Source organism: Micromonospora sp. NPDC000668 (assembly GCF_042897975.1).
Taxonomy (GTDB): Bacteria; Actinomycetota; Actinomycetes; order Mycobacteriales; family Micromonosporaceae; genus Micromonospora.
This window is the reverse complement of sequence record NZ_JBIAYP010000005.1, coordinates 230687-346029: the sequence shown is the minus strand read 5'-3', so window position 1 is coordinate 346029 and position 115343 is coordinate 230687. Positions and strand designations below refer to the sequence as shown.

General features: G+C 67.8%; 105 protein-coding genes and 14 pseudogenes (1 of these 119 cut by a window edge). 54 read left to right on the top strand and 65 right to left on the bottom strand.

Going from position 1 to position 115343, the window contains the following annotated elements; all coding sequences use genetic code 11:
* Positions 1-37, bottom strand: partial view of a MarR family winged helix-turn-helix transcriptional regulator gene (locus ACFY29_RS26240; protein ID WP_355613552.1) — the start only. The gene continues 440 nt to the left of window position 1, outside the view; only the first 37 of its 477 coding nucleotides appear in the window; it begins with the start codon at positions 35-37; its stop codon lies beyond the left edge, outside the window.
* A gap of 31 nt (positions 38-68) precedes the next feature.
* Between ACFY29_RS26240 and ACFY29_RS26235 the strand changes: the two genes are divergently transcribed.
* Both ACFY29_RS26235 and ACFY29_RS26230 read left to right on the top strand, forming a co-directional pair.
* Entirely contained in the window at positions 69-1145 is a 1077-nt protein-coding gene (locus tag ACFY29_RS26235; RefSeq protein WP_386990405.1) for a GNAT family N-acetyltransferase, read from the top strand.
* A gap of 255 nt (positions 1146-1400) precedes the next feature.
* A complete protein-coding gene (locus ACFY29_RS26230; protein ID WP_386990404.1) occupies positions 1401-1859 on the top strand; it encodes a hypothetical protein in 459 nt (152 codons plus the stop codon).
* 176 nt (positions 1860-2035) lie between these two features.
* Here the strand turns inward: ACFY29_RS26230 and ACFY29_RS26225 are convergent, their stop codons facing one another.
* Together ACFY29_RS26225 and ACFY29_RS26220 are read right to left on the bottom strand one after the other, a co-directional pair.
* On the bottom strand, positions 2036-2494 hold the full coding sequence (locus ACFY29_RS26225) for a VOC family protein (RefSeq protein WP_386990402.1): 459 nt from the start codon (positions 2492-2494) through the stop codon (positions 2036-2038).
* Between the two features lie 44 nt (positions 2495-2538).
* The gene (locus tag ACFY29_RS26220) at positions 2539-3960 is read right to left on the bottom strand and encodes a PLP-dependent aminotransferase family protein (RefSeq protein ID WP_386990400.1); all 1422 of its coding nucleotides are present in this window, start codon (positions 3958-3960) and stop codon (positions 2539-2541) included.
* On the opposite strand from ACFY29_RS26220, the gene ACFY29_RS26215 reads away from it, so the two are divergent.
* Both ACFY29_RS26215 and ACFY29_RS26210 read left to right on the top strand, forming a co-directional pair.
* Entirely contained in the window at positions 3959-5206 is a 1248-nt protein-coding gene (locus ACFY29_RS26215) for an aminotransferase class V-fold PLP-dependent enzyme (RefSeq protein ID WP_386990398.1), read from the top strand. The two genes, ACFY29_RS26220 and ACFY29_RS26215, sit on opposite strands and share 2 nt — an antisense overlap.
* Positions 5207-5213: 7 nt before the next feature.
* Positions 5214-6503, top strand: coding sequence for an MFS transporter (locus ACFY29_RS26210; RefSeq protein ID WP_386990396.1), 1290 nt, complete (start codon positions 5214-5216; stop codon positions 6501-6503).
* Positions 6504-6827: 324 nt separating this feature from the next.
* On the opposite strand, the gene ACFY29_RS26205 is transcribed toward ACFY29_RS26210, so the two are convergent.
* The gene (locus ACFY29_RS26205; RefSeq protein WP_386990394.1) at positions 6828-7241 is read right to left on the bottom strand and encodes an SRPBCC family protein; all 414 of its coding nucleotides are present in this window, start codon (positions 7239-7241) and stop codon (positions 6828-6830) included.
* A gap of 467 nt (positions 7242-7708) precedes the next feature.
* On the opposite strand from ACFY29_RS26205, the gene ACFY29_RS26200 reads away from it, so the two are divergent.
* Positions 7709-8359, top strand: a complete 651-nt coding sequence (locus tag ACFY29_RS26200) for a hypothetical protein (RefSeq protein WP_386990392.1) — start codon at positions 7709-7711, stop codon at positions 8357-8359.
* A gap of 176 nt (positions 8360-8535) precedes the next feature.
* On the opposite strand, the gene ACFY29_RS26195 is transcribed toward ACFY29_RS26200, so the two are convergent.
* Entirely contained in the window at positions 8536-9060 is a 525-nt protein-coding gene (locus ACFY29_RS26195; RefSeq protein WP_386990817.1) for a YfbM family protein, read from the bottom strand.
* 493 nt (positions 9061-9553) lie between these two features.
* Entirely contained in the window at positions 9554-10735 is a 1182-nt protein-coding gene (locus tag ACFY29_RS26190) for a hypothetical protein (protein WP_386990390.1), read from the bottom strand.
* 91 nt (positions 10736-10826) lie between these two features.
* On the opposite strand from ACFY29_RS26190, the pseudogene ACFY29_RS26185 reads away from it, so the two are divergent.
* The 3 genes and pseudogenes from ACFY29_RS26185 to ACFY29_RS26175 form a co-directional block, all read left to right on the top strand.
* Positions 10827-11624: pseudogene (locus ACFY29_RS26185) on the top strand (tyrosine-type recombinase/integrase); the annotation flags it as partial.
* A 335-nt stretch (positions 11625-11959) separates the two neighbouring features.
* A complete protein-coding gene (locus ACFY29_RS26180; RefSeq protein WP_386990388.1) occupies positions 11960-12682 on the top strand; it encodes a class I SAM-dependent methyltransferase in 723 nt (240 codons plus the stop codon).
* Positions 12683-13203: 521 nt separating this feature from the next.
* Positions 13204-14079 carry an alpha/beta fold hydrolase gene (locus tag ACFY29_RS26175; RefSeq protein ID WP_386990386.1) on the top strand — a complete coding sequence of 292 codons (876 nt, stop codon included), beginning with the start codon at positions 13204-13206 and terminating at the stop codon, positions 14077-14079.
* A 75-nt stretch (positions 14080-14154) separates the two neighbouring features.
* Here ACFY29_RS26175 and ACFY29_RS26170 read toward each other — a convergent pair whose 3' ends face one another.
* Positions 14155-14328, bottom strand: a complete 174-nt coding sequence (locus ACFY29_RS26170) for a DUF7003 family protein (RefSeq protein WP_386990385.1) — start codon at positions 14326-14328, stop codon at positions 14155-14157.
* On the opposite strand from ACFY29_RS26170, the gene ACFY29_RS26165 reads away from it, so the two are divergent.
* A complete protein-coding gene (locus ACFY29_RS26165) occupies positions 14285-14641 on the top strand; it encodes a DUF3418 domain-containing protein (protein ID WP_386990383.1) in 357 nt (118 codons plus the stop codon). The genes ACFY29_RS26170 and ACFY29_RS26165 overlap by 44 nt on opposite strands.
* Positions 14642-14647: 6 nt before the next feature.
* Here ACFY29_RS26165 and ACFY29_RS26160 read toward each other — a convergent pair whose 3' ends face one another.
* Positions 14648-15511, bottom strand: coding sequence for a DinB family protein (locus tag ACFY29_RS26160; protein WP_386990815.1), 864 nt, complete (start codon positions 15509-15511; stop codon positions 14648-14650).
* On the opposite strand from ACFY29_RS26160, the pseudogene ACFY29_RS26155 reads away from it, so the two are divergent.
* A pseudogene (locus tag ACFY29_RS26155) lies at positions 15423-15609 on the top strand (ATP-binding protein); the annotation flags it as partial. The gene ACFY29_RS26160 and the pseudogene ACFY29_RS26155 sit on opposite strands and share 89 nt — an antisense overlap.
* A gap of 188 nt (positions 15610-15797) precedes the next feature.
* Here the strand turns inward: ACFY29_RS26155 and ACFY29_RS26150 are convergent.
* Both ACFY29_RS26150 and ACFY29_RS26145 read right to left on the bottom strand, forming a co-directional pair.
* On the bottom strand, positions 15798-16163 hold the full coding sequence (locus ACFY29_RS26150; RefSeq protein WP_328414773.1) for a VOC family protein: 366 nt from the start codon (positions 16161-16163) through the stop codon (positions 15798-15800).
* 126 nt (positions 16164-16289) lie between these two features.
* Positions 16290-17198, bottom strand: coding sequence for a hypothetical protein (locus ACFY29_RS26145; RefSeq protein ID WP_386990381.1), 909 nt, complete (start codon positions 17196-17198; stop codon positions 16290-16292).
* Positions 17199-17480: 282 nt separating this feature from the next.
* Between ACFY29_RS26145 and ACFY29_RS26140 the strand changes: the two genes are divergently transcribed.
* On the top strand, positions 17481-18053 hold the full coding sequence (locus ACFY29_RS26140) for a hypothetical protein (RefSeq protein ID WP_386990379.1): 573 nt from the start codon (positions 17481-17483) through the stop codon (positions 18051-18053).
* Positions 18046-18888, top strand: coding sequence for a TRM11 family SAM-dependent methyltransferase (locus ACFY29_RS26135; RefSeq protein ID WP_386990377.1), 843 nt, complete (start codon positions 18046-18048; stop codon positions 18886-18888). The genes ACFY29_RS26140 and ACFY29_RS26135 overlap by 8 nt, the downstream gene beginning before the upstream one ends.
* Positions 18889-19149: 261 nt before the next feature.
* Here the strand turns inward: ACFY29_RS26135 and ACFY29_RS26130 are convergent, their stop codons facing one another.
* Complete coding sequence (locus tag ACFY29_RS26130; RefSeq protein WP_386990376.1) at positions 19150-20079, bottom strand: cation diffusion facilitator family transporter; 930 nt, start codon at positions 20077-20079, stop codon at positions 19150-19152.
* 811 nt (positions 20080-20890) lie between these two features.
* On the opposite strand from ACFY29_RS26130, the gene ACFY29_RS26125 reads away from it, so the two are divergent.
* From ACFY29_RS26125 to ACFY29_RS26105, 5 genes are all read left to right on the top strand, one after another.
* Positions 20891-21451 carry a DUF4192 domain-containing protein gene (locus tag ACFY29_RS26125; protein WP_386990374.1) on the top strand — a complete coding sequence of 187 codons (561 nt, stop codon included), beginning with the start codon at positions 20891-20893 and terminating at the stop codon, positions 21449-21451.
* A 5-nt stretch (positions 21452-21456) separates the two neighbouring features.
* The gene (locus ACFY29_RS26120; protein ID WP_386990372.1) at positions 21457-21909 is read left to right on the top strand and encodes a hypothetical protein; all 453 of its coding nucleotides are present in this window, start codon (positions 21457-21459) and stop codon (positions 21907-21909) included.
* Positions 21910-22163: 254 nt separating this feature from the next.
* Positions 22164-22442, top strand: a complete 279-nt coding sequence (locus ACFY29_RS26115; RefSeq protein WP_386990371.1) for a hypothetical protein — start codon at positions 22164-22166, stop codon at positions 22440-22442.
* 295 nt (positions 22443-22737) lie between these two features.
* Entirely contained in the window at positions 22738-23397 is a 660-nt protein-coding gene (locus ACFY29_RS26110) for a GGDEF domain-containing protein (protein ID WP_386990369.1), read from the top strand.
* The gene (locus ACFY29_RS26105; protein WP_386990367.1) at positions 23394-24671 is read left to right on the top strand and encodes a hypothetical protein; all 1278 of its coding nucleotides are present in this window, start codon (positions 23394-23396) and stop codon (positions 24669-24671) included. The genes ACFY29_RS26110 and ACFY29_RS26105 overlap by 4 nt, the downstream gene beginning before the upstream one ends.
* Positions 24672-24815: 144 nt before the next feature.
* On the opposite strand, the gene ACFY29_RS26100 is transcribed toward ACFY29_RS26105, so the two are convergent.
* A complete protein-coding gene (locus ACFY29_RS26100; protein ID WP_355174471.1) occupies positions 24816-25313 on the bottom strand; it encodes a hypothetical protein in 498 nt (165 codons plus the stop codon).
* 90 nt (positions 25314-25403) lie between these two features.
* Here ACFY29_RS26100 and ACFY29_RS26095 point away from each other — a divergent pair, with 90 nt between their 5' ends.
* The 4 genes and pseudogenes from ACFY29_RS26095 to ACFY29_RS26080 all read left to right on the top strand — a co-directional run.
* Positions 25404-25634: a helix-turn-helix transcriptional regulator gene (locus tag ACFY29_RS26095; RefSeq protein ID WP_386990365.1), complete on the top strand. Its 231-nt coding sequence runs from the start codon at positions 25404-25406 to the stop codon at positions 25632-25634.
* Between the two features lie 268 nt (positions 25635-25902).
* A complete protein-coding gene (locus ACFY29_RS26090; protein ID WP_386990363.1) occupies positions 25903-27828 on the top strand; it encodes a hypothetical protein in 1926 nt (641 codons plus the stop codon).
* Positions 27828-29057 carry a hypothetical protein gene (locus ACFY29_RS26085; protein ID WP_386990362.1) on the top strand — a complete coding sequence of 410 codons (1230 nt, stop codon included), beginning with the start codon at positions 27828-27830 and terminating at the stop codon, positions 29055-29057. The genes ACFY29_RS26090 and ACFY29_RS26085 overlap by 1 nt, the downstream gene beginning before the upstream one ends.
* A 209-nt stretch (positions 29058-29266) precedes the next feature.
* Positions 29267-29516 (top strand): annotated as a pseudogene (locus tag ACFY29_RS26080) (transposase); the annotation flags it as partial.
* 61 nt (positions 29517-29577) lie between these two features.
* Here ACFY29_RS26080 and ACFY29_RS26075 read toward each other — a convergent pair.
* The 3 genes and pseudogenes from ACFY29_RS26075 to ACFY29_RS26065 form a co-directional block, all read right to left on the bottom strand.
* Positions 29578-30294: pseudogene (locus ACFY29_RS26075) on the bottom strand (IS6 family transposase).
* 308 nt (positions 30295-30602) lie between these two features.
* Positions 30603-30891 (bottom strand): annotated as a pseudogene (locus tag ACFY29_RS26070) (site-specific integrase); the annotation flags it as partial.
* 32 nt (positions 30892-30923) lie between these two features.
* Positions 30924-31520, bottom strand: a complete 597-nt coding sequence (locus tag ACFY29_RS26065) for a hypothetical protein (protein WP_386990360.1) — start codon at positions 31518-31520, stop codon at positions 30924-30926.
* Positions 31521-31722: 202 nt separating this feature from the next.
* Here ACFY29_RS26065 and ACFY29_RS26060 point away from each other — a divergent pair, with 202 nt between their 5' ends.
* Complete coding sequence (locus tag ACFY29_RS26060) at positions 31723-32499, top strand: transposase family protein (protein ID WP_386990358.1); 777 nt, start codon at positions 31723-31725, stop codon at positions 32497-32499.
* Between the two features lie 371 nt (positions 32500-32870).
* Here the strand turns inward: ACFY29_RS26060 and ACFY29_RS26055 are convergent, their stop codons facing one another.
* The 7 genes and pseudogenes from ACFY29_RS26055 to ACFY29_RS26025 form a co-directional block, all read right to left on the bottom strand.
* Positions 32871-33584 carry an SMI1/KNR4 family protein gene (locus ACFY29_RS26055; protein WP_386990356.1) on the bottom strand — a complete coding sequence of 238 codons (714 nt, stop codon included), beginning with the start codon at positions 33582-33584 and terminating at the stop codon, positions 32871-32873.
* A gap of 41 nt (positions 33585-33625) precedes the next feature.
* Positions 33626-33829, bottom strand: a pseudogene (locus ACFY29_RS26050) (transposase); the annotation flags it as partial.
* Between the two features lie 1124 nt (positions 33830-34953).
* Entirely contained in the window at positions 34954-36381 is a 1428-nt protein-coding gene (gene tnpB, locus ACFY29_RS26045) for an IS607 family element RNA-guided endonuclease TnpB (RefSeq protein ID WP_386990354.1), read from the bottom strand.
* Positions 36378-36953, bottom strand: a complete 576-nt coding sequence (locus tag ACFY29_RS26040; protein ID WP_386990352.1) for an IS607 family transposase — start codon at positions 36951-36953, stop codon at positions 36378-36380. The genes tnpB and ACFY29_RS26040 overlap by 4 nt, the downstream gene beginning before the upstream one ends.
* 541 nt (positions 36954-37494) lie before the next feature.
* On the bottom strand, positions 37495-38688 hold the full coding sequence (locus ACFY29_RS26035; RefSeq protein ID WP_386990350.1) for a hypothetical protein: 1194 nt from the start codon (positions 38686-38688) through the stop codon (positions 37495-37497).
* Entirely contained in the window at positions 38685-39251 is a 567-nt protein-coding gene (locus ACFY29_RS26030) for an SRPBCC family protein (protein ID WP_386990348.1), read from the bottom strand. The genes ACFY29_RS26035 and ACFY29_RS26030 overlap by 4 nt, the downstream gene beginning before the upstream one ends.
* A 93-nt stretch (positions 39252-39344) precedes the next feature.
* Positions 39345-40355, bottom strand: a complete 1011-nt coding sequence (locus ACFY29_RS26025) for a mechanosensitive ion channel family protein (protein ID WP_386990346.1) — start codon at positions 40353-40355, stop codon at positions 39345-39347.
* Between the two features lie 286 nt (positions 40356-40641).
* Between ACFY29_RS26025 and ACFY29_RS26020 the strand changes: the two genes are divergently transcribed.
* A complete protein-coding gene (locus ACFY29_RS26020; protein ID WP_386990345.1) occupies positions 40642-40830 on the top strand; it encodes a hypothetical protein in 189 nt (62 codons plus the stop codon).
* Positions 40831-41307: 477 nt separating this feature from the next.
* Here ACFY29_RS26020 and ACFY29_RS26015 read toward each other — a convergent pair.
* The 10 genes and pseudogenes from ACFY29_RS26015 to ACFY29_RS25970 all read right to left on the bottom strand — a co-directional run.
* Positions 41308-41504 (bottom strand): annotated as a pseudogene (locus ACFY29_RS26015) (hypothetical protein); the annotation flags it as partial.
* A gap of 155 nt (positions 41505-41659) precedes the next feature.
* Positions 41660-42493 (bottom strand): hypothetical protein, encoded by an 834-nt coding sequence (locus tag ACFY29_RS26010; RefSeq protein WP_386990344.1) that lies wholly within the window; start codon positions 42491-42493, stop codon positions 41660-41662.
* A gap of 307 nt (positions 42494-42800) precedes the next feature.
* A complete protein-coding gene (locus ACFY29_RS26005; protein WP_386990342.1) occupies positions 42801-43010 on the bottom strand; it encodes a hypothetical protein in 210 nt (69 codons plus the stop codon).
* Positions 43007-43282: a hypothetical protein gene (locus tag ACFY29_RS26000; RefSeq protein ID WP_386990340.1), complete on the bottom strand. Its 276-nt coding sequence runs from the start codon at positions 43280-43282 to the stop codon at positions 43007-43009. Before ACFY29_RS26000 ends, ACFY29_RS26005 begins: the two co-directional genes overlap by 4 nt.
* Before the next feature lie 566 nt (positions 43283-43848).
* Positions 43849-44379: a LytR C-terminal domain-containing protein gene (locus ACFY29_RS25995; RefSeq protein WP_386990338.1), complete on the bottom strand. Its 531-nt coding sequence runs from the start codon at positions 44377-44379 to the stop codon at positions 43849-43851.
* 194 nt (positions 44380-44573) lie between these two features.
* Entirely contained in the window at positions 44574-45122 is a 549-nt protein-coding gene (locus ACFY29_RS25990; protein WP_386990337.1) for a hypothetical protein, read from the bottom strand.
* A gap of 306 nt (positions 45123-45428) precedes the next feature.
* The gene (locus tag ACFY29_RS25985; protein WP_386990335.1) at positions 45429-46079 is read right to left on the bottom strand and encodes a tyrosine-type recombinase/integrase; all 651 of its coding nucleotides are present in this window, start codon (positions 46077-46079) and stop codon (positions 45429-45431) included.
* A 171-nt stretch (positions 46080-46250) separates the two neighbouring features.
* Positions 46251-47429, bottom strand: coding sequence for a low temperature requirement protein A (locus ACFY29_RS25980; protein WP_386990333.1), 1179 nt, complete (start codon positions 47427-47429; stop codon positions 46251-46253).
* A gap of 366 nt (positions 47430-47795) precedes the next feature.
* Positions 47796-48971, bottom strand: a complete 1176-nt coding sequence (locus ACFY29_RS25975) for a low temperature requirement protein A (RefSeq protein WP_386990331.1) — start codon at positions 48969-48971, stop codon at positions 47796-47798.
* A gap of 760 nt (positions 48972-49731) precedes the next feature.
* On the bottom strand, positions 49732-50100 hold the full coding sequence (locus ACFY29_RS25970) for a hypothetical protein (RefSeq protein ID WP_386990329.1): 369 nt from the start codon (positions 50098-50100) through the stop codon (positions 49732-49734).
* A 449-nt stretch (positions 50101-50549) separates the two neighbouring features.
* Between ACFY29_RS25970 and ACFY29_RS25965 the strand changes: the two genes are divergently transcribed.
* On the top strand, positions 50550-51284 hold the full coding sequence (locus ACFY29_RS25965) for a Stf0 family sulfotransferase (RefSeq protein WP_386990327.1): 735 nt from the start codon (positions 50550-50552) through the stop codon (positions 51282-51284).
* Positions 51285-51313: 29 nt separating this feature from the next.
* Here ACFY29_RS25965 and ACFY29_RS25960 read toward each other — a convergent pair.
* From ACFY29_RS25960 to ACFY29_RS25950, 3 genes and pseudogenes are all read right to left on the bottom strand, one after another.
* A pseudogene (locus tag ACFY29_RS25960) lies at positions 51314-51466 on the bottom strand (plasmid replication initiator protein); the annotation flags it as partial.
* 289 nt (positions 51467-51755) lie between these two features.
* Positions 51756-52157, bottom strand: coding sequence for a hypothetical protein (locus tag ACFY29_RS25955; protein WP_386990325.1), 402 nt, complete (start codon positions 52155-52157; stop codon positions 51756-51758).
* Between the two features lie 961 nt (positions 52158-53118).
* Complete coding sequence (locus ACFY29_RS25950; protein ID WP_386990323.1) at positions 53119-53955, bottom strand: DeoR/GlpR family DNA-binding transcription regulator; 837 nt, start codon at positions 53953-53955, stop codon at positions 53119-53121.
* On the opposite strand from ACFY29_RS25950, the gene ACFY29_RS25945 reads away from it, so the two are divergent.
* On the top strand, positions 53927-54316 hold the full coding sequence (locus tag ACFY29_RS25945) for a DUF4406 domain-containing protein (protein WP_386990321.1): 390 nt from the start codon (positions 53927-53929) through the stop codon (positions 54314-54316). The genes ACFY29_RS25950 and ACFY29_RS25945 overlap by 29 nt on opposite strands.
* Positions 54316-54990, top strand: a complete 675-nt coding sequence (locus ACFY29_RS25940) for an NUDIX domain-containing protein (RefSeq protein ID WP_386990813.1) — start codon at positions 54316-54318, stop codon at positions 54988-54990. The genes ACFY29_RS25945 and ACFY29_RS25940 overlap by 1 nt, the downstream gene beginning before the upstream one ends.
* Before the next feature lie 58 nt (positions 54991-55048).
* On the opposite strand, the pseudogene ACFY29_RS25935 reads toward ACFY29_RS25940, so the two are convergent.
* The 3 genes and pseudogenes from ACFY29_RS25935 to ACFY29_RS25925 all read right to left on the bottom strand — a co-directional run.
* Positions 55049-55231 (bottom strand): annotated as a pseudogene (locus ACFY29_RS25935) (IS256 family transposase); the annotation flags it as partial.
* Between the two features lie 61 nt (positions 55232-55292).
* Positions 55293-56213, bottom strand: coding sequence for a hypothetical protein (locus ACFY29_RS25930; protein ID WP_386990319.1), 921 nt, complete (start codon positions 56211-56213; stop codon positions 55293-55295).
* A gap of 231 nt (positions 56214-56444) precedes the next feature.
* Positions 56445-57407, bottom strand: a pseudogene (locus tag ACFY29_RS25925) (IS3 family transposase); the annotation flags it as partial.
* Between the two features lie 170 nt (positions 57408-57577).
* On the opposite strand from ACFY29_RS25925, the gene ACFY29_RS25920 reads away from it, so the two are divergent.
* The 4 genes from ACFY29_RS25920 (at position 57578) to ACFY29_RS25905 (ending at position 66027) form a co-directional block, all read left to right on the top strand.
* Positions 57578-58537: a nitronate monooxygenase gene (locus ACFY29_RS25920; RefSeq protein WP_328414896.1), complete on the top strand. Its 960-nt coding sequence runs from the start codon at positions 57578-57580 to the stop codon at positions 58535-58537.
* A gap of 332 nt (positions 58538-58869) precedes the next feature.
* A complete protein-coding gene (locus ACFY29_RS25915) occupies positions 58870-59970 on the top strand; it encodes an IS630 family transposase (RefSeq protein WP_386990317.1) in 1101 nt (366 codons plus the stop codon).
* Positions 59971-60196: 226 nt separating this feature from the next.
* Positions 60197-61291 (top strand): HupE/UreJ family protein, encoded by a 1095-nt coding sequence (locus tag ACFY29_RS25910; protein ID WP_386990315.1) that lies wholly within the window; start codon positions 60197-60199, stop codon positions 61289-61291.
* A gap of 35 nt (positions 61292-61326) precedes the next feature.
* Complete coding sequence (locus tag ACFY29_RS25905; RefSeq protein ID WP_386990314.1) at positions 61327-66027, top strand: PQQ-binding-like beta-propeller repeat protein; 4701 nt, start codon at positions 61327-61329, stop codon at positions 66025-66027.
* Between the two features lie 90 nt (positions 66028-66117).
* On the opposite strand, the gene ACFY29_RS25900 is transcribed toward ACFY29_RS25905, so the two are convergent.
* From ACFY29_RS25900 to ACFY29_RS25880, 5 genes are all read right to left on the bottom strand, one after another.
* Entirely contained in the window at positions 66118-66321 is a 204-nt protein-coding gene (locus ACFY29_RS25900) for a hypothetical protein (protein ID WP_328414966.1), read from the bottom strand.
* Positions 66322-66801: 480 nt separating this feature from the next.
* Positions 66802-67455: an N-acetyltransferase gene (locus ACFY29_RS25895; protein WP_386990312.1), complete on the bottom strand. Its 654-nt coding sequence runs from the start codon at positions 67453-67455 to the stop codon at positions 66802-66804.
* Between the two features lie 102 nt (positions 67456-67557).
* Complete coding sequence (locus ACFY29_RS25890) at positions 67558-68241, bottom strand: GPP34 family phosphoprotein (protein WP_386990311.1); 684 nt, start codon at positions 68239-68241, stop codon at positions 67558-67560.
* 10 nt (positions 68242-68251) lie between these two features.
* Entirely contained in the window at positions 68252-69256 is a 1005-nt protein-coding gene (locus ACFY29_RS25885; RefSeq protein WP_386990309.1) for an acetamidase/formamidase family protein, read from the bottom strand.
* A 5-nt stretch (positions 69257-69261) separates the two neighbouring features.
* Positions 69262-70674 (bottom strand): APC family permease, encoded by a 1413-nt coding sequence (locus ACFY29_RS25880; RefSeq protein ID WP_386990307.1) that lies wholly within the window; start codon positions 70672-70674, stop codon positions 69262-69264.
* Positions 70675-71098: 424 nt separating this feature from the next.
* On the opposite strand from ACFY29_RS25880, the gene ACFY29_RS25875 reads away from it, so the two are divergent.
* Positions 71099-71713, top strand: coding sequence for a hypothetical protein (locus ACFY29_RS25875; protein WP_386990305.1), 615 nt, complete (start codon positions 71099-71101; stop codon positions 71711-71713).
* On the opposite strand, the gene ACFY29_RS25870 is transcribed toward ACFY29_RS25875, so the two are convergent.
* Positions 71703-72149 (bottom strand): hypothetical protein, encoded by a 447-nt coding sequence (locus ACFY29_RS25870; RefSeq protein ID WP_386990303.1) that lies wholly within the window; start codon positions 72147-72149, stop codon positions 71703-71705. The two genes, ACFY29_RS25875 and ACFY29_RS25870, sit on opposite strands and share 11 nt — an antisense overlap.
* 36 nt (positions 72150-72185) lie before the next feature.
* Here ACFY29_RS25870 and ACFY29_RS25865 point away from each other — a divergent pair, with 36 nt between their 5' ends.
* The gene (locus ACFY29_RS25865; RefSeq protein WP_386990301.1) at positions 72186-73721 is read left to right on the top strand and encodes a hypothetical protein; all 1536 of its coding nucleotides are present in this window, start codon (positions 72186-72188) and stop codon (positions 73719-73721) included.
* Positions 73722-73832: 111 nt separating this feature from the next.
* A complete protein-coding gene (gene cutA, locus ACFY29_RS25860; protein WP_386990300.1) occupies positions 73833-74267 on the top strand; it encodes a divalent-cation tolerance protein CutA in 435 nt (144 codons plus the stop codon).
* Positions 74268-74277: 10 nt separating this feature from the next.
* Here cutA and ACFY29_RS25855 read toward each other — a convergent pair whose 3' ends face one another.
* The 7 genes from ACFY29_RS25855 to ACFY29_RS25825 all read right to left on the bottom strand — a co-directional run bounded on the left by ACFY29_RS25855 (position 74278) and on the right by ACFY29_RS25825 (position 81168).
* A complete protein-coding gene (locus ACFY29_RS25855) occupies positions 74278-75576 on the bottom strand; it encodes a helix-turn-helix domain-containing protein (protein WP_386990298.1) in 1299 nt (432 codons plus the stop codon).
* Positions 75577-76206: 630 nt separating this feature from the next.
* Positions 76207-77988, bottom strand: a complete 1782-nt coding sequence (locus ACFY29_RS25850; protein WP_386990297.1) for a hypothetical protein — start codon at positions 77986-77988, stop codon at positions 76207-76209.
* Between the two features lie 232 nt (positions 77989-78220).
* On the bottom strand, positions 78221-78511 hold the full coding sequence (locus ACFY29_RS25845) for a hypothetical protein (RefSeq protein WP_386990295.1): 291 nt from the start codon (positions 78509-78511) through the stop codon (positions 78221-78223).
* 294 nt (positions 78512-78805) lie between these two features.
* Complete coding sequence (locus ACFY29_RS25840) at positions 78806-79777, bottom strand: hypothetical protein (RefSeq protein ID WP_386990294.1); 972 nt, start codon at positions 79775-79777, stop codon at positions 78806-78808.
* Positions 79778-80123: 346 nt separating this feature from the next.
* A complete protein-coding gene (locus ACFY29_RS25835; RefSeq protein ID WP_386990292.1) occupies positions 80124-80354 on the bottom strand; it encodes a hypothetical protein in 231 nt (76 codons plus the stop codon).
* A gap of 45 nt (positions 80355-80399) precedes the next feature.
* The gene (locus ACFY29_RS25830) at positions 80400-80534 is read right to left on the bottom strand and encodes a hypothetical protein (protein WP_386990290.1); all 135 of its coding nucleotides are present in this window, start codon (positions 80532-80534) and stop codon (positions 80400-80402) included.
* Positions 80535-80622: 88 nt separating this feature from the next.
* A complete protein-coding gene (locus ACFY29_RS25825) occupies positions 80623-81168 on the bottom strand; it encodes a hypothetical protein (protein WP_386990288.1) in 546 nt (181 codons plus the stop codon).
* 228 nt (positions 81169-81396) lie between these two features.
* On the opposite strand from ACFY29_RS25825, the gene ACFY29_RS25820 reads away from it, so the two are divergent.
* From ACFY29_RS25820 to ACFY29_RS25810, 3 genes and pseudogenes are all read left to right on the top strand, one after another.
* Positions 81397-81753: a CU044_2847 family protein gene (locus ACFY29_RS25820; protein ID WP_386990286.1), complete on the top strand. Its 357-nt coding sequence runs from the start codon at positions 81397-81399 to the stop codon at positions 81751-81753.
* 105 nt (positions 81754-81858) lie between these two features.
* A pseudogene (locus tag ACFY29_RS25815) lies at positions 81859-82401 on the top strand (serine protease); the annotation flags it as partial.
* 45 nt (positions 82402-82446) lie between these two features.
* Positions 82447-86838, top strand: a complete 4392-nt coding sequence (locus ACFY29_RS25810) for a RelA/SpoT family protein (protein ID WP_386990812.1) — start codon at positions 82447-82449, stop codon at positions 86836-86838.
* Between the two features lie 107 nt (positions 86839-86945).
* Here the strand turns inward: ACFY29_RS25810 and ACFY29_RS25805 are convergent, their stop codons facing one another.
* Complete coding sequence (locus ACFY29_RS25805) at positions 86946-87365, bottom strand: hypothetical protein (RefSeq protein ID WP_386990284.1); 420 nt, start codon at positions 87363-87365, stop codon at positions 86946-86948.
* Positions 87366-87443: 78 nt separating this feature from the next.
* Here ACFY29_RS25805 and ACFY29_RS25800 point away from each other — a divergent pair, with 78 nt between their 5' ends.
* Positions 87444-87761, top strand: a complete 318-nt coding sequence (locus ACFY29_RS25800; protein WP_386990283.1) for a hypothetical protein — start codon at positions 87444-87446, stop codon at positions 87759-87761.
* Positions 87762-88135: 374 nt separating this feature from the next.
* Here ACFY29_RS25800 and ACFY29_RS25795 read toward each other — a convergent pair whose 3' ends face one another.
* A complete protein-coding gene (locus ACFY29_RS25795; protein WP_386990281.1) occupies positions 88136-89536 on the bottom strand; it encodes a PQQ-binding-like beta-propeller repeat protein in 1401 nt (466 codons plus the stop codon).
* Positions 89537-89550: 14 nt separating this feature from the next.
* Positions 89551-90378 (bottom strand): hypothetical protein, encoded by an 828-nt coding sequence (locus ACFY29_RS25790; protein WP_386990279.1) that lies wholly within the window; start codon positions 90376-90378, stop codon positions 89551-89553.
* A 372-nt stretch (positions 90379-90750) separates the two neighbouring features.
* Here ACFY29_RS25790 and ACFY29_RS25785 point away from each other — a divergent pair.
* From ACFY29_RS25785 to ACFY29_RS25775, 3 genes and pseudogenes are all read left to right on the top strand, one after another.
* Positions 90751-91368, top strand: a pseudogene (locus ACFY29_RS25785) (TetR/AcrR family transcriptional regulator); the annotation flags it as partial.
* A 287-nt stretch (positions 91369-91655) separates the two neighbouring features.
* Complete coding sequence (locus ACFY29_RS25780) at positions 91656-92084, top strand: general stress protein (protein WP_386990277.1); 429 nt, start codon at positions 91656-91658, stop codon at positions 92082-92084.
* 382 nt (positions 92085-92466) lie between these two features.
* The gene (locus tag ACFY29_RS25775) at positions 92467-92886 is read left to right on the top strand and encodes a hypothetical protein (protein ID WP_386990275.1); all 420 of its coding nucleotides are present in this window, start codon (positions 92467-92469) and stop codon (positions 92884-92886) included.
* Between the two features lie 159 nt (positions 92887-93045).
* Here ACFY29_RS25775 and ACFY29_RS25770 read toward each other — a convergent pair whose 3' ends face one another.
* Genes ACFY29_RS25770 through ACFY29_RS25760 form a run of 3 tightly spaced genes read right to left on the bottom strand, consistent with a single transcriptional unit; the run spans position 93046 to position 94954 of the window.
* Positions 93046-93942 (bottom strand): SPFH domain-containing protein, encoded by an 897-nt coding sequence (locus ACFY29_RS25770; protein ID WP_386990273.1) that lies wholly within the window; start codon positions 93940-93942, stop codon positions 93046-93048.
* Positions 93939-94517 (bottom strand): DUF5994 family protein, encoded by a 579-nt coding sequence (locus ACFY29_RS25765; RefSeq protein ID WP_386990272.1) that lies wholly within the window; start codon positions 94515-94517, stop codon positions 93939-93941. Before ACFY29_RS25765 ends, ACFY29_RS25770 begins: the two co-directional genes overlap by 4 nt.
* Before the next feature lie 35 nt (positions 94518-94552).
* Positions 94553-94954, bottom strand: coding sequence for a lipopolysaccharide assembly LapA domain-containing protein (locus ACFY29_RS25760; protein ID WP_386990271.1), 402 nt, complete (start codon positions 94952-94954; stop codon positions 94553-94555).
* A gap of 557 nt (positions 94955-95511) precedes the next feature.
* Here ACFY29_RS25760 and ACFY29_RS25755 point away from each other — a divergent pair.
* The 4 genes and pseudogenes from ACFY29_RS25755 to ACFY29_RS25740 form a co-directional block, all read left to right on the top strand.
* A complete protein-coding gene (locus tag ACFY29_RS25755) occupies positions 95512-96243 on the top strand; it encodes a GAF and ANTAR domain-containing protein (RefSeq protein ID WP_386990269.1) in 732 nt (243 codons plus the stop codon).
* A gap of 95 nt (positions 96244-96338) precedes the next feature.
* Positions 96339-97067, top strand: coding sequence for a GAF and ANTAR domain-containing protein (locus tag ACFY29_RS25750; protein ID WP_386990267.1), 729 nt, complete (start codon positions 96339-96341; stop codon positions 97065-97067).
* Between the two features lie 165 nt (positions 97068-97232).
* Positions 97233-98033: a SigB/SigF/SigG family RNA polymerase sigma factor gene (locus ACFY29_RS25745; RefSeq protein WP_386990265.1), complete on the top strand. Its 801-nt coding sequence runs from the start codon at positions 97233-97235 to the stop codon at positions 98031-98033.
* Positions 98034-98477: 444 nt separating this feature from the next.
* Positions 98478-98564: pseudogene (locus ACFY29_RS25740) on the top strand (hypothetical protein); the annotation flags it as partial.
* Between the two features lie 41 nt (positions 98565-98605).
* Here ACFY29_RS25740 and ACFY29_RS25735 read toward each other — a convergent pair.
* The gene (locus tag ACFY29_RS25735) at positions 98606-98914 is read right to left on the bottom strand and encodes an integrase core domain-containing protein (protein ID WP_386990263.1); all 309 of its coding nucleotides are present in this window, start codon (positions 98912-98914) and stop codon (positions 98606-98608) included.
* Positions 98915-99394: 480 nt separating this feature from the next.
* Between ACFY29_RS25735 and ACFY29_RS25730 the strand changes: the two genes are divergently transcribed.
* Together ACFY29_RS25730 and ACFY29_RS25725 are read left to right on the top strand one after the other, a co-directional pair.
* Positions 99395-100408: a hypothetical protein gene (locus ACFY29_RS25730; RefSeq protein ID WP_386990261.1), complete on the top strand. Its 1014-nt coding sequence runs from the start codon at positions 99395-99397 to the stop codon at positions 100406-100408.
* A gap of 156 nt (positions 100409-100564) precedes the next feature.
* On the top strand, positions 100565-100753 hold the full coding sequence (locus ACFY29_RS25725) for a hypothetical protein (RefSeq protein ID WP_386990259.1): 189 nt from the start codon (positions 100565-100567) through the stop codon (positions 100751-100753).
* A 1052-nt stretch (positions 100754-101805) separates the two neighbouring features.
* Here ACFY29_RS25725 and ACFY29_RS25720 read toward each other — a convergent pair.
* Positions 101806-102153: a TfoX/Sxy family protein gene (locus ACFY29_RS25720; protein ID WP_386990257.1), complete on the bottom strand. Its 348-nt coding sequence runs from the start codon at positions 102151-102153 to the stop codon at positions 101806-101808.
* Between the two features lie 12 nt (positions 102154-102165).
* Complete coding sequence (locus ACFY29_RS25715) at positions 102166-103029, bottom strand: TIGR03086 family metal-binding protein (protein ID WP_386990256.1); 864 nt, start codon at positions 103027-103029, stop codon at positions 102166-102168.
* Positions 103030-103577: 548 nt separating this feature from the next.
* Between ACFY29_RS25715 and ACFY29_RS25710 the strand changes: the two genes are divergently transcribed.
* Positions 103578-104474, top strand: coding sequence for a peptidase M23 (locus tag ACFY29_RS25710; protein WP_386990254.1), 897 nt, complete (start codon positions 103578-103580; stop codon positions 104472-104474).
* Positions 104475-104662: 188 nt separating this feature from the next.
* Positions 104663-105351, top strand: a pseudogene (locus tag ACFY29_RS25705) (IS6 family transposase).
* A 70-nt stretch (positions 105352-105421) separates the two neighbouring features.
* On the opposite strand, the gene ACFY29_RS25700 reads toward ACFY29_RS25705, so the two are convergent.
* The 3 genes from ACFY29_RS25700 to ACFY29_RS25690 form a co-directional block, all read right to left on the bottom strand.
* The gene (locus ACFY29_RS25700) at positions 105422-105829 is read right to left on the bottom strand and encodes a DUF2267 domain-containing protein (RefSeq protein WP_386990252.1); all 408 of its coding nucleotides are present in this window, start codon (positions 105827-105829) and stop codon (positions 105422-105424) included.
* A gap of 69 nt (positions 105830-105898) precedes the next feature.
* On the bottom strand, positions 105899-107770 hold the full coding sequence (locus ACFY29_RS25695) for a transketolase (RefSeq protein WP_386990810.1): 1872 nt from the start codon (positions 107768-107770) through the stop codon (positions 105899-105901).
* Positions 107721-108077 (bottom strand): helix-turn-helix domain-containing protein, encoded by a 357-nt coding sequence (locus ACFY29_RS25690; RefSeq protein WP_386990809.1) that lies wholly within the window; start codon positions 108075-108077, stop codon positions 107721-107723. The genes ACFY29_RS25695 and ACFY29_RS25690 overlap by 50 nt, the downstream gene beginning before the upstream one ends.
* 700 nt (positions 108078-108777) lie before the next feature.
* Here ACFY29_RS25690 and ACFY29_RS25685 point away from each other — a divergent pair.
* The 3 genes from ACFY29_RS25685 to ACFY29_RS25675 are packed head-to-tail and all read left to right on the top strand — an operon-like array spanning position 108778 to position 111253.
* Entirely contained in the window at positions 108778-109647 is an 870-nt protein-coding gene (locus ACFY29_RS25685; RefSeq protein WP_386990250.1) for a dihydrofolate reductase family protein, read from the top strand.
* A 53-nt stretch (positions 109648-109700) separates the two neighbouring features.
* Positions 109701-110024: a YciI family protein gene (locus ACFY29_RS25680; RefSeq protein ID WP_386990248.1), complete on the top strand. Its 324-nt coding sequence runs from the start codon at positions 109701-109703 to the stop codon at positions 110022-110024.
* Positions 110021-111253 carry an RNA polymerase sigma factor gene (locus ACFY29_RS25675; RefSeq protein ID WP_386990246.1) on the top strand — a complete coding sequence of 411 codons (1233 nt, stop codon included), beginning with the start codon at positions 110021-110023 and terminating at the stop codon, positions 111251-111253. The genes ACFY29_RS25680 and ACFY29_RS25675 overlap by 4 nt, the downstream gene beginning before the upstream one ends.
* A gap of 242 nt (positions 111254-111495) precedes the next feature.
* Here ACFY29_RS25675 and ACFY29_RS25670 read toward each other — a convergent pair whose 3' ends face one another.
* Positions 111496-111879, bottom strand: a complete 384-nt coding sequence (locus ACFY29_RS25670; RefSeq protein WP_328414693.1) for a VOC family protein — start codon at positions 111877-111879, stop codon at positions 111496-111498.
* Positions 111880-112076: 197 nt separating this feature from the next.
* On the opposite strand from ACFY29_RS25670, the gene ACFY29_RS25665 reads away from it, so the two are divergent.
* Both ACFY29_RS25665 and ACFY29_RS25660 read left to right on the top strand, forming a co-directional pair.
* A complete protein-coding gene (locus ACFY29_RS25665; protein ID WP_328414692.1) occupies positions 112077-112676 on the top strand; it encodes a SigE family RNA polymerase sigma factor in 600 nt (199 codons plus the stop codon).
* Complete coding sequence (locus ACFY29_RS25660; RefSeq protein ID WP_386990244.1) at positions 112673-113428, top strand: hypothetical protein; 756 nt, start codon at positions 112673-112675, stop codon at positions 113426-113428. Before ACFY29_RS25665 ends, ACFY29_RS25660 begins: the two co-directional genes overlap by 4 nt.
* Before the next feature lie 480 nt (positions 113429-113908).
* Here ACFY29_RS25660 and ACFY29_RS25655 read toward each other — a convergent pair whose 3' ends face one another.
* A complete protein-coding gene (locus tag ACFY29_RS25655) occupies positions 113909-114280 on the bottom strand; it encodes a nuclear transport factor 2 family protein (protein ID WP_386990242.1) in 372 nt (123 codons plus the stop codon).
* Positions 114281-114354: 74 nt separating this feature from the next.
* Here ACFY29_RS25655 and ACFY29_RS25650 point away from each other — a divergent pair, with 74 nt between their 5' ends.
* Complete coding sequence (locus ACFY29_RS25650) at positions 114355-114948, top strand: TetR/AcrR family transcriptional regulator (RefSeq protein WP_355605451.1); 594 nt, start codon at positions 114355-114357, stop codon at positions 114946-114948.
* Positions 114949-115343: the final 395 nt, after the last annotated feature.

Below are 115343 nucleotides of genomic sequence, written 5' to 3'. Positions count from 1 at the left end.
ACCAGCGTACGGTCCCGGCCGGCGGCTTAGTTGACATGTAATCAATCTAGCACCTAGACTTCGTTTCCATGTTAACGAAACCGGTTCGTGTCCTTGTACTGATGTGCAGCACCCGCCCAGGCGCCCTCGGGCCCCTGGTGGGACAGTGGCTGATCGAAACGATCACCCCTCGTGCCGCGGAACTCGGCGTCGAGCTCGTACCAGTGGCCCTCAGCGATCTGAACCTGCCGTTCCTGGACGAGGAGGAGCATCCGTCGTCGGGTGTCTACCGGCATGAGCACACACGTCGGTGGAGCGCGATCGTCGACGCGGCGGACGGGTTCATCGCGGTCACGCCCGAGTACAACTACGGAATGCCAGCGACGCTGAAGAACGCGCTGGACTACCTCAGCCGCGAATGGGCGTGGAAGCCGATCGGTTTCGTCAGCTACGGCCACACGTCGGCGGGCACCCGGTCGGTTCAGCATGCCAAGCAGGTGGTGACTACGCTGCGCCTGGTTCCGCTGGGCGCCACGGTCGCGATTCGCATCGGTGACGCAATGGAGAGTGGGCGGCTGCGGTCCGACGCGGCCCGCGACACGGCGGGTGTCGGGCTGCTGGACGAACTGGTCCGGGTCGCTCACGCCCTACGGCCACTGCGCGAACGCGCACGAGCCGGGACGCTGTCCGGACCGTTGCCGGGGTCCTACGTGAGACGGCTGACCCCCGACGACGCGCCCGAGGTCACTGTGCTGCAGCGGTGCTGCTGGGTGGACGAAGCCGTCGTCAATGACACCATGGCCATACCGGCCCTGCACGAGTCGCTGGAGGAGGTACGCGACTGGCTGGCGACCTGGCACACCACGGGCATCTGGCTGGACGGCCGACTGCTGGGCATGGTGCGGGCCCGTCGCGTCGACACCGACTGGCACGTGGGTCGGCTCGCCGTCGTGCCCGACCTGCGAGGTGAGGGGCTGGGCCGGTGGCTGCTACGTACCGCCGAAGCCGGCGCCCAACCGGATTGCCGCCGCATCCTGCTGTTTACCGGCGCGAAAAGCCTGCGGAACATCGACCTTTACCACAACGAGGGATACCAGTCGGTGCCACTCGCCGGCCCTGACGGAACCACCTGCCTTACAAAGGACATATCCGTCAGGCAGCGCTGACGCTGCCGGCTCATTGAACCCACGTAGTCCGGTGCGCTATGCCGCTGATGGGGCGTTGGCGGATCCGCGTGCGGGACACGTCCGACTTTGCCGAAATGAGTACGCTCAGACTTCTCTTTGCGGTCTCGCTGGCAGGGGAGTTAGGCTCGCCGTCCTTCGCCAGGCGGGACGAATGGAGCGTTTATGGGTTTATGGCGGTTTCTGAGACCTGCGAAGCAGCCGATGGCTGGCGCGAGGCTGTGCCACTGCTGCGGCATGGTCCTGGACGCGGACAACCTGGCCTGGGACTACCCGCTGCCCGACGATCTCGCAGCGCTGGCGGAGAAGGAACGGACGGCCAGCATCCAGACCTTGACCCGACAGATCGTTCAAGCTGATGGCTACGGAAGCGCCATCCGAGTCATCCTGCCGATCCCGCTCGACACCGGTGACCTGATTACGCTCGGCGTATGGCTCGCGATCACCCCCGCCGCCGAGTGGGACCGTGTCCTCAGTGCGGCCCAGGCTGGCGGCGATGCGTGGAGCGGGACCACTTTTGCGGGCGTGCTGCTCAACGCGGTCGAGCCGTGGCCGGATGTCTATCTTGCGGAAGCGGTCGCCGTCGTACCTGGGCCGAACAAGGTTCCGCGCATCACCGATAGCGCGAGCGAGTTACTGCGCCGCGTACTCACTGGGCCTTGGTCCCACAAGGAGGTTGTGGGCGCCCGAGCGTGAGGCGGCATAGGCCGGCTCGGAAGCTGTGCTCAGGTACTACGACACCTCGTGAAGGGCATAGCGCGATGCGCTGTCATGCCGCGATCCGCGCGCTACGCGGCGTCACGAAGTGCTGACTCGGCCGGCATACGCACATGCCGAGATGAGGGCGTACGGGGATGGCGGCGCATGCCTCGTCAGGAATGCCGCTCTGAAGATGAGCGGGTCGTGCAGAATTCGTTTCCAGCCGGGTCGCACCGCACGGCCCAGCCGTCGCCGTCGGGCGTGCGGTGATCGGCCAGCATGGTCGCGCCCAGCGCGAGGACGCGCTCGACCTCCCTGTCGCGGTCCCGGTCCGCGGGCTGCAGGCACACGTGCACCCGGTTCTTGACAACCTTGCCCTCGGCGGCAAATAACAAGAAACGGACATCTTTGGAGGAGTGACTGAGGGCAACCTTGTCGAACCAAGAACCGATGCCTCGGCAGGCAGGCGGCTCAGCCGCGACCGCAGCCGACGGCCCGGCGAACCCGGGCCACGGCCACGTCGAGGTCGGCGTCGAGGGGCCGGCTGCCTGCTCACGCTCGCCGGATCCAGCTCGCCACCGGGCCGGGCTGGGCGCCCACCGCCGGCTGACCGGGGACGGGGGCGAGGGCACCGGCCCAGGGTTGGAGCATGATGTGCTGGCGAGCGACGGGCACTTTACGAATCGGCACTACGCAAGTGTCTTGTCGCCTTGCTCAGTCGGTGCACGCCTTCGGATAGCTGGGCCAGGTCGGCCGTAGCCGCGAAGCCGAGACGTAGATACGCCCCTGATGGTTCGGCGGCGAAGTAGCCGCTGCCGACGCTGACTGCGACGTCTCGGGCGTGGGCAGCATCGGCGATCGCGGTAGCCGACTGGAGGGGTCCCGGTACGCGTACCCACAGATGCAGGCCGCCCTGGGGGACGCTGGAGAGCGTCCATTCCGGAATCTCCGTGGCGAGTGCGGCGGCGAGGGCCGCGCTGCGTTCGCGCAGCGCGGTGGCCAGCCCGCGCAGGTGCCGATCCCATGACGGTGTGCTGATCAGTTCGACGGCGGCTTCCTGCAGCGGTCGGGCGAGGAAGAAGTCGTCGACGAGCCTGGTCGCGCGCAGCCGGTGAGCCACGGGGCCGCGGGCTATCAGCGCGCCGATGCGCAGGCTCGGTGACGCGGGCTTGGTCAGGGAGGTCAGGTAGACCACTGTGCCGTCGTCGTCGTCGGCTAGCAGAGGGCGGGGCATCTGTCCGCCGTGGCCGAGCAGCCGCGCGAAGTCGTCTTCGAGAATGAACGCCCCGACGGCGCGGGCGATGTCGAGGACCTGGCGGCGGCGCTCGGGTGGCAGAACCGCGCCGGTTGGGTTGTGGAAGGTCGGTTGGCAGTAGAGCAGCCGGGCGCCGGTCGTCGCGAACGCGTCTGCGAGCAGGTCGGGGCGGATGCCGTCGGCATCGATCGGGACGGGAATGGGGCGTAGTCCGGCGGCACGCGCGGCGGCCAGGGCGCCTTGGTAGGTGGGCGACTCGACCAGGATCGGGCTACCGGGCGCGGCGATGGATCGAAACGCCATGGAAAGGGCGTCTTGTCCGCCACTGGTGATCAGCACGTCGTCGGCGTCGACGTTGGCGTCGACGAGCCGAGCGAAGAGCGAACGCAGTGTTTCCAGTCCGGCGGTTGGTGCGCGGTCCCAGGCGTCGGGTCGCCGGGCTGCCCGGCTCAGCGCCCCGCCCAGGGCTTTGGTCGGCTGCAGGGAGCGGTGCAGGTAGCCGCCCGCCAGTGTGATCGTGCTCGTCGGTGGCGGGCTGAGCAGGTCGGTGGCGGTGCGGGCGTCGACGCTGCGGTCGCCGAGCGCGACCGTCTGCCACGACGTATCAATCGCGGCGTGGGGCGTGCGTGACCGGCGGGGCGCCACGAAGGTCCCGCTTCCAGGCCTGGTCACCACTGTGCCTTCGGCGGCCAGCGCCGCAACTGCCCGCGCCACCGTCACTGGGCTCACGCTGTGACTACGTACCAGGTCACGATTGCTGGGCAGCCGGTCACCGGGTGCCAGGCGGGCGATCTCCGCCCGCAGCGTGGAGACCAGAACGACAATAGTGCTACTCTCTGCCATGAGAGAACATGATAGCGCTATCGCCGCTTCTGGAGAACCGCTCCTCGACCTCACCGCCCTACGGGCCGACACCCCCGGCTGCGAGTCGGCAATCCACTTCAACAACGCCGGCTGCGGCCTGCTCGCCCGGCCGGTACACCAGGCGATGGTCGAGCACCTGGACCTGGAGGCGCGTATCGGCGGCTACGAGGCCGCCGACGTCCGCGCCGGCGAGATCAGCGATTTCTATGCCGCCACCGCGGAGCTGATCGGTAGTCAGCCAGGCGAGATCGCCTTCGCGGCCAGCGCCACCGATGCCTACACCCGGGCGCTGTCGTCCATCCCGTTCCAGCCCGGTGACGTCATCCTCACCACCCGCAACGACTTCGTCTCCAACCAGATCGCCTTCCTGTCGCTACGCAAGCGGTTCGGCATCGAGATCGTGCACGCACCCGACCACCATGACGGCAGCGGCGTTGACGTCGACGCGATGGCGCAGCTCATGCGAACACGGCGTCCGCGATTGGTCGCGGTTACCCACATCCCCACCAACTCCGGGCTGGTCCAGCCCATCGCGGAGATCGGCCGTCACTGCCGGGACCTGGAACTGGTGTATCTGGTCGATGCCTGCCAGTCGGTCGGCCAGTACCCGATCGACGTCGACGAGATCGGCTGCGACTTCCTGACCGCCACCTGCCGCAAGTTCCTGCGTGGACCACGCGGCACCGGCTTCCTCTACGTCGCCGACCGGATCCTGCGCGACGGCTTCGAGCCGTTGTTCATCGACATGTACGGCGCGCGCTGGACCGGTCCCGACACCTATCGCCCGGTCGACACCGCGGCGCGGTTCGAGGACTGGGAGTTCCCCTACGCAGCCGTCATCGGCAGCGCCGCCGCCACCCGCTACGCGCTACGCGTGGGCATCGAGCCGATCTCCCGGCGCACTCCCGCCCTGGCCGCCCGGCTACGCGACCAGCTCACGCAGATTCCCGGCGTACGCGTGCTCGACCGCGGTCCGAACCCCGCCGCGCTGGTCACCTTCGACGTCGCCGGCTGGGAACCGGTGCCGTTCAAGCAGGCCCTGGATACACACCGGATCAACTCGGCACTCAGTTACCAGCACTTCGCCCAGTACGACTTCGCCGACAAGGACGTCGCCTGGGCGCTGCGGCTCTCGCCGCACTACTACAACAGCGAGGACGAGGTCGACGCCGTCGCCGAGGCCGTCGCCCACCTCACCGCCAGCCGGCGCACCAACGAAAGGTAGCAAGGTCGTGCAGACCCTGGACATGACAGACCAGGCATCGACGGTCGGCCCACCGGCAAGCCTGCGGCACAACCGGGACTTCCTCAAGTTCTGGCTCGGCGAGAGCATCTCCCTGCTCGGCACGCAGGTCACCACCCTTGCCATACCACTGACCGCGATAAACGCCTTCGGCGCCACCGACGAACAGGTCGGCCTCCTGCGCTTCCTGCAGCTCGTCCCGTACCTCGGGCTCGCCGTGCTGTTCGGGGTATGGGTCGACCGGGCCCGGCGCAGACCGATCATGCTCGCCGCCAACCTGGCCCGGATGCTGCTGCTGGCCCTGGTGCCCGCGCTGTACTGGACAGGCGCGCTGAGCATAACTCCGCTGATGATCATCGCGTGCGCTGTCGGTGTCGCCTCGGTGCTGTTCGACGTGAGCTGGATGTCGTATGTGCCCACGCTCGTTCGTGACCCCAGGCACTACGTCGAGGCCAGCGCCAAGATGGGCATCAGCTCCTCGGCCGCCGACATCGCCGGGCCGGGTCTCGCCGGGGCCCTGATCAGCGCGGTGACCGCGCCGGTGGCCATTGTCGTGAACGCTGTCTCGTATCTGGTCTCGCTGGTGTTGCTTCTGCTGATACGCACCCGAGAACCCCAACCGCCGGCCGCCGAACGCCGCCACCTGAGGACCGAGTTGCGCGACGGCCTACGGTGGGTGATCGACAGCCGCATCCTGCGCTGGCTTGCGGGAATCGGCTTCTGCTGCAATTTCTCGATGATCACCGTGTGGACGATGTTCCTCCTCTACGGCACCCGTGATCTGCAGCTGAGCTCGACCATCCTTGGTGGCGTCTTCGCAACGGCGTCGGTCGGTGGGCTGCTCGGCGCGGTCATCTCGCGCAAGGTGATCCAACGGTTCCCCATCGGGCGGGTCTACCTCGTCGCCCAGTCAGCCCTGCTGCTCGGCCCGACGCTGATCGTCGTGGCGGCCGGTCCGCGACCGCTGGTTGTCGGGCTGTGCGCCCTGTCTTTCTTCACCACGTACCTCGGACTCGGCGTGGCCGGCGTCATCATCGTAAGCCTCCGCCAAGCGGTCACCCCGCAATCGATGATGGGCCGGATGACCGCCGTCTTCCGCACCCTGCTCTTCGGCGGCGGAGCGCTCGGCGGACTCGCCGCAGGCCTACTCACCGGAGCCATCGGCGCCAAAGCAGCGCTGGCCGTCGCGGCCACCGCCTCGGCCGCAGTGGTGATCGTGCTCGTCGCATCACCCGTGAGCCGGCTGCGCGCCTTCCCTACGGCGGCAACGGCGAAATAGCACAGACAAACGCCTGGTGGCCGGCAGCCGTAGTAGGCTGCCGGCCACCAGGCGTCACAACGCCGGGCTGCATGCACCGGACCCGCAACGCGCCGCCTACGTCTTCGGCGACGGGCAGCGCGCGAGCCACGCCCCAGCCGCGCTGCCAGCGGACGATGAGATCTCGCAGGTTGCTCACCCATCGAGTAGATCCCTTGCACCTGAGCTGGCCCGCCAAGCCCTGAGACGCAATGAGCCCGAGATCACGTGCGCGGATCTGCCGCGATCAGGGCACCCGGCTCACCGGTCGCTGAACGACCGGATCTGCCGAGAAGAGTGCGCCGCCTATCGTTTGGCTTCGTTGGACTCGAGGACTTCCTTCATCTCCTCGATTCCTCGCTCGACCCGGCCCCGCACCGCATCGATCATGGCATGTGGGAGGACATCGGTCAGCCAGACTAGCCGGCTGTGATCGCCGTCGTCGAATACTTGGAACGCCGCGTGGTGGTAGGTCAACGGCAAACGTTGCCCCTCCATCACCGTGTACGCCATCCGGCGGATGGTGTGGTCGGTCGCGAGAATGAGCTCGCGGACCCGCGACCCGTCCGGCATGGTCAGGATGCGGACGTCACCCTCGATCTGGGCATCAGCCACCCGGCCGGGCAACAGTCGCCGGTGTACCGCACCAACATCCGCGACGGCCTCCCACACCCGCTGCGCCGGGATGTCGATGGTGACTTCGACACAGACCGTGGCCATGACTCGATACTTCCCATCGATGCACGGAGGCGATGCTGGCCGGCGCAGCCTACCGGCCCCGCTCACCCAATCGCCGGAAGGACTGAGGCGTGGATTCTGCCATCCGCCGACCGCGCGTGGTAGCCAGCGGCGAGCCGTCACGCTCGGTAGCGGCTCACTTGGCGAGCCGACACCCTGAACTGCTGATGAGAGTGCGCTGAAAATTCGGCAATCATTCGCGGCGGTCTCATTTCCCCTGCGCAGCCCTTTGAATCATCGTTGTCCAGCAAGGACGTAGCGGCGCAAGGGTCAGCCGTCGAGGCCCGATGGTGCGTCCTCCAATTGGACCTTGTGCTGTGGCCTGGCCTCGTGCGCGGCGAAGCCCTTGCCGTGGCCTGCGATCGCCGTGTTGACAGGTCCAGCACCATGGCCTCATGGTTCGAGGATCAGACCTCGGGTGGTGGGGCAAGCACCCCTACGTCTACATGATGTTCACGACCACCGCCGCGGTGGCGTGCTGGACGACCGTGCTCGTGGCCGCGTTCGCGGTCCCGGAGGCGGCCATCGGCTTCGTGTCGTGCGGTGCGCTGTTCGGCGTACTCATGACGATCGCCGCTGTGTACGCCTGGCACTGGCTGCTCAGAGGCCGGCATCGCGACCGTCGTGCGAACGACAGGATGCGGTGGAACTGGGACATGGCGTTGCTGAGGGCCAGTTCGGTGTTCCTCTGGCTGTTCTTCCTCGGGCTGCTGGCGGGGACCGCGGTCAGTTTCTACGACGGGTGGCGGTTCGACCAGTATGGTGTGACGGCGGAGGCGGTCGTGACGAAGGTCGATGGTAGCTTCGTCACGGTCGCTGTCGCGGCGCGGGATGGCGATCGGTTGGGCGTGTTGGAGACCGTTAGGGGCGATCCACAGCTGGCCGCCGGTGACCGGATTCAGATCGTCTACGACCCTGAACCCGGTGCCAGCGACGTCATCTTCGCCGATGGTTGGCCCTACGGGCAAGTGATCCCGCTGGCGATCGGTACGGTGGTCGCGGGCGCGTTCGTGCTGGTGCCGTCCGCGCGTCGACGGCTCACCGATTCCGCGCTCAAGCACTGGCGATCGTCGAATGGCCGTATTCGCCCGCCGCACTGATCTGCCGCGAGCGGTGCGGGCGGGATGAGAAGTTCCATCACCGTTTGTAGGGTTCTGCCGCGGGTTCCGATCGCTCTGCGGCTTCCCGCACCAGCCGGTACATGACGCCCCTTCGGCGTAGCTGTACGTGAACGCGGTCCTACCACTCGGGGTGCCCTGGCGGGCTGAGCCGCCGCTCAGTCAAGCCAGCAGATCACCGCGTCGCCATCCTTGGCGGCTGCAGCGAAGAAGCTTCGGACGCCTGGCAGATAGTGTGCCACCCACGCCAGCTCGCCGGGTCTTTCCCAGGTTCCGGGGTAGATCTCGGCCCGGTTCAACTCCAGCGGGTCGACGCCGCAGAGGAGGTCGTCTTCGGTGAGCGCGGCCAGCCGCGAGGCCGCAGCCTCTACCTGGACCGGTGTCAGATAGGAGGGCGGCCCGTAGCCCCAGTCGTCTTCGAGGTTCTCCAGGAAATCGAACATCTCCTCGCTGTCGGGTTCGACGTCTGGCAGTTCCACGAATCCCTCCGCTCCTAGGACCAGCGGAATCTCGAGGCCAAGCCGGTCGAGTAGGAAATCGAGTCCGTTCCATGCCTTGTCGGTGGCGGTCCAGCGTTCGGAGTTGTCGTCCCGTTCCGTCATGGCGAGTTCGTAGGCCCAGCCGAGGTCGGTCCTGGCCTGCTCCAGTTCGTCCGGGGAAACGCGCAGCCAGTTGCCGTTCATGCTCACGGCGCCAGCCTAAATTCCGGCTACGACAGTTCCCCCAACGGCGGGCGAGGATCTCCGGCAACCCGGCGGCGCACTTTTCTGCCGCAGGCCGCGCGTCACATCGTGTTACGGCACGCGACAGTGGTCTGCTGCGGTGCACCGGACGACCTGGATACCGGCGGTCGTGCTGATCACGAGTGCCACGAATGCGGCGACCAGTAGCAGAGTGTTCTCAGCCCGGACGGTGCGCATGTATTCGCCCCCGTTCGCGGGGCGGCGGCCGTCAGCGGATCAAGCTCCGGCCACGTCGTCGCCGGTAAGGTTCGCCATCGCGATCGTGCTGCGGCCGTCTGGGCGCAGCATGGAGCCACAACACACCAGGCGGCGGGGCTGGCAACGGTCCACGCAGATTTTCCGCTGGCTCAGGACGGTGCAGGCGACCGGCGGCCAGAGGGACGCCCAGGTGGCGGCAGCTCGGCCGCGGAATCCGGCACCAGGCACGGATGCACTATCCGTCCACGGGATGCATCAGCGCCCCGGGTGCCGGCGGTGCCACCTCGGCGTCGATGGTCAGGACCAGCCTCCGCGTCGCCGGATCCTCCCCGACGCGAACCGCCGCGATCGGTACGTCGGCGCCACCGTCCACGAGTCGCGCCGGTTCCCCGTCTCGGATCTCGCCGTCGAGGCGGCCCAGCAGGTGCACACCCGCACCGTCCGCCAAGGCCTCAGCCACCTCGAACCGCCATCGCGGCACCGTGCGGCCCGCCGCGCGCGGCCGGTACTCCCGGCTACCCGATCGACTGCGAAAGAACCGGCCACCGAACGCGAGATCGACCTCCCGCAGCTCGTTCAGCGACGTGTCCTGCATGTGCCGCAGCGCGTGCCGGGCCCGACACATCCGTACGCCGTGCCGGATCTCCCACATCCCCGGAGCCCACCTCTCCGGATCCACGAGATCGCTGACGAGCGTGTCGACGTCGCCGGTCGCGCCCACGGACCGCAAGGCCTCCGCAACGACCGTACGGGCATCCGCCGGCACCACTCCGTCGCCCATGAACGGCAATGCCAACAAGAGCCGCTGCTCGCGGGTCAGCACCGGATCGGGCATGTCGGCCAGCGCGTGCAGTTCTTCCCAGCACAATGCGGGACCGTAGAACTCGCCCAACCCGGCGATCCGGACAGCCGACCCGCCCAGATCCGAGGTGACCAGCACGTCGAGCCCGCCATCGCCGGGCATGTTGCGATTGACGATGCGCAACCAGCGCCACCACCGCTGAGTCGCCGGCGTCAGCCGCACCGACAACACCGGCCACCGCGCCCCATCCAGAAGCGTCCGCTCCATGTCAGAGCGTTCGGACTCGGGTACGTCGAACGCCGCCGACGTGTCGTACACCTCGCCGCCCATGTAGGTCAGGTACACCGGCCAGAACCCGGGCCGTTCCAGTAAGACATTCCCGTCGACAAGCCGGGCACCGTCCGGCAGCTCGTACCCGGGAATCGTCAGCGCCAGCTCAGACATGGCCGCCATCCTGGCAGAAGCGACCCCGCAGCGCGTGGCCCCTACGGATTTGCCGGCGGCCAGGGACTCGCCTCCCGTTCCCGAAGCGGTCGACGTTGGCCAGCACGATCGGCACCGGACGACCCGACGCTTGGCGCCCGACGCTGACATCGCAACGTCGAGGTCACGCACTGCGGAACGAGTAGCCACAACGTCGGCGGCGCACGGATCTGCCGCTCCGGGCGTGCTGGCGTTCATCGCCGCTGGGGACGCACGGTGATGTATGGCTGTCTTTCCTGCTCCCGCTTCCGGTGGCGTACCTGCCGATCAGGTCCTTTTTCGCGCCGCGGTGTCCGCCTTTCTGGGCCGCTACCGTGGCCAGACTCGCGTCCATACCGAGTCCGACCTGCGAGTCTTCCTACGCTGGTGCGCCGACCAGGACCTCGACCCGCTGGCTGCGGCACGGGTGGACATCGAGCGGTACGTGCGCTGGCTGCAGGACGTACGCCGGCACCAGCCCTCGACGGTCTCGCGGCGCCTGTCCGTCGTGGTCGGGATCTATCGGGTCTGCGTCATCGACGCCGTCCTGGAGCACTCGCCGGCCGACTACGTCCGCCGGCCCACGGTGCCGGCCGAGGTGCCGACCCTCGGGCTGGGTCACCTGCAGTTCGAGGCCCTGATCACCACCGCCCGGCTGTCGACCAACCCGAACGACTTCGCCCTGGTCGCGCTTCTGGGCCTGCTCGGCCTGCGGATCTTCGAAGCCTGCGGGGCCAGCATCGCCGACCTGGGCGAGGAGCACGGCCACCGGGTACTGCGCGTGCGCGGCAAGGGTGGCAAGGTCGTGCTCGTCCCGCTGCCACCTGCAGTGGCCCGAGCCATCGACCGGGCCGTCGACGACCGCACCGGCGGGCCGATCCTGCGCAACACCCTCGGCGTGCGGATGGACCGGCACGCCGCCACCCGCCGGCTCAAGCACCTGGCCCAGGCAGCAGGGCTTCGGATGCCGAAGATGCATCCCTACATGCTGCGCCACACGTTCGTGACAACCATGCTCGACGCCGGCGTCAGCCTGCGCGACGTGCAGATCGCCGCCCGCCACGCCGACCCGCGAACCACCATGCGCTACGACCGGGCCCACAAGAACCTCGACCGGCATCCAACTACATCCTGGCCGCGTACATGGCCTCCGGGACATGACCAGCGCTCGCGGCTTTGCCGAACTGCCGCTGGTCGGACGCGTTCAGCCGTGCGACGACGTTGGGGTGAGTGTTCTCGCGCTGGTGGTCAGACGTCGGCGACGGGGCGACGGATCCGGGCGTGGAGTGCGCGTTTCCTCGATGTCTTGATTCCGGCCGACGCTGCCCGGGCTTCGCCCAGCCGGCAGGGCCGCCGTCCGGCAGGTACCCTCGGCCGGTGTTCTCGCCTCAAGGCCCGTCTCTGCGTGAACTGTGCATACAGGCGCTGTCCTCGGTCCAGCGGGGCTACGACCTCCTGGCTCCGAAGTTCGACCACACGCCCTTTCGCACCCCGGAGAGCATTCTCGGCGCGACCGCCCACGTGCTGTCCGAACTCGGACCGTTCAGCCAGGGACTGGACGTGTGCTGCGGTACTGGTGCGGGCATGCAGGTTCTCAGGCACCTGTGCCAAGGACGGATCACGGGCGTCGACTTCAGCGCGGGCATGCTCGCGCAGGCGCGCAGCGCATACCCGGACGCCACGTGGGTGCAGGCCGACGCCCGGGCCCTGCCTTTCGCTGAGAACTTCGACCTCGCGGTCACCTTCGGAGCGCTCGGGCACTTCCTGCCCACCGAACGGACTGCACTCTTCGAGGGGGTGTACCGCGCACTGCGGCCCGGCGGGCTCTTCACCTTCGCGATCGGCGCGCCGCCGCCCCTCACCTCGGTATCGCACTGGGCCACGCTCGGATTCGACCTGGTCATGCGGGTCCGCAATGCCGTGTGGCGCCCCCCATTCGTCATGTACTACCGCAGCAGCCCGCTGCCCGCAGTCCTCGACGAACTGACGGCGGCTGGCTTCACCGCGACGGCCGTCGCCTTGACCGGCCTGGGCCGGCACCGGGACAGCAGCCCACGGTACCGGCTCATCCTCGCGCGTAAGCCGGCAGACCATCACTGATGCCCGGTCGCGCATCGAGTGGTTCGCCCGCCCAAGCGACGGGCCAGTCACCGGAGGCGACGACGCCGGATTCTCGACCATAAGGAGATGCTGCTAGGGACGACCGGCCAGGTGAGCATTCCGGCCGGAACGCACAGGCCTTGGCCAGTGGTACGGGCATGGCTGGTCTCGTCGGCTCCGGCCCGGGCTACGCGCGGGGCCCGACCCTTGCTGTCCGCGCGCCTCTGGACAGCCAAACAGAAAGGTCAACCGCAGCCATCTGCCGCAGGCAAGGCGCGGCAGTGCTGGCGCGTCCGTCACTATCGGTAGCCGTCGACCATGGCGCGTCCAGGCGCGAGAACGCCCGGTCGTGCGGATGAGAGTGTGGCTATCCGTTCAGCCCGGCCCCGCCGCGTCGCTTCCGGGGCATCGCGTTGCCCAGCCAGTCAGGTACGCCCCTGGGATACACCGGCGCTTGGGAGGTGTACGAGCCCCGGGGTTGGGTAGCCCACGGACCGCGTGTGTCATCAGAGGGAGTGGCAATGGGCGGCGAGCGGATTCCGCGTTCCTTCACGGAGCAGACGGCGCAGGTCGGCGACGTCACGATCAACTATGTTCGGGGCGGTCGGGGCAGGCCACTGGTCCTGCTGCACGGCTATCCCCAGACGTGGTACATGTGGCGCAAGGTTCTGCCGGAGCTTGCCAAGCACTACACGGTCATCGCGCCTGACCTTCGGGGAGCCGGCGGCAGCGACGCCCCGGCAGGAGGCTACGACAAGAAGACCCTCGCCGGCGACGTGTACGGCCTGCTCACCCAACTCGGCCTCGATGACGACGTCAGCATCGTCGGACACGACATTGGGACCATGGTCGCGTACGCGTATGCCGCCGCTCACCGCGATCACGTGCGCAAGCTCGTGCTCACGGAAGCGCCTATCCCTGACCAGAGCCTGTACCAGGCCCCGTCACTGACCCCGAAGGGACCGGGTTTCTGGAACTTCGGCTTCTTCAGCCTCCCAAACGGCCTGCCGGAACAGATCGTGGACGGTCGCGAGGCCCTCTGGGTGGATCGGTTCACCGATTCGATGGAAGTCCAGAAGACCGGCATCGGCGATGACGATGTCCGCGAGTACGCCCGGTACCTGCAAGACGACGCTCACCTGCGGGCCAGCTTCGACTACTTCCGAGCACTGCCCCGAGATGTCGCCGACAACGCTGAGTACGGCAAGACGAAGCTGACCATGCCGGTTCTCGCACTCGGCGCCCGAGCCAGCCTCGGGGAAGCGGTACCTACCCAGGTCGCGCAGTACGCCACGACGGTAACTGGTGGCGTCATCGAGGACTCTGGCCACTGGATCTTCGAGGAACAGCCGGCCGAACTCACCGCGCAGCTCATGCAATTTCTCCAACAGACCTGAGCCGAACCAAGCCCCGCCCGACAAGAGGCGCGTGGCGCATCCGCTTCTGCCGCTGTCGGTGCGCGATCGGCCGGGCTACAGGTTCCCGGACTCTGGCCAGTTGGACCAGTGAGTGTTGGGCGGCATGTCTGGTGCGTACCGTCTCACATCTCCTGTCGTCAGCACGTCGGCGAGCTGGCGGAAGGTCATTGACTGACTGGGAACTGTGGCCAGGAGAAGGTCTGGGTGGTGCCACCGATCCAGCCGCATAAGTGTCGGGTTGATTGGCCCCACCTGGAGGCTTGACAGGAGCGCTACCCGGTCTACCTCAGGGCGTCGTCGAGCGGCGCCGCGAGCTGGACACGACCATCGCCGCCGATCCCGCACTGATGGACCGCATCGCCGACCTCCAGGCGGCGCACCTCCAACAGCTCGCCGCGCTCCCGACGGCCGCCCGCCCGGCCAGCACCTCGGTCAGGCCCGCCGGATGCTCGAGAAGTACCGCGTCCAGCTCTGGGCCCAGCAGCTCGGCACCGCGCAGACGGTCAGCGACGCCCGCATCCGCAAGATGCTGAGTCCGTAGCCGGCCCTACTCAGCGTCCTGTGCCTCGATCAGGTCGAGGTCGCGGACGCAGAAGCCGTGGTGCTCGAAGGTCTCGTTGAGCACCGTGCCGAGGCACTGCCGCACCAAGCGGCCCCGGGCGTACGGCGGCCAGACATCGTCGTCGGGCACCGGCGCTCGCGCTGTGAGCTGCACAGCAGTGACCTCGTCGAGCCAGGCCTCGAGCTCGGCGGCCTGTGCGTCACGCACGCTCACGATCTCGTCGAAGGCCGGATCGAGCGAGAGGTCAAGCCCGTGCGCTCCACGGTAGGGCTCGACGGTCGTCCCGATGCCCATCGGCGTGAACAGCTCCGTCGAGCCCAGGCAGCAGCGGCGGAACCACGAGTCGTGGACGAAGACCAGGTGGCGCATCGTCTGCACCGCCGACCACTCGTCGTTCACGCTGCGGCGCTCGATGCCGGGCGTACGGCGGATGCGCTCGATCGTGGCGGCCCAGCCGGCATGGAGCTGACGCGATGCCTCGCGCAGATCGGCAGGGTCCTCGGAGCGGATCAGCACCCGCACCGGATGACGCCGGTCGAGCTCTGCCTCGACGTACTCGGTGACCTCTACACCGTTCACCACGAGGTTGGTGATGAGCCCGTCGATCACGGCATCCTGCATGACGACGCCGATCAGGCGTGCCCCGGTCAGATCGCACTCGCGGAACTCCGCACCGTGAAGATCCTCGTCAACATACCGCGTCATGCTCCGCATACTAGGTCCGAGCACCGACAAGCCAGCCTCCCCGGCTTGATTTGGCCTCTTCCAGGTCCTGACCGAGCGCGAAGAACGCAACAGCGTCGCGATCGCCTCCAACGAATCCTTCTCCGGATGGACCAAGACCTTCACCGACCCGCGCTTGTGCGCGGGCCATCGTCGACCGGCTCACCTACGGCGGCAACATCATCGAGATCGGCACACACTCCTACCGCCTCGCCCAGACCCGCTCCCGCCACGAGGCCCAGCAAGCCCATCCTTCGATCCGCATATCCGCCGTGGTGACCTTCGGCTCGTCCGAAGGTGTCAGCACGGGTGGCTTCGGCCCCCTAGACGGGGACGTCCACACATGCCGATGAGCGCGAACATCACGCCGAGCCGTCCAGGGCTTGTTGCAATTGAGGATTGCCCGTCCGGATCAGTTCATGCAGAGGCAGAAGGGGTGACCTGCCGGGTCGAGGAAGACCCGGAAAGACGTACCGGGTTGGTGCGGGTGTTTGGTTGCGCCGAGATCGAGCACTGCCGCCTCGGCGGCATCGAGGTCGTCAACGATCACATCGAGGTGCATCTGCTGGGGCAGGTCCTGGGTTGGCCACGTCGGCGGCGTGTACCCATCTACCTGCTGGAACGAGATGCACTGACCGTACTCCGCGCGGGCCTCAGCCCAGTCGGAGGAGACGTCGACCTTCCAATCCAACATCGCGCCGTAGAACCTTGCGAGCGCACCAGGATCGGGACAGTCGATGACGATGCTGGGGAAGCGAGCGATGGCCACGCCGGCCATGGTACGGGCGGTTGCGGACGATCCACCTCCGGATTGCCTCAGTGACGTGCCGCGCTGTTGGCCGTCGAACGTCCTCTCACTCATGCCGCGATCCGCGCGCTTGCCATGGCGGAGCGGGGATCAGGTCTAGCCGGCTGGAGTGGTCGGCTTGGTAGCGAGAGCAGCGCCCGAGAGGTGTAATGGTCGCGTCGAAAGTGGATCTCGATCTGTCACGGCGTTACCTGTATGTACTCGGCCTGTTGCCGAGCGGGTGGTGTTGTCGGGCCCCCATGGCGACTTCGCAGCGGCCGGACGGGGGATCGGGCCGGACAGGCCGCCCTGCGTGACGGCGGCGGCCACGACGCGTTCGGCGCGGCGGCGGCGCATCCGCAGGACTGGCGCGGTCACGCCCTTCTGGGCAGCCAGGTGCTCGATCAGCGCGTCGCCGAACCGGGTGGCGCTGATCAGCTCAGCGGCCTCGGCCGTGATCAGGCCGGCGGCGGCTGCCCGGCCGAGCAGCAGGTCCGGGTGCCCGTAGGGCATCCTTGGTGAGCGCGACCCGGTGGACAGGTCCAGCGGCAGTTCCTCGCCGTCGTCGGCCTTGACGACCGCGGCTCCGGCGCGCCAGGCCGCCCAGCACAGCCGCAGCCATAGCCGGGGTGGGGCGAGATCCGCTCTACGCAGAGATTGCAGAAATCCGGCCAGGACTTCGGAGTCGATGTCGTCGGCGTGCCGCGCGTAGCCGCGGCTGATCTTCGCCGCGAGGTGCGTCAACGCGGGCAACGCCACGCCGATCGCGCCGACAACCCAGGCCGGTCCCCATTCGCGGGCGTGGTGGGCCAGCTGCCGCCACAGCTCGTCGGTGGTGTCGCTGCCGTAGTGCCCGAGCATGAGCAGCTTGCGCAGCTCGTCCAGCGGCATCGTGGTGTCCGGCAGGCCCGGCACCGGCCGGGCGTCGAACACCAGCGGCGCCGGTTCGCAGGTCAGCAGCTCGAAAGCCTTCTCGGCGGTGGTCAGCGCCGTGTTGGCCGTTCTCATGTGGGTGGTCGTTGCCATGGTGATGTTCCCCCTTGACGGGAGCGCCTCGCCCAGCGCGAAGGCTCCGAGACCTCCGATTGGGACAGCCCGGCCTGACACCACGAGCGTCTGTCAGACCCGGATAGGTCGTGACCGGTCGTGTCAGGTTCGCCACTGTGCTCACCACCGCCGACCCGCTGACGTGGCTGTCAGACCGGCCCGGATGACCGGTGCTGTCAGGTCAGGGGCGGGTTCGATCGGCCTGTCAGCGGCGTACTGGGAATCGTCAGTACGCCCGCCGGTCCGGGGGCCACCGTGCCCATGACCGACAGAAACCATCACCGCGCGCCGGTCCCCGTGGGGGACGTGGTGCCCGGCGACCCGCCCGTGCCGATCACCGTCTGGCCGGTCCCCGCCCCGCACGAGGGGGAGACCATGTCCAACGCGATGGGCGTGCGGCTGGTCCACAACCTCACCCACCCGTCCGACCTCATCATCGACCTGGCCGAAGGACCACAGCTGGCCCGCGCAGTCATCGCGGCACACCGCCGCAGTCACCTGCAGACGGCGCGCCCGGTCGGCTGGGGCCGCGAGTCGGCGACGCTGATCGTCACCGGCTGGCCGGTAGACGACGCCTCACCGGTCGACTTCTTCCTCCGCTGCCGCGCCCACCTCGCGCCGGGCGGCTGCGTGGCGGTGTTGCTGGCGCACGGCGACGTCGCCCTGCCGGTCGACGTCGTCATCGCCGCCAAGCGGGCCGGGCTGGCGTACCTGCAGCACATCGTGGCGGCCGACCGGCCGCCGCGGCGTGGCCAGCAGGCGCAGCTGGCGATCCACACCGACGTGCTGATCCTGACCCGCAGCGCGATAAAGAGCGGAAGCGCCAATGGCTGAGAGCCTGCCGATCACCTCGGTGTGGCTGACGTGCCAGATACCCGCCCGTGACCAGCGGCGAGGCCGCTACGTCCGGGAGACCTCCAGTCATCCGGCCAAGATGTTGCCGCACCTGGCCGCGCACGCGATCAGCGCGTACACGGCGCCGGGCGATGTGGTGTTCGACCCGATGTGCGGGTGCGGCACCACGTTGGTGGAAGCCATGCACCTCGGCCGGCAGGGCATCGGTGTCGACATCGAGCCCCGCTACACCGCCCTCGCCGAGGCCAACCTCACCCTCGCCACGTCGCAGGGCGCCCCCGGCGCGGCGACGGTGCTCACCGGGGACGCCACCGGCTTGCTCGACCTGGTGCCCGCGTCGGCGGTTGGCCAGGTGAGCCTCGTGCTCACGTCACCGCCGTACGGGCGCGGGACGCACGGCCTCGTGCAGACGACGAGGACCGGGGTACGCAAGCGGGACCACCTGTATGCCGACCGGGAACGAGGCAACCTCGCCTATACGGGGTGGTCCCGCCTGCTCGACGGGTTCGCCTCCATCCTGTCCGCCAGCTACCAACTGCTGCGTCCCGGCGGAACCGTGGTGATCACCTCCCGACCGGTACGCCGCCAACGCGATGACCTGATCGACCTGCCTGGCCAGCTGCTCGCCGTCGCGCAGTCAGCCGGGCTGACCCCGGTGGAGCGGACGGTGGCGATGCTCGCCGCCGTCCGCGACGGGCAGGTCGTGCACCGGGCCAGCATGTTCGGGATGATGGCCGTCCGCCGCAGCCGCGACGACGGCATCCCCGTGCACCTGGTGGCGCACGAGGACGTGCTGGTCCTTCGCCGCCGTTGAGAGCCTTGCCGAGTTCATCAGTTCTGAACTTGGCAAGGCGGACGCCGGGAAACGTGACCAACCGTGCGGTCGTGGTCCATGGTGGCCCGGTCAAAGGAGGGCAAGGGCCGGGGCTCAAGCCACCGTCTCCCGCCTTATGCCTGGTCCATCGCGGACGATGGCCCAAATGGCGGGCGGGCCATCCGGCCGGTCCCGCTCCACCGGTCGCCAGCTGCAGCGCGCAGAACGCCGACTGCCCAGCCGTCATCAACTGCGCGCGGGTTAGGAGCCGGTGCCCGTCGGGTTGAGGAAGACGAACCGGATCGCCGGGTTACGGGCGGTGAGCCGTCGTCTGGCCTCGTCGGCCACGTCCTCGATGTCGGCGGCCCTGACTTGGTCGGAAAAGTCGATCTTCGCGACAACGAGAATGTCGTCGGGACCGAGTTGCAGGGTCAGCAGCTCCACGATGCCTTGCACGTTTGGCAGGGCGGCCAATTCCTGGCGAATTTCGTCTTGAACTGGCTCCCTTGCTGACCGGCCGACGAGCAGGGCGAGGTTGTTGCGGGCCAGGATGGTGGCCACCACGAGGAGCAGTACACCGATGGCGACCGATGCGATGCCGTCCCAAACCGGGTCACCGGTGAGCTCGGCGAGCCCCAGGCCTGCACCCGCTATCCCGAGGCCGATCAGGGCGGCGCTGTCCTCCAGGAATATCGCCTTGATGGCGGTGTTGGGCGTGCGCCGCAGGACCCTGGCCGGGCTGATGCCCCAGCGTTTGGCCCGGCGCCGTACCTGCCGCACCGTCCGCATCAGGGACACCGACTCCAGGACGAAGGAGACGACCAGCACCGCGTACGAGACGAGGTAATCTCCGGTCTCCTTGGCCGATGCGATGACGTGCACGCCGTGGGTGATGGAGAAGCCGGCGCCGCTCACGAAGGTGAAGACCGCGGCGAGGAGGGCCCAGATGTAGCTCTCCCGACCGTAGCCGAAGGGACGCCCGGGGTCGGCCCGGCGGCGGCCACGACGCAGCGCCACGAACAGCAGCACCTCGGTCGTGGTGTCGGCGAACGAATGCGCGGCTTCCGACAGCATGGCCGCCGAGCCCGAGAGTAGACCCGCAACCACCTTGGCTGCGGCGACAGCGACGTTGACGGAACCGGCCACGATCACCGTGCGGACGCTCTGCGACTGCTCGTCCGATTCGGTCATGAGGCCAGGCTATGGGCCGGGTGTCGGCGGGGCGGACAAAACCGACAGGCGCAGGCGGTGCCGTGGACCACCAGCCGCCGGCTGAGCTTCGCCCACGACCGCACCCTCCGCAGCTGATCGCGGTGACCGACAACGTGAATCAGGTTAGGGGCGACCAGGATCGGTCGACATGGCAGCGCCGCTGTCGTCCTACCGATGCACCAGAATGATGTGGACCGCCGTGAAATACAGCTGGGGCCTGCCCCTGCAGTCGTCCGAGAAGACCGCCTGCAGGGCATGCTCAACACTTGGAGCTCCTGAACAAGCGATCGTCACCGCCGCGCCGCGCCTTCCGCCTGCCAGCAGAGGCGTGGCCGGGGAGCAATTCCAGACGTGATGGTGCTGTCCACCCACCGTGCCGTTGGCCGTCGGAATTTCTGCCCTGCCGGGCCGGATCCGCGCGGATCTGCATCCCGTTCGGAAGTCGAGGGCGAACGGGATGGTAGCGGCCAGGGAATCGCGGGGTGTCAGGTTCTGCCAGGAGGCCGAACCTGACAGCCCGGCCAACGGTGCTCCCCGCACGGCTAACTTGAGGGTTCTCCTACTTTCCAAATGCCTCTGATCCGACGCCTCCCGCGACGGCATCGCGCCCACCAGTCACGGTCGGCCGCCGCCGCCAGCCTCGGATCTGGCACGCACAGAGCCCACGCCCCTCGCCCACGCGACCGGGGCGCGGCACCCCCATCCCTTCAGGCGGCCACCAACCGGTGGCCGCCTTCTTGCTGTCCTGTGGAGGACAACATGCTTCGTCCCACCTGGCGCTTGAGAGACGGTGAGCCTCAAGCCGACCTTCACTACGCCACCCCACTCAGCATCCGCCCCAGCACCTCCGCGGCCGTCGGCAGACACGCCGCAGCGCGCCCAGCCCACGACGTGGCCACGGATCGGCTGGCTTCGCGCGCCGGGTTGGTCGCGGGCACGCCCTCGGCTACTGCCGGCAGTCGGGCGGTGCAGCGATGACCGACGGGACGACGAGGTGGCCTGGCTGACCGTGCCGCTGACGCACAGGCCGGTGCGGGACCTCGCCGTTGACAGTCAACCGCACGAACAGCACGTCACCTTCTGGGCCGAGGTCACGCGCCGCGCCGACGAGCCGCTCGTGCCGGCGCCAGCGACCGTGCTCGCGCTCACCGCGTGGCGCTGCGGTGACGGCGTCCTGGCCGTCATGGCCGCCGAGCGTGCCCTGCAGGTCGACCCCGACTACCAGCTCGCCGGCCTGCTCGTGCAGGCCCTGCACGCCGGTCTGCCGCCCTCCGTCGTCGAGCAGGCGATCACCGGCGCCCACCACAGCCCGTCGACCCGGAACCCGAACACCCCCTCACAACAGGAGTAACCACGGTGGATCCCATTCGAAGCATCCTGCTGTCTCTCGCCCGCACCGCCGAAGAAGCCCGACTGCGCTGGCACTCCGAACGCGCCGCCCTGCGCGCCCGTAGGGAAACACCCACCCGCACCGAGGCATTCGCCTACGACGTCCAGGCCAACCTGTGCCTGATCACCGCGATCACCGCCGCCGACCTTCCGGTGAACTTCCGCCTCTACGACACCACCCTGTCCCGAGACCCGCTCACGGCAGCCGCACAGCTTCGCCAGGTCACCTCCGCCTACGACCACAGTGGGCCGATCGAGGCCGTACACGAGGCTGCGCGGCTGTCCTACAAGGCGGCGTTCGCCGAGCCGCTCACCGCGCAGGAACAGCACTACGTCGACCTGCTCGTCGACCTGCCCGCCGCGCGACGCGACAAGATCATCGAAGTGGCAGAGGAACGCGCCCGCCACCTGCCGGCATGAGCATCGGCGCACCTGCCGCCGACACCCCCACTCGCCCTCCTACCAGGGGCGCATCAGCACGCCGTGCTCCCTCCCGGCAGTGGGCGGACCAGACCCCGCCGGCGACTTACAGCGTGGGCCACGGGTGGGGGAGTGAGCCACGACGACGCAACGTCCCGCCCGGCAAAACCATCCAGGCCAGCGGCCGCTGCTGCACGACCTGCCTCGGGCGCCTGACGTGCCGGGCAGGGGCAGCAACCCCAGGAAAGGAACACATGAGCCTGTACACCCTCACACCCAAACCCGGGTCCGAGCGGTACACCATCCAGGTCGGCTGGAATCCCCACCGCACGTACTTCGCCACCGTCGTCGACTTCACCTGGGACCCGGTCACCGAACCCCACCACGAACCCGACACCATCCACCTCGGCCGGATCGAGACGATTCTCGACCCGGCCGAGGTGCTTTTGGCCGTCGCACCCTACGCCGAGATACCAGCCGACCTACCCGCCAGACTTCGCGCCGATCAGGCCGCGCACCCGGTGCGCCGCTGACACCAACTCCCGGTCGGCGGACGTCGCATCGCGCGCCAACGGCGGCAACCAACTCGCCGGCACGCCGCTACGAGCGCTGCTGACTGAATCGCCCCGATGACGCCTCCTCGGGGGGTCGTCGTCATCACCGATGCCGTGAGCCCGAGCGGCACGAACCCGTAGCCCGGCCCGCCAAAGGCGGGCCGTCGTCGTATCCGGACCCGGGACGCGCCCGCCTGGAAACGATCGCGTCCCGGGTTCTCCACTGAAGGAGAACCCAGTGTCCCTATCACTGATCATGATCGCCACCGCGGTGGTGGCGTTCGCCCTGGGCAGGCTCACCGCCTGGCTGACGATCCACGGCCTCCGCACCCAACTCGCCGACGCCACCTCGTCGACGCTCCACGACCCGCTCACCGGCATGCTCAACCGCGCCGGCCTGCAGGCCGCGCACGCGACCCTCGCCAAAACCGCTCCCGCACGACCCATGATCGTCGCCCTGATCGACCTTGACGACTTCAAACGCGTCAACGACACCCATGGCCACGGCCGGGGAGACGACCTCCTCATCGAAGTCGGCGACCGGATCACCGACATCGCCGCTGTTCACGGAGGCGCCGCGGCGCGGCTCGCCGGCGACGAATACGCCGCGCTATTGCCGGCCGGCACCGACGACCTGGACCGCATCGCCGACACCGTCGCCACGATCATCTCCCAGCCCATCGCGCTTCCCGCAGAGGGCAGCCCCGCGACGGTCACCATCACCGCCAGCGTGGGCCTGGCGCTCGTCGGCACCAGCGCCCCCTTCACTGAGGTGGCCCTGCACCGCGCCGACATCGCCATGTACCACGCCAAGCGACAGGGCCGGAACCGCCACGCCATCTACCAGCCGGGCATGACCATGCCGCCGGCACAGCACCGTCGCGGACCTCGCCTGCGCGACCGCCGCCAACCGTCCGACGGGGCCACGGCATGACCGCCCCACACGAAGAGATGGCCTGCCAGACCTGCCTCTCCCCGCTGAACACCCTCGGTGTGCCACCCACCTACATACACCCGACCCACCTCGCCACCGACGGACACAAACCAGCGCCCGTCCCGGTCAGCCAGCTTGACACCGTGCGTCGAAGCTGCGACTTCTGCGGCGACCCGCACCCGATCTGGGCCCTGCACGGCGGCGAGGTGACCGCCATTACCATCGGCCCTACCGCAGGGCTGGTCCAAGACTTCGGCCACTCCTGGGCGGCATGCGCGGCCTGCCAGGTCCACATCGACGAGGGTCGCAACGACAAGGTCATCGACCGCGCGGTACGGGCACTCGGCCTCGCCAACCATCCACAGGCACGACAACGAATCGAGGAACTGCACCTAGCGTTCCTCAACGCCCGACTCCCCGGCCGAACACTCATCACGACGACCGCCTGGCCGGCAACCACCATCACCGCCGGAGAGCTGCCCAAGGTCCGTGACCGGCTCACCCGCTTCTACCGAAGCACCGACAACCTGCCCGCCACGCTCGGAATCACCAACCCACGGGACCAGATCGCGTCCGGCCTGGACCGATCACACCTGTACTGGATCGACAACGACTTCACCGACCTGGCCGAACACGCCGCAGCGCAGCTGCCCGACGTACGCATCAGCCGCGACCTCATCCCCTCGGCCGACGGCATGCTCATCTGGCCCCGGCCCGTGACACACCGGCAGCTCACCGCCGCATCCTGGACCGACACCATCCACGGCCGGCAAATAGTCCTCTACCGCACCATCGGCGCCGGACTGCACGGCAAACCGCTGCAACGGCTACGCGAACAGGTCGGCTGGCTCGCACCGATGAGCGCAGCCCACCTCCCCGAACAGCACCTGATACCCGGTGACCATCCGGCGGCAGCGCTGGTCGCGACGTGGCTGCTGATCGCACAGCAAACCGCAGAAGTCACCACGACAGGAGTCGACAAAACCGTCGCCAAGACCTACGCCCGCACCAACCGGCCCGTACCCGAGCTGCGCATCGTGCGCATCCGCGGCCGCCGCGCCATCCCAGCGCCGGACGGGGAACCAACGCCAGACAGCCAAGGGCGCTCCCAGACCAGTCGGTTCTGGGTCTCCGGCCACTGGCGCAACCAAGCCCACGGCCCCGGCCGGTTGCTGCGCCGCCCTGTCTACATCCACCCCTTCCTCAGGGGCCCCGACGATGCGCCGATCCGGTTGAGCACCACCGTACGCATACTCAGCAGCCACCAACCCTAGCCCCAAGATCATAAGTAGATAGCGACGTCGGCGGTGGCCCAGTTCTGCCTGTTCCACCGCCGGCATCGGAAACTTGATCACCGTTGGGAGGGCGCCGGGGCCTGTGGATCTAAAGGTGTTTCCGGCCTGACCTGCCGGGCGTTCCTAGTGGGACAGTCGGACGAACCGGTTGTACCAGTTTGGTTTCCAGGTCTGCCCGTCGTCGAACGAGAACGCTTGATTCCACTTCGGAGTCTCGGTCGTCGTGTCCGACCACTCGAACCGCACCTTGACCGGGGTACCGTTGACGACGTCGTCGCAGTAGAACCGGCCCACGCCGTCCTCCTCGAATCGGCCGACGACCGGTGGTTCGAGCGTGCCCGGGTAGCGGCTGGATGTCCACCAGATCCGCCAGACCTTTTCCTGCGGGTCGAACAGGCGCAGGGTCATCCCCTCGTAGGGCTGACCGTCGGGCGGCATCGACTCGACCAACATCCGGTCGGTGTTGCCCAGCCCGTATAGTCGTATGTCGCCGGTGGACACCGAGTCGAACTCGACCCACTCGTCGCACTCCGGGTCGAGCGCGTTGACCAGCTTGCGGTTGCGCATCTGCCACACGCCGGGCACGAAGTCGAAATCGTGCCTGCCGTCGTCGTCGGACATGGGTTCCTCCCGGGTCGTCGTGTGTCACGAGTAAGAATGCGGGGCTACCCCTGACATCTCCTGTCAGGGGTATCGGGTGACAATCGAGGAGTGCGTGCGAGCCGCCTACTGTCCGCCCTGCTGCTGTTGCAGACCCGGGGCCGAATGAGCGCGCGGGCGCTAGCGGAGGAACTGGACGTCTCGGTCCGCACCGTGTACGGGGACATGAGCGCGCTCAGTGCGGCCGGCGTGCCGCTCTACGCCGAGGACGGCCCGGACGGCGGATACCAACTGGTGGCCGGCTTCCGGACCCGGCACCTACCCGATCAGACCGCCCGGTGAATGCTCCGGACGATCCCCGCGCCGGATGTCGGAATGGCTGACAGCGGAACAGGATCGGTTGTCGGATCACGGTCAACAATCGCGACTCAGATCGCGCTGCGTGGGATTATCACGAGGTGATCGAGACCATCATGTAGCAGCCTCGGGTGGGGCATGTTGGGACTGAATGCCTTGCCGGGGGGTGGATTCGATACCCCTGCCATGGCGTCTCAGCCTAGCGGCCTGAGCGGTGGCCCGAGGAGCGCCTGCTGACGAAGGAGCGCGTGCGGTGGCAGAGGACGTGGTCATCAAGCCCTACAAGGCCGAGCGGCTGTGCGAGCCCTCGCTGGATGTCGCACAACTCACGTTCAAGACGGTGAACATCACCGAGAGCGTCTATACACGCGCGCTGATCCATCTGCAGAACGCCTCCCTGCCGTCCGGGATTCTGAGTGAACCTCGGCGCAGCCCGAGCGACGCTGCCCCGCGCTGGCAGCCCACCGCCGGCGTTATGTTTCTCAACAGGCCGTTGGACCCCATGACAATCCCGGATATCCCGGCGGGTCCGATAGTGGACCCGCTGCCTCCGCCCAATCCGAACCCCACGCCTGAGGAGCCGGAACCGCAGCCGGTGCTCGTGCCGTACGAGCTGTACGTGATGCTGAGGTACCGCCAAGACTGGACGCCCTGTGGGTACGGCATCGGCGAGTTGCTGTACACCACGTCGCTGATGCCCGACGAAGAGCTCGTGCTCGAGGTCAAGACCTGGGAGACCTCGCGCGTTCAGCAAGACTCGGAGGACGCCACAGATCAACGCAACGTCAGCGACATCAAGAGCACCGCGTCGAGCGCGTCGGAAGCGGCGACCGAGGACCAGACCAAGACGCACGAATCTGTCGACGCCAAGGCGAGTTACAGCGGTTTCGGGTTCAGTGCCTCCGCCGAGGTCTCTTGGTCGGAGGATGTCACGGAACTTCAGAAGAACATCGAGAAACGCGCGCAGGAACGGGCGCAGCAGACCACGAACGAGTACCGCTCGAGTCACAAGGTCCGCATCGCCACCTCCCGCGACTCCGGATCGGAGTCGAAGACGACGCGCAGGATCAAGAACATCAATCAGGCGCACACCCTGAACGTCAACTACTACGAGGTGCTGCGCGAGTTCGATGTGGAGATCACGCCGTACGAAGCCACCCTCACCGTGCTCGGTGCCGAGCCGAACCTGAGCGAGTGGACGGGTTACCACACCTGGTACAACCAGCCTCAGCCCATCTCGCTCGGCCAGCTGATCCGCGCCAGCCAGTCCGCCGCGTGGGTGGCGCAGTTCATCGACGTTTACGGCGTGAGCCCGATCAAGGTGCTGCGACAGCGCTGGAGCGCACCGCTGTACGACGCCGCCCTGGTACAGCTGGAATGGTGGGGCGACGACGGCATCGAGATTCAACCGCAGGATCGCGAGGACTTCCAGCGGACCGTGCTCCGTTACGTTCGGCCGACGCCGGGCTGGGTGGAACCGGACGAGAAGGGGGCGCTCCGCTGGGGGTACGAGGTGGTAGAAGGCAAGGAGCATGATCTGCTCGCCTTCCTCTACGAGTTCCTGCCGTACAGTCCCCAGCAACTCCTGGCACGTGCCAGATCCAACATGAGCACGGTCGCCGCGGTCCGGGCGATGACTGGGCGCTTCGCCCGGGCGGTGGTCCCGAACTTCGAGCAGCTGGCGGCGCCGCGGATAGCACACGTCTCGCTGGAGACGCCCGAACTCGAGCTCGCGGACACCCGGACCGTCCTGGTTCGGGGCCCGTTCCACGGCGCCGACATCACCGATGCCGAGCGCTGGCGGCAGCAGGCGGAGGCCTGGATCCAGGAGCACGTCGTGGGCGAGCTCATCAGGCTGCGTGCGAACCTGGGGGCGCCGACCAAGCAGTGGAAGAGTGTTTTGCCCACACAGGGCGTGTACGCGGACCTCGCGCTGGGCCTCTGCTCCGGCGCCGAGGACTACATCGAGATCAACCGCCAATTCGACCTGGAACTGAAGCGCCTTGAGATCCAGCGCCTGCAGCTCGAGGTTGAGAAGCTTCACCTGGAAAACGGGGCGCTGCAGGCTGGCAAGCCGCAGGTCCTCGTGCAGACCGATGCGGAAACCACCTCTGTCAAGCTCGACCTGTCGCTGGCCGAGACGCCGTCGAAGGTCGAGATCAAGAAACCCGGCAACTGATGACCGACCTCAAGGAGTACCTCGCGAAGCGATTCGTCCCGAAGCAGTACGGCGACGCGGAGCTCACCGAGCTCACGTGTCGGGTGCAGATCGGCACCCCGATGGAGCACATTCTCGGCGAGCTCAAGGTCGTGGAATACGTGTTTCCCGAGGACCACGTCAAGCGTGGCGACGTGACGAAGCCGGGAGCCGGTAGCCGGCGAACGCCAGATAGGACATATATCCCGGCCTCGCTTGAGGACAAAGCGGACGATGTGCGTGCAGTTTACGAGTTCTACGAGACGCTCTGCGCAGAGGAGTTCAATCGAATCCCTGATGTTTTCAGGCCGGCATGGGACGAGAAGGGCGGCTTGACGTATTACCGGTCCCAGCGACCCTTGTTGTTCGCGGGCGGCGTGTCGGACGTACCGGAATTTCTGCGGAAGCAAATCAAGCCGAATGTCACCTTCCTGGACGGCGTGCAAGTGCATGGCGGCGCCAAGAAAGAACTTATCGATGCCTTGGACGGAGCCAGGAAGTGGCTGGAGGGCCAGCCCGGAGGGCAGTGGCTGAAGCGTTTGGCCGTCGAATCGATCCCGGAGCGGGGCAGAGGCAAACGCCGTGCCATCGGTGGCTGGGATCCTAGGTCGATCATCGGCAGCGCCGGCCGTCCCACCTCCATGGGCCCGCACCACGTCGGTCTTGCCGTGGATATCAATGCTTCGACGAACCCGCACCTGAAAGGTGACGCCGCCAAGACGATCGATGCTGTCGTCGACCACCTCGCCAGCAAGGGAAAGTTTTCCGGAGACCACCGGCTGTCGAAACCGTTCATCGACTTCACACTGATCGACCGAAACCCCGACCAGGCGGTCGAGCGCGCGATCGAGATGTGGCTGAAGCTCGTGTCTATATCCGGCGCGTTCCAAGGGTTCCTCAAGGAGTGCTTCGACAAGAAGAAGAACAAGCAACCGCTCGATCCCGACATGCAGAAGCTCTTCGACCGTTGCTTGAAGACGTTCGGTGGCCAGCAGAAGCTCGAGAGGCTTGCCGCCCAGGGCGTCTACGATCTGAACCTGGTCTTGGTCGTCGCGCTGGTCAAGAACGGCATGCGCTACGGCGGCGAGTTCGGGGAGTCTAAGGACCAGCACCATCTTCAGGTGCGGAACTGGCCCTTCAAACCACCGCCCTGCGTGGAGCAATGGAACAAGAAGAAGGCCTCGGGCGTCCCTGGCGGCAAGCGGAAGTAGGGGGATTCGCCACCATGCCGAAGAGCGGCGCTGCGCTACGCAGTGTCATGTCCATTGATGACCACGAGGCGGCTGGTTCTGGTCCCGGCACCGGTCTCATGCCGCAGATCGCTCACTTCCTGCCGCGGGCGGACGCCCCTGGGGACTGCCCCCGGTTCGGTTGACTCCTGACCTGTGAGGATGCGTTCCTCGCTGGGAGGATGTCTGCCATGCCGAAAGCGTTCCCGCCGGAGTTCCGCCGTGACGTGGTCGCGGTCGCCCGTAAGGGTGGGGCGCCGCTGTCGCAGATCGCGAAGGGCTTCGGGATCTCCGAGTCGTGTCTGCACCGCTGGTTGAAGATCGCCGACGTCGACGACGGGATCCGCCCGGGCACGACCAGTAGTGAGTCCGTCGAGCTGCGGGAGCTGCGGAAGCGGAAACAAGTTGTTGGAGCAGGAGAATGAGATCCTGCGTCGGGCGGCGGCGGGTGCTGTTGCGTTGCCGGATCGATGAACGCGTTGTACCCGGATGGGGCCGAGGTTCAGATCGCCTGGGCGAGCTCAGCGAACGCCGTCGACACCCGCATTGCCGGTGGGGTGTCGACGGCGAGTTCGTAGTGTCCGCGTCGGAGGTTCTGCATGAACGCGTGGCCGGCGATGATCACCTGTGCTGTCTTGTCGGTTCGTAGGCCGCGCATCGGTCTCAACCGCTGTTTGAGCTGGCTGTGATCAGCCTCGATCGGGTTGTTGGCGTACTGCTCGACGTGGTGTCATGCCTGCGGGACTAGCTCGTCGAGGACTCTGGGGTAGACCGGCGCGGCGTCGGTGACGACTTCGCTCGGTGTCACCTTCAGCATTGACAGCGCCCGGCGGATGAACCGCCTGGCCGCCTTGGCGTCCCTGCGGGCGGAGACGAGCACGTCGATGACCTGCCCGTACTGGTCGACCGCTCGGTACACGTACCGCCACACACCGTTGACCTTCACGTAAGTCTGGTCCACGAACCACCGGTCACCCGGCGAGTGGCGGCAGAATCGGGCGGCACCGGCGAGCAGCGGCGTGAACCGCTGCACCCACCGGAACACGGTGACGTGGTCGACCTCAACACCGCGCTCAACGAGAAGCTCCTCTACGTCCCGGTAGGAGAGGTTGTAACGCAGGTACCAGCGGATCGCGACGACGATCACCTCCGGCGGGAACCGGAACCCAGCGAACGCTGACTTCGGCGGCGACCAGGAACGACGACGCGATAGCTTCACCGGTCAAGCCTGCCTCGCCCCCTGTCCGCAGGCAACGCAACAGCCCCCCGGCGTGGTCGCGGAACTCGAGGGACCCCTCGACGGCGAACACCCTGAGCCATTTTCATCGTGATCAGGGGTGCCTGAGCAGGCAGGTAACGGCGTCTCGCTGCTCCACCTGCGCGAGGCCCTGACCAACCAAAAGCCAGCCAGGGCCTGGACCTTTGTCTATGCGGTTTTGAGTCGCCCCCGAAAACCCTCAGTAACCGTCTGGGGCGATCGGGTTCTGACCGGCCCGGTAGGGGTTGTCGGCTGCCGTCCCCGTGCGCCTATCCGGTCTGAGGTGCGTCGTGGTCGCGGAGGGTGGGCTCAGCCGTCGGCAGACGGGCCGCCGAGCTGTTCGAGGATGTCGGAACTGTCCGGGGCGAGGACGGGCTTGACGATGTAGTGCTTCTTCGTGACCTGCTCGGTGGCGTGCCGGAGCTGGGCTGCGGCGTCCTTGGCGTTGGCCTCCTTGTCGATGAGGGTGGCGACGGTCTTGCGGAAGGTGTGCGGGGTGACCCATTCGAGGTCCGCGTCTGCGCGGGCTTGCCGCCACTGGCGGCGAACGTTCCGCGGGACGGTCTCGCCGCGACTCGACCGGACCACGATCACGGACGACTTATCGACCCTGTCCGTCGAACCAGGTCAAGCCCAGGCATCCCCTGACCGCGGGCGGGGCGACGGCGCACGTGGTAGGCGTAGGCCAGGGCGAGCACTATCGGGCCCCATAGCGCTATCGGGGTGATGCACACCATGGCCAGCGCCTGCCACCAGCCGTTCTCGTACGCCACGCCGTCGGAGACACCGACCCAGGTGAGCGCCATCCAGACCGAGACCGTGGTCAGGAGCAGCCCACCGACCACGGCAGGGACAACCGTCGCCATGGGCGGCACACGTCTGCCACCGATGACCGGGATCCAGATCGGGACCACCTCACCCCAGCCGCGCACCAGACCGATGCTGAGCAGCGCCAGCAACTCAGTGAGCACACTGAGTCCGAAGACATACGGGATAGCGATCCACAACGGTGACACAGGCGCGTCGTCGAGCTGACCCATGTCGAAGTGAAAGGCAAACGGCAACCTCCACAGGCACGAGGGGAGCAGCAGCCAGGGAAGCGCGTAGGCGGCACGGAGCGCCCAGCGTGGGACGGGCTGTTCGGTGTCGCTGCTGGCCGGGGCCGCATGCAACAGGTTGATCGCCATAGCTGAATTTTTGACGGGCGTCGAAGAAAGATGATCCCCTGTGAGGATGAACCGCCTCCCCCGCGCGAGCTACGGTGAGCCATTTCATCGTGATCAGGGCCGCCTGAGTAGGCAGGTGGCGACGTGTCGCTGCTCCAGATAGGACGAAGCTCCCGGTAGGACGGCAGTCGACCAAGGCGCACCGCCCAGCACGGGAGCTTCGTTGCTGACCTATCCTGCCAGCATCCCGCTGTCCACGCGCAGCCTGACCCGCCTGACCGAGCTGATCCGCGACCGACGCCGCGTGCTCGGCGGGCGTTGGCGCAGGCTGCCCGCGCAGCAGCAGGCGCTGATGGCCCTGGCCCACCTGCGCAACGGCGACACTCTCACCCGCCTGCCGGCCGGCTTTGAGGTGTCGGTGACCACCGTGTGGCGGTACCTGCGCGAGGCCATCGACCTGCTCGCCGGCTGCGCCGACGACCTCAACGCGGCGATGTGCCGCGCCGCCAGGTTGGCGTACGCCATCCTCGACGGCACGCTGATCCCGATCGACCGGGTCGCCGACCAGCGGCCCTACTACTCCGGCAAGCACAAGCGCCACGGCGTCAACATCCAGGTCCTGGCCGACGCCGCCGGGCGGCTGGTCTGGGCATCGCCCGCGCTGCCCGGCTCGGTGCACGACCTGACCGCCGCCCGCACCCACGGCCTGATAGACGCGCTGACCAGCGCCAACGTGCTCACCTTCGCGGACAAGGGCTACCAAGGTGCCCGCGGAACTGTCTCGACCCCGTTCAAGCGCCGCCGCACCCGCCTGTCCCGCCGGCAAAAATCCGTCACCCGGCACCACGCGAGAATCCGCGCCCTCGGCGAACGCGCCGTCTCCACCCTCAAGACCTGGAAGATCCTGGTCAAGCTGCGCTGCTGCCCACGCCGAGCCACCCCGATCGTCCAGGCCATCCTTGTTCTCCAAGCTGCGGAGGAAACCCGCTACCCACGATGAAAATGGCTCCCTGATGTGGCGGTCACGGATGACGACAGCGACTGGTCGTCGTCCGCTTTCCAGAGCGGCCTCTTCGTCTTCGAGAAACTTGGAGGACGACGACGTCGAACCGCGCCACATGCGGGTCGTCACGCGCGCCGAAGTGATTCGGGTGATGACGCTCCTCGCTCGCGGGACCTCGCCGAGGTGGAGAGTCTGGAATGGCAGCCGGGCTACTTCTCATAGAGCGGCGTACTCTCAGCCGCTGGTCGCGCTTGGAGGCACAGGTGGGCGCACGCCCGGCCCTGCCGAAGAGCGAGAGTCGGCGGGCGGAGGGTCACTCGGTATCGGGTGGTGATGGACCGGCGCACCCGGCGACGGTCCATGTGGCATCACCGCCAGAAGATCCGGCCCGCGTTATCGAGCTGCGCCTCGTTCTCCGTCAGTCTGTCGGCGATGTCGTAGAACATGGCCGCCACGTCCGCCCATACCGGCTCGGCCAATGCACCCGTGTCCCGGTGGAACTCCATTACGCAGCCGTTCTTGGGGCCGCCGCGCAGGTCCACGAAGAGATTCCCGCCGCCGTGGTTGGTGGCGACGGGCAGCCAGGCGGGTAGCCAGGTCTCGCATCTCGTTCCGGCTGAGCGGCTGTTCTCCGAATTCACGAAGGCTTCCAACTGGTCGACCGGCGCGATCTGCCGGGCGACGTCCATCCACAAGCGGCGGCTCTTCAAAGCCTCGACGATCGGGTAAGGAACGAAGCCTGGTGGGATGAGCCGGCCGCCGTCGGCCTGAGGGCCGAAATGTGCGCCGTCGGCATACAACCACCAGGCCCGCAGGTCCGGCGGCAGTGGCTGGCCGACCGCCTCCTGCGCCGCCGCGAGGTCGGGCTCGGACGCCGGCGGGCGCAGGGCCGCGCGGGTGCGGGGCGCATGCTGTTGGAGCCACTCGTCAATGCGGCCTACCGCCGCCTCGGCGACCGCCGCTCGATCCGCACCCGCCATGATCCACCTCTCGATCGCCGGACCGGGCGACCTGCCGGTCCACGCGGTCAATAGGTAATCACGACAAGTCGCTGGGCTGGCCCGTTCGGGCCAGCCCAGCACCCATCTGTCTAAGAGCGTGTTTGAGATGGGGTTGATCAGGTTCAGGTGAAGGTGCGGCGTGCTTGGCGGTGGGCGGGTTGGCATCGGGTGATGCGGCGTGTCATGCCGGCGATGGCGGCCCAGCGGATGAGGGCTTCGGAGACGGCGGGGTGGCGTTCGTAGTCGCGGGCCAGCCGGCGGCAGGCGGTGAGCCAGGCCTGGGTGCGTTCCACGACCCAGCGGCGGGGGTGGACGGCGAAGCCGCGCAGGCACACTCGGTCACGGTTGTCCGCCACGGTGGCGACATGAGCGGTCTCGAAGACCTGCATCGGTCTTTGGTGATCATCGTTCGCGCACTCTCACGCCGCTGACCAGGCGCGGTGGCTGTGGGGACTTCAGTAGGACCGACCGGCTCTAAAACCAGGGCAGGAATCCCAGGGGGCTTGCTGTCACTGTCCTCCCCGCAGCAAAGGCCATTCGCCTAGTGCACGGCACCACACGAGTCCCGCGGGTCCAGTCCATCGCGGCTTCGGCAGGTCGGTGCGAACCGCGGATCGGGGGAGCAGATTGGGAGCAACAGGGTGCGCTGAACGGCCCTGAACTGCGCCCAACAGCGTCGAACGTCCCTCAACTGCACCCACCCCTGCCTGCGGCTCTACATTTGCCCAGCTCAGAGTAGGTGCGGCGTCCTGTTTCACCGCGGAGTGCTCAACGGCTCCGGGCGGACGTCGAGCGCTGTCAATAGTGGCTGGTGGGGGAGTGTGAGCAGGTCAACGTGGTAAGGACTGGGTGGGGCAGCTGGGACTTGCGTTGGGAGCAGACTGGGTGCAAACCAGCGAAGCGGTCACCCTTCCGAAGAGTTCAACCGGTCGTGTCGCAACCAAGCCACTGAGCAGCACCGATACGCGCTCCGGAGCGTTTGACCTCCCCGTGAAGGTCGAAGTGGTCAGCTTTCGCTGCTCCCCAAACGGCTAGCACCGTCCGGCATCTCGGGCCACCGAACTTCGTCGCGGCGCACTCGACCGACATCGACGAGCAGCGTTCCGGCCGACGCCACGGGCGGGCCGACCGTGTCGTCATCTGGGACGCCGATCCCACGGGCAATGCGCTGACCAGGATCTTTGGCCTGGAGACCTCTTCGGCGAGCCCGAAGTCGCAGCAGCGACTTGCTCCCGCTTGGAGACGGGCCAACGTCCGCACATGCCGAGATCAGTGCGTTCTTGGGGTCAGCCGACTCGCCAAGCGGCCGGGTCTACACCGCCGGGCACCGGCGCCGCGAGTCGTAGGGATGCCGGGTGAAGACGAAGGTGCCGAGGTCGAGGTGGCTCACCGCGCCTGCGGCGTCGCGTTCGACCCGCAGCCGCTCGCTGGCGACGTAGCCGCTGAACCGTTACCTTTCAGTGAGCAAACGTGACTCCTGATTGGCAGTCGTCCGTTGCCGGGCGACGTTGACCGGATGAGCCGGTCTAGACGCTTCACGGCCCGCCGCCCCGCCTGCGCATGCAGGTCTTACGGGTCTTACGTGGGCTCCACGTCCTGTTTTTGCGTCGCCCAGCGACTCCAGGTCGACGTGCCGCACGAGCGCGGCAAGATTACGTGCGGCGTTGACGTCCCGGTCCAGGGACAGCCTGCACGCGGTGCAGTGGAACGTGCGCTCGGCCAGTGACAGCTTGGGTTTCACCGTCTTGCAGGCGGAGCATGTCTTGGAGCTGGGGTACCACCGGTCGGCGACGTACAGCGTGCCGCCGTACCAGCCGGTCTTGTAGCCGAGGTGCCGGCGCAGCGTCGCCGGGGCGGCGTCGGTCAGGGACCGAGCCAGTTTGCGGTTACGAACCATCCCGGCCACGTGGAGGTCCTCCACGACGACCGTGGTGAACTGCTGCGCCAGGCGGGTGGTGAGCTGGTGCCACGAGTCGGCGCGGACGGCCGCGACCGTGGCGTGCAGTCGAGCCACCGCCTCCTGTGCCCGCTGCCACCGGTTCGACGCGGTCCGCTTGCGCCTGGCCTGCGGGTCGTAGGGGCCGATCCGCCGGGCGGCACGGCGCTGCGCCTTGCCGAGTTTCTTCAACGCGGCCTTGAACGGCGCCGGGTTCGGCACCATCTCGCCGGTGGACAACACGGCCAGGTGCTTGATCCCGGCGTCCACCCCGACCACCCGGCCGGCCTTCGGCGCGTGCGCCGTCCGTCCGACCGTGCGTCGGACGGCGACCTGGAACGAGCAGGACCACCGTCCGGCGGTCTCGGTGACCGTGGCGGACAGGATCGTCGCGGTGCCGGCCTTCACCCGGCGGGCCAGCTTACGGGTGGACTCGTGGGTGCGGATGCGGCCCAGCCGGGGCAGCACCACGTGCCGGTAGCCAGGGTCGACCCGGATCGCGCCGGTGGTGAACCGGGCCGACCTGCGACCGTGCTTCCTCTTGGTCCGGGGCCAGCCCATCCGGCGGCCCTTGCGGGCACCGGTACGCGAGGAGTGCCAGTTGCCCAGCGCCGCGGACAGGTTCGCCAGCCCGGTGTTGAACGCCTCCTTGGAGCACTGCGCCCACCACGGCGCCGCCCACTGCTTGATCTCGTTCCAGGTGCGCCGCAGGTCCGGCAGGGACCAGCCCTGCCACGGCGTCAGGTCGGCCTCAGCCACCCCGTAGCTGGCCTCGGCAGCCCGTTGCGCCTTCACCGCGCTGACCCGGCGCAGCATGTGGTTGTAGGCGAACCGGGCCGCACCGGTATTGCGGCGCAGGCCGAGAACCTGGGCGTCACTCGGGTCCAGGGCGAACCGGTATGCCTGCACGGTCCAGCCGGCCGGCGGCTCGTACCGCTTCACGACTCGTCCTTGGCGGTGGCCGCGGCCACGGCGCGGCTGGCCCGGTTCGCCGCGGCCCGGCGGCCGTACAGCCGGGCGCACAGGCTGGTCAGGATCTCCGTCACGTCCCGCACCAGGTCGTCGTCCACCTCGGCCGGGTCGGCGACCAGCAGCCGGCGGCCCTGGGCGGCCAGCGCCGCCTCAACGTACTCGGCGCCGAACCGGGCGAACCGGTCCCGGTGCTCGACCACGATCGTCGTCACGGACGGGTCGCGCAGCAGCCCGAGGAACTTCTTACCTCGGCCGTTCAAGGCGGAGCCGACCTCGGTCACCACGCTGGAGACGACCATGTTCTGCCCGGTGACCCAGGCGGCCACCCGGGCGACCTGCCGGTCAAGGTCGCCTCGCTGATCGACCGACGACACCCGGGCGTAGACAACCACCTGGCCCTGGGTGTCGACACTGACAACGTCCACCATGATCGTTCCCGACGGAAGACGCCGAGCGGGCACCGGCATGGTTCCCTCGCGGAACCATCGGTACGCGGTCTGTGGGTGCACCCCGTTGCGGCGCGCCCACTCAGCAAGCTTCACGAGACCGACACTAACACTCACATATTCGCATGCCTGATCACAGAATCGGGAACTGCCAACAACCCCTCCCACCGGCCGTCGCCGGTCGGTCGCGGCCGGGTGCCGCGCTCGCCTCCGGACAGCGGGGGCAGCTCCAAGACGCCGTCGGCCAGCGGCCGCAGGACGGAGGGGGCCGGCCCCCAGTACCAGGGGCCAGCGAGGTTCAGCAGCTCCGGGTCGACCGCGGGCCGCGGCGCCACGGCGCCGGGATCCGCGGCTCCCGCTCGGCGACCGTCCGCACCAGGTCAGCGGCGGTTCGCTGGGTAGACGAACGCCCGGTCGAAGTCCGCCGTCGTTCGCCACCGCCCGTCGGCGTGCGTCGTGGTTTGTTACTCCGTTGGGCGTGCACCCACGCCCCGTCCCGGCCCGCGGTGGTCTGCGCCACCGTGATGGCCAGCCTCACCGCGTGGACCAGCCCACCGATGACATCGCCCTGCTGGCGATCCGCGCCGCCGAGGGCAACGCCGCGACCGGGTCCTGATCACAGCGCTGACCAGGGCCGTCAGCCGGCCTCGTGGTTCCGCTCCGGCTCAGACCTGTCTCTGCGCGGTGACCCGGACTCGCCGCTCGGTCCCGGTCCGGCCCCGCCGGTCGGGTCCGGCCCACCCTGCTCGCCGGTCAGCTCCGCGTCGGGCTGATAGCGGTACGCCGCCTCCCGTACCGCCGAGTCGGACTCCAGTCCGGCGCCGAGCGCGCCACCGACCGTCGCCAGCGAGCTGGCCAGCCAGCCCAGCTTGACCTGGTGGGCGACGCCGGCCTGTCGGCCGGTGGATTCAGCGAGCAGGTCCCAGGGGACGAGGGCGATCGCCCCGATGATGGTCAGCGCGGCGAGCGCCACGTACAGCGCGAGGACGCCGATCACCACGGTGAGCACGGTGACCACGTTGAAGAGGACGACCTGCTCCCGGGCACCCGGGTCGCGCGGAACCCGCTCCCAGAGGCGCGCGCCGAGCACCATGGTCAGCACCACCGCCAGGACGGAGCCGGCCGCGAGCAGGGCGAGCCGCAGGTTGCCCAAGGCCGCCGACAGCTGCCAAATATCGGCGCTCACCAGGGCGAGGACGGCGGTCGCGAAGGCACCGACCAGCAGCCGGGAGAGCCGGACGGCTAGCCGCCACGGCCGGTTCGCCCGGAGCATGCCGAGCAGCAGCCGCAGGTTGCCGCCGATCACCCCGGCCAGCAGGCCGATGCCGGACGCCTGGTGGTTCACGCGCGCGCCGAGTTCCTGGGCCCGCCGTCCGGTGGCCAGGCGCCGGCGGCGCGGGCCGGCCCGTACCGGGTCGCCGACCGCGTCGGTATCGCCGAGCAGTGCCGCGAGGAGCCGGTCCCCGGCCTCGGCCATCCGCCGGGCCACGGCGACGGGGCCGAGCGCGGGCATGGAAAGGACCGCGACGCCGTGGGTGGTGCTGGCGTGCGCGACCACGGGCCGCCGCGCGGTCTGCAACGGCAGGTCCGTCACGCAGAGGACCAGACTCCAGCCCTCGGCCAGCATCCGGCGCCGGGTTGCCTCGATGAGCTGGCCGAGGTCGGCCGGCCCTTCGACGAGCCGTGCCACCTGGAGGCGTACCGCCCAGTCGACCTCCGGAACGCGGCTGCGGAGCCGGTCGGCGAGCTCCGTGGCGGCCTCCCGCGCCAGGTCGGCCGCGGCCCCGGGGGCGGCCACGACACCCACGACGACGGACCCGCGCCCGGTCACCACACTCCCGGAGCCGGCCCGGCCGTTCCCCCGGGCGTGGCGCCGGTCCGTGGCGCCGTCGTCAACACTCGAGGTCGTCCTTCAGGATGCTCATCGCCATCTTCAGCCGCTCGGCGTAGAGCGGCAGCAGGTCCTCCTTGATGGCCGCCCCGGGCCGGCTCGTCCACCGGGTTCAGGGCGTACGTCCACTCGATGCTCGTGGTGCCGTCCTCCTGGTCGCTGAAGTACCAGGACCCCTCGATGCTGTCGACCACCTCGCGCAGCCGCTGCGAGCTGAAATTGTCGACCCGGTACGAGAACGAGTTCGGCGGCTCCACCGCCAGTAGTTCTTCCTCGTTGGTCGAGCCGTCGTCAGAGGTGTTCGTCCGGCGCACGCCTGGGGTGTTCCAGCCGGTGGTGACGCTGCTGGCCACGATTGCCGGCGAGTGTCCAAATCTGGGAAAGATGTGGCTCAGGTCGACGTCGATGACGTACTCGAAAACCTGGCCGATGGGAGCGTTGACGGTACGGGTGACCCGGACGAAGTCGTCCCCCACCTCGGTGCAGTCCCGGTCGACGCCCATCGCCGCCTCCCGTCCCTTTCAGCCTGGTCCAGCTAGTCCCCGGTAGGCGCCGACTCATTCCTCGGCGCCCGGCGGCCACGCCGGACCCGCCGGTCAGGGCTGGTACTGGCTGCGGGTGCGGGGCAGCCACTGGGGGTGCTGGTCGCGCAGGTAGCGGATCAGTCCCTCGCGTAGGTCGCAGCGCAGGTCCCAGGCGCTGGCGCCGTCCGCGGCCGAGGCCTGCACCTCGATGACCACCGTCTGATGGGTGGCGTCAACCATCTGGAGCACCCACCGGTCTCGATCCCACAGCGGTGAGGACTCGACCAGTCGGCGTGCCTCCCGGCGCAGGTCGTCCAGGTCGGCGGTGTGGTCGACATGGATCTGGATCTTGCCGATTACCCGCGACTCGTTCCGGGTCCAGTTCTGGAACGGCCGCTCGGTGAAGTACGTGGTCGGCAGGATGAGCAACCGTTCGTCCCAGAGCCGGATCACCACGTTGGTCAGCTTCACCTCTTCGACCCGGCCCCACTCGCCGTCGACCACCAGTACGTCGCCGACGTGCAGCCCGTCGGCGAAGGCGACCTGGATGCCGGCGAACGCGTTGCCGAGCGCGGTTCGGGCGGAGAGGCCGATCACCGCGCCGACCACCCCGGCCGAGGTCAGAATGGAGACGCCGAAGAGGCGTACCGGCCGGAAGGTGATCAGGATCAGGCCGACTGCGAGGACCGTGACAACGGCCACCGTGAGCCGCCGCACCGGGCGGATCTGGGTGCGGGCCCGCCGGACCCGCCGGTTGGTGACCGGATCGCTCGGCAGTCGGCTGAACGCGACCGCTTCGGCAACGTTCAATGCCTTGATCACCAGCCACGCAGTGACGGCGACCAGGACCAGCTGGATGGCGTGCCGCAGATAACGCTGCCACTCGGCCGGTCCGGGCGGCAGCGCGTAGTACAGCGCCCCGACCAGCAGGATCGCGGCCGCCGGGCGGCGGCAGGCGTCCCGCAGCGGCTCCAGCAGCCACTTGTAGCGGCCACGGGCACCCCGGCGGATCAGCACGCCGGAGACCAGGTCCACGACCACGGCCGTCGCCAGCGTGGCCAACACGACCAACGCGGTACGCATCAGAAGCCGTTCACCGTGATCCCGATGCCGCCTCTCCTGGGCTCGCGACCGCACTCCCCGCGTTCAGAGTGTCATCAGATCCGGTGGCAAGCGGCGGATATCGGGAATGCCAGACGGCCGTGACCGACGTCCGGCGGCTGCCGAACGAGACGGTCGGCCCGCCCGCAGGCTTCCTGCGAGCCGGCGCAGGATGCGTGATCGGCACCCTATGGCCGGTCGCCGACCTGCCGTGGCCGCTCATGCAGCGCTATCAGCTGCTCTTGGGCGTGCCGGAACGTGCGGCCCGGTGCCGTCCCCCGAGGCGCTGCGCGCGGCCGAGCGCTGGCTGGCCGGGGCAGGCGACGCGGAGCTGGCGGCGTACTTCGCGGGCGAGCCCGCGCCCGCCGAGGCACCGCACGACGAGCGTTGGCTATTCGCCGACTCGCATTACTGGGGCCGGGTGCTGTCGGGCCGGTGCAGGATGCGGGCAAGGTGAACGCGGTCCACACGCGGAAAGTACATCGGCGCGGTTGTGTTCGGTCCGCCGGAGCGGTCTCTGCGGCCTCATCCCTGGCCGTGACAGATGCACGGATCTGCCGCAGATAACGTGCGGCATCCGACGGCGCGGCCGTCACCGTGCGTGCGACGAGTCGCTCAGGAGCATCTGAAGACCAGGCGCCGGCCACGAGGGGCCGCCAGCCGGTGGCCAGAGCCTGACGGACGCCGACAGCCAACGTCCCGGGCAACACCGGCTGGCTCGGCAGGCAGTCCGGTGCGGATCCAGGACCGGGGAGCAGGTTGGGAGCAACAGGGTGCCCTGAACGACGTCGAACTGCGCCTAACGGCGTCGAACGTCTCTCAACTGCACCCAACCCTGCCTGCGGCTCCACGTTTCCGCAGCTCAGAGGGGGTGCGGCGTCCTGTTTCACACCGAAGCGGTCGCTGGTTGGATACCAGCATCGCCCACGCAGGTCACGCTGTACCGCTTGCCGTCCTCGCCGACGACCAGGCGCATCTCCTTGTCGTCGAGCATCGCGCACCACTCGCCATACCCGGTGCGTCGCCATTCCGCCAGGCGTGCCTCGGCGAGCTGCGCTGCGGCCTCCTTGTCCAGCCCCACGCGCTCACTCTTTCACCCCGGGTGGCTGTCGACAGCAACGGTGACAGCAACGAGCCACGACAGGGACAGCCGCCCGCCGCCGGGCGCGCACAGTCGTCCGAGGTCGCGAACGCGGACAGCGACGCCGGACGACTTGCACACAGCTTGTAAGCGAGTGTCCGTGGCCAAGCGTCGGGCCGTCTCTGGCCCGTATGCGGCCGAAGCCTCAAGCTTCCGCGCCGGTCGGCCGGGCTGCGGGCGCCCGGGCCAGTCGCCACCGCGTCGCGCCGTAGCCGAGCAGGAAGACGATCGCGGCCGCTTCCAGGCTCGGAATCATGGTCGCGGCAAGGGCCGGTCGGCTCGGAGCAGTCAGGGCGCCGAAGAACGGGTCAGCGGTCATGTACAGCGACCCGCAGATTGGGACGACGACGGCCACCGTAACCGCCCACCAGCGGTTGAGTAGCGCGGCCAGGCCGATCCCAACGATCGCGAACAGCGGGACACCGGCCGCCGCGCGAAGCACCACCGGCCACACCGACTCGTCGGCCAAGATCTGTACCGGCAAGAAGATGTCCTTCGAGGCCACTTCGCGCCGAACCCAGTGGTCGGCGACCACTCTGGGTGCCAGTGGCAGCACTGCGGCGAGGTCGGCCACGGCGAGGAGCACACCGAACAGCGCGGCCACGCCCGCCTTCGCTATTAAGTAACGGCCGGGACGGGGCGGCGGGGGGAGCCGGGCCGGCGGGGATACCAGGGCCGGCAGGGAGAGCCGGGCCGGGCGGCCGGTCAGCCATGGATCACGCAGTACCAGGAACGCCCCGGCCGCCAGCGCGGCCAGTTGAGCCCAGCCGAGGCCCGAGGTGTGGATCGCCTTGACGTCGAAGTGATATGCGTCAAGCTGTTCCTCGAAAGTCTGCGGGTCGTAGTAGACGTAGAACATGTAGGCGTCGTCGTTGAACGAAAGACTGCTCAGGCCGGCGAGCGCGACCAGGGGCGGCAGGAGCCACAGTGCCCGACTGTGGGCCAACCCGCGCAACTCCTGACGCAACAGACCGCTCATCGGCGTCAATCTACCCGTTGGCCGATTTGGCTCGCGGACGGCGCCGTGGGGGGCCAGTTCCTGCTTACGTCTGCCTTTGGCGGCCAGGTGGTGAACAGATCCGCTGTCTCACCGGTCGCGTTGCCGTCCGGGTGATCGCCCGTGGGAGCTTTGCTACCGGCAGTGGCGAGGAGCAGCCAACCGAGCAGCGAAGTCCGCGGACGTCAGCGGACTGGTGCGCACACCGGTGCCAGCCGGATCGAGCGGCGCAGCGCCAAGACGTCGGGGTCGCTAGCGACTCGTAATGCGTAGGTCTCGGTGACCGGTCTCAGGCGAGCAGGCTGTAGGTGCCGTCGGGGTTCTGGAGAACGTATGCGGTGTAGCCGCCTGGGTTCCCCTGCCGATGCTTGGGCAGGAAGACGCCGTAGGTGTGATCTGCCCAGCCGGGACAGGCGCGGCGGACGTCGTTGGGAGGGAAGCGATCGGCCAGCCTGCCGGCAGCTCGAGCCCGGCGGATGTCGTCAACGAAGCGGCTCACGATCCAAGTGTGGCCGGTTGCAAAGGCGCGCCAACTCCAACGACAAAAGCACCAAAAGTTCCGTTTGTGACGCCCGATTCGGTGGCAACAGCGGCAACGCCCCCGCTGATCACCAGACGGATGAAGACGGATGTCAGGAAGGGAGCGAGCGGCGGCTCCCCCCGGCGCTTCCAAGGCCACCCCTTGCAGCGCCGGACTGCGGTGATGAACTGGAGGCCCTCCACCGCGAAGGCACCGAAGCATCCAACGGCGGCGGCCACCATCCACGTCATGCCGCAGACAGTACCTAGTGGAGCGCGATTCGGAGGCGCGGCAGTCTGCCGCCGCTTGCCACGAACCGTGGCGCGCTCTCCCGATGGCCGCCGATCCCTGCAGAGCAGTGAGCCCGGCGCAGGCAGGCTCTGCCGCTGCCTGACATCCACCGTCGACATCAACGAAGCCGGCCGCCGGCGAACAATAGCGAACAGAGCAGGAGAAGCTTGCGGACGTCCCGGACGGTGACAGACGCCGCGACTATCGCCGGGCGCGCCTTACAAGCGAGTGGTCAGGAGGGGAAAGCCCTGGCGTGCCCGTTGCGTGCCCGATGCCGCAGTCGCCGACGGGCAACGACGGTTAAGGCATGCTGCCTCGCGAGGCGTCTGGTCAGCGGCAACGGCAGGTAGCAGGGTCGAGGAATCCCGAGCGCCGACAATTCCTAAACCGTGTGTCGGCCCCGCGCGCCTGACATCTGCGGCTGACATCAACGATCGCGGGCGGCCAGGGACGAAGGCGCACCCACCACAGTGACGACTAGGACGTCACGTCGGGTCTCGGGACCTGCGACGGCTGACTGGCCCGCTCAGTCGGGGACAGGGCAGGTGCCAGGCGGTAAGGAAGGCTGCCCGGCCGCCGCAACCGCCTGGTTGGCCTCCGTTGGCGTGCGGATGCTCTCGAACGCGCTTCCCAGAATGACATCAATCCGGTCGTTGGAGCGGTGGATGTCGAACTCGGTCTTCACCTGTCCTTGGATGTATGACGACACGAGCCAGCCGGCCCCGACTGTCTGCGGCCCGTAGCGGATCACGGCCGCTTCGGGATAGCGTCGCCCGTCCCGGTACCGGTCGGTTGTGGAGAGCATCTGGAAGCCCCGCTTCCCGAGCTCCACGAACACCGTGAGCTCAAGTCCTTTGACGTCGCTCGCATTGAGCACGTTCAGCCTGGTCCCGTCCGGCCTGGGTACGGTGAGATCGACGGGAACCAGCCCTGGGGGACAAGTCGGCGACGCGTTTGGTTGAGCTGTCCCTTGGGCAGTCGGCATCGTGGGGGCGTCGCACCCCGACAAGGCCAGCGCGGCGATCGAGGCGGCGAGGATACGTACCCGCGTCTTCACGATGACGACCATAGCCAGCCGTCGACAGCAACGGCGACAGCAACCGGGCTGGACGAGGACGCCCGTCGGCAGAAGCGTGCGGACAGTCGCCCGAGGTCGCGAACGCGGACAGACGACGCCGGACGACCCGCACAGAGCTTGTAAGCGAGATGTAGCCGCGCGGTTCGGCTGGCCTGGTCGTAACCGCCGCTGGCTCAGTCGTCGCAGAAGGAGTCCTCGTACTTGGGCCAGAAGGTGACCTCGACGCTGTAGTAGCCGGGCCGACCGGCTTCATCGCGGAAGACGCTCAACCATAGGCAACGATCCCGCAGCGTCTTCATGGCGAATACAAGCCGCAGGTCTGAGACGTCGAACGTCCACCCCGACTCGCGGGCAACCGCCTCATAGTGGCTGCGGATCTCCTCGTCCGACAGGTCACTGCGATACTCGACGGTCACCTCGCCGAAGATCTTGCTCTCACTGTCGCGGCGACCGTCGGCGCACGGCTGCTGCACGGTCGGCCCGCCAATCGACGAAGCGCCTGCCGGCACCCGCTGAAACACCGCCTCATCAGCTAGCTTCGTCGGCTCGTTTGGTGCGGCGATGCACCCGCCCGTGATCGGTGAGAGAAGCGTGTAGACCGCCTTAGCCACGACAGGTCGCGCGAGGTAGCCACCGACAGCGCATACGACGAGCATGACGGCGAGGCTGGCCGCAATCCTCAAGAACCGCGCTCGCCAACGAGGATGAGGCTCGCCATTCACGACGTTCACCCTACGCAGCGACTGCATTGGATTGGTGCCCGCTTGGCAACGTGCGTACGAGGCCCAGGCCGTCGGCGACCGCATCCGGTACAAGTTTCGGGCTACGGCGGAGGCGACCAAGCCGAGGGCTGGAGGCAGCGACGAGGCAGCAGGCCCTTTGATCTAGGCGGGTAGGAGGCAGCAGAGAACATCTCGCGTCAGCTGCTCGGTCGCACTGGTCGACAACGCCCGGCACGAGTCGACGAGCTGTGTCCGCTTCCCCCCGACGGGGGTCGTCCCTTTCTGGTGGGAGCGTTGCGCCGCAGGTCACAGGCCCTCCCCGTCCTCGTCGAAGGCACCCTCCGCCGGATCTTCCGGGGCCGAAGTCAGCAAATCGTCAGCAGGCAGCGTGAAGGCATCCAACACTCGGGCCGCGTAGTCGTCCGGGGTGTGCGTATAACGATCGAGTGTCGTTGACGCCTGTTCGTGGCCCATGACCCGCTGCACCAGGTTGATCGGCACGCCGTCGGTGACCAGCCAGGTGGCGTAGGCATGCCGCAGGTCGTGGAACCGCATCCCGCCAACCGCCTTGACCGCCACGCAGGCAACGGCCTCCCGCTCGGTGGTGAACTCCGCCGACCACTCCACGCCCTCCCGATCGGGCCAGACCGCGCGGTACCGATGCGGGCCGGCGTTGACGACCTGGCCGAGCAGGCCGGCGCGAACCAGCGAGGGCAGCCACACCCGACGGCGAAAGTTCGACCGCCGCAGTGGGCGCCCGACCCGGTCGCGGAAAACCAGGGACCGTGGGTCTGGGGTGACGTCGTCGGCTGGCAGGAGCGCTCGCAGCTCCGCGACGAGGAAGGCTGGCAGCGGCACGGTCCGGACCCCGGCACGGGTCTTCGGGTAGGGGCGGAGCACCACGCCGCCGTGAGTTTCCTCGGCGACCTGGGCCACGTGCAGCCGAGAGCTCCGCATGCAGCTCATCGAGTCCCGGGCGATCGCGCTACGAGCCCTCTTCCTCTCGACCAACGCCTGACCCGGGCAACCGGCGGCGATCGTCGCCCGGAAGGCCGGCCGGACTGCCGGCGTTGTCGGGTCTCAGGACGTCCGTGACAGACCGTCTCAGGATGTGGGTGACAATTCCGCCTAGCCGGGTGGTGACGGCTGCTCGGGTGGGCGTCCTCGCGCGCGGGCCGCGTCGGTGACGGCGATCGCTGCTAGGACTGCGGTGGCGGCGAGGGCGGCCAGCAGCGGCGGCACGAACAGCATCGCCGGTGCCAGGGCGGCCAGCACGAGCACGCCGGTCGGCCGATCCCGGGACACGCGGTTGAATACCGTGTGTTCGAACCAGGCGCGCCCGGCCAGGAACAGCACGGGTCCGCCGAGGATGACGGCGACCCAGGCCGGTTGCGTGTGTCCGAGTGGATGGGCGATGACGAGTTCGACGCCGACGGCGGTGGCGACGATGCCGGCCACCATGATCGGATGGGAGTATGTCGCCGACAAGGAGACGCGGCTCGGGACCGGGGCCGCTGCGACAGCCGCGGCCAACAGTTCCCCGGCGCGGTAGATGTAGATCCGCCAGAACAGCACCGTGGTGGCGAACGACACCACGAGCGCTGCGGTCCGATCAGCCGCGAGGCCGCTGCCATTGAGGGTGGACGCGCTGACCAGGATCAACTCGCCGAGCGCGATGATGAAGAACTGCCGGTAGCGGTCGGCCAGGTGCTCGCCCAGGATGCCCAGATCCGACTTGGTTGAGCGACCCAGCCCCGGTGTGGGCCAGCGGATTGGGAGCGCCACGTAGTCCACGGCCACCGCCAGCGTCCACAGCGCCCCACGCGCCGCACCGTGCGCGGCCGCCCCAGCGATCCACGGCACCGCCGACACACCGAACCAGAACAGCTCCCGGATGCTCCTGCGCTGCAACTCGTGGCCACGCAGGGCGAGGACGAGGAAGAGTTGGCGGCCGATGTGGATGGCGACGTACCCGCCTGCGAAGACCAGACCTCGCTCGCTGAACGCATCGGGCAGCGCGACCACCATCACCAGGCTGCCGAGCATGGTCGCGGTGACCAGCAGCTGGATCGCCAGCCGTTGCGTGTCGTACAAGTTGGTTGTCCACGCTGTCGTGGTCCAGATCCACCACATGGCCAACAGCAGCACCAGCGTCTGGAAGGCGCCGCTCCACGTAAGTTCCTCCATCAGCCCGTGCGAGAGCTGGACGAGCGCGGCGACAAACACCAGGTCGACGAACAGGTCCAGAAAGTTTGTCCGCGTCTCCTCGGGTCTTCGCAGCATCTTGGCGCCACTCGGCGTCGTCATCAGCTCGCCCGTTCTGCCGGCTTTGTCCCAGGCTTGAAGCATTCGTACCACGCGGCAGCGCCGGTGAATTCGGATATGCGGCCCTGGCCTGGAAACGGGCGGCCCGCGTTACACGGGCGGCTTTCGGTCCAGGCGGCCAGTTCTTCCTTCTACCCGTCACCGCCGGTCCGGATCAGCTCGTCGACCACGGCGTCGGGCCGCTGCTACAGGTGGCGGAGCCCAGGTCCTGATACCGATCCGTCACGCAGGTCCTGAGCCCCGACAGCCGGATGCCGGCGATGTCGGGCTGCCGGCGGGCTGCCGGCGATGTCGAGTCTCAGGACATCCGTGACAGAACAGTCTCGGGACGTGGGTGACACTTTCCGGCTAGCCAGGCGGTGAGGGGGGCTCAGGTGTGCGTCTTCGGGCGCGGGCTGCGTCGGATATGGCGATCGCGGCCAGGACGAGAGCAGCGGCGGCGGCGACCAGCACGGGCGGCAGGAAGATCGTTGCCGGCGAGATGGCGGCGAGCATGAGGACCCCGGCCACGCGGTCGCGGGACACCCGGCCGAACACCGTGTACTCGATGATGGCCCGTCCGGCGAGGAACAGTGCGGGTCCGCCGAGGATGACGGCGACCCACGCCGGTGGTGTGTGCCCGAACGGGTGCTCGATGATGAGCTCGTCGCCGACGGAGATCGCGACGATGCCGGCGACCATGACCAGGTGGGCGTATATCGCCGAGACGCCAACGCGGAGCGGATCAGGGGCCGCGGCGACGGCCCCGCCCAACACCTCCCCGGCACGGTGGATGTAGATCCGCCACAGCAGCACCGTGGTCGCGAACGCCACCACGACCGCCGCGCTGCGGTCCGCCTCGAAGCCGTTGCTGCTGAGCCCCAGCCCCGTCACCAGAATCAGCTCGCCGAGCGCGATGATGAAGAACTGCCGATGCCGCTCGGCCAGGAGCCCGCCCGAGATCGAAAACTCCGCCGCATTGGCGGGGCCCAGCCGCGGCGTGGGCCAGCCGAGTCTGGCCACCGTGTAGTCCACGGCCACCGCCAGCGCCCACAGCACCCCACGCGGCCAACCATGTATGAGTGCGCCCGCGAGCCACGGCACCGCCGACACGCCGAACCAGGCCAGCACCCGCATCTCGGGACGCTGCCGCTCGTCGCCCCGCGTAACGATCACGAGAAACAGGCTGCGACCGACCTGGACGGCGACGTACGCGCCGGCGAAGACCAGGCCATGTTCGCCGAACGCCTCAGGCGCCGCGGCCGCCAGCACCAAGCTGCCGAACATGGCCCCGATGGCCAGCACCTGTATCGCTGGCTGTCGGGGGTCGAACCTGTCGGCTACCGCCGCCGACTGGGTCCACACCCACCACACGGCGAGCAGCAACACCAGCGTCTGAAATGCGCCGCTCCAGTCCAGATGCTCCCGCAGCCCTTGTGAGAGCCGGAAGAGCGCGAAGACGAACACCAGGTCGAAGAACAGGTCCAGGAACGTCGCCCGCTGCTCCTCCCGTCCCCGCAGCAGCCGGGCTGCGCCACTCGACATCGGTTCGCCCCGTTTCCGCCGGTTCTGTCCGCCTCCGACAGTCGTACCACCCGGCAGCGCTGGTGGATGTGGATGTGCTGCGGCCTGGGGTCGATCGGCCTCGCCCGTGGCGGGCGACGGTAGAGGCCGATCAGTTCTTCCAGCCGCCGCCGCCGGTTCTGATTAGCTCGTCGACCTTGGCCAGGCGTCGGGCCAGTGCCACAGGTGGCGGAGTGTTACGACCAACGCACCACAGCACCGGCTGGCACGGGTCGACAAGGTGTGTCCGGCTCCCCCCGACGGGGGTCATGAACGACGGATCGGACGCGCCCGAGCCGACGAGATTCCCTTGGGGCGTGTCACCACTGCTCATCGAGGGCTGCGATCTGCTTGCGGAGGGTTCGGGCATCCTTCGGAGGCAGGACCACAACGGCGACGTCCAGGATCCAGCGCAGCTCGGGCGGATTCGGACAGCACTCCATCACCCCGCAGCCGGAGGTGGGGTCCCACAAGCGATGCCATGGGTGGCGCACGAACCATGACCAGGTCCGCAGTGCATCAGTGACGGCCTGGTTCCAGAGGCGGGTGCGTTCGAGGTAGGCGATGGCTCTCAATCCCCGGACCGAGAGCCCGGGGATGACAGAGGTTGATCCGTCAAGCGGTCGCCGGTAGATGGAGTCGGCACGCAGTTGTGCGGGGCGCCTACGCGGCATTGCCCTTTCGTGGAGTCGACATGCCGATCATCGTTGCACATCCGCATTCGGCTCACCTGCGCGACGACCTACGTGCGTGGGGACCGGACCACGACGACTCCCACGGTGGGGGTCGGCCTGGGTCGCGGCGGAACGGCTGTCGACAGCAACGCTGACAGCAACGCCGCCGGACGGCGGCACGCTGACAAGCGCCAGCACGGCCGGGCTGGTAGGGCGGTGAGGACCACGACCAGGCTGAGGGCCTTGTTGAGGATCACGGCCTGCAGAGCGGCGAACCCGAACAGCATGATCAGCAGGGGCAGAGGGAACTCGGCGCCGCCGAGGCCGATCATCCCGCCGAGCACGCCGACGGCCGCGGCGGCGGCGAACGCCAGCGTCAGCGTCAGCGTCAGGAAAGAACGAACGGCGGGGCGGTCGGGCGCCGGCGAGGTCGGCACGCCCGAACCCTTTGCGGTAGCGGCGGACCTGGATGTGGGCCAGCGGCCGGCCTTCGAGTTGAGCTGGTTAGAACCTGACTCTTATCACTGGGTCGGTTTTCGGCGGGTCGTAGGGCGTTGACCTGGGGTTCCGGTCGGGAGGTCGCGCACTAATCGTGGCCTCTAGGCTTGTCGGCCGTGTCGCCGTACGTGCGAACGGTGAGGACGGCCTCACCCGCGAACTCACCGAGATCCGTGAGCAGTTGGCCGTCGCCCACGCTGACCTCCGGGAAGCTCGCCGGCCAGCTGGCGCAGCCATACGTAACTACGCCCAATCGACCGTTGCCAGCTGTTGGATTTCCTCATCCCATCGAGTCGGTCACGCGGTGACGGAGAGCCGTCTTCACTCGCCCGCCGACGTGCGGGAATTCGGTTGGTCCCAGGTCAACGCTTGGTTACGGTCTTCCACTGTGACACGCCCAGGTTTTGACTCGTACCTGATCTGCGCGACGCCCCGCTCGGGAAGTACCTTGCTGTGCGGTCTGCTGGACTCGTCCGGGGTTGCCGGCCACCCAGCCTCCTACTTCAATCGCAAGAGTTTGAATGAGTACGCCGACGACTGGCGTATAGCACGACCGCGTGATGGACGGATCGACGAAGCGTTCGTTCGAGCGGCGCTAACCGCCGGCAAGACTTCGAACGGTGTCTTTGGCGGGAGGATCATGGCAGAGACTTTGCCGGAACTGATAAGTGGCCTTGCCGCCTCCGCATCTATACCAGCGGTGACGGATGTAGACCTATTGAGCGCCCAGTTGGGTCAACTCAGATTCGTTCACCTGCGGCGACGCGACGTCGTGGCCCAGGCGGTGTCGTGGGCAAAGTCGCTGCAAACCCATTTCTGGCATCCGGGCGAAGCCGTCGCGCCCGGAGGTCGGGATCCTCATTACGACGAGGAGCTGATTGGTCGGCTTGTCGCCACGATCGAGAGATCCGAGGCGGACTGGACAGTCTGGTTCGCCTCTCACAGCATCGTGCCTTGCGAGGTGACGTATGAGGAGTTGGCGGCAGATCCGCCCCGCACTGCACAAAAGGTGCTCGACTATCTCGGTCTGAATGTTCCGCCGGATCGGCAACTGGTGGTCGGGCACCGTCGACAGGCCGATCAACTCAACGCAGACTGGATAACGAGATTTAAGTCTCGCTGAACCGTCTGTTCTACCCGAGCGTCTCCCGCTGGCAGTCCGTCGTGCTGCTCGCTCAGGCCCCGGCCTGTATCCCGGTCGATGGCGGTGATGGTGCCGGTGAGGCGGATTGGGCGGGCACAGCCGCCGGCGGCGGCGGTGTGCTCCAGCCAGCCGGAGAGCTCCGGCAAGGCCGCGCGACGCAGAGCTTGGGCGTCACGGCCGGCCGCGAGGCCGGGGCGGAATGGGCGAGCGGGGTGGACACGGTCTTCTCCTCACGGGGTGGCAGGGACGGGAGACGAAGCACCACCAGCGGTGGACGTCTGTCCGCTGGTGGTGTTCGTCGTGTCTCCTGGCACCGCCGAGAGGGCGGCTGACGCCGGAGGGCGGGTTTGTGGTGGTGCCACTCCCGGAAATCTACTTCGAGGGGCCAAGGCTGTACGTCACATTGGGGCAAGACCCAAAAAGGCGACCAGCGGTGGTGGGCGGGCTCTGTTAGTTGTAGTGGGCGAACTCTGTATAGTCGTTCCAGATCCAGCCTTTAACGCCAGTGCAGCAGTCCGAGTGCCACCAGAGGTTTCCGGCATCGTTCACGCAACGCTTGTCGACACGGAAAAGCGTCTTGGACTTCCACGTCGCTATCACGGGGGATGACCCCGAATAGCTGGTGTGCACCTTAGCGCTGCCGACGATGACTCGCCTCAGATGTGGCGTCCAGTTCGAGCATGAGGCCATGGTTCCGACGTCCATCGGTTCGGCGCCCATCTCGTTCGCCGTTGCGCTCGGAATGGGTTCGATCGCCGCAGATGCCGGTGCCGCGACAGGAAGGATGCCGGAAAACGCGAGTGTGAGTGTTCCACCCGCCGCTGCGAGTCGCTTTGCCGTTACTTTCCTCATGAATTCCTCCATATCTACAGGTGTTCTAAGTTGGACCGTATAGGTATCGCAGCGTCTGCGAAGCCCGCCCTTGGTAACAGATCGATGAACATGACTTGGCCAGGGGTCTTGTTGGTAGGTCCCTGTGAATGAATCTTAGCGATTGCCGCCTATGTCCGATCAGGCCGCCGAGTCCCCACGGTCGTTCGGCTGTCGACTAACTGCGATCTGGTTGAGTCATCCGGGGGCATACGCCAGGACCCCAGGGCTCAGGCAAGGTGGCTGTATGCCCGTTTCACGTTATTCCGAGCAGTTGTAGTGGTCGGTAGGGATTTCGGCTGTTGTGGCGTAGGGCTTTCACGATGGTGGTGGTGCCGGCCAGGCGGAGCAGGCTTACCGCGGTGTTGCGCAGGGTGGCATGACGCGGGGCGCGTTGCCGGTGCGTAGGCGGCTGGCGGCTTCGGCGTAGGTGGTGTCGCGGATGTGAATTCATCAACCTCATGCGCTGGCAGCTCAACGACGAGCGCCGAGCCGGGCGACGGCGGAATGCGGTCGGAGAGTCATCCGGGGCACAAGACGCCGTGAAACGTCGTCAACCAGCGAGGAACCATGACAGCCGCAGACCCCGTGTGAGCAGGCGTCGCGGGCCGTTCCCGCTGGTGGTGGGACAGCCGCTCTCAGTTCCGCTTCAACATCTGACACGGCTAGCGGTGCTTCGGGCCAGCATCAGTTGCTACGGGTGCGCTCATGAGCCTGGCACACGGCGGCGTCTAGGTGCTCGTCCATCAGCTTCACCTCGGGGGGATGGCCAGCCCTGGCCGGGAACCAGGGCTCGTCGCCGGGGCTGGCGTGGCGGTCAGCTGCAGCTGGTGCAGGCGCTTGCGCAGGTGAGCAATTGTCAATTCCTGTGGATGGCTGAACCACGGTGGCGGGCTGGTGCCTTGAATCTCCTGCGATCCCATGCTGTTCGGCCCGATAGTTTTCAGCCGGCTGCCAGGACTTCCACGCCGCGCGCCGTGAGCCACTCGACGACTGCGTGGTGGGGGTCGGCGTCGGTGATCAGTCCGCTGATGTCTTCCCAGGGCAGGACGCGGAACCGTGATGCTGTGCCGATCTTCTCGGACGAGGCGAGGATGTAGGTGTCCGCGGCCCGCGCGGCCAGGGTGCGCTTCATCGCGGCCTCTTCAGCGTCGCCGGTGGTAAGCCCCGCGTCCGGGTGGACGCCGGTGACGCCCAACAGGCAAAGGTCGGCGGAGATGTTCTGAGCGGCCTCGACCGCGGCCGCGCCGCAGGCAACCGCGGAGTGCTTGAAGATGCGGCCGCCGAGCAGGAAAACCTCGGCCTGCGGATGCTCCAGCAGCGAGGCCGCGACGGTCGGGCTGTGGGTGATCACGGTGCAGTCCAGGTCCGGCGGAAGGGCATGAGCTACAGCGAGGGCGGTGGTGCCGCCGTCCAGGATCAGGGCGCTGCCCGGCCGCACCAGCGCGGCGGCCGCCGCGGCGACCTTCTGTTTGCCGGCGGGGGTGACCGTCTTCCGGGCGGCGTAGTCCGCCACGGCCGGGGAGACGGGCAATGCCCCGCCGTATACACGCTGGCACAGTCCCTCGGCGGCAAGGTCGCGCAGGTCGCGGCGCACGCTGTCCTCGGAGATGCCCAGGTCTGCGGCGACGTCCTTGGCGACGATCTTGCCCTGTCGGGCGAGCAGGTCCAGCAGGTGAGCACGCCGTTGAGCGGCCAGCATCCACACTCCTTCATGTTCTTGCACGTTTCTGCATGTATCGTAGCGCGTCATGACCGACAAGCCGATGCTCATCCTCATCGCCGGGCCCTACCGCTCCGGCACCGACGGCGACCCGCGGGCCATGGCCGCCAACCTCGGCCGCCTCGAAGCGGCAGCGTGGCCGGTCTTCGTCGCCGGCCACGTGCCCATGATCGGGGAGTGGGTGGCCCTGCCCGTCCTGCGCTCGGCCGGCGCGGGCCCCACGGACCCCCTCGCCGACCAGGTGCTCTACCCGACCGCCGAGCGCCTGCTCACCCACTGCGACGCCGTGCTCCGGCTCCCCGGTGACTCCACCGGAGCCGACCAGGACGTCGCCACGGCCCGCCGCCGCGGCCTGCCCGTCTACCACGACGCGGCCGAGATCCCGCGCCGCACTCCGCAGGAAGGCAGGGCCGCGTGATGGCCCGCCCCGGCATCGACATCCCCGACCACCGCGGCCGCACCGGCCTCGACCGGGCCGGACGCGACCTGGACCGCAACGCCGACATCGTGGTCCGCGACGTGGAGCTCACCTCCCAGGGCTGGCACGTCCTGCGCCGCACCACCTTCGACTACCGCCGCCGCGACGGACGCTGGGAAACCCAGCAGCGCGAGACGTACGACCGCGGCAACGGCGCGGTCGTCCTGCCGTACGACGCCGAGCGCGGCCGTGTGCTGCTCACCCGTCAGTTCCGCTACCCGGCCTACGTCAACGACCACCGGGACGGCATGCTCGTCGAGGCCGCCGCCGGACTGCTCGACGGCGACGACCCGCTCGCCGCCATCCGGCGCGAGGCCGCCGAGGAGCTCGGCGTCACGCTCGGCCCGATCGCCCACGTCCTCGACGCCTATATGAGCCCCGGTTCGGTCACCGAGCGCCTGTACTTCTACGCCGCCCCCTACACCCCGGCCGACCGCACCGGAACCGGCGGCGGTCTTGACGAGGACGGCGAGGACATCGAAGTGCTCGAACTGCCCTTCACAGAGGCGCTCGCCATGGTCCGCGACGGACGCATCGCCGACGGCAAAACGATCCTGCTCCTGCAATGGGCTGCCCTGGACGGACCCTTCGCCTCCGCAGCGGGCACCGGCTGACACCGCCGCCCCCCCCGGTTGGCCTGCCCTGGGGTACACGGGCAGCCGGGGGCGAGCCATCAGGCGGCAGTGAGCTAGGCCGCTCGACGAGCTGACCGCATTCGAAACGGGCTCCGGCGCGGACGAGGGCGACGAGGTGGGGTGCATTGACGGCCCGCCATCGCTGCTGGGCGGACTCGACGAGCTTGAAGACCATGGCAAGCGCGGCCGCCGCGCTGCCGGCGCCCCGGGTCACCTTCGAAGGGCGGATGTGCCCCGAGGTTACGGCGGGGGCAGGCGCTCGCTGGGTTTGTGTGCTGATGTTACGCATTGGCCCGGTGGAGGCGCTCGGCCGCCTGTGCCCGCAGTGCATCGCCACCTGCCGGGGTGCCCCCGCACAGTGCCATTTCCCGGGCGTTGTACGCAGCCATCCACAGGCTGGCCGCCCACGCGATCTCCAGTTCCACGGCCGAGAACAGGCGCCCTCGAATGTCTTGATAGGCCACCAGGAACGCCTCGGAACTATCGATCGGCGCCAGCATGGGCGGCCCGGCACTGGCGAAAGACCCGCTCGCCGCTCCCACCAGCGCCGCCTCCGGCTGCCACGCCAGGCTGTCCCAGTCGTGCACCGCCCACACCCGCCTACCCCGCCACCGCAGGTTCTGCGCCTCGAAGTCGGCGTGGCCGAGCACGCACGGCAAGCCGGCGGCCAGCAGGCGCCCCCGGGCCCGCTCAGCCGTCTGGACAATGTGCTCGGACACTGCACCCTGGTCCCGGCTGTCAAGAAAGTCGATCGTCGGCCACACCCCAGAATCGGTGTGGTCCCAGCGGACCCAGGGCGGACTCGGCAGCGGCGGCGCGACGGTCACGCCGGAAAGCTCGGCCATCAGCCGGGCGAACACCTCCGCGCAGCGCATAGCAATGTCCGGGGAGTCCCCCCGCAGTACTTCGCCGCCGGGCCGGAATTCCTCGGCGTGCACGGCCAGCGCACCGACACCGACCACCGGCGTGAGCGGCCGGGCACACACAAACCCGCGCTCGGCCAACCGGGCCTGCGCCGCGACACACGACGAGGCCCGGCCGTCGTCGGCGCGCGCCTTGACCACGACGTCCCTGCCACCGGCCAACCGCAGACCGAACACCATCGAGACCTGATGCGACTGGAACAGCACGCCGGCGGGTTCGCCGCCCAGATGGTCACGACACCAAGCCGGCAACCAGTCCGGCAACTCGTCCAGCTGCACACTCAGGACTGTGCCATAGGCCCCAGACGCACCGGAGGCGAGATTGTCTCCTGGACGATCGCCGGACCTCCGTGACGAGCCACCCTGCCGCACATCTCTGGATCAACGAACTGTAAAGCGATCAACGATGCGCGACACTAAGGGACGTCTCGTAACCCCGGTGTCTGTTTGCTGAGGACGATCATTGAGGATGCCTGGATGCAGGTGATCACCGCGGCCCGCCCTGAGTGGATTTTCCCGTTTACGGGGCTCGCCGAAGGCGCCGACCCGGCCCATAGAGCCGACCGATCCGTTGCGGTGCAACGCCTTGACGAACTTTCGAGACCGGAATTGGCTGCCCCTATCCGAGTGCACGATCGTGCCGGCCGGGCCGCGCAGCCGGGCCGCGTTACGCAGCGCGGTGACGGCTAGTGACACCTTAATCCGAGAGTCGATCGAGTAGCCGACGATCCGGCCGGAGTACATGTCCTTGATCGCGCACAGGTACAGCTTGCCCTCGGCGGTGGCGTGTTCGGTGATGTCGGTCAGCCACACCTGGTTGGGTGCGTCGGCGGTGAACTGGCGTTGCACCAGGTCGCCGTGCACCGGCGGGCCCACCCGCCTCGTGAGGCCCCTGCGTTTGCCGAACACGGACCAGATGCGCTGCTGTGAGCAGAGCCTGGCCACCCTGTTCGGGCTAGCGGTGATCCGTGGGTGGGCAGTTCGTCGGCGATGAACCGGTACCCGAACGCCGGGTCGTCGTGGTGAATGTCCAGGGCGGCGTTGATCAGGTGCGCGTCGTCGAAGTCCCGCTGCGAGACCGGCTCGGCGCACCACGCGTAGTAGGCCTGCTTGCTGAAACCCAGCACCCGGCAGGTCACCGCGACGGGAATCCCGTCCGGCAGCCAGGTCACCGACCAGCGGGTACATCATTTTGGGGCGATCTCCTTGGCGAAGAACGCCGCCGCCCGGCGCAGGATCTCGTTTTCTTGTTCCAGCAGCCTGTTGCGTTTTACGCAACTCCCGCAGCTCAGCGGACTCGCTGCTGGTCGTGCCGGGACGGACCCCGTCGTCGATGTCGGCAAGCTTGAGCCAGCGGTGCAGACACGACTCGGAAATCCCGAAGTCCTTCGCGATCTGCGCGATCGGCGCCTCACCCTTGCGGGCGACCGCGACCACGTCACGACGGAACTCCGGCGGGAACGCCTTCGGTATGACAGGCATCCTTCCAGCGAGGAACGCATCCTCACAGGTCAGGAGTCAACCGAACCGGGGGCAGTCCCGAGCCTGTGACGAGCTGATCGTTAGGCGTGGCGGGTGCGGTCCGCGGAGGTGGGTTGCTGCCTTGTGGTTCTGCCCGTCGGACGAGGCGGCATGATTTGGGCATGGCGTTGTCGACGGCGTTCACGGAGATGCTCGGCGTGCGGTACCCGATCGCGCTGGCGCCGATGGGTGGGTCGGCCGGTGGCGCGCTGGCCGCAGCTGTCTCCCGCGGTGGTGGGTTCGGGATTCTGGGCGGCGCGTACGGGGACCCGGAGTGGCTGGCACGTGAGGTGCCGATCGTCGCGGGTACTGAAGGGCCGTGGGGTGTCGGATTCCTGACCTGGGGGATCGATCTCGACGCGGTGGAGCTGGCGCTGAGCTACGGCCCCAGCGCCGTGATGCTGTCCTTCGGCGATCCGAGCCCATACGCGGAGCATGTCCGCCGGGCAGGGGCTCTGTTGATCCTCCAGGTCACAGATCTGGAGGAGGCCAAGCGGGCCGTGGACCTGGGCGCCGATGTGATCGTGGCTCAGGGAACCGAGAGCGGTGGGCACGGAGCCGTGCGCGGGCGGTCCACTTTGCCGTTCGTGCCCGCGGTGGTGGATCTCGTAGCTCCGGTGCCGGTGCTGGCAGCGGGCGGGATCGCCGATGGACGTGGTGTGGCGGCGGCTCTCGTGCTGGGCGCGGCCGGAGCGCTCATCGGCACCCGCTTCCAGGCCAGCACTGAGGCCCTGGTCGATCCCTCGATCACCAAGGCGATCCTCGAGGGGCGGGGGCAGGACACCGAGCGCAGCACCGTGCTGGACATCGCGCGCGGATCCCGATGGCCGTCGAAGTACCCCGCCCGCACCCTCGGCCATCCCTACCTCGACCGCTGGCGCGGCCGGGAGGCCGAGCTCGCCGCCGATCCCCAAGCCCGTCAGGCGTACCAGGACGACGTGGCACGCGGCGCGGTGCCCCCGCTGCCGGTCTGGGCGGGCGAGGCCGTCGACCTCATCACCGACCTGCCCTCGGCGGAGGACCTGGTCACCGCCATGGCCACCCAGGCCCAGGACGCCCTGACCCGAGCGGGACGCCACTGACCCACCAGCCGTCAGCGCCGTTCCGGCTTGCTCGTCACGCGCCGCGGCGAAGCTACCGAGCGAAGAGCGATCACTCACAGCCACACCGCAACTGGCCGTCCATGGGGAATTTTGGTGGCCGCAGTCACCTGCGGATACACATAGCGGCCGCAGCATCGAAGGCGTCGCCGCCCGCGTCGCGCAACGCCACCTGACCATGACCGCCTCCATCTGGCACAACCGGACCACCAGACAATCCGCGACCAGGTCCTTGATCGCCTACGACCACTGATCAGAGTTAGGACTTACTCGTCTAGTGTCCTGAGTCGTTGATTCATTGCTAGATTGATGGCGTGGGTGATGGTCGTGGTCCGAAGTTGGTGTTGCTGGCGTTGACCGCCGAGGAGCGGGACGTGTTGCAGGGCTGGGCTCGTCGTGGAAAGACGGCGCAGGCGTTGGCGTTACGGGCGCGGATCGTATTGGCGTGCGCGGATGGCCTGTCCAACAGCGAGGTCTCACGGCAGCTCGGGGCGTCGCTGCCGACGGTCGGTAAGTGGCGCAAGCGGTTCATCGCGCAGCGACTGGCAGGGCTGCAGGACGAGCCTCGTCCTGGCGCACCGCGGAAGATTACCGACGCGCAGGTCGAGGCGGTCATCGTCAAGACCCTCGAAGAGGCGCCGTCCAACCGGGATAGCCACTGGTCGACCCGGTCGATGGCGGAGGCGGCCGGGCTCAACCAGACGGCCGTGTCGCGGATCTGGCGGGCGTTCGGGCTCAAGCCGCACCGGGTGGACACCTGGAAGCTGTCCACCGATCCGTTGTTCATCGACAAGGTCCGTGACGTGGTCGGGTTGTACCTCGATCCGCCGGACAAGGCGATGGTCCTCGCCGTCGACGAGAAGTCCCAGATGCAGGCCCTCGATCGCACGGCGCCGATGCTGCCGGGCGTGCCTGAGCGCCGCACCCACGACTACGTGCGGCACGGCACCACGAGCCTGTTCGCCACGCTGGACATCGCCACCGGCAAGGTGATCGGCCAGTACCAGCGTCGGCACCGCCATCAGGAGTTCCTGCGCTTCCTCAAGACCATCGACGCCAGCACGCCGCCCGAGTTAGACCTGCACCTGATCTGCGACAACTACGCCACGCACAAGACCCCGGCGATCCGCGCCTGGCTGGCTGCACATCCCCGCTTCCACCTGCACTTCACACCAACCTCCGGGAGCTGGCTCAACCTGGTCGAACGCTGGTTCGCTGAACTGACCAACCGCAAGCTGCGCCGCTCCACGCACCGCAGCGTCAAAGCCCTCGAAGACGACGTCAACGCCTGGATCGCGGCATGGAACGACAACCCGAAACCCTTTGTCTGGACCAAAACCGCCGACCAGATCCTCGACAACCTCGCCAACTACTGCACCCGAATCAATAAAGCTTCCAACGACTCAGCACACTAGATGTCGGGCGTCGGGATCGCCGCCGGGCTCACCCGGCTTCGTACGCGGGCCTCGTAGCCGGGCCCCAAAGCCCGGCTTTCGGCGCTTAGAAGCCCGGCTTTCGGCCGGTGGTGACCGGCAGCGGAAGCTTCGGTGAATTGGGCCGTCGTGAGTTGCCGGGTGTGGAGTGAGCACTGCAAAGTGCTTGCCTGTGCGTCTACTGCCGTTCCTCGCTGCCCTTGTTGCCATGCTTGTCGTCGCCGCTCCCGCGCAGGCGCACGTCCGTGCGACCTCGGTCGCGGTCGACCTGCGAAGCCAGGGCAGCGGCGTCGTGGCTGTCGTCGATGTGGAGTACGACGTCCTCGCCCGGCTGTTGAGTCTCGACGGTGTCCTGAGCCCGGACGCGGTCGGCGTGGACGGCGCGGCCGCCGAGGTGCCGATCGAGGTGCGGCGCAGGTCGTTGGAGGCGCACGCGAGCGACGTGGCGGCGTACGTCGGCGAGCGGCTGCGGCTGAGCCGCGGCTCGATCGGGTGCACCGCTGAGGACGACGCCCGCGTCGAACTCGCCGACTCCGGCGCGGTGCAGGTCGCGCTCGCCTACGGCTGCGCGGCGTCCGGGGCGCTCACCGTCCGCAGCGACATCTTCCGCGTCTCCGACGGCGTTGTCGACGACACCACCACTATGGTGGCCTACGACATCGACGGTCGCCGCGGTTCGACGTTGCTCGACTCCGCCCGCGCCAGCGTCACGGTGGGGCACACCGCTCTGCTCAGCGACATCCCGCGGTTCGTCCGGCTCGGGGCGGAGCACCTGCTCTTCGGGCTCGACCACGTGTTGTTCCTGCTGGCGCTGTTGCTGGGCGCGAAGCGGCTGCGCGACGTCGTCGAGGTCGCCACGGCGTTCACGGTCGCGCACTCGGTGACCCTGGTGCTGGCCGCGGTCGGCTGGGTCAGCGTGCCCGGGTGGATCGTCGAGCCGCTCATCGCGCTGTCGATTGCGTTCGTCGCGGTCGACAATCTGCTCTCGCCGAGGACGAGCCACCGGCTGCCCGTGGTCTTCGGCTTCGGGCTGCTGCACGGGCTCGGCTTCGCGGGCGCGCTCAGCGTCGACGGGCCGCTGTCGGCCTCGACGCTGGCCGACCTGGTCTCCTTCAACGTCGGCATCGAACTCGTTCAGTTGGCGATCATCGCGCTCTCCTTCCCGGCGCTGCTGTTCCTGCGCAGGGCCGTGACCAAGCCGGTCGCCGCTCGCGCTCTCACGCTCGGCACCGTCGCGGCGACCGTCGCCGTCGCTGGTGCCGGTCTGGTCTGGTTCGTCGAACGTTCGCCGCTCCTGACCTGACACTCATCTCCCGCCCCCCATCCCGAAGGATCCCGATGTCCGCGTTCACCTGGACACGCGCGCGCCTGCGCGTCGTCCTGTACACCACTACGCTGGGGCTCGCCGCCAGCGTCGTGGCGGGCCCGCTTGCGTCGTACGCGGCGTACGCTATCGACCCGCCGGAGGCCACCGTCAGTGGCGTCGTGTACGTCGACGCCAACGGCGACGGCGTTCGGAACGACGGCGAGGCCGGTCTGGCCGGCGTCCGCGTCTCCGACGGCGTGGTCGCCACCACGACCGCCGCCGACGGCTCCTACTCGCTGACGATCTCTACCGACCGTCGCAAGACGGACATCGTGTGGGCCGGCCAGCCGCGGGGCTACCGGTTCGGCCTGGACCAGTACAAGGAGCCGAGGTTCTGGGCCAACCTCGGCCAGCTCGCCGACGACGCCACGCCGACCGCGGACTTCGCGCTCGTCCGTGACGGCCTCTCCGACGGCGACACCTTCTCCTGGGCCAACGTCGCCGACCCGCACGTCAACGCACAGCTGCCCGACCAGATCCGCGAGATTAACTCCACGGGCACCGACCTGCGCTTCATCGCGGTCAGCGGTGACCTCACCAACGACGCCAGCCAGGGGCAGTTCGACACGTATCGTCGCGGCACCCAGCAGTCGGCCGTTGGCGTGTGGCCGGCCGTCGGCAACCACGAGTACGCGAGCGGCTCGGCGTACGCGGACAAGATCGACAACTATCGCAAGAACGTCGGTCCGGAGTGGTACTCGTTCAACTACGGCAACCGGCACTTCGTGGTGCTCGAGAACAACGGCTCGGCGCCGTTCGACGAGGAGCTGGACTGGCTCAAGGACGACCTCGCCGCGAGCGTTCCGCTCGACGACGACCCGACCAACGACATCGAGGTCGTCGTCCTCACCCACCAGCCGATGAACGTCCCGTTCGGCTCGCCGTCGACGTACGACGCCTTCGGTGACGTGCTCGAGCACTACAAGGCGCAGCTGATCCTGGTCGGCCACGAGCACTCCAACCACGTCGAGAACCATTCGGCGTTCGCCTCGACCGCCAAGCACATCCAGACCGTGTCGAGCTCCTACACGATCGACAACGCGCCCCGCGGCTTCCGCTACATCCACATGGCAGGTCCGGGCTTCGACAACCCGTTCCGGATGTACGGCGAGAACGAGCACCTCACCATCGTCAGCCCCGCGCCCGGCTCGAAGGTGCCAGCCGCGAAGTTTCCGGGCATCCAGATCAACGCCTACGACACCGGCGACGAGGTCGTCTCGGCGCGCTACCGGATCGCCGGCGACAAGAACTGGATGCCGCTGCACCACAGCGGCGAGTTCACCTGGCAGAGCAACCTGCCCGACAGCCTGCAGACGGTCGGTGAGCACAGCATCGACGTGAAGGTGGTAGACGCGGCGGGCAAGACCTGGACCAAGTCGGCGGACTTCACCCTCACCGACGAGCCGGCGCTCGAGCCGGTCGCCAGCGGTGACTGGGACCAGCACCACGGCAACGAGGCCCACTCCGGTGTCGCGCCGGCGCAGGAGGCCGGCCGCCGCCTGGCCTGGAGCTTCCGCACCGACGGCAGCTTCCTCACCGGGTCGCCGGTCATCCACGACGGTGTCGTCTACGCGGGCACCCGCGACGAGAACGGCGACGGCAACAGCCGGATCCACGCCGTCCAGCTCAAGAACGGCAAGGAGCTGTGGAACCTCGAGGTGCCGCAGTCGATCCACGGCAGCCTTGCCTACGGCGACGGCCTGATCTTCGCGCCGACCCTCGGCTCGGAGCTCTACGCCGTGGACGCGGTGACCGGCGAGCTGCGCTGGAAGGCCGTGCCCGAGCAGGCGCCGGCCCCGAACAACCAGCGCGCCTACGGCTACTACTCGCCGGCCGTCTCCGGCCACACCGTGCTCTGGCCCTACCAGACCCGTTTTGGCATTGGCAGCCAGGGCGTCCTGAAGGCGCTCGACACCAAGACCGGTGAGCAGATCTGGGCCTCGCCGATGTCCGGCAACCAGATGAGCGACGGCACCCCGGCCGTCATGAACGGCACCGTATACATCGGCAACCAGACCGCCGACCGCGTGCTCGCCTACGACCTGGCCACGGGCGCCCGCAAGTGGACCGGTGCCGAGTCGCTCGGCAGCTGGCAGGACGGCGTACCGACCGCGGCCGAGGGCAAGGTCTTCATCGGCGCCAACAACGGCATCGCCGCCCGTGACGCCAAGACCGGCGCAACGCTGTGGACCTACCGGAGCTCGCGCTCCTCGCTCGTCTCGAGCGGCTCGACCCCGAGCGCCGCGGCCGTCAAGGACGGCGTCGTCTACATGGGCTTCCCGAGCGGCGCCGTCGTCGCCCTCGACGCCCAGACCGGCAACGTCTTCTGGGAGCGGGTGCTGCCCGGCGACGTCTACCACGGTGGCGTCATGTCCAGCCCGGTCGTGGCCGGCGACACGCTCTTCGTCGGCGCCAACAACGGCAAGTTCTACGCCCTGGCCACCGACACCGGCCAGCTCCTGTGGAGCCACGAGGTCGGCACCTGGGTGGGCGCCGGCCCGGCCGTCAGCGGCAACACCGTCGTGACGGGCGCCTGGGACGGCAACCTCTACGCCTACGTGCCGGGCGGCGAGTCCGCGCAGCGCTGGGCGACCGTGACCGGCACGGTCAGCGACCCGCAGACGGGCGCTCCGATCGCCGGCGCGAAGGTCACCGCCATCGCCGCCGGCCAGGACACCGCGGTGACCAGCACCGACGCCCAGGGCCACTACCGGATCGGCCTGCCGGGGTCGACCTGGACCGTCACGGCGGCCAAGCGCGGCCTGATCGCCGACGAACGCTCGGCGGCCAGCGTCACGGTCGGCACCACCGGCAACGCGACGGCCGACCTCAAGCTGCTCAAGGTGACCCACCCGGTCGCCGGCAAGTCGACGTACGCGCCGGACTACGGCAACGGCAGCACGCGTACGGACGTCGTCACGGGCAAGGAGTACTACTACCTGGCCAACGACAAGATCCGGGCGTCCGTGACGCCGTACGCCGCCGGCAACAACGGCGTCGGCGGTCTGGGCCAGGGCGCGCTGTCGGACCTCATGCTCAACGACGCCAACGGCGCCGAAACCCTCGACTGGGGCGAGATGCTGCTGCGTCCGAGCCTCACGCCGCCCGATTCGTGGGACCGGCCGAACGACCAGCTCGACCTGCCCGACCTCGCGGTCGACGGCGCTGCCGTGGTCGGCAACGGTCAGTACCGGGCGAACCCGGCCATCAAGGCGCAGGTCCGCTACCAGACCCTGCCCGACGCTCCGATCGTGAAGATGACGGTCAAGCTGACCAACACCGGCACGACGGGCTACCAGGGCTACTTCAACTACATGATCGACCCCGACAGCTCGCTCGACAACGGCCGGATCCCCGGGTTCAGCGGCATCAACCCGGGTCTGAAGACCTCGGGCTGGACCGGGAACTACGTCTACGTCGGTGCTGACGCGGCCACCACGAACGGCCAGGCCGCCCACGGTCTCGCGTGGGCACTGGACATGCCGACCGCGGTCGGCGCGTACGGCTACGTCGAGGGTCTCTACTACGACGCCACGATGGCGCCCGGTGCGACCAAGCAGTTCAGCTTCTACCACCTGACCGACTACGCGACCGCCGGTGGCGACCCCACCCGCAACGTCGCGAAGTGGGCCGACGAGATCGACCTGCACGACGCGGCCGTCCCGGACGCCGCTCGCGCGGCCGGCACGATCACCGCAGGCGGCGCCGCCGTCTCCGGTGCCCGGGTCGCCCTCGAGCAGGCCGGCACGGTGGTCGCGACCACGAGCACCGACGCCCAGGGCAAGTACCTCGTCAAGGCCCCGACCGGTCAGTACGACGTCCGGGTGTCCAAGCTGGGCTACCAGACGGCCACCGGCACGGTCACCGTGCCGGCGGTGGGCAGCGGCGTCGCCGACGTCGCGCTGAGCCCGGTCACGGTCGAGGCGAGCTACGGCAAGCAGATCGGCTCGGGTCTGGTCGAGGCGGGCTACGGCGACGTCATGCTCGAGAACGACAAGCTCTCGATGGCGATCGCCGATGCCTACAACGACTCGCAGCTCTCCGGTGGCACCCGCGGCAAGCCGGTCGACATCGCCGTCCGCGGTATGGCCGACCAGTTCGACTGGATCAACCTGCCCTATGTCTCGGCGACCCAGCCGACCGGCGATAGCGCGTGGGACAACCGGTCGGTGGCGGCGACCGACGTCCAGATCGTCCAGGCGACCGGCGACAAGGCCGTCGTCCGGGTGTCCGGGCCGGTCAAGGGCTTCACTGGTCTGACGGCGACGACGACGTACACGTTGAAGCCGGGCGACAACTTCGCCACGGTCTCGACGGAGCTGAGCAACTCCGGCTCGGCTCCACTCAACGTGTGGACCGGTGACGCGATGGACCACGACGCGGCCGGCCAGGCCAGTGTCATCCCGGGCGCCGGCATCGTGACGCCGGGTGCGACGGCGGCGTACGCCCCGACCAAGCCGTACATCGGCATGACCGGGACCGACCCGCAGGTCTTCGGTCTCGTCTACGGTACGCCGGCCAGCGCCTTCGACGTCTACGCCGCGGGCAACTGGGTGATGAGTCGGTTCAACGTCGACGTGCCGGCGGGTGGCTCGTACACCCTCACCCACAAGCTCGTCGTCACCCCGGGCACCGACGCGGTGGGCATCCTCGACGGCGTCCCCGCGCCGTAACGCACATGCACCCCACCGCACGGGGCCGGCCTGGACTCCAGCCGGGCCGGCCCCGTGCGCCGAGCCGCCAGAACAATGCGGCGGGTCGCGTCAGGTGGACTGCATCACCACGATGGTGCGCGGGCCGATCGTGAGCGACTGCCCCGCGGCCAGCGGCGTTCCCACGAGGGCCCAGCGGCGCACACCGGCGGCCACACGGGCGTAGGCCTGCCCAACAGATGTCAGATCAGCTGTCGAGACGTACATGCCCTCGGTGAGCCGGTTGACGGGTGCCGGGGAGCGGATCGGGAGCATGGGGGATCCGATGACCCTAGGCAGCGCGTCGGTTGCAGCAGCGGATCCGGCACCACGGAACCCCACCCGACATGGGCGCGGGCCTGCGCGACAAGAGACGCCAACCGATCAGCTGCCGCCGGCGTCGCGGCCCGAGACCGGGGAGCAGTTTGGGAGCGACCGGGTGCACTGAACGGCGTTGAACAGCGCCCAACGGCACTGAACAGTACTCAAGTGCACCCGCCATGACCTTCGGGTCTCCGCTTTCGCAGCTCAGAGCCGGTGCAGCGTCCTGTTTCACACTGAAGAGGTCGCTGGTTCGATTCCAGCATCGTCCATCGTAAGTATGTGTAGGTCAGAAGCCTGTTGCTGAAGTGTTCGGTAACGGTCTTCACTGTGTTTGCGGCTTACATTGGGAGCAGATTGGGGGCAGCGGCGCAGGTGGCGGTCCCGGTCGGGGCACTACCGACGCGATCCGATTGACCGCCCTGCGGCCGAGGGTTAGATGTTGGGGTCGCGTGCGTGAGACAGCGCCCTGTGGGCTTTTGTAGCCGGCGATGCGGTACCGGGGCGGTCGGGGTTGCGGCGCATTGGGCAGATCAGCGGGCCGTCGGGCAACGTGATCGCCGGTCGGGAGATGTACCCGTAGCGGGTGTACAAGTGCTGAGACTCGCTGGTCGTCGCGGTCCAGGAGGGCAGGTCAATGCGGTCGAGGCGGCTGCGGTGGTGGTTGAAAATTCCGCTGCTACGCCTGGTGCGCTGAGCGCGAGTTGCGACGGCGAGGAAGGCCAGGTGGTAGTGCGGTTCGGTGGGTCGCTGGTCGGTGAGGACTTGGTCGAGGGTGTCGAAGCGGTGCGCGTGTGGGCCGGCGGCGTCGGTGAGCCGATCCGGGTAGTTGGCCGCTGGTGGGATAGGGCGGTAGCGGTGGAAGCCGACGGTGGCGGCGCTGAGGTCGTCGGTGATGTGGATGTCGCCGTAGAACATGGCGTGCTCCACCCAAATTTCGAGGACGTCGGCGAGGATGCGGCGCCGCTGCTGCGGGTCGGGGACGAGCCATTCGGCGAGAGTGCTGGGGTGGAGGGCGTCGGCGATCAGGGCGGCGACGGGGCCCTTGTCTGTCCAGCGGGCGGCGCGGATACGGGGAATGTCCTGCATGGCGGGGAGCCTCCGGCGTACGGGTCGGGTGACGGTAGGTGCGGGCGGGTTCCTTGGATTGGGCGTTGCCGCCGTGGCCGGGATGCGTGCCGGCGGTGAGGTTCAGCGGTAGGCAGCGGTCGTGAGGTCACCCACGGCGGCGTCGACCGCGGCGGTGATGTCACGGACCTGCCGGTAGTGCTGGTCGGCGACTGTCTTCAGGCGTGCGGTGAGTGCGGTGGTGTCCTCGTCGAGGTAGAGGTGTGGGGTGAGCCCGAGGACGGCGACCAGGCCGGCGAGGGCGGCCGTGTGGTCATTGGGTGGTTCCCGTCCGGCGGCGAGGTAGCGCAGCCGGGCGCGGGGGACCACTGTCCACTTGGTGTCGGTGGGCAGGTAGGTGTCGGCGCGGATGAGGCCAGCGAGGCGGCGTCGGGCGTGGTGGTGCAGGATCCCGGCGGCGAGTAGGCCGGCGCGGGTGCGTTCGTAGAGGTCGTCGGCGGAGCCCCGCAGCCAGGGCTTTACCGTGGCGGTGGGGTGGGCGTAGCGGATCGAGGCGAGCGCGGTGTCGGCGATCAGGTCGCCCACGGGCCGGTCGAGGCGCAGTCGAAGGTGCGCGACGGGGGCCGGGCGGGTCGTCTCGTTCGAGCCGAGGGTGACCCGTCCGGCCAGGAACAGGTCGATCAGGACCGCGCCGGCCATGCCGAGGGCGAGGGTTTGGCGGTGCACGTGGGGCTGTCCGGTGTCGTCGTCGTGGCCGAGGAGGAACAGCTCGTCGCGCAGCGGCAGTTGGGGGATCGACGCGGTCATCAGCTGGCTCCTACCGCACACCGGCTGCGAGCTGTCGCAGCCGGCGGTGCACCCCGTCGTACGCGGCGCGCGGGGCGGGTAGGAGGGTTTTGTCGACGGCGGCGAGGACGGTGTAGTTCGGGTCGCACACGTTGCCGATCGGCGCCCGCCCTGCCTGCGACACCAGCTGGTAGGCGTCCAGTGTGTCCAGGCCGGTGAGTGCGCCGGTCCAGCCGACGAGGTCGTGGTGGGCGATGCGATAGGCATCCTCCAGGGGTCGGGCGCAGCCGACCGACATGATCGACGTGTCGGTTTCCACCCTGGGCCACGGAGTGGACATGCCCTTGAGCAGTTCGACGATCAGCGTGGTGGTGGTGGCGATCTCCACGCCTACGCCACAGGCTTCACCCTCGCCTTGGCGGGCGTGGCCGTCGCCGAGGGCGAGCATCGCCCCGTGCACGTTCACCCCGAGGTAGACGGTGGCGCCGGCGCGCACCTCGGGGGAGTCGAGGTTCCCGCCGTGAGCGCCGGGGACGATGGTGGAGAGCGCCTGGAACCCGCCCGGTGCGACGCCGATCGTGCCGATCATCGGGTCCAGCGGCAGATCCACTGCGTGGTCGCTGCCCGTCGCCCGGAAGCGCACTGTTCCGGCCCTGTTGTCGATCCCATACACCCACACCCGCTCCTGCGGCGGTGGCTGGAGCGTGGCGGTGTGGCTGGTCGAGGTGAGCGCGCCGAAGTGCGGGAACGTGGACGACACACCCCACGTACGGGCGGGCACGATCGAGGCGATGTGGACAGCGAGCGTGTCACCCGGTTCGGCATCGTCGATGAAGAACGGCCCGGATACGGGGTTGAGGTAGGGCATGCGGCACACCTGCGACGGCAGATCACCGGGGCCGCGCACAAGGCCACCGAAGCAGTCCTCGGTGAAGACCTGCAGCACGTCCCCCGAGCGCACATGCGCGATCGGTATCCGGCCGCCGAACGTGTAAGCCATCTCGGCGGGGCCGGGGGAGTACACGATGCCGTCCATGCCGATCACACCCGCTCCGCATACGGCCGCCGCGACTGCGGCTGCGCAGGCGCCAGCCCGGACAGCGTCGGCCGCCGCCCGGACAGGTACAGGCCGGCCAGGACGAGGATGCCGAGGGCGAGCCACGCCAGGCCGAGGCGCTGCGCGGCGATGTTGGCGTTGATCACCACCCAGGTGAGGATCGCGAAGCCGACCGCCGGCATGACCAGGTGCGCCCACACGTTGGTGCTGCGACCTCGGATGAGGTGATGCACGATCACGGAGACGTGCAGGACCAGGAACGCGACCATCGCCCCGAAATTGATCAACGACGACAACAGAGTGATGCCGTCCGCGCGGGTGGCCATGTACAGGCCCAGGGCGAGAGACACAAACCCGGTGAGCAGGGTCGCGTTGATCGGCACGTTCCGGCGGATCGACACCTTCGCCAGAAACGCCGGCAGCTGCCGGTCCCGCGCCATCGCATACAGCAGCCGGCTGGTGGCGACCTGAGCAACCATCGAGTTCGGCAACCCCCACGCGATCGCCGTCGCCACCGCGCACAGCGTCGCCAACCAACCCCCACCAGCCGCCGCGGCGGCGTCGTAGAACGCGGTGCCGTTCGGATCCCCGTCGCTGAGCAGTGACCCCGGGTCGGGAAGGAGCATCGCGGCCAGCCACGTCTGCGCGATGAACAACACCCCCGCCAACACCAGCACCGCGGCCATGGCCCGGCCGATCTGACGGGCGCCGCCCCGGGTCTCCTCGGCCAGCATGCTGATGCCATCGAAACCGAGGAACGACAGCACCGCGATCGACACCGCCCCGGCGACAACCGACCAGGTGAAGGTGTCGGCGTTGTAGAACGCCTCCCAACTGAACCGGCCCCGACCCGTGGCCAGGGCCCAGCCGGCGACGGCCAGGAAGACCGCCAGAACGATCAGCTCTCCGATGAGCATGACCCGCGTGACGACCGCGGTCATCCGGATCCCCACCGAGTTGACGATCGTGTTGACCGCGACGAAACCGACCAGCCACAGCCACACCGGCACCGACGGCACCGTCGCGTGCATCGCCACCGACGCCACCAGATACAACAACCCTGGAACCAGGACGTAGTCGAGGAGGATCACCCAACCGGCGAGGAAGCCCACCGGTGGGCTGATCCCTCGGCCGGCATAGTTGTAGACGCTCCCGGACATGGGGAACGCCCGCACCATCTGCGCGTACGAGAACGCGGTGAACACCAGCGCCACCACACCGATCGCATACGCCAAGGCCACCATCCCACCGGAGCCGGCGTACACGCTGCCGAAGATCGCCATCGGCGCGATCGGCACCATGTACACCAGCCCGTAGGCCAACAAGTCGCGGAACCGTAGTAGACGGCTCAATTCCTGCCGGTAGCCGTAGCGAGCCAAATCAGTCTGGTCATGCATGAAGCGAACCTTTCAACAGGGGCGAACGAGAACGGTCGCGGTTGTGGCCGGGCTGCTCGGTGACCCTTTAGCCGGGCGCAATCAGTCAGGCACCGTGTGTCCCGGCAGGAGTGGTCACCGCCCGTAGAGACCCAAGCCGACCGCCATCGATGTCGGCTAGGGACGCCGCCAGGGTCCGACAACCCATTGACATCGGGCGCAACCAAAGCCGATCTCGATGAGCAAGATCAGGGAGAAAGCTGGCCCAGGTCCAGCGTTGTCGGAGAATTGTCGGAAGTGGTTGACGTCCCTAACCGACAAGCGGAATCGACGGCTGTGATAGGTGCGTACCACCCGCCGCGTAGAAGGCGGGTGGTACGCGCAGTGCCGGCAACCTGCTCGTGCTGCCTTTCAACACCCACTGGCCCCTCAGGAGGGAAGCGTCATGGCTAGCTCACAGATGCCCGAGGCCACCGCGGTTGGTCGTCGCGCGGCCGAGGTCCTCGACCGGATGCGGCAGCACCCGGCATTCGATCGGCTGCACAGCTCGTCGATGAAGTACTCGAGCTGCTGGGCGACGTTCACCGGCTACCCGGCGATCAGCCGTTGGTCGCTGGACCGCGACGCCACGCCCCTGCTGACCGAGGCGCTGCGGGTACTGGCGCTCAAGGCAGCGGTGTTCGACCTGTCCGACGGCGACGAGGAGGCGGCCGAGCTACTCGTCCCGGCACCGGTGGACGAGATGATCCACGCCGTGCTCGCCCAGTTCACCCTCATGTCCCGCATGCAGACCGATCTGGCGGTGGTGTTCCCGCACGCGACGGAGCTGGAGGAGTTCACCTACACCCGCGGCTGCCTGACCGACTCCTACTACGCGGCAGCGGGGTGGGGGGACCAGCCGTTGCGGTACTGGCTGGACTCCGCCGAAGTGACGCGGCGGCTCGACGAGCTCAACGCCCACTACCGGTCGGCGGGCATCGGACGCGACGGCCGCAGCCACGACTTCGACTTCGACCAGCCGCAGCCTCAGTGGCCCGATCCGGTTGGGGTCAGCGGTTAGTCAACTCCACCGACAACACCCGCCGCATGGCCGCCACGACCTGCCTGGGATCGAAGCGTTCGCCGGCCAACCGTTCGGCGCGCGCTACGGCGGCGAAGATCCCCTCCGCCGGTGCGTCCCGAAGAACGGCAACCAGCCAGCCCTCCAGATCCACCAGCTCGGTAGGCAGTTCCAGGGCCGCCGGCGTCGGCGCTGGCCGTGGCACCGCCACGGGAACCGGAACCCCCTGCGAGGCGTATCGGCCTGGTGGAAGCCCGACCCGGTAGGGGTGCACGCATACAGCAACACCGTCGCCGGTGACACGCCAGCCAATATCCGGGTTGTAGGCGAACTCAGGTCCGGGCCGGTCGACCACGTCGAACCGGCCCGGACCGAGCACCTGGGCGGGACACACGACACACGTCTGCTCACACCACTGCGGTAGCGGCCCAGACATGGCGCCGATGCTACGGCAACCAGGAGGTATCAGGGTATGACCGTCTTATCCCCTCCCCGGCCCACCCTCATCGACCGCGCACTCCGCGACGCCCAGCGATGGTGCGCCGGGCACACCATCGACGACCGCCCCGCACTGGCCCACGCCGTCCGGGTCGCCGTCACCATCGGCGAACACCTCCCAAACCCGGCGCCGGACCTGATCGCGGCGGCGCTGCTCCACGACGTCCCAGACTTCGCCCCCGCCACGCCAGGCATCTACCAGGTCCTCGCCGCCGCCTACGGCCCACAGGTCCCGCGGATCATCGCCGCCCTGCAGGCCGAACACGACGCCCTCGACAAGCCGGATCCGCCCATCCGCGTCGATGACCTGCCCGTGCTGCTCGCCTCGGCCGCTGACAAGATCGTCGCGCTCACGTCGTTGCTGCAACGAGCGCACGCCAGCGGCAACGTCACCGACTTCCTCCGCGCGCGGCCGGCTGCTACCTCACTTCCGCGCCTTCCAACAGGCAGCCCAGCCCAGGGTGCCAGCCGGAATGTCGGCACGCCTCGACGCCACCCTCACCCTGCTCGAACGGGCCACCGCCGGCCTCCAGACCACGAGTACGCCATGAGCGAGCCCGGACTCGACGCCACACTGGCACACCAGATCCGCCGCGACCTGCTCACCGCCGCAGGACAGGAACAGACCGGCTGGCAGGTCATCCAGCACTGGGAACTGTCAAGGGTCGAGCGGCTGTTCCTGGCCGACGGCAGCAGTGTGATCTGCAAAATCGCCACGGCGCCATTCACCGGGGAAGCCACCCTGCTGCGGACCCTCAACGAACGCGGCGCCGCTGTGCCAACACTGCACGGCTATACGCTGCGCCCGCAGACGATCGGCATGCTGATGAACGACCTCGGCGATCCAATACGCGCCGCGACCACGGCCGAAGCCGCAGCCGCCGCCTGCTGGGTCCACGCCGTGCCCACCCCCACACTGCCAACGTTCGACCAACAGACGCTGGCTTCCCTGCCCAAGCAAGCAATCGCCGCGCTCACTGCCCTACGCCTGCAAGAACGATTCCTCCATACAGGCCACATCGAGGCGCTGCTGGAGCGGCTGGCTGCCGTAGCAGACCGATGGGCCGACGGCGCCGAACGAAAGCCCTTTGGGTTGTGCCACGGCGAATTCCACCCCACTTCGCTGCACGTCAGCCGCACCGGATGCCACCTCGTCGACTGGGCGAAAGCATTTACCGGCCCCGGCCTACTCGACCTGGCCACATGGTTCGGCACTCGCACACCCACCGATTCCACCCAGCTAACCCACCTGATCGGCGCCTACGTCGCCACCGGCGGCAACGCAGAGGCGCACGCTCACCGCGGAGGCCTGCCGCCGGCGCAGTGGGCCCTGGGCTGGCACCGCATGTGGGCAGCCTGGTGGTTCCTGACCACAGCCGCCGCAGGACACCACCAACCACACACCGACAGCCACCACTCCCGGGTCGTGCACCGCCAACTGAAGGCAGCCGCGCAGCTGCTGGTAGCGGCCGCGTCGAACGTGCTCGGCAGTCACCTGAATCTGCGGTGATGGGCACGCTGGCCGGCCGGCAACACGAGCCGAACTCAACACGCGGAACCCACACCCTCAAGCGCATCCTTCGCCGCCGCGGTGCCGCTCCTCGTCACCTCGCCCCAGCGGATGGCCATCGACAGTCCGTCGACACGACTTCGCATGGCTGCGGCGTCTGCACCCATTGATGTCCGCGTCGACGCGATGCGTAGTGTCGCCGGCATGAGTGAGGTGTTGCAGGTGTATACCGCCACCGGTAGCCGTGAAGCCGCGCAGCGGTTGGCCCAGGGGGCTGTACGGGCTCGCTTGGCAGCTGGTGGCCAGATTATCGGGCCGGTGGAGTCCCTGTTCTGGCACGAGGGAACTTTCGGCACCGGCCAGGAGTGGCAGGTGGTGCTTAAGGCCAGCAGAGGGCAGTACCAAGAGCTGGAGAGCTATCTCAGAGCGCACCACGAGTGGGCCAACCCGGAGATCATCGCGCTGCCGGTCATCGCCGGCTCCGAGCCCTACCTTGCCTGGGTACGCGGCATCACGGAGAGGACGGACGAGCCTCAGCGGGAGTAACCTTGATGCCCTACAGGGAGACTTCCCGGCGGTCCCCTGCGTCCTCGTCCTGGTAGGGCGGGAGGCGTTTGCGGACGACGGCGATGCGGATGGCCGGGCGAGGGGATCCAACGCCGGTGCAGAGACGCTTCGACCGGTCCAGTATCGCTGCTGCTTGTTCGAGCTCACCGGCATCGAGATAGGACTCGGCGAGCCACGTGGAGTAAAGAGCCTTGTCCCTGGCATGCGCGTCATCGAGCCGCCGCAAGGCCACTTCCAGCTCAGGTATTGCGCGCAGGGGGCGCCTTAGTTCAGACCAGACGCGACCCGTCATGATCTGGACCTCGTCGTGATCGACCCATGCAGCCCAGTCCGGTGGCGTGTCGAGTCGGGCTTTGTTGAGGGCTTCGTGTGCCGCGTTCAGGGCAGCGCCGGCTCGTTTCTCCTCGCCCGCGACTGCGTAGGTGAACGCGAGCCGGTCATACAGCAGTGCTCGGACGGCAGGGTTCACATCTGCGCTGACGGGGAGGCTGGACGCTTCGGCGGTGGCGATGTCGGGCTGGCCGAGACTCGCCCGCAGATAGGCCAACAGCGCCAAAGCGTTGGCTGCCAGAGCCACATCCTCCGCCTGCACAGCAATCGGCCGGCTGGCGGTGAACAACGCGGTAGCGTAATCATGATCGCCGGCGTCAAACGCCGCCCAGCCGGCCAGTTGGGTCTGCTCGGCGAGCAGCGCTAGCAAAGCCTTCGCGGTTGAAGAGCCGAACGAAGCCGTGTTGAACAGGGACGTCGTTGCCCGCAACTCGGCCTCGTAGTGCCGCAGAGTGTCGGCACCGCCGAGGTAGTTGTCGAGTCGTCGAAGTCTTACGGTACGCCTCGCGTGCTCCGTCACGTCCCCGAGACTGATTCGGCGACCAGCCGTAGAGGTTGCTGGCGCTGCGCCGCACACTGCCAGCGCCGCTGTTGCTCGGATGAATTCTCGACGACGCATCTCCTGCTCCTCTGTCGGCTCGAGCTGGAGCAGCCTGACTTGCGACGTTCCACTAAAGCCCTGCGCTGTCCAGCTTCTGCCCCCAGTCTCCCGCCGCAGCCTTTGCAATTGATCGAACGCCGCGACCAGCTGCCCGCCGGCGTCAAGGACCTCATCACAGCGCTCCCAGAAGCGCCTCGGAGCCCGCTGGCGGCCAACCTCCACGTTGGCGATGGTGCTACGGCCGTAGTGGAGCAGCGGCGCGAGCGAGTGCTGGGTAAAGCCAGCGGCTACGCGCAGGCGTGCGAGCTGGCGACCAAGCGGCAGCCAGCGATGGTCGCGGCCAGGAACGTCAGACATCTTCCTCGTCATTCACCTCAGCCACCCCGGCATAACCGATAGCTCCTACGGTCGGTCCGGACCTGCTGCTGACCCTATTCGATCTCGCCCTCTAACTGACTGTCGCCGATGTCAACAGATTGTCGGTGCACACGTCGATCGCTTGTCGACACCCTGCTAGCTCCGATTGCTGGACACGCGCTGGCAGGTCGTCGAGGATCGCCGCGGCCGCTCGGAGGCTCCACCTGTCGCCAGGTGCCCGGATCAGGACACCGAGTTGGCCCCCCGACCCATGCCGACCAGCAGGGCAGGCGGCGTGGCCGGGCCAGAGGGCGCACGGGCAGGCGACGATGAGGACCGCGACCGCCACCCGACTGCGGTGGCGGCGAGGTGAGGACCAGTCAGCCGGCGAAGGTCGCCAGCCCCTCGGCGGGGGCACTGGTCGTGGCGCCCCGGAACACCATCACCGCGTAACCACGGCCAGCAACCAGGGGGTAGAGCACCATCTACGCGGCACCGGTACATCAGCCCGTAAGCCAGATGGCGCTCGACGGCGAGCACCATGGCACCGTCGTAGATGGTGTTATCGAGTACGGCAGGCGGAGTCTCCGCGGTCGCGAAAGGGTCGGTCATCCGGCCGATACGCTTCGGCTATTCGGCACCGAGGGTTACGGCAGCCTCGTGCATGAGGTGTGCCAGGTATAGCCCCACTGGCTGGCTGATGATGACGTCGCTCTCGCCCCGGGGGTCGGGTACGAGCGTGCGAGTGGTCACCAGCCTGCAGGAGCTGACAGCCGCCGCGAGCGAGAGGCGTAGGTCTCTGGCGACGATGCGCATGTCTTCCACAACCAGGACGAGGGTGGTGGCCGCAGCGGCGATGACGGGATCGTCGCTGCTACTTTCACGGCCGAGGACAGCGTAGACGGCGTGCAGGTCGTACTCGGGATCGAGCCGCGAAATGGTGCGGGCGTACTCCGTGTAGGGTCCGTCGTTATCGTCGGTTAGGTCGGCCTCGGCAGTCATGGTGGAGATGATCGAGTTTGCACCGGCCAGGGTTGTCGACATGGACTCGGCATGTAGCAGGTTGATGAACACGGTCCTGGTCAGGGCCGACAAGGGGACGCGGGTATCTTCGCGGTAGGGCTTGAAGCAGAGGCTCGGGTTCGCGATTGCCTGGCTTGCCTTGTCCTCGAACAGGTTCACGGCGTGCGTGGTCATGTTCGCTTTGGGTGCGAACTGCTTGGCTTGGGCGGTTGCGGCGGCGGCGCGGGCCATCGTCCAGGCAATGTGGTAACACTCGGCCAGCGACCGGACTGCGGCAAGGCGTCGGGCGACTTCATCGAAGCGTGCCTCGTGGTTTTTCGGGATGGGCGGCAGGTTGTGTTCTTCGAGCTGGAAGTCGAAGTAGCGGCGGGTTTCCCAGGCGATCAGATCTTGGGCTAGTTCCAGCAGTTCGGTGCGCCGGTTAAGAGTGAGCCGTGCCGGGTTGAGCTGGCGGAGTAGATGCTCGTCGAGGTTCTTTGCGGCGGTGCTGACTGACGGGCCGCCTGGCACGTACCGGCAGATTTGAGACAGGTAGTAACGGCTCCATGCCGGCTGTGCGAGGTCCGAAAGACCACCGTCAGCTTTGGCGACGGACTCCTCAAAGGTCGGCGTCCAGACGAACGCCGCTAACGGAGAGTCTGGGTGGATCGCGAAGAAGCCGCCGTTGTCACAGTCGCGGAGCAGTTCGAGTGTCAATTCATCGAGTGGGGCGAGCGGTACCGGCCAGGCGTCTATCGGTGGAATCGGGGTATCACTCGGCCCATACCGAAGTGCCGCCAGTGCGGCGGCTTCGGTACGTACAGAGGTATTCCTCATCGCATGCCAGTCGGGCGCCGAAGTCACGTCGACGGCACACCGTTGGGCGAGGTAGGCGGTCTGCTCGGCCTTCCACAGCTGTTGTGCCTGCATCGCTTGCCCGCGCCTTCGGGCGGCCTGGCGCGCAGACTGGCGCTTCTGCATCGCCGCAGGCGTGGTCTCTCGCCCGACAGCCTTGATCAGTTCTTGGTCGCAGTCGACGCATCGTTCGGGAGCGTCGCCGAGCAGAAGCTTTACCAGGTTCTGCCGAGATCTCAGCGAGAGCGGCTGACCGCACGATGGGCAACAAAGCGAGGGCAGGACCGCCCGCACGCCGGCGGCGGCATGCACGTACATCCGACTGTTGGAAACGCCGTACTCGTCAGACAGCACCGTCGTCTTCTCCGCCCACAGCGCCGAGGGCGGATCAACTGTCTTATCGAAGCCACTGAGGGCCCAGTACCGTTCGCCAAGTGCAACCGCCTCGGCATCAGCGCCGGGCACGGCCGACAGCTGCGGGTAGAACCCCGCAAGAACAGCGTCCTGCGGGACCTCCGCATCGGCTTCAGAGACGATGACCTGATCAGAACTCATCCAAACAGTATCCCTGGAACCCGAGAGCAGCTGGACGGCCAAATCGACCACGACATGATCTCCGCGAGGTCGAGTCACGGTCCAACCGGCGACGACATCCACGCCCGCCCATGGCAGAACCGGAATTATTCGTGTTAAACCGTGTCATCGGCTTGCCCCTCTCGCAGCACCGCGTCGATATCCCGCCGGTGCGCCACAGGGGGTCTGTCATCAAAAGATCAGCCCAGTCCCGTCACCCAGCTCTACCATCGACGCTGGTCATCTGCTTCCACAACGCCAGCCGCTCCCAAAGGGCCGCCGGCTGGCTCCGCCACCTCGCCGGCAACACCATCGAGGGCCGCTCCGCCCACCAACCAATCCCGGCCAGTCGTCCGCAAAGACCCGCGTCGACCAGCTGCGGTAGCTGCGGGGCGATGGCGAGCAGCGCGTCCAGCAGCGCCCTGTCGCGGGCCTGCGTGATCGCGGCGACCGCCGGAACCAGCCCCGAGGCCAGCAACTGCTGGAGCGACGGCAGGTTCGCCATCAAATGCGCGGCGATGACCTGGGGTGCATCTGCTCTACGCCATCGGCGGACTGCTCAGCCTGCGGACTCTTGTGGTCGCTGTGGGCGATCCACTGGTGGTTCGCCCAGTCGATGAGCCTGACGACCACCACGGTGAGCAGACCTATCAGCAGCCGGACCCGGGCCATTACCGGCCGCGGTAGGCCAGGCGGCGCACGACGAGCGCCCGCCGGGGACTACTACCCGGCCGGCGCTTTCGCATTTCCGTCTACCGTCCGGCGACGCTCAGTTGCGTCTCGCGGCAGCTCGACCCTGTCAGCCCTGCCGTTCCGCTGCTTCCTCCTCCGCGCATACCTTGTGGCACGGCCGCCCGCGCTCATCTCGGGTAAACGCACCGTTGTGGCAGATTCGGCACGGGAGACGGTCGCCGGTGGCATGGTGCGTCCAGACCAAGCCGACCCTCGCTCTCCTCATGGCGGCGGAGCTGCCCAGGTCCACCACCACCGGGCCGCGCGGATCGCGGGGCGCCGCCGGCGGCCGCCGATGCCCGGTGTCGACGCCGTAGTCGCAGTTGAGGTCCAGGCCTCGCGGCACGATCGTCGCCCCGTCTCCAAGATCGGGGTCCAGCTCGATGTTGGGGACCGGCCTCCGCCCGGCACGGTCGTTCAGGTACCGCTCCATGTCGTCGGCCGTCACCCAGTAGTACATGGGCCGCCCACGCGAGTCGGTCTGCTCGAGGGACCGCCAGGCCCCCGCCGCCGCGCCGACGACCAAGGCGTCCAGGTTGAGGCCGCGGGCGGCCTCCAGGTAGACGTGCAATTGTCCGCACGGGTGCCCCCGGGTGACGGGGCAGTACGGTCCACGCCGGCCGCATCGCTCTACCTCGGCCGACCGGGCGCCCCCGGAGACCAGCAGCTCGTGGCCGGTGCGGACCCACCCAGCGTTCGTCGGCGGGATCGTGGCCCAGGGGGCGCGGTGTTCGACCTGCACGGCAGGGTTGTCGGTGGTCCACATCGGCATCACCCCGTCGTTGCGGGCGATCCCGATGCGTCTGTTGATCGTCGGGACGGACAGCTTCGACACCTGCAGCTCGTGCCCGAGTAGAAGGCCGCCCTCGCCGCGCACCAGCACGTCCGTGACTCGCTTGCCGGTCGACGAGCGAGCCTCCACCTCGACGGAGAAGCCGGCCCGCTGGGATACGGTGGCGACCCGGTCCTTGAGGGCCTTGTGCTTGTCGGACTCGATGGCGTCCGGATGGTTCCTCGCCGCGGATGAGTTGAGGTGCACAGCCTGGCGGAGGCCGGGTCCCGTCCGGCTTGCCCTTCAGATACATCCACTCGGGACAGTCCGGGTCGTTTTTGTAGCACGCACCCATGCACCGCAGCTCGCCCGCGTGGACCGTTTGCGACCGCAGCTCCTGCCACAGTCCCGGTCGGTCCGGGTGTCCCAGATCCGCTCGGCTCAGGTTCAGGTCGATGCCGAGCTTCATGTGCCGTACAGCTTCCGCCACGCGTTCCCCTCTCGTTCGTCTACCACCATGATGCCGGGTGGTACCGACAGGGATCCACCGTCCGCGCTATCGGTGAACAGCGAAAAGGCCGGATCTTCCCGGGCCTTTTCTCGCGTCGTGGGTCTACACGGTGGGCTGCGCGGCGCTCGGCAGATCCTCGGCCGCAAGGTAGACGGCGATGCCGTCCAGGATCGAGTCGTCTCGCTCGTTGTACTCGAGCGGCACCGGATCGGTCGGCTCGACGCCCGACGTGCGAGCCAGCTCGACGAACCGGAACAGCTCCCCCCAGGTCAGATCCTGGTCAATGGCGAGGGAGAGCTTGAGGTTGACGGCCTTCTTCTCGAAGTCGCTCACCAGGTGGAACGTCCAGAATCTCGTGATCAGCGGCAGTAGGCGAGATCAGGCGGCGGGGTCGGATTCCACCTCGCCTGCGAGCCCGCCCGATTCCGCAACCGTCAGCGACTGCTGGACCTTCCGCAGGATCGACACGGCAAGCATTTGCGCGATCAGCGCGTTCGCAGGCGTGTACTGCACGCCGTCGACGTGTGCCCGGTGGCGAGCCGGTTCGCCCTAGGCGGTACGCCGTCTCCGCGGTCGGGATGGAATCGGTCGAAGATCCGCATCAGCGGCCACAGGGTCGCCGACTCGCGGAGCTCCGAAAGGAAGCAGTCCCGAGACTCCTCGACCTGGGCGACGACGGGGTTGTAGAAGCGGGTCTTCGGCACGTCGCTAAACAGCGTGCCGCGCAGCGCCGCGTCCACCACTTCATCGCATATGCCTCCGCCGGCCGGTTGAAGCCCGCCTGCATCGCCTCCATGACCTCCCCGGCGGCGCGGGCGTACTCGGCCAGCTCAGGCGCCGTCACCTCAACGAGCGCGAGTGTGCAGTCCTCGAGCACGCCGGCGTGGTGCTCCAGCAGTACGTCCCGCCGCCGCTCCGGGTTGGCCTTGGAGAGCGCGGTGATCACATCGGCCCGGGGAACCCAGCACAGGGGGATGCCTTCCTCATCGGCGAGCACCCTGACGTCCCTGATACGCAGGTCGTCAAGCCAGTTCGGCGGGTAGTGCTCAAGCCGAAGCTGATCGACCAAGGCAGCGATGTTCGGAACGGTCAGCACGAGGTTTGCCTGGACGAGATTGCGCAGGCTCGTGGTGACCTCCGGCCACACCGTGCGGGCCTGGATGGCCGGTCAGTTCTTCAGTCCAGCGCCCGATACCTGACGGGCGATCTCCGCGACGTTCAGGATCGCAGGGTTGGTGTGCACGGGTCGTTCGGGCTGGTGAGCACAACCATCACGTTGAAGGCACCTCCAGCCAACAGGGGATCCATCCCTTGCTCTGTGACGCTACGCTACTGATCGATCCCCCCCGGTTAATGCTCCGGAAAGGCGGCGAAGTTGATTGAGTTCGACGGCAGGGACTCGCAGGACCGCGCACACTTCGTTGAAGTGCAGATCGACGAACACACACTATTCATGATTAGCCAAGAGGTCGGCCAGACGTCTCATGTAGGAAGTGAGGTGGAGATCGCTGGACAAGAAAGCCCTTCGCTTGACGGGGCGCTCGATGCGGTAGCGGAGTTGGCTCGAAAGATCTCCGGCAAACTCCAGAACGACGAAGTTTCGAAGATTACCGTCGAATTCGGGTGTGAGTTCGCTCTCAGTTCGGGGTCCTTTGTCGCGGTGGTCGGAAAGGCGAGTGCGAAGTCAGCATTTAGGGTGGCGCTAGAGTGGTCCCGGCCGGAGATCAACTAGCGATTCGCACGGGAGGCGGATCCCTCCCGCGAACGGAAATCCATCGATCGGCGACCCCGCAGTAGTTTCAAGTATGACTAGCGGCTAGGGTGTTAAGCATTGAGAATGGATAGGGTGGCGAACTTTCCTGAGAATGTGCCAGATGTCTTGGAGCGTCTGACCAAGTTTGCGACTGTCGCGATTAACACTCCGCCCTTAGGTAAGAATAGGTCCCGGTTTGGGACCGGGTTCTTGATCGGTGCCGATTTAGTAGCAACTTGTGCACATGTTCTTGGTGACTCGCCTGAGTCTATGCCGACCAAAGTCAGCGCGAAACACCTTGAGAGCCGTCGAGAAATTTTCCTCGAGACTGCGGCTAGTCAATATTTCCGTACACCTGACGGCGTTGACTTGGCCTTCCTGAAAATTCCCGCTAAGGAAAGCTTTCTAAATAAGCTCGCTGTGCCGCTCTCGGGTGTAGCCGCAGTAGATGATCGCATGTGGACATATGGATGCCCTGTTGGACCCTTTCGGGATGGCCAGCCGGCTTCCTTTACCTATCAGGGGGAGTCGCTAAGTGTCGGTGATCTCGATCTCGGCCGAGTCTATGGGACGCCAATCGTTGGCGGGTACAGTGGAAGCCCCGTCCTAAATAGACGCACTGGCGCAATATGTGGTCTTCTTGTTGTATCAGACAAAGTCGGCAGTGCTCACATGATTTCCGCGGATGAAATTCTAAGCAGGGCCGACAGCGTGAGACTGCTACAAGGCACGCAGCAGTTGTACCATGACTGGCTGATGAGCCTCACGGATTCCCAGGTAATTGCCGGTGGCTGGCGGTTCCCGGGCCCCCGTCTCCGCGAGTACTTAAGAGTGGCCAAGAAGGCAACAACCGTTCATCCCTATCCCGCTATATTTCCTGACACGCCTCAACCTCCGCTGTCTGCGGTCTACGTTCAGCAGCTCGTCGAGGCGAACGAGAGCCTCGAAGACGTCGGTACACACCAGTCTGGCCAGGCAATTCGTTCAGAAGAAATATTCGACAATCAGACCAGCTCAATCGTCCTAGGTGAAGCCGGATCCGGCAAGTCCAGCCTGCTCCGCACTGCAACCGGTACCCTAATACGCAAGTTCGAGGATGGCTTAACGTCGAAGGTCCCGGTGCGTGTCCTTGCTGCGGACTTGGTGCCCGTGAAGCCACTGCCGGAAGCAATTGCGAAAAGTGTGAACGAGGATCTCAGTAGCATTGGACTACCGGAATCATGGCCTGCAGACTTCTTCCGTAAACCGCCTACGAACGGCGCCTCTTGGCTGCTTCTGGTCGACGGCCTTGACGAAGTCATGAGCTCCGATCAACGCCTCGCGATTATCAGGCGCCTTCACGAGTGCGTCGAGGAAACTGGCAGCGGAGTTGACCAATTCGTGGTTACGAGCCGGCCTGATAACCTATTGCCCCGACGCATCTTCCCAACACTCGCGGTTTTTGAGCTTCTTATCTTCGACAGGCAGCAGCTTTATAATTTTGCGGAGGGCTGGCTAGCGCATCTTGGGTCGGAGGTGCCGCAACGGACTGCGCAACGCTTCGTAGATAAGGCAAGCGAGGCCAATCTAGGCGAACTTGCTCGAAATCCGCTTATGGCTGTGATGCTGTGTCAGCTTCATATCGTCTATCCGGATCAGCTCTTTCCTACGGGCCGTAGTCAACTCTATGAGACATTCGTGAATTCACTCTTGGAGCGTCAGTATAGGGGCTCTCGGAATGGAATTCGTCACCAGATCAATCTGATAACTGAGCGATATGGGGTTAATGCTGTTACTGCCGGCGAACAGTTGCTTAGGGATGGGACTAGCCTCGTGGAGCGCTTGGCTTGGTCGCATCAATCAGAAGAACGGGGTGCGGCAGTCCAGGCGTTGGACTCGTGGACCCGCCACCTCAAGCCGGACAATCTCCCTGCTCCTGCGTGGCAGTCTCTCTTAGGGGAGCTACTCAGGCGAAGCGGGGTCTTGACGGAGCGCGGGGGCGACTTCGTATTTTCTCACAAAACGATAGAAGAGTTCTTGGCCGCCCGTTTCATCACGAAAAATCGAGAGGAAAGTGCACGTCAGCTTCGTAGCGTTTGGGATCGCCATTCTTGGTTTGACAATCAAGAATGGCTAACCACCCGACAGTCCTTCCTCAGATTCTTGATAGACGGTTGGGCCCGAGACCAAGACCTGACGCCGCTGCTGAAACGTCTGACAACCAAGGGCCAAATAGATGGATGTCGACTGATATGCTGCCTCAGCGCTGACGGATCTAGCTTGAACCATGGGGTTATCGAAAAGGCTACGAATGCTCTGGTTGCCATAGCTATGAAGAGATCCAGTAAGAATCTGCAGCCTGCGATTGAATTGCTGTGTCACCTTGACTATGGCCGGGCCAAGGATGCACTTCAAGCGACCTCGCTGAGGCGAAACCTTGATCATGCTAGACGTAGGTGGGCGATTGCACTTCTTTCGAATATTCTCACCTCGGAATCGAACAACGTAATTCCCATCGCAGCGACTTCCTGCGGGTATACGAAGGGTGGGATCAATGCCATTGCACGCCTGCAGGTGGAGTCTTGGCGAGATTTCCTGGCTACGCTTGCGGACGACCCAACCCTGGATGGTGTTGACAGAAGATGGTGCGCTGAGGCGCTCGTAGATGTGGGCGACAGGAGAGGCCTCGGGCTCCTGCGCCAAATCGTGAACGATGTGACAGTTCTAGCTTTTGACCGAAGGTTAGCTCTCGAGGTAGTTCACAGAATGGAGCCCGCTTCAGGGTCTAAAGCGGCCGGTACTGTTCTCGAACGGGAAGTCCTGCTGCCAAATGGTCGTGTACACCGGCAGGTATGGCGTCCCTTCTCGCTACTTACAGGGCAGCGTGTAGCTGTTGGCGTCTCGGATGGCAGTGATGTTTTGGCGAAGTTGCTCGAGGGTCACCAACTTGCTCAGCCGATCCAAGATGTTCGACTACTCGAACGCGCCTACGATTTCTCACAAAGGTTACAAACGTTAAAAGGTAAGAATGGTCAGGATCCTATATTCGATCACGCTCTCGCGGTGCTCAAGATTTTGGTCGAACTGGGCATGGATGCGACCGTGCTGGCCACGACCCTGCTACATCTGACGAAGTTCCCACTGTCCGACGTGCGTGACACCTTCGGCGACGAGGTGTCCGAACTTGTCCAGGAAACGTCTCGCGTTGCGTCCATTACACTAACTGCGGCGGCGGGTTTCCAAGTAAGCCAACGAGCGATCATATATGCTACGTCTGACCCCCGCGTCTTAATGATCATCTTGGCATCTTGCTTGCAAGTGCTTCGCTCTCCCGGCCTCTACTCGGTGCCGGAAAAGCGCCGCATAGCGAAGGAAGCCCTCAGCGTATATAGTCCACTAGCGAGTCGCCTGGGGATCTTCCGAATCCATCGAGAGCTCGATGATTTGGCATTTCAGGCCATATACCCCCAGCGCTACGCCGAGGTTGATCGGCTTTCGGTTGAACACCAGCCACAGAACGACACCCAATTGCGTCAGATAACCTGCAAGGTACTGACCGACCTTCGCGCTGCGGACTTGAAAGCGGAGCTCACCGGCAAGCCGAAGCACCTGTACCCGATTTATCAGAAGATGATCGCTCGGGGTCGCGACTTCAATGACATCTATGACCTGGTAAGCGTACGGATCCTGGTCGACACGGTTCGGGACTGCTACGCGGCGCTGGGTGTGATCCACGCCAACTGGCAGCTGGTGCCGGGTCGGTTCAAGGACTACATCGCGATGCCCAAGTTCGACCTGTATCAGTCGTTGCACACGACGGTCATCGGGCCTACCGGCAAGCCGGTGGAGATGCAGATCCGCACGTACGCGATGCACCGCATCGCGGAGTTCGGCATCGCCGCGCACTGGCGTTACAAGGAGTACAAGGGCACGCAGATCGTCGGGCCGCGGGCGCACATCGATGAGATGACGTGGTTGCGGCAGTTGGCGGATTGGCAGCATAAGGCGGCGGATCCGCGTGAATTTCTGGACGCGTTGCGCTTCGACCTGTCCAGTCAGGAGGTGTACGTCTTCACCCCGAAGGGTGACGTCATCCCGCTGCCGACGGGTTCGACGCCGGTGGACTTCGCGTACGCGGTGCACACCGAGGTCGGGCACAAGTGCATCGGGGCGCGGGTCAACGGCAAGTTGGTGCCGCTGGAGTCGACGCTGTCCAACGGCGACGTGATCGAGATTCTCTCCTCGAAGTCCGAGACCGCCGGCCCGACTCAGGACTGGCTGGGCTTCGTCAAGAGCCCGCGTGCGCGTACGAAGATCCGCCAGTACTTCAACAAGGAGCGCCGCGAGGAGGCGATCGAGGCCGGCAAGAACGCGATCGTCAAGGCGATGCGCAAGCAGGGCATGCCGTTGCAGCGGATGCTCACCTCCGACGCGCTGATGTCGATCGCCCGGGACCTGCACCTGGCCGACGTGGCCTCGCTCTACGCGGCGGTCGGCGACAGCCAGGTCTCCGCGCAGTCGGTGGTGCAGAAGTTGATGGCCGCGTACGGCGGCGAGGAGGGCGCGGCGGAGGACATCGCCGAGACCGCCGTCGCCACCCGGCCGCCGCGCAGCCGACAGAGCAGCAACGACCCGGGCGTGGTGGTCCGGGGCGTCAGCGACGTCTGGATCAAGCTGGCCCGCTGCTGCACCCCGGTCCCCCCGGATTCGGTGTTCGGCTTCGTCACCCGCTCCGGCGGGGTGAGCGTGCACCGCGACGACTGCGCCAACGCCGAGGACCTGCGGGCGCAGAGCGAGCGGGTGGTCGAGGTCAGCTGGAAGCTCACCTCCGCCTCGACGTTCCTGGTGGCCATCCAGGTGGAGGCGCTGGACCGGCACAAGCTGCTGGCCGACGTCACCCGGGTGCTCTCCGACGAGCGGGTCAATATTCTTGCCGCCACGCTCTCCACAAGTTGGGATCGGGTGGCGGTGAGCCGGTTCAGCTTCGAGATGGCCGACCCGAAGCACCTGGGTTACCTGCTGGCCATGGTCCGCAAGGTGGACGGTGTCTTTGACGCGTACAGGGTTAAATCTGTTGATGCATAGTCCTCAGGGCGGTGAGGCGGCCGGCAGTTCAGTGGGAGCGTCGGAGGATGCGCGGTGAGCAAGGTGGATGGGCCCGCGTACCTCTGGCACAGCGATAGTCTGTCGCCTCAGCGAACCGACGTGGGTCCAACGGGGGCGCGCGCCAGGGCGTCCTCGACGCCGAGGAGACGGACCGGGTCGTCGACCGCGAGCGGCGGAGCGGCGAGCGCCAGGAGAGCCAGCGGTTCCCGGCCCCCTGTGCAAACCTCGGTGTTGCCGTGACAGTCTGGAAACCGGGGGAAACGCAGCACCGGGACGGCAAGCCTGACGTTGCGCGTGTCGTTGCCCATGCCCCCGGGGCGCCAGTCGGGCGGCAGCCGGAACTCGGGGACCCTTAGCCGGACTTCCAGGCGCCAGTCGTGCTCCTGGTACTCCTCGAGCGCTAGGTTGCTTCCGTCATCAACGTCATACCAGTGGTCGAGTCCGGCGGTGATGACCGATGTGCCGTTGACAAGGACGCTCATGGCGCCGACGCCGAACGGAGCCACGAGCGGACCGACGGCTCCTGCGGCAACTGTGGGACGTAGTGCGCCATGCTCAGTCAAGCTGGACGTCAAGGAGAGCCCGTGATCCCCCAGCCCTACCCCTTGTGGTGCGCCGAAGCATCTAGCGACCGCCACGTCTCTGCCGGCCGCATCATCGGCTGGATTCCGACGAACGAAGACGACGGGGACCTGCCCAGTGGCTCCCCGATTGACTACCTTCCTGTCGTCCACTTCACCGACCCGCTGGACGGCGCCTGCGACGGCATACACAGCCCAGTCGAATATCAGCAGCTCTTCATCGGCGACGACCCCGTGAAGGTTAGAGAGCAGGCGGAGGCGTGGGCGCGGAGGCAGCCGTTGCCGCCAGCGCAGCGGGTGGAGCCGCCCAGGTTTGTCTGACTGCGGAGGCAACAGCCCTCGCGTTCCTAGGTGCTCGCCGGCAAGCCCCCCGTCAGGTACAAGCTTGGCGAGCCTGCGCTCGTCAGGGCACGTTCGGCCGAGATAAAGGCGCAGGGGAGTCTTCTCGGGGGAGCACCATAGTGACTCTTCTGTAGGCCGAATTTGCGGCGGCCAGGCTTAACGACCTCGTGCGCAGCTGTGAATCTTTCGGTATCGGCTGTTGTCGTCCGAACCATCGGTTAGGCCGTGATCTCGATGTACGACCTCACCCCGCGCCTGCCCTGGCCCGGCAGAAGCAGGAGCTCATGGCGGAGATTGGCCCGACTGGCCCGCTAGTGAGGTCGTGATGACGACCTTCCATTTCTTCTAACCGGTCATCCAGCCGGCAGGTCGATCGAGTACAGGGCGTCGTGGGTCATCACGTACAGGGTCCGCTCGAGGATGAACAGCTCTCCGTAGATCGACGGCGGCTCGATCGGTGGTTGCGCGACGCCATCGGCTATCCGCCAGCGCCACACACCGCCGACCTGGTCTTCCCACCGTCTCATATAGACCACTCCATCGTGGGCGACCGGAGTGGCAGGATGGGAGAACTCCGGTACGGTCGCATGCCAGCGTTCTATGCCGGTATCGACGGACAGCGCAATCAGGCCGCGGACCCCGCCTACACAGACAACTCCCGAGTCCACCGCAAAATGATGGTCCCGGTCGTCGCCGAGGATTTTCGCTGCCTCTCCCGAGGGGCGGTAGATCCACCTTTCCCGACCCGAACGTGCGTCCAGTGCCTGAATTCGCGCCGGGCCGTCCAGCCGTTCGCGACTCATGAGATACAGCGTGCCATCGTGTAGTAGCGGATCGTGCTCCATGCGGTGCGCCACGGTTCCCCACAGCGGCTTCCCGGCGCTGACGTTGAACGCGACTAGGTCGTATCTGATGGTGTCGGGTGGGTCGTCGGGCGCGATCACCACCCGTTGCCGGATCAGGTGCACGATGCCGTCCGAGGCGGTGCTGAGCCAGGCCAGCCGCCATGCCCTCACCGGTGGCTGTGGTGCGGTTCCAGGACCGACCGCTCGCCATCGTGCAGCTCCGACCTCGCCATGCCAGCGGAGTTCCCCGCTCGCACCGTTTACGGCGCAGAACGTTCCGGTCTGCCCGCGCGCGAAACTACGGACTCCTTCGACGAGCACCGTATCCCCGACAGCGGCCAGATGGTGGATGCCCCAGTCGCCACCTGGGACGGTCGTGCTCCACCGGGGTCGTCCGGTGACGGGGTCGAGGCCGTACAGCATCCCGTCGGAATCACCAACGATCAAATTGCCCGCGGCGAGGGTCGATGCGACATTCACGTTGCTGGGCGTCGGCGTCCGCCAGAGCTGCTTGCCTGCAGGGTCAAGGCCCACCACAGCGCCCGACAGTGCTGGATCGTCTAGCAGTGCGCCGCCGACAACCAAAACACCGTCAAACGACCCGACTCCGGCGTGTACGGCCAACCCGGTGTTGACCTGCCAGCGGGTTGTTCCGGTTCTGAGGTCGAGTGCGTACACGACGCCCCCTGGCCCGATCACGTACAGATCGACGTCCCCCCGCAACGGCGTGGCGCGTACGGAGGCCTCGACCGCAGCACGCCACCTGCCCTTGGTCGCCGGAATCGCCGTAGGCCGTACGAATCCACCAGGCCCGTCAGGCGGAGACTCGGCCGGGGTCGTCCGTGATCCCAGGAACAACCATCCGAGCCCGGCGCCTGACAGTCCGAGCGCGGAGCCGGCGAGGAGCACTGTCCGGCGGCGCACTAACCGGTCGCCATTCGGCGGTAGGCCGCGATCAGCCGATCGACTCCGGGATGCATAACGCTGGCCGGGGGGTCACCGCCTCTGACAAATTCCTGCAACTTCTCGGCCGCCTCCGCGGCGCAGCGGCGCACCCGGTCGGTGTCCACGGCCTTCCGAGGTTCGGCCCAGATGTAGCGGCGGTAGTCCTCGTCATCGACTGGCGGGTAGTCGGTTGCGACGCCATCCACCCAGTGCGCCTCCTTGCCGCCCTTCGATACCGCGTAGACGGAGAACCGCCAGATGACGCCGAGTTCCCCACTGATCCGCGGGCCCATCGTGATGGAGAGTGCGTCCACGCTCCGCGGAGCGACGGTGAAGTTTTGTGGATTGACCTGAGACCACGGTTCGCTCAGCGCCTCCGGAAAGTGGAAGTCGTAGTTGAGGCTGGGGTGGATCCCACCACCCGTAGGAGCACCACAGACAGGCGCCCGGAAAATCCGATGCACAACCAGTTTGACGCCGGTCAGCACCGCCGGATCATCACTCGGATTTCGCTGTGTCAGAACCAACTTCAACCGCTGCTCAGTATTTGCACCCGCAGCCGGCGAAGTCTCCGGATGCGGCGATATTCTGAGAGGTTCCCCCGGGCCCACGTCTTCCAGCACGGTGACAGGCCTGGGGATGGGATCAAACTCCGCATCGACAAGCTCCAGACGCTCATCGGCGGGCGGCGCATCTTCTCCCGGCTTGTCCACGTTAGGCGGGGCAACCCATTGGAGGAAGCCGAGCACAATGCCTACTACCAGTGCGGCAACCCCGGTGATGCCGGTGACCGCGTTCCAGGACACTCGCTGGCGGGTCCTCGTGGGGGCACCGCTTGGAGTCTCAGACTGTGCGGGCGGCACCGGAGCCGGTTGGGCTGTCGGCTCCGTCGGCTCCGTCGGCTCCGTCGGCTCCGCCGGGTCCGTCGGGTCAGACAGGTCGGAACTGTTGCCGTTGTGCGACGCCGACATCGGGTCCCTCACTGATGGAGGACTGGTCGCCGTGAGCCTAGAGATACGCCTTCGCGGCGTGATGCCGTTGTCACCTATGCGACACGGATCCCAGCTCATTCGCCGGCCTGTTGCCAGCCTAGGCATCGGACAGCTTGACCCACTCGTCCTGGATAGCCATCAATCCCAGTTCGGCCCGTAGGCAGATCCGATGTCTGGGGGGTGTCTATGGCCTTGCCCAGCATCGCGGTGGCTGGGGGTCAGTCCCATGGCGGTCGTGCCGGCGGCGGGACGAGGCCCCACCGTGTCTGCCCGCGCGCGCAGGCACGCCAGCGACGCTCAAGCTCCTCGAAGTTTCGTAGCTGCTTCCTCACCTCTTCGCAAACATGCCCTTCGATGGACATGATCGTCAGAGATGGTTTAGGCATGCCAGTACCAACTGGGCGGAGTCGGCGTGGTCCCCGCCGCACGCTGACGGAGGAACAGCTCCTCGACGCGGCGCTATCGCTGCTCGACGACGGCGGGGTGAATGCGGCATCGGTGCGGGGCATCGCCGCGAAGGTCGGCGTGGCCCCGAACGCGGTGTACACCTACTTCGCGGACAAGGCAGCAGTGGAGCAGGCCCTCGTTGAGCGCCTGCTGGGCGAGGTCGACCACGGCGTCTTCACCGACCGCAACCAGCCGTGGCGGCATCGCGTGGAGTCACTCGCTCTGGAGCTCAGGCAACGGCTGTCGGCGCACCGCGGCGTCGTCCCTCTCATGATCGGCGGCCCCATGGACGGCCCCCACGCTCTCGCACTGAACGAACGGATCCTGGAGCTCCTCGCCGACGCCGGCCTCGACCCCACCGACGCCGCCCCGAGCGTCCTATCTGCTGATCGTCTACGTGTTCGGGTTGGTCGCACTGGAAGTCGCCGATCTGCATCAACCGGGCCCACTGCCCCAGAAGCACAGCGGGTAGACACCCGACGCCGTGCCCTCTCAGCAGCCAGCACTGCGTCCAGCACGCGTCATGCCCAGTGGTGGTCGTGCCACGGGCACAGTAGACGCACGAGCAGGCCGGGAGGCGATCATGATGCGAATGACCACATCGGCTGGTCGGGCGTACTGCCTGCCCGGCCCCCGCTGAGCAGGTGTCCCTGGGCAGCTATCCCACCTACGCCCAGGCCCAGCAGGTGGTCGACTGTCCCGCCGACCATCCCTTCGAGGTGGGGACGGCTCAGATCATCGGCAGCGACCTGCGCTTGGTGGAGCAGATCACCGGGCGGCTGACCTGGCCGCGGGCGCTGCTGTCCGGTGCCGCGAGCGGCGCCTGGTTCGGCGTCTTCGTCGGGCTGCTCCTCGGCGTCCTGAGCACCATCGCATTCGTCCGGGCCATGGCCCTGGGTCTCGCCTGGGGTGCGCTGTTCGGGATGGCGTTCGCCGCGGCCGGCTATGCCCTGACCGGCGGGCATCGCGATTTCACATCCAGGAGTGCCACCGTACCCAGTCGTTTCGAGGTTCTCGTCGCCGCTGGGTACGGCGACCGGGCCCGCACCGTGCTGGAGGGCGCGGCGCGCTGACCCGGCCGTGGCCGCGGCCCCACCGGAGCCACAGGTGGGGCCGCGCGGGGTCTTGGGCACCACGCTGGGCGCAGCAGCGCCGGCGTCTAGCAGGTGTCAGCCAACCCCTGCCGGGTGCGGATTTGTGATGGCGCCGGGTCAGCGGACCAGGTGGACGAACCTGGGTGGCGATGGGGAGGGAGCGGTGGCGTCGACATGACCGCCACGGCCTTGCTAGAAGCCCCAGGCGTCCGCACGGGCTGCTCCCCGCCGAGCCCCCGACCGCGAACTGGGGACGCCCGATGCGCTCCGTGACCTGGCCGGTGGCGTAGGGTGAGGGACGCAGCAGCTGCCCTGGTCCCCGGTGGTGCCCCAACCGCAGGCACACCACCAGGAGCATCGGATGCCTGTCCCACCCAGCTACGTCGTGCCGCCTACTGAGTCCGTCAATGATCTCGTCAAGCGGATCGCCGACCGCGACCAAGCCGCTTTCCGCCGTTTTTACCGTCGTCTCGTCCGCGCCGTCTTCGCGCAGGTGTGTGAGAGCCTCGGCAGCCGGGCGCTCGCCGTGGCGGTGACCCGGGCGGTGTTCGTCGAGGTGTGGCGGCTCGCGCCGATGCCCGCCTCCCGTCAGCTCGACGGCATCGCCTGGGTGACCGCCATCGCCGCTCGCCGGGCCGCTGACCGGCTCCGCGAGATCAACGGCCCTACGCCGCCCCTCGGCGCCGCCTATGACGATCTCCTCGGTCGCGAACTCGCCGTCGCGCTGGGAGCCGAACCGCCGGCACAGCTCGGGACTTCCTTCCGCACACCGACTGACTGACTGACTGACTGATTGCCTGCCTGCCGCTTACTGACTCGCGGCTCGCTGCCAGCCGTCATCGCCGGACATCCGATCCTGGGGTTGGCACCCGGGTCGTAGCCGATCCCACCGGCGCCGGCCTGGTGACCGGCGGGGTCACCGGGCCGGGGTCACGTCCGGTCAGCCCACCGGCATCGGTGCCGCCTCCGGTTCGGGCTCGCTGGTCACGCGTCGCACGTCCGGCATCGCCGCCGTCGCCGGGGCCGGGGGGCGGCTCGCGACGGCCGCCGCCGGCGCGCTCGCGGCGGGCGTGACGCGGTCCAGGAAGCGCAGGAGTTCGACGGGGAACGGCATGACGAGGGTGCTGTTCTTCTCGGCGGCGACCTCCACGACTGTCTGCAGCAGTCGCAGTTGCAGGGCGGCGGGGTCGGCGGCCATGGTGGCGGCGGCCTGGGCGAGTTTGGTCGCGGCCTGGTATTCGCCGTCCGCGGCGATGATCCGGGCGCGGCGTTCGCGTTCGGCCTCCGCCTGGCGGGACATGGACCGCTTCATGGATTCGGGCAGAGCGACGTCCTTGACCTCGACACGTTCGACCTTCACACCCCACGGTCCTTCGGTCGGTGTGTCGATGATGCTGGTGAGTTCGGCGTTGAGCTTGTCCCGGTCGGAGAGCAGTTCGTCGAGGTCCGCGCGGCCGATCACCGCGCGCAGCGAGGTCTGGGCAACCTGGGATACGGCGTAGAGGTAGTTCTGCACGTTCACCAGAGCCTTGACGGGATCGACGACGCGGAAGTAGACGACCGCGTCGACGCGTACGGAGACGTTGTCGCGGGTGATGCCGTCCTGGGCGGGAACGCTGAGGGTGGTGATCTGCAGGTTGACCTTCACCAGCCGGTCGACGCCGGGGACGATGAGGGTCAGCCCCGGGCTGCGGCTGCCGTCCTGCACCCGGCCGAAGCGGAAGACCACCCCGCGTTCGTACTGCTGGACGACGCGCACCGCCCGGGCGGCGGTGATGAGGCCGATGATGCCGATCGCCACGATCGCGATCACGATGGCTGTCTGTAGAGCGTTCATGCGGGCACTCCGGTGCGGGGACGGGTGGTGGCTTCGGTGTGGCTTCGGTGGATTCCGCCTGACGCCGCGCTGCCGCCCTCGTTGTCCCACACCGCGTACGGGTCGGAGCCGGTCGTCGTTGTCGCCTGCTGCGGGGTCGGTCCGGCGGCGAGGATGTCGGGTGCGTGTCTGAGGTTGGCCGGGTCGGCGGCGGTGGCCAGGGCCCGCTCGGCTGTCGCAGGTGTCGTGGCGGGCGGGACGACGAGCAGGTCGACCTGGTCGTCGCGGCCGGTGGTGGCGACCAGGAGGGCGGGGTCGAGGGTGTCGAACCAGCCGATCCGGACCACGTCCGGCCCGACCGTCAACCGGCGGATCCGGCTGTCCCAGGTGTGGATGTTGAGCATGATGTGCCGGATCCGTCCATAGCGTTCGGACAGGGCGAGGACGAGGCCGGGGAGTTCGGCCACCGGGTCCCAGGAACGCGGCCACCATCCGCCGTCGACGACCGCCTGCCCCCGGGTGGGGGCGAGGCGCAGTCGGGGTTGGGAGGGCGGTGACGGGGGGATCATCGTGGGGCGTTGTGTGGTGGTGGGCATGGCTCATCCGTCCTGGCGATACGTGCGCGGCGACGTCACTCGGGCGGTGCCGGCCGCCGTCGAGGAACCGGCATGGACCGGGCGCCGGGATGTCCGGCGGTACGGCCATGGAGCATCCGGAGTTGCGCGATGCGGGCCGTGCCGGGAAGGGCGACGAGCAGGATCCCGAAGACCGCGGCCAGCAGCAGCGCCACGCCCATCGGGAGGTGTCCGTGCGCGCCGAGGAACGACACCTCGGCACGCTGGCCGTTCTGCAGCACGAAGATCAGGAGCAGCAGGAGCACGAACGCGAACACCACGGCGGCGACCCACAGACCGCCCATCCGCGAGTGTGCCGCCACCGGTCGGTCCGGCGTGGGCCAGGAAGCGGCGTCGGTGCCGTCGTGGCCGTCGACCGGGGGAGCCGGGTGAGAATGGTTGCGCGGTGCGGTCATCACGAACCGCCACCTTCCAACAAGCAGCTGACATGCCTGAATGCCGTGGGGAGCCAGCGCAGGCATGGGCGATGGCGGGCGTGTGACGCGGTGTCGCGGGGCCGGCATAGGTCCGGCAGGACGGACCGGGACCAGGAGGCGTGAGAGATTCAGCGAGGTGACCGTTGATGTCGTGCGTCGGCCGGCCAACACGGTGACCTCGATCGGTGGGGCGCGTCCGCCAACGGCGAACTGTGAGCCACCGGGGTCCCGAGCGACAACTATCATCGTACGCCTCCGCGCGCGCTGCCGGCGATCGTGGCGGCCACCGCCTTCGCGGTCCACGTCGACGGGTGCCAGACCGCGCCGGGGCGCCGCTCAGGAGTACGGTGTGAGCGTCGCCCGGGATCCCGGTGGCCGCAGGGTGGATGTCCGTTGAGGACGATCAGGTCGGAGCCGGCTGTGGACGAGCGAACCAGCGCGACGCGTCTCCGCTTCAGAGTTGTCTCCCCGGTGAGCGCGCGGGGGCTGCCCGGCTCGAATTGCGGTGGCGGGACCGCCGCCGGCGGTACGGCGGATCGATGAGCTCCGCACGCAGGACCCGGCTGTGGGCCCTGGTCGTCGACGCGGCCCGCGGCGGAACGGTCGCGGTCGACCACGTCTGCGCCGCGTCGGTTCAGGCCACCGGCGTCGACTCCGCCGCCGTCGCCGTGACGCTGCGCGCCACCCCACGGGAGGTGCTGTGTGCCAGTCACCGGACCGCGTCGGACCTCGAGGAGCTGACCCTCACGCTCGGTGAGGGGCCGTGCGTGGACGCCAGCTCCGGTGGTCCCGATCTGGTCGTCGACCTGGCGGCGCCGGAATGTCTGGCCCGCTGGCCGGTGTTCGCTCCGGCGGCGGTGCTCGCCGGGGTCCACGCGGTGTTCGCGCTGCCGCTCCAGGTCGGCGGGATCCGCCTCGGTGTGCTGGACCTCTACCGCGCGCGGTCCGGCGGCCTCGACGGCGAGCAGTTGGCCGACGCGCTGGTGTTGGCGGACACGGCCTGCGCGGTACTGCTGGACGGCGGGTGGCGCCACCGGTCGGACCAGGACGAGGGTTGGCCGGAGCAGACCGGTCTGCAGCATCCCGAGGTGCACCAGGCCACGGGAATGGTCACGGTCCAGTTGGGGGTGACCGCGGCGGTGGCGCTCATCCGGTTACGCGCCTTCGCCTTCTCCCACGACCGGCGGCTGCGGGATGTGGCAGGTGACGTGGTTGCCCGCCGGCTGCGTTTCGACTCCACCGACGACGCGTGCGACGGCGGGACCGGGTGAGAGCCGGGCCCCGGTCGTCGCGAGGCGGCGGTGCCGACCACGGCCCCGTACCGCCGAAGAGCTGGCGGGACTATCGTACGACAAGGGTGAGTGACATGGGCGAGAGCCAGCTGTCCGACGTGTTCGTGGAAATGGCCGACACGCTCGTCGACGATTTCGACGTGCTTGAGTTCCTGCACGTGCTGACCGAACGGTGTGTCGAGCTGCTGGGCATCTCGGCGGCCGGGCTGCTGCTGACCGACCAGCAGGGCACCCTGCAGGTGGTGGCCGCCTCCTCCGAACGCACGAGGCTGCTGGAGCTGTTTCAGCTGCAGACCGACCAGGGGCCCTGTGTGGACTGCTTCCGCACTGGCCAATCCGTGTCGGTGGCCGACCTGCCCGCCGCCGGCCGATGGCCGCGGTTCGCCGCCGCGGCGGCCGAAGTTGGGTTCGCCGCGGTACACGCTCTACCCATGCGCCTGCGCTCCGAGGTGATCGGCGCGCTGAATCTCTTCGACACCCAGCCGGGCGCGCTCGACGAAGGCAAGCTCCGCATCGGTCAGGCCCTAGCCGACGTGGCCACCATCGGCCTGCTCCAGCAACGCGCCATCCACCGCCGCGACATCCTCACCGAACAGCTGCAGACCGCACTCAACAGCCGAGTCCTGATCGAGCAGGCCAAGGGGGTGCTCGCCGAGCGCCTCCACGTCGACGTGGGTGAGGCCTTCGCGCTGCTGCGCAACAGCGCCCGCAGCCACAACCGGCGGCTGTCCGATCTGGCTCAGGCGATCGTCGACGGTTCCGAGCAGCCCGCGCCAGGAACGGCAGCCAACCTGTCCGACTGACTGCCCGGTCAGGTCGATGCCGCCCGACCGCCACCGCGGGGGTCCTGTCCCGCCGGTCGACTTCCGGCGGTGCCGATCGCCACGATGAGGCGTACGGTGAGGTTGTCGCCCGGGCCCCCGGTGGCCGTCAGTTTCGCCGCCACCAGCCGTGAGGGGCGTTGAACAATGGTCACCTCCACCACGACCGCGACGACCATTCCCCGACATCCGCCGGCGGGTGAAGGACCAGCGACCAGCGAGCAGCTGCTGCGTCGACACGCTGCCCTGAGCTGCGACGATCCCGATCGTACGAGGCTGCGGGCCCGGATCATCGAGGGCAACCTGCCAATGGCCGGCCGACTGGCCCGCCGATACACCGGACGCGGAGAGCCCTACGACGACCTAGCCCAGGTCGCGGCCCTCGCCTTGGTCAAGGCCGTCGACGGATTCGACGTCAGCCGAGGCGTACCGTTCTCCTGTTACGCGGTCCCGACCATCCTCGGCGCCCTCCGCAGGCACTTCCGCGACACGGCGTGGGCGATGCGGGTCCCGCGCCGAGCCCAGGAGCTGAACAGCAGAGTGCGAGCCGCCACGGGGGAACTCACGCAGCGACAGGGCCACCACCCGACCACCGTGGAACTCGCCGACCACCTGGAAGTGAGCGTCGACGAAGTCCTGGCAGCCCTCACCGCATCGCAGGCCTACCGCCTGGCATCCCTCAACGCGCCCCACCGCGGCGCCGACGACATCGAGACCATCGACCTCATCGGCGCCTTCGATCCCGGCTACGCGGGCGTGGACGATCACCTGACACTACTGCCGTTACTCGCCGCCCTTCCCCTGCGTGAGCGTCGGATTTTCACCATGCGGTTCTATCGCCACATGACCCAGGCGCGGATCGCGACCGAAGTCGGAATATCGCAGATGCACGTATCCCGGCTGCTGAAGCGTTCCCTGGCCCAGCTCAGGGCTGGAATGCCCAGCTGACGGGCCGTCGTCCCGGTCGTATGCGGTCGCCCGGAGGAGAGCGTCAAACGATCACGAGAGGACCTCGATGGCAGTTGGTCCGTCCGTCACGACTGAGTCCTCCGTCATTCGCACAGGGGGATCCATCCCGGTGCGGCTGGGCGTACGGGTGAAGGGGGCCGTCGAACGGCGCTCGGGTCGGGTCCGAGTGATCCTGCTCGTGACCGTCCTGCTCCTGCCGTTGCTGCTGACAACGCTGTTAGGTGGCCGCTGACCAGGTACTGACCGGCTACCGCAGCGACCCGGTCGGGAAGCGGGTGGCCAGCCTGTTCCACCTGCAGTAGGTCCTCTCGCCCTGAACTTCTTCCTGGCGCTCGCCGCCTGGTGGCTGATGGCCCGGCTGCTCGCGCGGCGGACCTCAACCGCGAGGCGCCCAGATGAGGACGGTGTAGGAGCGGCGGTTGGTGGCCCGCCTCGCGTGACCCGGTCGTCGAACTGTGCGACCTGGTCATCGCGCTTACCGCCCAGCGCGGCGGCATGATCGAACGGATCATGCTGCAGCCGGCGTGTGGGGCTCGTAAAGTCGGTTCGGGCTACGCTGCCTGCGAATACTCGTTGATCAGCCCACCCAGAATCGGTCGCCGTTGGACCCGGGCGGCGTTCAGGTCAACGACTCTCGTTGGCGGGTTCGGTGGCTGCTGGCTCAGCGAGCGATGTGGACGGTGGCCGTTGTAGTGCGAGGTGTACTCGTTGAGCACTGCCGCCAGGTGACGCTCGCCGACGATCAGCATTCGGTCCGTGCATTCGCGGCGAACCGTGCCCACCCAGCGCTCCGCGAATGCATTCGCCTGGGGCGCCCGGGGCGGAGTCCTGATCACCTCGATGCCCTCGGCGGCGAACACCGCGTCGAAGGCCGCGGTGAACTTGGTGTCGCGGTCGCGCGTTGTCTCGACACCACTGCTGCACGTTATCGATCTTCACCCCCGCGGTCAGCAGGGCATCCACCGCACTCATCACCTGACGCCGATTCGCCACGCCTTGCAGTCAAGCCTGGCAGCGCGCCCCCACCCAGAATGCTGATCTTGTGACACGGGAACCGGGACATGAACTGCGACAGAGGCCATGGGACTGAACACACGGCTCCTGCACAGCTCAAGGCCAAAGGTGGACCGCACGATGCACCATGCGAACCGCCCCACGCAGATCGCTGGTGGCCCATTGGCCGGGTGTTTGACCAGCGCAAGAGGCAGATGAGCGCTGGCAGCAGGTGCCTGACCCGGCGCGGCTTGGGGGGCATCTCGGCTTGCCTGGCGTAGCGCATCGACGTAGCGTGGCCGGTTGCCGATGGCGGGCGTCGGCGCGCGTCGGCAAGGATCGGGTATATGCGGCGTAAACGGTTCAGTCGCAGCGTCGTGACGGCCCTGTTCGGCCTACTCATCGCCGTGCCGGCCACGGTCCTCACCGTGGCGTCGCCGGCATTCGCCGAGGGCGAGGGATGCTGTCAGGTGAGCATCGACAACCTGCCCGCACAGTTCCCCGGCGGAGGCGACCCCACGCCCTTCACCGTGCACCTGGTCAACCAATCCCAGGAGATCCTCCGCTACGTCGACGTGTCGTTCCTGCTACAGGCGGATGGCCTCGTCGGTGACCTGGTGGACTTACAGCGTCGGCGCATGCCCGGCGGACTGCACGACGTGGGGACGTTCACCCAGCGCGGTGTGCACAGCGGTGCCGTCACCGCAACCGAGCAGATCGACTTCGGGGTGCTCGCGGTGCCGCCCGGCGGCGGACTGAACATCACCTACCAACTGTCGTTCAGCAAGAAGTTGCCGAGCACCGCACTGACGCTTTCGATGCAGGTGCAGCCCAGGCGGGACCGCAGGGGCGTCCGCTCGGCTGGCCCGTACCAGTCCTCGATCGCGGCGGCGGGACAGCCGACCCAGACTCAGCCGGCTTCGACGCCGACTTCGTCACCGACGGTCAGCGATTCCCTGGCATCGACCGACGGCACAGCTCCGATCGAACAGTCACCGCTTGCCGGTGCCGGCTCGTCAGGTGGCGGTGGCTCGCTGATCTGGCTGGCGTACACGATCGGCGCGCTGCTGTCGCTCGGCGGGATCGGCGTGATCGGCACGCTGGTGTGGCGGCGCGGACCTCAGCGTGTCGAGACCGATTGGGACGAACCGCAGCAGTACGGCGAGCCGGCATACCCGCACGCGCCCACCCAGGTCGCCGGCGACGAGGTGCCGAGGCAGGCCGGTAGCCCCGGCGTGTACGGCACGCCCGGCCTTCACACGGCGCCGACCGCGCAGTACCCGACCGCGCAGTACCCGACCGCGCAGGACCCCTACGCCGATCCGGATCAAGCCTGGGTCGACCCGGCCGCCGGTCGGTGAGTCCGAGCCGCCGGTGCTTACCGCCGTGCCGCGCCGTGACGGCCGGCCCCCCGCAGCTCTGTGGACAGCGAGCCGGGAGCTGTCACTGGTCTGGAAGCTGCGATGGCTCTGCACCGACCAGGCTGAAAGAGGGGTTTCCACGGGGAAGGACCCGCGGTGCTGCTCGCGGAACTCGACGACATCCGGATATCCCGCCGTCTGCGCCGCCTGGTGCTCGGCACGGCCCCCCTCAGCTCGGACGCGGTCCGAAGCTGGGCGATTGACGGTTTCGGTCCGTTGGGCGCCGACGCCGAACCATGGCTGGTCAGGCTCGCCCGGGCGGTGCAGGTGCTGTTCGAAGCGTGAGCGTCATACCCACCGCCCCTGAAACCTTCGGGCATCCTCGTTGCCGGTCCGCCCGAGGTGTCGGGGTTGCTGGGCGAAGTTGCCACGGTTGGCCTGCCATACTCGGTCCGGACCTGGTCGGCTTCGTGTGGGCAGTGCGGCGGCTTCGGCTGCAATCCGACGGGCTGTGGGAGCAGATCGGGAGCGGCTGAGGCCTACGGCCAGGGGCCAGCGCGGCGCCAGCCGAGGTCATTCGGCGCGGTGGCATCCGATCCGGATGGCGGACGACCTGGCGCAACAAGCACGGAGGTGGCCGGTCGGCACTAGCCCGGTGCGAGCCCGGATCGGGGGAGCAGGTTGGGAGCAACAGCGTGCCCTGAACGGCTCCGAACGGCACCCAACCGCACCGAACAGCACTCAACTGCACCCACCCCTGCCTGCGGGTTCTCGTTTCCGCAGGTCAGAGTCGGTGCGGCGTCCTGTTTCACACGCAGCGCTCAACGGCGCTGAACGGACTTCAACGGCGCTCTATCTCGCCTGGTAGGGGAGCGTGCGTAGGTCCGGGCGGTAACGACCCGGTAGGCGGGCCGGGCCTTGCGCTGGGAGCAGATTGGGTGCACGCCTCCGAAGTGGTCACCGCTAGCGAAGTGCTCAACCGGCCTCGGCGCGGGCACGGCGCTGAGCAGCAACGATGTGGCGATCTGGCTTGCTTGACCTCCCAGTGAAGACCGAAGTGGTCACTCCGCAGCGGCTCCATGATCGCCCCGCGTCGATAGCCCTGTCGGATGCCTGGGCCGGCCAGGAGCGGGGCTGCTGGATCGACGCCTGACTCTGCGGCCAACCGCGCAACCGCCGGTGCACATCCCGGGAGCTGAGACTCCGATCCCATCGGCAGTGCGCTGACCAGGGCTTCCTGCTTGATGACCTCTTCGGCGGACCCGAAGGCGTCAACTTCGGTGGCTCATGTCCATCGGGTGACGTCCTCATCTCGCCGACGAGCGGACGTCGCCAGACGCCCGCTACCGCACGGCGACTCCCGGCGCGGGACGTTGCGTCGCCGACCCTTGTGGCTGCTAGTTCTTCTTTCTGAGCTTGGGAGGCAGCGTCGCGACGTACGCCTGAGCCTTGTTGACCCACACGGTCGCCTGCTCGGTGGTGAACGACGGGGGCAGCGACAGGTATCCACCCATCGGTCGCTCGGCGGGACCGAAGGGTCCCGCCCCCTCGATCATCGCCAGCTCGGCCAGATCGTCGGCGGCGAGCTTCACGCCGACCGACGAGCCGAACAGCCCGGCGAACATGTTGCCGTTCACAAAGGCACCGAGATTGCCGAACATCGGCTTGACCTCGACCCCTGGGGCGTCGGATACGACGGACCGGAAGAACTGCTTGTCAGCGTCGGTGGGCTTGGGCATCTGCATCGTCGGATCCTGTCATCCGGCCACGGGGCGACGGCCCGTGAAGGCGGCCAGCCGCTCCATCGGGTCGGCACCCGCGGGCGGGGTGACCTCGTCGCTGAACGAGGAACCGCGGGCCCCGGGGACGAGCCGCTCGGCGAGCTTGTGGACGTAGGCCACGACCTCGTCACTGACGACCAGGTGCGTGCCGCTGCCCTGGGCCATGTCCCACGCGTGCAACAGGAATTCCACCGGCATGATGCCCGCCGCGAAGGCGGCCGGCATCTCGCCGCCGCCGGGAGCGGGGACGGTGCCGTCGAGGCCGCGTGCCCGCCACCCCTCGATGGCCTGCGCCGCCATGGTGGCCACCCGGTTCTCCAGCGAACCCGTCTCGGGGTTCACGACCTCGACGCCGGCCATCGCGCCGAAGGCGACCATGGAGCCGAACAGGTGCTCGGCGAGGTCGTGGCAGGTGAACTCCGCGCAGGGGGTCTGCTTGGCGCGGTCCTCGGAGGTCAGCTCACGCAGGACCGTCTGGAGCACGGCCAGCGTGGCGTCGGCGGCGGACAGCTCATCAAGCCGCTCGGGAGCGGCGGACCACTCGTCCGGGCCGGCGTCCCCGACGACGGCAGCCTTCTCGAGACGGCCGAGGTAGTGGTTCCAGCCCTCGGCGTGCATCGCCGCCTGCTCATCGGTCAGCCCCTCATGGGTGAGGGTGACCTTGGTGCCGTCGGCGACCGGCTCGACCGTGATCGAGACGGTCGAGGCGTCGGGGGCGAGGTCCGGGTTGCCTTCCCAACCCCAACCGAACACGACACGCTTGCCGGGGGGAAACGGAACCCGGCGTACGCCGACCTCGGCGGCGACGAAGCGCGACGACGGCTCGGTAGCTTCACCCACCAAGCCTGCCTCGGCCCCTGGCCACCGGCAACGCAACAGCGCCCGCCAGCGTCATCCGGCAGCGATCACTCCGCTCCGCCGCCCGAGCAACCAGCGAGGCGGTGGTCGGCGAGGCTCGCGGCGAGAGCTGCCGCGCTCAGCCTCGTGGTGGGTGTCGCCGCAGGCCTGCTCTGGAATGTGGCGGCGGGCATCTGAGCATCGAACGTCGGTCCGGTGAACAGCGGGGGAACCGGGGATGATCATAAACCAGAAAGCCATGATCAGATACAGGTGAATCCCCTGATCTGGCGCTCGTCCGTCGCAAGTGGTGGAGTCCGACATCGCCCGAACGGACGAGTTAGTGGATCACCTGGCGAGGGACGTCCGCGCGCGCCGTTCGTACCCTGCGCTGTCGGGTGGCAGAGGGAGGGGCGGTATGCCCGGATGGCGAGGATCCCTACCGGCGCCGCCGGACTGGGGTGGAGGATCCCGTTGCGCAGGGGTGAAGTGTGAGCACCGCCACCTGATCACCCTGGGTGACCATGGTTTCTCATGCCTAGCCTCGGCGGATGCGTAACGACGGCAATCCCGACCACCCGCGCGGCCTCGGCGGCGCGGCTGACCGTTCGGACGATATCCCCTCCATCGATCAGCCAGTCGGCACGTCCCAACCCCGACTCTCCACCGGTTGGCTGCGTACCCGCCTCGGCGGCCTCGGTAACCTCTTCGCCGCCCGACCCGGCCGGACCCGGATGGCGGTGGCCACCGGCGCCGTGTGCTGCCTCGGTCTCGTGGGCGTCACCTTCATCGGCGCCGACCCCGCCGGCGAGTCACTCACCCCCGACCAGCGCGCCGAGATCGCCCAGCGGGCCGAGGCCGACGCGGCCTCCCGCGGGCAGGCCCGCCAGCCCGCCGCCCCGGTCACCGAAACCCCCGCCCCGGAGAGCTCTCCGTCGACGACAACGCCCGCGCCCAAGCCCAAGGCGACGTCGAAACCGAAGCCCAAGCCCAAGCCAAAGCCCAAGCGGATCGTCCCGGTCGCCGGGCTGGACCAGGCGCAGATGGACAACGCCAAGGCGATCGTGCGTGCCGGCCGGGACATGGGTGTGCCGCGCCGGGGGCTGGTGATCGCGGTGGCCACCGCGATGCAGGAGAGCAACCTCTACAACTACGCCAGTGGCGTGCTGCCGGAGTCGCAGGACTACCCGCACCAGGCGATCGGCTGGGACCACGACTCAGTCGGGCTCTTCCAGCAGCGGCCCAGCACCGGCTGGGGGAGCGTGCGGGACCTGATGAAGCCGGAGTTCGCGACCCGTCAGTTCCTCACCGCCCTGGAGGCGATCCCCGGCTGGCAGGACCTCCCGCTGACCGCCGCGGCACAGGCGGTGCAGGTGTCGGCGTTCGGTTGGCTGTACGCCCAGCACGAGTGGCGGGCCACCGAGGTCGTGAACGCCATCCTCGCCTGACCGCGGGCAACCGGCGCCGCGTTTCCTCTGCTGCCGCTCGAGCGCGGCGTCGGCCTGCTGTATGTGGCCGGTCGGTAGGGCTTCGTCGGTTGTTTCTCCTCCTTGCCTGACTGGCTCCGTTGCGTTGAGCGTCGCCAAGATAGAGGCAGACTTGAGCAGTGAAGTCGTCGACCCGGCCTGACTCGTGGCTGCCTCCGACGTCCGCGTTCGCCGGCTTCCGGTTCCCGCCTGAGGTGATCGTGGTCGCGGTCCACGGGTATCTGCGGTTCAACCTGTCCTATCGCGACGTTGAGGAACTGCTGGCCGAACGTGGGGTCGAGTTCGATCACGTCACGGTCTACCGGTGGGTGCAGCGGTTCACGCCGCTGTTGGCCGACGCCGCCCGCTTCTGCCGGCACTCACCTGGCGACAGGTGGTTCGTTGACGAGACGTATGTCAAGGTGAACGGTGTGTGGCGGTACGTGTACCGGGCGGTCGGCCAGGACGGGAAGGTCATCGATGTGCTGGTTTCGGCCCGCCGCGACGCCGGCGCGGCCCGGCGATTCTTCCGACGAGCGCCGTCGACGTTGAAGGTGACACCCGGCGAGGTCGTCACCGACGCCGCGCCGGTCTACCCGGCGTGCTCGACGAGCTGATCCCGTCCGCGTGGCACCACGTCGAGCAGTACGCGAACAACCCGATCGAGGCTGATCACAGCCAGCTCAAACAGCGGTGGAGACCGATGCGCGGGCTACGAACGGACAAGACAGCACAGGTAATCATCGCCGGCCACGCGTTCATGCAGAACCTCCGACGCGGCCACTACGAACTCGCCGTCGACACCCCGCCCGCTACGCGGGTCGCCGCTGCGTTCACCGAACTCACCCAAGCGATCTGATGTGAACCGCGGGGCCCGGACCCGGGTTCAACACGTCCGCCGATCCGATAACGCAACGGCGCCGCCGGGCCTACGTGCCAATCCGGCGGGGTTCGAGCCGGGTGGCCGCCGGCCCCGTCAGCTGCCAGAACTCCTTCGGCAACTGGGCGATGGAGTCCTCGTACTCCTTCGCGCTGACCGCGTCCCGCAGCGTGTCCAACACGGCGCGCACCCCGTCGGTCGCCGTCTGGAACTCCACCGCGGCGCGTTGCTGCACCCGCTCGAAGAACTCGGGAAGCCCGAACGGTTCGGCCTCCTCGTCGGGCTTGCGTAGGTCTCCCCGCAGCCCCTCGGGGAGCTGCACGGCGAGATCCCGTGCCTGGCCGCCGCTGAGCCGCTCCGCCAACGTCGCGAGCGTGGCACGGGTGATCGGCTCGGCCAGCGTCGGTGACATCTTCGGTCGCGTCGACACCGACTGGATGAACTCCGCGTACTTCACCTCGAACCCCCTCCTGCCGCGAATGCTGCGTCTACCCGCGCGTCCAAGGGTGAAACGGCGCCCGCCGCGTCATTGGCCGGGGGCCTCCGCGGCGCGTGCCGCCGCGACGATGGCGCTCACCCCGATCCCGGCCTGGTCCATCAGCTGGGTCGGGGTACCGGAGGTGGGGAGGCCCCGTACCGCCAGGTGCTTCACTCGCACCGGCTCGGCGAGGTCGGCCAGGGACTCGAGGACCGCCGACCCCACGCCACCCTCCGGGTAGTGATCCTCGACCACCAGCAGCCGACCGCCGGTGGCCCGGACGGCGTCGAGCAACCGGTCCCGGTCCAGCGGCTTGACCGAATACAGGTCGATGACCCGGGCCTTGATCCCCTCGCGCGCCAGCTCGTCGGCGGCGGCGAGGCAGTTGTGCACCGTCACCCCGGCGCCGATCAGCGCGACGTCGTCGTCGTCGCCGCCGCGGAGCAGTTTGCTGCCGCCGACCGGGAAGGCGTCCTCGTTGTCGTAGAGCACCGGGTACTTGCCTCGGGTGGTGCGCAGGTAGTTGACGCCCTTGCGGTCGACCATCTGCGCGACGAGGGCCGCGCAGGACACGGCGTCGCTGGGATACAGCACCGTCGACCCCTGCACGGCGCGCATGGCCGCCAGGTCCTCCAGCCCCATCTGCGAGGGACCGTCCGCCCCGATCTCCACCCCGCAGTGCGACCCGGACAGGGCGATGTCGGCCCGGGAGATGCCGGCCATCCGCACGAAGTCGTAGGCGCGGGAGAAGAACGCCGCGAAGGTCGCCGCGAAGGGCCGATAGCCGCGTACCTGCAGCCCGACCGCGGCGGCGACCAGTTGCTGTTCGGAGATGAACATCTCGAAGAATCGGTCGGGATACGCCTCGCCGAACTTGTCGGCGCGGGTGGAGTCGCTGACCTCACCGTCTAGGGCGACCACGTCCGGCCGCGAGCCCAGCGCGCGCAGCGCGTCACCGTACGCGTTCCGGGTGGCCACCTTCGCCCCCTTGTCGTACCGCGGCAGCGCGGGCGGCTCGCCGACGGGGGCGCCGGCGGGCGGGGCGGACTCGGGTTGCGGCCCGGTGACGCGGATCTGGCGTACCCCGCCGAGAGCCTCCACGGCCCGCTCGGCCATGTCGGGTTTCAGCGGCTTGCCGTGCCACCCGGGCTGGTTCTCGACCTCCGGCACCCCCTTGCCCTTGACCGTCCGGGCGAGCACCACGGTCGGACCCGTCGCCTGCCGCGCCCGGCCGAACGCCTCGTCGATCGCGGCCAGGTCGTGGCCGTCGATGACGAGCGCCTGGCAGCCGAACGCCTCGACCCGGCGGCGGTAGGTGTCCAGGTCCCATTCCAACTCGGTCGGACCCCGCTGCCCCAACCGGTTGATGTCGACGATCGCGGTGAGGTTGCGCAGTCCGTAGTGGCCGGCCTTGTCCAGCGCCTCCCAGATGGAGCCCTCGGCCATCTCGCTGTCGCCGCACAGCGCCCACACGTGGAACGGCAGGTGGTCGAGGTACCGGCCGGCGAGCGCGATCCCGACCCCGACGGGCAGTCCCTGACCGAGCGACCCGGTGGCCACGTCGACCCAGGGCAGGGCCGGCGTGGGGTGTCCCTGCAGGCGCGACCCGAACTGGCGGTAGGTCTCGACCAACTCCTGATCGGTGATCGCGCCCACCGCCTTGAAGACCGCATACAACAGCGGCGAGGCGTGGCCCTTGGAGAAGATCAGGTGGTCGTTGGTCCGACCGCGCGGGTCCGTCCACTGGTAATGCAGGTGCCGGGAGATCAGCACCGCGAGCAGGTCCGCGGCGGACAGACTCGAGGTCGGATGCCCCGATCCCGCCCTGGTGCTGCACCGGATCGCGTCCACTCGGAGCTGGGCGGCGAGCTCACCCAGTCGGGTGAGCTCCTCCGCGCGCAGGGTGCGCTCTGCTTCCATCGTCACCGGCATCGCCTCCGCAGATACCGTAGTCAGGAAAGACCCGCATTACCCGGTAACCGCCGATTTGACAGGGGCAGAGCGGGCCGGCCACGACCGGGAGCCGACCAGCCAGCCCGCCACCGCCAGGTACGGCATGGCGGCCAGCGCGAAGGCCACCGCGTTGCCGGCCGCGCCTGACGCCTTCGGCGGCATACCGAGCCAGCCAGTTGTGGATCGTCTGCCGCGACACCCCATACCGGGCGGCGACCTCCGTCTTCGGAGTGCCGCCCAGGCACTCCATCAACGCGTGAAATCGCTGCTCCATGACGCTCAACTCCGCGAGTCCCACCCGGTGCTCCTCCCGCCTGAGTTACAGGCGCAACGAGCACCAGGCCGACCAGGTGTCAATCATCAACCGAGGCCGCCGTGGGCGGGTTCAACCGGCGCAGGCAGCCGGCTGCCCGGTGTCAGGCTCCAGTTGATGCGTTACGCATCCATTCCAGTTGATGGGTGACAGCTCGCCGGCCGGTAGTGCCTGGTCGTCACACCGCGTGACTGATCCGCCGCCTGCTGCCGGGACGCGCGATGGATGGTGCCCACCAGCAACGCGCGGTCAGCGGCAGATCCGCACACCTGATCTTGGACGGCTCGCTGGCGCGTGTCGGCCGCAGCGCACCTGGCAGCGGAAGCTACGCGCCGCCGAGCGGGCGTACGCCGACGTCCAGCACCATGCCACCCGCAGGTTGAGCGTGGACCGGCGCAACTACCGTGCGCTGTACCGGCACATGGGTGCGGATCTGCGGTATTGGCTCGCGGAGTTGCCCGGCGGGAGCCGATGCGGCGGGATGGTCACGTTGGGGAGCCGGTCGACGCCGCGTTGCCCGCATTTCGGGCGATGATCGCGGGCCGCTTCCTCGGCGATGTCGAGGTCACCGAAGCGCCTGGTCAGGGCGGCGACCACCCGGGCACACTCCTCGTGGTGGGCCCGGGTGACCGCCTCGCGGACGCGAAGATCCTGACCGGTGGTGGCGGGCGTCGAACGGCTCGGGCGCGAGGGCAACCTCGTCGGTGGCGTAGCCGCCGAAGCGCTGGATGCGGGCGGTCAGGCCGAGCGGCGGTGCGCAACCTCGGGGGCCGACAGGCTCGACTCCGACGTGCTGCCGAAGAGGCGTCCCGGAAAGTTCTTCAAAGAAATCCGGGAGGGGGTGTCGGATCGGGGCGGTGGTGTTCGTAGCAGGGGTGAGGCCGCCCACAAGGGGCGGCGCCAAGGCAAAGGAACCGCGATCATGAGGCTGACGACCATGACCCAGGTCACCCTCGATGGAGTGATGCAGGGAAACGGCGCCGCGTCGGATGACCGCAGGAACGGATTCGAGCGCGGCGGATGGGCCCGGGGGGCGGGTGACGACGAGACCAGGACGTTCATCACGCAGACCTACCAGCGCGCCGACGCGTTCCTGTTCGGCCGGCGCACCTACGAGTTGTTCGCCGGCTCCTGGGGATCAATCGACCAGATGCGCGCACATCCCATCGGCGTGGCCTTGAACGAGGCCCCCAAGTACGTTGCCTCGACCACGCTCACCGCGCCGCGTTGGGAGGACACGACCGTTCTCCGCGGTGACCTCGCGGCGGCCATCAGTGAGCTGAAGGCCAAGCCCGGGGGTGAGCTGCAGGTACACGGCAGTGGCGCCCTGACCCGGTGGCTGCTGGAGAACGATCTGGTCGACGAGATGACTCTGATCGTGATCCCGGTGATCCTCGGCCAGGGCGCGAGACTGTTCCCGGAGACCGGTCCGGATCTTGCGCTCGACCTGGTCGAGTCGCGGGTCGACTCGAAGGGCGTGACGATCCAGGTCTACCGGCCGGCCGGGCGCCCGCGGTATGCAACGGCCTGAAGTCCCTGACCACCGAACCACGCTGTCTTGACACCACAGGAGATGATCTTCAGATGCAGTACCTGGTTTCCGTGATCGATGACAAGAGCAATCCCGGCAGCACGGACAGGCAGCCTGCCATCAGCGCGTTCAACGAACGACTGATCGCCGAGGGCTACTGGGTTTTCGCGGGCGGACTCGCGGACACCGACGCGGCCACCGTCATCGACAACCGGGGCGAGCAGGCGGTGTTCAGCGACGGGCCTTTCGTGGAGTCGAAGGAGTACCTCGCCGGCGTCTGGGTGTGGGAGGCCCCCGATCTGGATGTGGCGCTCAATCTCGCCGCCGAGGCGTCGAAGGTCTGCGATCGGAAGATCGAGGTGCGGCCGTTCCAGTGAGCGACGTCGAGGAGGCGATCACCCGGGCCCACCACGACGAGTGGGCCCGGGTGGTCGCCGCCCTGACCAGGCGCTTCGGTGACCTCGACATCGCCGAGGAAGCGGCCGCCGAGGCGTTCGCGACCGCCGTCGAGCGGTGGCCGGCCGACGGCGTGCCCCCCAACCCCGGCGCCTGGCTGACCACCACCGCCGTTCGCAAGGCCATCGACCGGATCCGGCGCGAGAACAAGCGCGACGACAAGCACAAGGAGGCTCAGATGGTGTACGACGACCCGCCCGAGCCTCTCGGCGCCATCGACGACGACCGGCTCCGGCTGATCTTCACCTGCTGTCACCCGGCGCTGGCGATGGAAGCCCGCCTGGCGCTGACGCTGCGCATGGTCGGCGGCCTGACCGTGCCCGAGATCGCCCGCGCCTTCCTGGTGGCCGAGAGTGCCATGGGGCAGCGGATCACCCGCGCGAAGGCCAAGATCAAGGCGGCTCGGATCCCCTATCGCGTGCCGGCCGCCGAGGATCTCCCGGCACGCGTCGCCGCCGTCCTCACCGTCCTCTTTCTCGTGTTCAACGAGGGCTACCTGGCGACCGGCCCCGACACCGATCCGGTGCGTCACGACCTGACCGCCGAGGCGATCCGGCTCACCCGCCTGATCCGCGCTCTGCTGCCGGAGGACGGTGAGGTGGCCGGGCTGCTGGCGCTGATGCTGCTCACCGAGGCCCGCCGCCCCGCTCGGGTTTCGGCCAGCGGCGAACTGGTCGCCCTCGACGAGCAGGACCGTGGGGCCTGGGACGCGACGCTGATCGCCGAGGGCCACCGACTGGTGCGCGAGCGCCTCGCCGCTGCCGCCGCCGGGGTGGCCCCGGGTCGCTACCAGATCCTCGCCGCGATCAACGCCGTGCACACCTCCGCCCGCGACATACGCGACACCGACTGGTCACAGGTCCTCGCCCTCTACGACCAACTCGTCCGCCTCGACCCGTCACCGGTCATCGCCCTCAACCGGGCCATCGCGGTCGCCGAGCTCGACGGCCCAGAGGTGGCCCTCGCGGCCGTCAACCGCCTTGAGCACACGTTGGCCGGCTATCACGCCTACCACGCCACCCGCGCCGACCTGCTGCGCCGACTGGGCCAGAGTCAGCAGTCGCGTGCGGCCTACGACAAAGCCATCAACCTGGCGGGCAACACCGCCGAGACCGCCTACCTGACCCGCCGCCGCGACCAACTGCGGTAGCGCCCACGGATCCCGATCGAAACCCCGCGCGCAACGGCCGCCGACCCCGCGACGCGCAGACGATGCCCCGGTAATGGCAATCAGATCGGCCTAATACCCGCATGAGGTCGTTCAACTTCTGACGGTCGGCACCGCACTGTCATCGGCATGTGCGTATGCCGGCCGAGTCAGCACTTCGTGACGCCGCGTAGCGCGCGGATTGCGGCAGATCCGGATGCCGGAATGCGGCACTGATCATGGCATCAAGCGACGCAGAACTCGTTGCCCTCGGGGTCATGCATGACGACGTGCCCGAGGACGTCGCCGTACCACTCCTCGCGGACCACCGTCGCGCCGGCGGCAACCAGCTCGGGCACTTTCTGCCGGATCAGTCGGGCGCGCTCGGCCATGTCCCAGGGGCCTGGACCGGCCACCCGGATATCGATATGCATACGGTTCTTGGCGGACTTGCCCTCGGGCACCTTGAGGAAACCAATGGCAGGGCCCCGGCCATCCAGGTCGACGATGGACGCGTTGTCGGGCTCGTCGAAACCGGATTCCTTGACATAGCCGAGGGCCAGCGCCCAGAAAGCAGCGATCCGCTGGGGATCGTCGGCATCGCATCCCAAGGTCCAAAAAGTCGCCACGGCGCCAACGTACGCGAGCTACGACACGCTGTCATCGACATGACCATGCACCATGGCCAGCATCATGGGCGCCCGGACAGCGGCATGATCGGTCGCTTGACCTTGCTTGGCGTCATCGATGCGCGTATGGCCCTGCCGGGCGCCGCTTGGGATTGACCTGATCCGTTGACAACGTTCAGTGATGCTGCTGCGTGGTGATGAGTGTGAGCATGTATAGCGAGCCATCTGCCGCTGGCTCCGTACCCGTGGCGCCCACGGTGGTTGATGAGCTTGGGGGTGCCCCCGTCCGCGTCAGGCCAGGGGGCACGCGTGATCAGGAGTTCGTCTCGTTCGTGGTCGCGTCCGGTCGATATTTGTTACGCACTGCTGTGCTGCTGTGTGGTGACCCGGTCCGTGCGGAGGAGTTGGTCCAGGCCACCTACGAGCGCATGTATCGATCCTGGCGACGCGTGGCGCGCGACGGCGACCCGCAGGCGTACGCGCGTCGGGTGCTGGTCAACCTGCGGGTGGATGGGTGGCGGCGCACGCGTCGCGAGGTCGTCGTCGACCCGGGCGCGCTGCCCGAACAGGCCGGGCCTGACAACACGGGTGCCGTCGTCGCCCGCAACGCCGTGGTCCAGGCTCTGGCCCGGCTGCCGCTGGCGCAGCGGCGGGTCGTGGTGCTGCGACACCTGCTCGACCTCACCGAGACCGAGGTTGCCCACGAGCTGGGGATCTCGGTCGGCACGGTTAAGTCCCACCACGCGCGCGGGATCGCCCGGCTGCGCGAGATCTTCGCGGAAGGGGATCTGCGATGAGCGTCCAGCTTCACGATGATGACGTTCTCGCCCGGCTGCGGGCGGGCGCCCCGGGCTACCCGGATGCCGGTCCCGACGCCGGGCGTACCCTCGCCGCCGCACGGCGAGCAATGCGCCGCAGCCGGCGCCGGCGGGCGCTTGGCAGCGTCGCCGCGGTCGTGGCCGCGGTCGTCGGACTCACGGCGGCAGGCCCAATCGAGCTGCCCGGCGGCGGCAGGTTCGTCATGCCTGGCGGGTACGACGTCCATTCGCTCATCAACCAGGGTGAGCCGCCGGTGTTCCCGCGCCAAAGGCAGCTTGACGACGTCGCGGACCTGGAACGTCAGGTTCTGCCGGTGGCAGACGACTTGGGGCTCACCCTGTACATCGACGAGAAAGCGGCGTGGGGTCGTCCGGCGTGCCGCGTGTTCACCTGGTCGCACGGAGCGTTCCGGGACCGCGACTCGAGTTGCGCGAATCCCGACGACCCCGAGCTGCCGTTCGACGCTGAGAGCGAGGCTGCGTTCACGCGGGTGTCCGACGCGATCGAGCACTCTGGCGTGAATGTGCACCGGATTGAGAAGGGCGGCTGGGGCCCCGGCACGTCGTTCCACCTCCGCGACAGCTCCTGGAGGTGGAACTGGTACTACTCCTACGTTCCCGGCACCCCGGCCGACGCACCAGAAGAGGTGCGGACGGAGACAGGACTCGGCGTCAGGCTGCAGGTCCACGTCAGCGGTGACTGGTGGTTCACCGTGGAGCCCGACGACTGACATGGCGACGTAGGCCGGCGGCCGTTGCGTCGATGGCCATCCGACAGAACGCGCAGTCAGACTGCGCGTTCTGTCTATCGTGCATGACGCCCTGGCCCGCAAGATCAGGCGCACTCATCTCGGCATGTGCGTATGGCGGCCGAGTCAGCACTTCGTAACGCCGCGTAGCGCGCGGATCGCGGCAGATCCGGGCACTCCGCCCACGGCAATGCGACAGGATCAGCAGCATTCTGATGACCGTGCAAGCCGCAATGCGAGGCGTGTCTTGGGTTGCCGATTGCGAGACTCCGCTCCGAGGCATCACCGGCTGCTGGCACGGGGAGGTCGTACCCGATGTCCGGCTATCCGAGGACCTCGAGCTGGACACGGTGGGTGGCCTGACTTGGTCTGCCGGCGGATCGATCGTCAGTGACGACGGCAGCAGCCAGCTTGACCAGGTGCACGATCAGGCCGTCCGCCTCAATGTGGCACGTAGGAGACTCATCGGCTGGGTGACACGTCGCGGGTGATCTGGTCGACCCGCCGAAGCCGTCCGTCCGCCGAAAGTTGGCCGAACATGTAGATCTCTGTCGCGATCGTGTTCCCGGTAGCCATGTCTGCGGACAGTGTGTACCGCGCGGCCACCCGGTCAGCCATGCTCATGGTCTCGTGTACCTCGACGCGGACACCCTTGGCGCGTTTGCGGGCCGGTCGGACGTGCGCGAGCAGCTTCTGCCGGTCGAGACAGATGCCGTCGTTGCGCATGACGAAGTCCGGCGTGTGGTACCGGTCGAATACTGCCTCCGCGTCCTCCTCGCCAAAGGTGACTTCCTGCGGGTACTGGATGAGGTAGGTCGCGATCTTGACATCCATACTCAGCTCCGCGTCGATCAAACTAGCTCTGACAGGCGTGTCCAACTTAGCTCCGGGCGGTAGGCTTGACAACCGTGTCTGAGGTACGGGAGCCAGGGCAGCGACGGCAGCGGGCCGACGCGCGGCGCAGTATCGCCGTGATCCTGGACGCCGCGGTCGCCTTACTGGGCCGAAAACCAGACGCATCAATGGACGAGATCGCAACTGCTGCCGGAGTCTCCCGCCAGACGATCTACGCGCACTACCCGTCCCGCGACGCGCTGCTGCAGGCCGTAACGCGGCACATCACGGCCGAGGTCGCGAGCGGACTCGGCGGACTCGACCTCGATCGTGGCAGCGCCATCGACGCCCTAGCACATTGGGTCGACGCCAGTTGGGCGCTGTTGGAGCGTTATCCGGTGCTGCTCACTCCGGCGGTTGTCGCGCCGGAGAGCGGCGACGAGCGGGAGCGCCACGAACCGGTCATGGGCGGGCTGCTTCGGCTAATCGAGCGTGGGCGCCGTCGCCGGGAGTTCGACCGCGCGATGCCCACCACCTGGTACCTCGCCGCGATCATCGGCCTCGGCCATGCCGCAGCTCAGGAGGTCATCGCGGGCCGGATGACATCAGCCAACGCTGGCACGGCATTCCGCGAAAGTGTGCTCAGGGTATGCCGCGGCCCGCTGTGACTGCCTTGCGCAGCCCTGTCGGTGATGGTCTTGGATCATGCTGTCGCGGCTGGTCACAACACACGCACATCGGCAGAAGCGGATGTTGCCGCATCCGCGTCCTAGACCACCGGGGTTCACAGTCGGTAGCCGGCGAGCCGGGGGATCGCGTAACCCATCAAGCGGAGTCAACGTGTTACGCATCAACCGGAGTACGACACGGTGCCGGGCTCCACTTGATCCGTTACACATCGACTTCACTTGAAGGGTGACAGTTGGCCGGCTCTCGCCAGGCTCGGCTGTCACGGTGCGTAACTGGCGTGCCGCCTATCGCTGAGCATGCGATCCTCGACGCTGGTCAAGACGCGCGATCAGCGGCAGAAGCGCGCACGTGACCTTGGTCAGCGCGTCCGATC

Coding starts and splice junctions, on each gene's coding strand:
- ACFY29_RS26235 (WP_386990405.1), top strand. CDS start 69: ATGTTAACGAAACCGGTTCGTGTCCTTGTACTGATGTGCAGCACCCGC.
- ACFY29_RS26230 (WP_386990404.1), top strand. CDS start 1,401: ATGGTCCTGGACGCGGACAACCTGGCCTGGGACTACCCGCTGCCCGAC.
- ACFY29_RS26215 (WP_386990398.1), top strand. CDS start 3,959: ATGAGAGAACATGATAGCGCTATCGCCGCTTCTGGAGAACCGCTCCTC.
- ACFY29_RS26220 (WP_386990400.1), bottom strand. CDS start 3,960: ATGGCAGAGAGTAGCACTATTGTCGTTCTGGTCTCCACGCTGCGGGCG.
- ACFY29_RS26205 (WP_386990394.1), bottom strand. CDS start 7,241: ATGGCCACGGTCTGTGTCGAAGTCACCATCGACATCCCGGCGCAGCGG.
- ACFY29_RS26200 (WP_386990392.1), top strand. CDS start 7,709: ATGTTCACGACCACCGCCGCGGTGGCGTGCTGGACGACCGTGCTCGTG.
- ACFY29_RS26195 (WP_386990817.1), bottom strand. CDS start 9,060: ATGAACGGCAACTGGCTGCGCGTTTCCCCGGACGAACTGGAGCAGGCC.
- ACFY29_RS26175 (WP_386990386.1), top strand. CDS start 13,204: ATGGGCGGCGAGCGGATTCCGCGTTCCTTCACGGAGCAGACGGCGCAG.
- ACFY29_RS26170 (WP_386990385.1), bottom strand. CDS start 14,328: ATGCGGCTGGATCGGTGGCACCACCCAGACCTTCTCCTGGCCACAGTT.
- ACFY29_RS26150 (WP_328414773.1), bottom strand. CDS start 16,163: ATGGCCGGCGTGGCCATCGCTCGCTTCCCCAGCATCGTCATCGACTGT.
- ACFY29_RS26145 (WP_386990381.1), bottom strand. CDS start 17,198: ATGGCAACGACCACCCACATGAGAACGGCCAACACGGCGCTGACCACC.
- ACFY29_RS26140 (WP_386990379.1), top strand. CDS start 17,481: ATGACCGACAGAAACCATCACCGCGCGCCGGTCCCCGTGGGGGACGTG.
- ACFY29_RS26135 (WP_386990377.1), top strand. CDS start 18,046: ATGGCTGAGAGCCTGCCGATCACCTCGGTGTGGCTGACGTGCCAGATA.
- ACFY29_RS26130 (WP_386990376.1), bottom strand. CDS start 20,079: ATGACCGAATCGGACGAGCAGTCGCAGAGCGTCCGCACGGTGATCGTG.
- ACFY29_RS26115 (WP_386990371.1), top strand. CDS start 22,164: ATGAGCCTGTACACCCTCACACCCAAACCCGGGTCCGAGCGGTACACC.
- ACFY29_RS26105 (WP_386990367.1), top strand. CDS start 23,394: ATGACCGCCCCACACGAAGAGATGGCCTGCCAGACCTGCCTCTCCCCG.
- ACFY29_RS26100 (WP_355174471.1), bottom strand. CDS start 25,313: ATGTCCGACGACGACGGCAGGCACGATTTCGACTTCGTGCCCGGCGTG.
- ACFY29_RS26085 (WP_386990362.1), top strand. CDS start 27,828: ATGACCGACCTCAAGGAGTACCTCGCGAAGCGATTCGTCCCGAAGCAG.
- ACFY29_RS26065 (WP_386990360.1), bottom strand. CDS start 31,520: ATGGCGATCAACCTGTTGCATGCGGCCCCGGCCAGCAGCGACACCGAA.
- ACFY29_RS26030 (WP_386990348.1), bottom strand. CDS start 39,251: ATGGGCGTCGACCGGGACTGCACCGAGGTGGGGGACGACTTCGTCCGG.
- ACFY29_RS26025 (WP_386990346.1), bottom strand. CDS start 40,355: ATGCGTACCGCGTTGGTCGTGTTGGCCACGCTGGCGACGGCCGTGGTC.
- ACFY29_RS26010 (WP_386990344.1), bottom strand. CDS start 42,493: ATGAGCGGTCTGTTGCGTCAGGAGTTGCGCGGGTTGGCCCACAGTCGG.
- ACFY29_RS26000 (WP_386990340.1), bottom strand. CDS start 43,282: ATGACGTGGATGGTGGCCGCCGCCGTTGGATGCTTCGGTGCCTTCGCG.
- ACFY29_RS25985 (WP_386990335.1), bottom strand. CDS start 46,079: ATGCGGAGCTCTCGGCTGCACGTGGCCCAGGTCGCCGAGGAAACTCAC.
- ACFY29_RS25980 (WP_386990333.1), bottom strand. CDS start 47,429: ATGACGACGCCGAGTGGCGCCAAGATGCTGCGAAGACCCGAGGAGACG.
- ACFY29_RS25975 (WP_386990331.1), bottom strand. CDS start 48,971: ATGTCGAGTGGCGCAGCCCGGCTGCTGCGGGGACGGGAGGAGCAGCGG.
- ACFY29_RS25955 (WP_386990325.1), bottom strand. CDS start 52,157: ATGAGGAAAGTAACGGCAAAGCGACTCGCAGCGGCGGGTGGAACACTC.
- ACFY29_RS25945 (WP_386990321.1), top strand. CDS start 53,927: ATGACCGACAAGCCGATGCTCATCCTCATCGCCGGGCCCTACCGCTCC.
- ACFY29_RS25950 (WP_386990323.1), bottom strand. CDS start 53,955: ATGAGGATGAGCATCGGCTTGTCGGTCATGACGCGCTACGATACATGC.
- ACFY29_RS25940 (WP_386990813.1), top strand. CDS start 54,316: ATGGCCCGCCCCGGCATCGACATCCCCGACCACCGCGGCCGCACCGGC.
- ACFY29_RS25920 (WP_328414896.1), top strand. CDS start 57,578: ATGGCGTTGTCGACGGCGTTCACGGAGATGCTCGGCGTGCGGTACCCG.
- ACFY29_RS25910 (WP_386990315.1), top strand. CDS start 60,197: ATGCTTGTCGTCGCCGCTCCCGCGCAGGCGCACGTCCGTGCGACCTCG.
- ACFY29_RS25905 (WP_386990314.1), top strand. CDS start 61,327: ATGTCCGCGTTCACCTGGACACGCGCGCGCCTGCGCGTCGTCCTGTAC.
- ACFY29_RS25900 (WP_328414966.1), bottom strand. CDS start 66,321: ATGCTCCCGATCCGCTCCCCGGCACCCGTCAACCGGCTCACCGAGGGC.
- ACFY29_RS25895 (WP_386990312.1), bottom strand. CDS start 67,455: ATGCAGGACATTCCCCGTATCCGCGCCGCCCGCTGGACAGACAAGGGC.
- ACFY29_RS25890 (WP_386990311.1), bottom strand. CDS start 68,241: ATGACCGCGTCGATCCCCCAACTGCCGCTGCGCGACGAGCTGTTCCTC.
- ACFY29_RS25885 (WP_386990309.1), bottom strand. CDS start 69,256: ATGGACGGCATCGTGTACTCCCCCGGCCCCGCCGAGATGGCTTACACG.
- ACFY29_RS25880 (WP_386990307.1), bottom strand. CDS start 70,674: ATGCATGACCAGACTGATTTGGCTCGCTACGGCTACCGGCAGGAATTG.
- ACFY29_RS25875 (WP_386990305.1), top strand. CDS start 71,099: ATGGCTAGCTCACAGATGCCCGAGGCCACCGCGGTTGGTCGTCGCGCG.
- ACFY29_RS25870 (WP_386990303.1), bottom strand. CDS start 72,149: ATGTCTGGGCCGCTACCGCAGTGGTGTGAGCAGACGTGTGTCGTGTGT.
- ACFY29_RS25865 (WP_386990301.1), top strand. CDS start 72,186: ATGACCGTCTTATCCCCTCCCCGGCCCACCCTCATCGACCGCGCACTC.
- cutA (WP_386990300.1), top strand. CDS start 73,833: ATGGCCATCGACAGTCCGTCGACACGACTTCGCATGGCTGCGGCGTCT.
- ACFY29_RS25855 (WP_386990298.1), bottom strand. CDS start 75,576: ATGTCTGACGTTCCTGGCCGCGACCATCGCTGGCTGCCGCTTGGTCGC.
- ACFY29_RS25850 (WP_386990297.1), bottom strand. CDS start 77,988: ATGAGTTCTGATCAGGTCATCGTCTCTGAAGCCGATGCGGAGGTCCCG.
- ACFY29_RS25845 (WP_386990295.1), bottom strand. CDS start 78,511: ATGGCGAACCTGCCGTCGCTCCAGCAGTTGCTGGCCTCGGGGCTGGTT.
- ACFY29_RS25810 (WP_386990812.1), top strand. CDS start 82,447: ATGATTTCCGCGGATGAAATTCTAAGCAGGGCCGACAGCGTGAGACTG.
- ACFY29_RS25775 (WP_386990275.1), top strand. CDS start 92,467: ATGCCTGTCCCACCCAGCTACGTCGTGCCGCCTACTGAGTCCGTCAAT.
- ACFY29_RS25770 (WP_386990273.1), bottom strand. CDS start 93,942: ATGAACGCTCTACAGACAGCCATCGTGATCGCGATCGTGGCGATCGGC.
- ACFY29_RS25765 (WP_386990272.1), bottom strand. CDS start 94,517: ATGCCCACCACCACACAACGCCCCACGATGATCCCCCCGTCACCGCCC.
- ACFY29_RS25755 (WP_386990269.1), top strand. CDS start 95,512: ATGAGCTCCGCACGCAGGACCCGGCTGTGGGCCCTGGTCGTCGACGCG.
- ACFY29_RS25750 (WP_386990267.1), top strand. CDS start 96,339: ATGGGCGAGAGCCAGCTGTCCGACGTGTTCGTGGAAATGGCCGACACG.
- ACFY29_RS25745 (WP_386990265.1), top strand. CDS start 97,233: ATGGTCACCTCCACCACGACCGCGACGACCATTCCCCGACATCCGCCG.
- ACFY29_RS25730 (WP_386990261.1), top strand. CDS start 99,395: ATGCGGCGTAAACGGTTCAGTCGCAGCGTCGTGACGGCCCTGTTCGGC.
- ACFY29_RS25720 (WP_386990257.1), bottom strand. CDS start 102,153: ATGCAGATGCCCAAGCCCACCGACGCTGACAAGCAGTTCTTCCGGTCC.
- ACFY29_RS25710 (WP_386990254.1), top strand. CDS start 103,578: ATGCGTAACGACGGCAATCCCGACCACCCGCGCGGCCTCGGCGGCGCG.
- ACFY29_RS25695 (WP_386990810.1), bottom strand. CDS start 107,770: ATGGAAGCAGAGCGCACCCTGCGCGCGGAGGAGCTCACCCGACTGGGT.
- ACFY29_RS25690 (WP_386990809.1), bottom strand. CDS start 108,077: ATGGAGCAGCGATTTCACGCGTTGATGGAGTGCCTGGGCGGCACTCCG.
- ACFY29_RS25680 (WP_386990248.1), top strand. CDS start 109,701: ATGCAGTACCTGGTTTCCGTGATCGATGACAAGAGCAATCCCGGCAGC.
- ACFY29_RS25665 (WP_328414692.1), top strand. CDS start 112,077: ATGAGTGTGAGCATGTATAGCGAGCCATCTGCCGCTGGCTCCGTACCC.
- ACFY29_RS25660 (WP_386990244.1), top strand. CDS start 112,673: ATGAGCGTCCAGCTTCACGATGATGACGTTCTCGCCCGGCTGCGGGCG.
- ACFY29_RS25655 (WP_386990242.1), bottom strand. CDS start 114,280: ATGGATGTCAAGATCGCGACCTACCTCATCCAGTACCCGCAGGAAGTC.